This window comes from Gordonia sp. LMA484, from assembly GCF_058129505.1.
Map to the genome: position 1 here is coordinate 6038392 of NZ_CM176700.1, position 115343 is coordinate 6153734.

Annotated in this window: 108 protein-coding genes and 2 tRNA genes (1 of these 110 running past the window's edge); 64 read left to right on the forward strand and 46 right to left on the reverse strand. The window is 66.8% G+C overall.

Annotation, left to right across the window (positions count from 1 at the left end):
- Positions 1–165: 165 nt before the first annotated feature.
- Positions 166–1185: an LLM class flavin-dependent oxidoreductase gene (locus tag AC4AMJ_RS26860; protein ID WP_489915967.1), complete on the reverse strand. Its 1020-nt coding sequence runs from the start codon at positions 1183–1185 to the stop codon at positions 166–168.
- Positions 1186–1283: 98 nt separating this feature from the next.
- On the opposite strand from AC4AMJ_RS26860, the gene AC4AMJ_RS26865 reads away from it, so the two are divergent.
- The gene (locus tag AC4AMJ_RS26865; RefSeq protein ID WP_489915969.1) at positions 1284–2177 is read left to right on the forward strand and encodes a LysR family transcriptional regulator; all 894 of its coding nucleotides are present in this window, start codon (positions 1284–1286) and stop codon (positions 2175–2177) included.
- A 132-nt stretch (positions 2178–2309) separates the two neighbouring features.
- Here the strand turns inward: AC4AMJ_RS26865 and AC4AMJ_RS26870 are convergent, their stop codons facing one another.
- Entirely contained in the window at positions 2310–3437 is a 1128-nt protein-coding gene (locus AC4AMJ_RS26870; RefSeq protein WP_489915971.1) for a hypothetical protein, read from the reverse strand.
- A 202-nt stretch (positions 3438–3639) separates the two neighbouring features.
- On the opposite strand from AC4AMJ_RS26870, the gene AC4AMJ_RS26875 reads away from it, so the two are divergent.
- Both AC4AMJ_RS26875 and AC4AMJ_RS26880 read left to right on the forward strand, forming a co-directional pair.
- Positions 3640–4695, forward strand: coding sequence for a 2,3-butanediol dehydrogenase (locus AC4AMJ_RS26875; RefSeq protein ID WP_489915973.1), 1056 nt, complete (start codon positions 3640–3642; stop codon positions 4693–4695).
- On the forward strand, positions 4692–5459 hold the full coding sequence (locus AC4AMJ_RS26880; protein ID WP_489915975.1) for an acetoin reductase: 768 nt from the start codon (positions 4692–4694) through the stop codon (positions 5457–5459). The genes AC4AMJ_RS26875 and AC4AMJ_RS26880 overlap by 4 nt, the downstream gene beginning before the upstream one ends.
- A 28-nt stretch (positions 5460–5487) precedes the next feature.
- Here AC4AMJ_RS26880 and AC4AMJ_RS26885 read toward each other — a convergent pair whose 3' ends face one another.
- Positions 5488–6069: a TetR/AcrR family transcriptional regulator gene (locus AC4AMJ_RS26885; RefSeq protein ID WP_489915977.1), complete on the reverse strand. Its 582-nt coding sequence runs from the start codon at positions 6067–6069 to the stop codon at positions 5488–5490.
- 81 nt (positions 6070–6150) lie between these two features.
- On the opposite strand from AC4AMJ_RS26885, the gene AC4AMJ_RS26890 reads away from it, so the two are divergent.
- Positions 6151–7032 carry an oxygenase MpaB family protein gene (locus AC4AMJ_RS26890; protein WP_489915979.1) on the forward strand — a complete coding sequence of 294 codons (882 nt, stop codon included), beginning with the start codon at positions 6151–6153 and terminating at the stop codon, positions 7030–7032.
- Between the two features lie 21 nt (positions 7033–7053).
- Here the strand turns inward: AC4AMJ_RS26890 and AC4AMJ_RS26895 are convergent, their stop codons facing one another.
- From AC4AMJ_RS26895 to AC4AMJ_RS26910, 4 genes are all read right to left on the reverse strand, one after another.
- The gene (locus tag AC4AMJ_RS26895) at positions 7054–7527 is read right to left on the reverse strand and encodes an SRPBCC family protein (protein ID WP_489915981.1); all 474 of its coding nucleotides are present in this window, start codon (positions 7525–7527) and stop codon (positions 7054–7056) included.
- Positions 7528–8083: 556 nt separating this feature from the next.
- On the reverse strand, positions 8084–8887 hold the full coding sequence (locus AC4AMJ_RS26900; protein ID WP_489915983.1) for a TetR/AcrR family transcriptional regulator: 804 nt from the start codon (positions 8885–8887) through the stop codon (positions 8084–8086).
- Between the two features lie 264 nt (positions 8888–9151).
- Positions 9152–9343, reverse strand: coding sequence for a ferredoxin (locus AC4AMJ_RS26905; RefSeq protein WP_489915985.1), 192 nt, complete (start codon positions 9341–9343; stop codon positions 9152–9154).
- Between the two features lie 107 nt (positions 9344–9450).
- On the reverse strand, positions 9451–9597 hold the full coding sequence (locus tag AC4AMJ_RS26910; protein ID WP_489898033.1) for a DUF1059 domain-containing protein: 147 nt from the start codon (positions 9595–9597) through the stop codon (positions 9451–9453).
- A gap of 95 nt (positions 9598–9692) precedes the next feature.
- Here AC4AMJ_RS26910 and AC4AMJ_RS26915 point away from each other — a divergent pair, with 95 nt between their 5' ends.
- Positions 9693–10967: a cytochrome P450 gene (locus AC4AMJ_RS26915; RefSeq protein ID WP_489898032.1), complete on the forward strand. Its 1275-nt coding sequence runs from the start codon at positions 9693–9695 to the stop codon at positions 10965–10967.
- A 36-nt stretch (positions 10968–11003) separates the two neighbouring features.
- On the opposite strand, the gene AC4AMJ_RS26920 is transcribed toward AC4AMJ_RS26915, so the two are convergent.
- Positions 11004–11165 (reverse strand): hypothetical protein, encoded by a 162-nt coding sequence (locus AC4AMJ_RS26920; RefSeq protein ID WP_489915987.1) that lies wholly within the window; start codon positions 11163–11165, stop codon positions 11004–11006.
- 190 nt (positions 11166–11355) lie between these two features.
- On the opposite strand from AC4AMJ_RS26920, the gene AC4AMJ_RS26925 reads away from it, so the two are divergent.
- Entirely contained in the window at positions 11356–12804 is a 1449-nt protein-coding gene (locus tag AC4AMJ_RS26925) for a hypothetical protein (RefSeq protein WP_489915989.1), read from the forward strand.
- A gap of 169 nt (positions 12805–12973) precedes the next feature.
- Here AC4AMJ_RS26925 and leuA read toward each other — a convergent pair whose 3' ends face one another.
- Entirely contained in the window at positions 12974–14827 is a 1854-nt protein-coding gene (gene leuA, locus AC4AMJ_RS26930) for a 2-isopropylmalate synthase (protein WP_489915991.1), read from the reverse strand.
- Positions 14828–15204: 377 nt separating this feature from the next.
- Between leuA and AC4AMJ_RS26935 the strand changes: the two genes are divergently transcribed.
- Positions 15205–15630 carry a hemophore-related protein gene (locus AC4AMJ_RS26935; RefSeq protein WP_489898028.1) on the forward strand — a complete coding sequence of 142 codons (426 nt, stop codon included), beginning with the start codon at positions 15205–15207 and terminating at the stop codon, positions 15628–15630.
- A 60-nt stretch (positions 15631–15690) separates the two neighbouring features.
- Here AC4AMJ_RS26935 and AC4AMJ_RS26940 read toward each other — a convergent pair whose 3' ends face one another.
- Both AC4AMJ_RS26940 and AC4AMJ_RS26945 read right to left on the reverse strand, forming a co-directional pair.
- Complete coding sequence (locus tag AC4AMJ_RS26940; RefSeq protein WP_489898027.1) at positions 15691–16266, reverse strand: nitroreductase family protein; 576 nt, start codon at positions 16264–16266, stop codon at positions 15691–15693.
- Between the two features lie 16 nt (positions 16267–16282).
- Positions 16283–17857 carry an MFS transporter gene (locus AC4AMJ_RS26945; RefSeq protein WP_489898026.1) on the reverse strand — a complete coding sequence of 525 codons (1575 nt, stop codon included), beginning with the start codon at positions 17855–17857 and terminating at the stop codon, positions 16283–16285.
- 154 nt (positions 17858–18011) lie between these two features.
- Here AC4AMJ_RS26945 and AC4AMJ_RS26950 point away from each other — a divergent pair, with 154 nt between their 5' ends.
- Complete coding sequence (locus tag AC4AMJ_RS26950; RefSeq protein WP_489915993.1) at positions 18012–18713, forward strand: TetR/AcrR family transcriptional regulator; 702 nt, start codon at positions 18012–18014, stop codon at positions 18711–18713.
- A gap of 461 nt (positions 18714–19174) precedes the next feature.
- Here AC4AMJ_RS26950 and AC4AMJ_RS26955 read toward each other — a convergent pair whose 3' ends face one another.
- Positions 19175–20443 (reverse strand): hypothetical protein, encoded by a 1269-nt coding sequence (locus AC4AMJ_RS26955; protein WP_489915995.1) that lies wholly within the window; start codon positions 20441–20443, stop codon positions 19175–19177.
- A 269-nt stretch (positions 20444–20712) separates the two neighbouring features.
- Here AC4AMJ_RS26955 and AC4AMJ_RS26960 point away from each other — a divergent pair, with 269 nt between their 5' ends.
- Together AC4AMJ_RS26960 and AC4AMJ_RS26965 are read left to right on the forward strand one after the other, a co-directional pair.
- Positions 20713–21978 carry an aspartate kinase gene (locus AC4AMJ_RS26960; RefSeq protein WP_489915997.1) on the forward strand — a complete coding sequence of 422 codons (1266 nt, stop codon included), beginning with the start codon at positions 20713–20715 and terminating at the stop codon, positions 21976–21978.
- A 2-nt stretch (positions 21979–21980) separates the two neighbouring features.
- Complete coding sequence (locus AC4AMJ_RS26965; protein ID WP_489898022.1) at positions 21981–23003, forward strand: aspartate-semialdehyde dehydrogenase; 1023 nt, start codon at positions 21981–21983, stop codon at positions 23001–23003.
- 408 nt (positions 23004–23411) lie between these two features.
- Here the strand turns inward: AC4AMJ_RS26965 and AC4AMJ_RS26970 are convergent, their stop codons facing one another.
- The gene (locus tag AC4AMJ_RS26970) at positions 23412–24131 is read right to left on the reverse strand and encodes a FadR/GntR family transcriptional regulator (protein WP_489898021.1); all 720 of its coding nucleotides are present in this window, start codon (positions 24129–24131) and stop codon (positions 23412–23414) included.
- A 124-nt stretch (positions 24132–24255) separates the two neighbouring features.
- Here AC4AMJ_RS26970 and AC4AMJ_RS26975 point away from each other — a divergent pair, with 124 nt between their 5' ends.
- The 6 genes from AC4AMJ_RS26975 to AC4AMJ_RS27000 all read left to right on the forward strand — a co-directional run bounded on the left by AC4AMJ_RS26975 (position 24256) and on the right by AC4AMJ_RS27000 (position 32661).
- The gene (locus tag AC4AMJ_RS26975; RefSeq protein ID WP_489898020.1) at positions 24256–24759 is read left to right on the forward strand and encodes a gluconokinase; all 504 of its coding nucleotides are present in this window, start codon (positions 24256–24258) and stop codon (positions 24757–24759) included.
- Positions 24759–26165 (forward strand): GntP family permease, encoded by a 1407-nt coding sequence (locus AC4AMJ_RS26980; RefSeq protein ID WP_489915999.1) that lies wholly within the window; start codon positions 24759–24761, stop codon positions 26163–26165. Before AC4AMJ_RS26975 ends, AC4AMJ_RS26980 begins: the two co-directional genes overlap by 1 nt.
- A gap of 57 nt (positions 26166–26222) precedes the next feature.
- Positions 26223–27521 (forward strand): lipase family protein, encoded by a 1299-nt coding sequence (locus AC4AMJ_RS26985; protein WP_489916001.1) that lies wholly within the window; start codon positions 26223–26225, stop codon positions 27519–27521.
- A 1219-nt stretch (positions 27522–28740) separates the two neighbouring features.
- Positions 28741–30138 carry a hypothetical protein gene (locus AC4AMJ_RS26990; protein WP_489916003.1) on the forward strand — a complete coding sequence of 466 codons (1398 nt, stop codon included), beginning with the start codon at positions 28741–28743 and terminating at the stop codon, positions 30136–30138.
- A 29-nt stretch (positions 30139–30167) separates the two neighbouring features.
- The gene (locus tag AC4AMJ_RS26995) at positions 30168–30815 is read left to right on the forward strand and encodes a hypothetical protein (RefSeq protein ID WP_489898016.1); all 648 of its coding nucleotides are present in this window, start codon (positions 30168–30170) and stop codon (positions 30813–30815) included.
- 574 nt (positions 30816–31389) lie between these two features.
- Positions 31390–32661 (forward strand): IS110 family RNA-guided transposase, encoded by a 1272-nt coding sequence (locus AC4AMJ_RS27000; RefSeq protein WP_489896097.1) that lies wholly within the window; start codon positions 31390–31392, stop codon positions 32659–32661.
- A 322-nt stretch (positions 32662–32983) separates the two neighbouring features.
- Here the strand turns inward: AC4AMJ_RS27000 and AC4AMJ_RS27005 are convergent, their stop codons facing one another.
- Together AC4AMJ_RS27005 and AC4AMJ_RS27010 are read right to left on the reverse strand one after the other, a co-directional pair.
- Positions 32984–34270 (reverse strand): amidohydrolase family protein, encoded by a 1287-nt coding sequence (locus AC4AMJ_RS27005; protein ID WP_489916005.1) that lies wholly within the window; start codon positions 34268–34270, stop codon positions 32984–32986.
- Positions 34270–35292, reverse strand: coding sequence for an isopenicillin N synthase family dioxygenase (locus AC4AMJ_RS27010; RefSeq protein ID WP_489916007.1), 1023 nt, complete (start codon positions 35290–35292; stop codon positions 34270–34272). Before AC4AMJ_RS27010 ends, AC4AMJ_RS27005 begins: the two co-directional genes overlap by 1 nt.
- Positions 35293–35537: 245 nt before the next feature.
- Between AC4AMJ_RS27010 and AC4AMJ_RS27015 the strand changes: the two genes are divergently transcribed.
- The 5 genes from AC4AMJ_RS27015 (at position 35538) to AC4AMJ_RS27035 (ending at position 39223) form a co-directional block, all read left to right on the forward strand.
- Positions 35538–35978 (forward strand): Fur family transcriptional regulator, encoded by a 441-nt coding sequence (locus AC4AMJ_RS27015; protein WP_489898013.1) that lies wholly within the window; start codon positions 35538–35540, stop codon positions 35976–35978.
- 120 nt (positions 35979–36098) lie between these two features.
- The gene (locus AC4AMJ_RS27020; protein ID WP_489916009.1) at positions 36099–37559 is read left to right on the forward strand and encodes a catalase; all 1461 of its coding nucleotides are present in this window, start codon (positions 36099–36101) and stop codon (positions 37557–37559) included.
- A 120-nt stretch (positions 37560–37679) separates the two neighbouring features.
- Entirely contained in the window at positions 37680–38111 is a 432-nt protein-coding gene (locus AC4AMJ_RS27025; RefSeq protein ID WP_489898011.1) for an organic hydroperoxide resistance protein, read from the forward strand.
- 48 nt (positions 38112–38159) lie between these two features.
- A complete protein-coding gene (locus AC4AMJ_RS27030; RefSeq protein ID WP_489916011.1) occupies positions 38160–38639 on the forward strand; it encodes a Dps family protein in 480 nt (159 codons plus the stop codon).
- A 131-nt stretch (positions 38640–38770) separates the two neighbouring features.
- Complete coding sequence (locus tag AC4AMJ_RS27035; protein WP_489916013.1) at positions 38771–39223, forward strand: hypothetical protein; 453 nt, start codon at positions 38771–38773, stop codon at positions 39221–39223.
- A 314-nt stretch (positions 39224–39537) separates the two neighbouring features.
- On the opposite strand, the gene AC4AMJ_RS27040 is transcribed toward AC4AMJ_RS27035, so the two are convergent.
- On the reverse strand, positions 39538–40485 hold the full coding sequence (locus tag AC4AMJ_RS27040; RefSeq protein WP_489898008.1) for a helix-turn-helix domain-containing protein: 948 nt from the start codon (positions 40483–40485) through the stop codon (positions 39538–39540).
- Between the two features lie 82 nt (positions 40486–40567).
- On the opposite strand from AC4AMJ_RS27040, the gene AC4AMJ_RS27045 reads away from it, so the two are divergent.
- From AC4AMJ_RS27045 to AC4AMJ_RS27060, 4 genes are all read left to right on the forward strand, one after another.
- The gene (locus tag AC4AMJ_RS27045) at positions 40568–40750 is read left to right on the forward strand and encodes a hypothetical protein (RefSeq protein WP_489898007.1); all 183 of its coding nucleotides are present in this window, start codon (positions 40568–40570) and stop codon (positions 40748–40750) included.
- 115 nt (positions 40751–40865) lie between these two features.
- Complete coding sequence (locus AC4AMJ_RS27050) at positions 40866–42329, forward strand: hypothetical protein (RefSeq protein WP_489916015.1); 1464 nt, start codon at positions 40866–40868, stop codon at positions 42327–42329.
- 9 nt (positions 42330–42338) lie between these two features.
- Positions 42339–43682, forward strand: a complete 1344-nt coding sequence (locus AC4AMJ_RS27055; protein ID WP_489916017.1) for a DUF2252 domain-containing protein — start codon at positions 42339–42341, stop codon at positions 43680–43682.
- 24 nt (positions 43683–43706) lie between these two features.
- Positions 43707–45065: a dipeptidase gene (locus AC4AMJ_RS27060; protein WP_489898004.1), complete on the forward strand. Its 1359-nt coding sequence runs from the start codon at positions 43707–43709 to the stop codon at positions 45063–45065.
- A gap of 111 nt (positions 45066–45176) precedes the next feature.
- On the opposite strand, the gene AC4AMJ_RS27065 is transcribed toward AC4AMJ_RS27060, so the two are convergent.
- Entirely contained in the window at positions 45177–45803 is a 627-nt protein-coding gene (locus AC4AMJ_RS27065; protein ID WP_489898003.1) for a lipocalin family protein, read from the reverse strand.
- Between the two features lie 265 nt (positions 45804–46068).
- The gene (locus AC4AMJ_RS27070) at positions 46069–46485 is read right to left on the reverse strand and encodes a DUF7144 family membrane protein (protein ID WP_489898002.1); all 417 of its coding nucleotides are present in this window, start codon (positions 46483–46485) and stop codon (positions 46069–46071) included.
- Positions 46486–46757: 272 nt separating this feature from the next.
- On the opposite strand from AC4AMJ_RS27070, the gene AC4AMJ_RS27075 reads away from it, so the two are divergent.
- Positions 46758–46831, forward strand: a tRNA-Pro gene (locus AC4AMJ_RS27075).
- An 89-nt stretch (positions 46832–46920) separates the two neighbouring features.
- On the opposite strand, the gene AC4AMJ_RS27080 is transcribed toward AC4AMJ_RS27075, so the two are convergent.
- Both AC4AMJ_RS27080 and AC4AMJ_RS27085 read right to left on the reverse strand, forming a co-directional pair.
- Positions 46921–47949: a 2Fe-2S iron-sulfur cluster-binding protein gene (locus tag AC4AMJ_RS27080; protein WP_489916019.1), complete on the reverse strand. Its 1029-nt coding sequence runs from the start codon at positions 47947–47949 to the stop codon at positions 46921–46923.
- Positions 47950–47951: 2 nt separating this feature from the next.
- The gene (locus AC4AMJ_RS27085; RefSeq protein WP_489916020.1) at positions 47952–49163 is read right to left on the reverse strand and encodes a cytochrome P450; all 1212 of its coding nucleotides are present in this window, start codon (positions 49161–49163) and stop codon (positions 47952–47954) included.
- Positions 49164–49319: 156 nt separating this feature from the next.
- On the opposite strand from AC4AMJ_RS27085, the gene AC4AMJ_RS27090 reads away from it, so the two are divergent.
- A complete protein-coding gene (locus tag AC4AMJ_RS27090; protein WP_489916022.1) occupies positions 49320–50264 on the forward strand; it encodes an AraC family transcriptional regulator in 945 nt (314 codons plus the stop codon).
- A 60-nt stretch (positions 50265–50324) separates the two neighbouring features.
- On the opposite strand, the gene AC4AMJ_RS27095 is transcribed toward AC4AMJ_RS27090, so the two are convergent.
- Positions 50325–50726 (reverse strand): DUF7144 family membrane protein, encoded by a 402-nt coding sequence (locus tag AC4AMJ_RS27095; RefSeq protein WP_489897998.1) that lies wholly within the window; start codon positions 50724–50726, stop codon positions 50325–50327.
- 180 nt (positions 50727–50906) lie between these two features.
- Between AC4AMJ_RS27095 and AC4AMJ_RS27100 the strand changes: the two genes are divergently transcribed.
- Entirely contained in the window at positions 50907–51332 is a 426-nt protein-coding gene (locus AC4AMJ_RS27100) for a nitroreductase family deazaflavin-dependent oxidoreductase (RefSeq protein WP_489897997.1), read from the forward strand.
- Position 51333: 1 nt separating this feature from the next.
- On the opposite strand, the gene AC4AMJ_RS27105 is transcribed toward AC4AMJ_RS27100, so the two are convergent.
- The 3 genes from AC4AMJ_RS27105 to AC4AMJ_RS27115 form a co-directional block, all read right to left on the reverse strand.
- A complete protein-coding gene (locus AC4AMJ_RS27105; RefSeq protein WP_489916024.1) occupies positions 51334–52032 on the reverse strand; it encodes a haloacid dehalogenase type II in 699 nt (232 codons plus the stop codon).
- 368 nt (positions 52033–52400) lie between these two features.
- The gene (locus AC4AMJ_RS27110; protein WP_489897995.1) at positions 52401–53378 is read right to left on the reverse strand and encodes a metallophosphoesterase; all 978 of its coding nucleotides are present in this window, start codon (positions 53376–53378) and stop codon (positions 52401–52403) included.
- A 77-nt stretch (positions 53379–53455) separates the two neighbouring features.
- Positions 53456–55906, reverse strand: coding sequence for a penicillin-binding protein (locus tag AC4AMJ_RS27115; protein WP_489897994.1), 2451 nt, complete (start codon positions 55904–55906; stop codon positions 53456–53458).
- Between the two features lie 350 nt (positions 55907–56256).
- On the opposite strand from AC4AMJ_RS27115, the gene AC4AMJ_RS27120 reads away from it, so the two are divergent.
- A complete protein-coding gene (locus AC4AMJ_RS27120; protein WP_489897993.1) occupies positions 56257–56571 on the forward strand; it encodes a WhiB family transcriptional regulator in 315 nt (104 codons plus the stop codon).
- Positions 56572–56657: 86 nt separating this feature from the next.
- On the opposite strand, the gene bagB is transcribed toward AC4AMJ_RS27120, so the two are convergent.
- Complete coding sequence (gene bagB, locus AC4AMJ_RS27125; protein WP_489897992.1) at positions 56658–57755, reverse strand: ATPase BagB; 1098 nt, start codon at positions 57753–57755, stop codon at positions 56658–56660.
- The gene (bagA, locus tag AC4AMJ_RS27130; RefSeq protein ID WP_489897991.1) at positions 57756–58781 is read right to left on the reverse strand and encodes an ATPase BagA; all 1026 of its coding nucleotides are present in this window, start codon (positions 58779–58781) and stop codon (positions 57756–57758) included. It abuts the gene before it with no gap.
- Between the two features lie 78 nt (positions 58782–58859).
- On the opposite strand from bagA, the gene sp36 reads away from it, so the two are divergent.
- The 7 genes from sp36 (at position 58860) to AC4AMJ_RS27165 (ending at position 64205) form a co-directional block, all read left to right on the forward strand.
- A complete protein-coding gene (sp36, locus tag AC4AMJ_RS27135; protein WP_004022081.1) occupies positions 58860–59024 on the forward strand; it encodes a Sp36 family protein in 165 nt (54 codons plus the stop codon).
- 6 nt (positions 59025–59030) lie between these two features.
- On the forward strand, positions 59031–59504 hold the full coding sequence (locus tag AC4AMJ_RS27140; RefSeq protein ID WP_489897990.1) for a RidA family protein: 474 nt from the start codon (positions 59031–59033) through the stop codon (positions 59502–59504).
- Positions 59505–59511: 7 nt separating this feature from the next.
- On the forward strand, positions 59512–60270 hold the full coding sequence (locus tag AC4AMJ_RS27145) for a sulfite exporter TauE/SafE family protein (RefSeq protein ID WP_489897989.1): 759 nt from the start codon (positions 59512–59514) through the stop codon (positions 60268–60270).
- A gap of 205 nt (positions 60271–60475) precedes the next feature.
- Positions 60476–61753: an MFS transporter gene (locus AC4AMJ_RS27150; protein ID WP_489897988.1), complete on the forward strand. Its 1278-nt coding sequence runs from the start codon at positions 60476–60478 to the stop codon at positions 61751–61753.
- 61 nt (positions 61754–61814) lie between these two features.
- Positions 61815–62021 (forward strand): hypothetical protein, encoded by a 207-nt coding sequence (locus tag AC4AMJ_RS27155; RefSeq protein WP_489900672.1) that lies wholly within the window; start codon positions 61815–61817, stop codon positions 62019–62021.
- 133 nt (positions 62022–62154) lie between these two features.
- Positions 62155–63300, forward strand: coding sequence for a flotillin family protein (locus AC4AMJ_RS27160; RefSeq protein ID WP_489918525.1), 1146 nt, complete (start codon positions 62155–62157; stop codon positions 63298–63300).
- Positions 63301–63344: 44 nt separating this feature from the next.
- Positions 63345–64205, forward strand: coding sequence for an MBL fold metallo-hydrolase (locus AC4AMJ_RS27165; RefSeq protein ID WP_489916026.1), 861 nt, complete (start codon positions 63345–63347; stop codon positions 64203–64205).
- 143 nt (positions 64206–64348) lie between these two features.
- Here the strand turns inward: AC4AMJ_RS27165 and AC4AMJ_RS27170 are convergent, their stop codons facing one another.
- On the reverse strand, positions 64349–65023 hold the full coding sequence (locus AC4AMJ_RS27170; RefSeq protein ID WP_006330855.1) for a Crp/Fnr family transcriptional regulator: 675 nt from the start codon (positions 65021–65023) through the stop codon (positions 64349–64351).
- 186 nt (positions 65024–65209) lie between these two features.
- Positions 65210–65482 carry a hypothetical protein gene (locus AC4AMJ_RS27175; protein ID WP_489897986.1) on the reverse strand — a complete coding sequence of 91 codons (273 nt, stop codon included), beginning with the start codon at positions 65480–65482 and terminating at the stop codon, positions 65210–65212.
- A 292-nt stretch (positions 65483–65774) separates the two neighbouring features.
- Between AC4AMJ_RS27175 and nth the strand changes: the two genes are divergently transcribed.
- The 4 genes from nth (at position 65775) to AC4AMJ_RS27195 (ending at position 69269) form a co-directional block, all read left to right on the forward strand.
- Positions 65775–66464: an endonuclease III gene (nth, locus tag AC4AMJ_RS27180; protein WP_489918526.1), complete on the forward strand. Its 690-nt coding sequence runs from the start codon at positions 65775–65777 to the stop codon at positions 66462–66464.
- Positions 66461–67228 carry a TlpA family protein disulfide reductase gene (locus AC4AMJ_RS27185; protein ID WP_489916028.1) on the forward strand — a complete coding sequence of 256 codons (768 nt, stop codon included), beginning with the start codon at positions 66461–66463 and terminating at the stop codon, positions 67226–67228. The genes nth and AC4AMJ_RS27185 overlap by 4 nt, the downstream gene beginning before the upstream one ends.
- Positions 67229–67293: 65 nt before the next feature.
- Entirely contained in the window at positions 67294–68073 is a 780-nt protein-coding gene (locus AC4AMJ_RS27190) for an NUDIX hydrolase (RefSeq protein WP_489900669.1), read from the forward strand.
- Positions 68070–69269 carry a MarP family serine protease gene (locus tag AC4AMJ_RS27195; protein ID WP_489897983.1) on the forward strand — a complete coding sequence of 400 codons (1200 nt, stop codon included), beginning with the start codon at positions 68070–68072 and terminating at the stop codon, positions 69267–69269. The genes AC4AMJ_RS27190 and AC4AMJ_RS27195 overlap by 4 nt, the downstream gene beginning before the upstream one ends.
- Positions 69270–69278: 9 nt before the next feature.
- Here the strand turns inward: AC4AMJ_RS27195 and AC4AMJ_RS27200 are convergent, their stop codons facing one another.
- From AC4AMJ_RS27200 to acs, 3 genes are all read right to left on the reverse strand, one after another.
- Positions 69279–70238: an alpha/beta fold hydrolase gene (locus tag AC4AMJ_RS27200; protein ID WP_489916030.1), complete on the reverse strand. Its 960-nt coding sequence runs from the start codon at positions 70236–70238 to the stop codon at positions 69279–69281.
- A gap of 3 nt (positions 70239–70241) precedes the next feature.
- Positions 70242–70787, reverse strand: a complete 546-nt coding sequence (locus tag AC4AMJ_RS27205) for a phage holin family protein (protein ID WP_489897981.1) — start codon at positions 70785–70787, stop codon at positions 70242–70244.
- 144 nt (positions 70788–70931) lie between these two features.
- Positions 70932–72884 (reverse strand): acetate--CoA ligase, encoded by a 1953-nt coding sequence (gene acs, locus AC4AMJ_RS27210; protein ID WP_489916032.1) that lies wholly within the window; start codon positions 72882–72884, stop codon positions 70932–70934.
- Positions 72885–73067: 183 nt separating this feature from the next.
- Here acs and AC4AMJ_RS27215 point away from each other — a divergent pair, with 183 nt between their 5' ends.
- Positions 73068–73823 (forward strand): Fic family protein, encoded by a 756-nt coding sequence (locus tag AC4AMJ_RS27215; protein WP_489897979.1) that lies wholly within the window; start codon positions 73068–73070, stop codon positions 73821–73823.
- Positions 73824–74697: 874 nt separating this feature from the next.
- Here the strand turns inward: AC4AMJ_RS27215 and AC4AMJ_RS27220 are convergent.
- Entirely contained in the window at positions 74698–75561 is an 864-nt protein-coding gene (locus tag AC4AMJ_RS27220) for an HAD family hydrolase (RefSeq protein WP_489897978.1), read from the reverse strand.
- Between the two features lie 442 nt (positions 75562–76003).
- On the opposite strand from AC4AMJ_RS27220, the gene AC4AMJ_RS27225 reads away from it, so the two are divergent.
- From AC4AMJ_RS27225 to AC4AMJ_RS27265, 9 genes are all read left to right on the forward strand, one after another.
- On the forward strand, positions 76004–76960 hold the full coding sequence (locus tag AC4AMJ_RS27225; RefSeq protein ID WP_489897977.1) for an esterase/lipase family protein: 957 nt from the start codon (positions 76004–76006) through the stop codon (positions 76958–76960).
- Positions 76961–77056: 96 nt separating this feature from the next.
- Positions 77057–78115: a septum site-determining protein Ssd gene (gene ssd / locus AC4AMJ_RS27230; protein WP_489916034.1), complete on the forward strand. Its 1059-nt coding sequence runs from the start codon at positions 77057–77059 to the stop codon at positions 78113–78115.
- Entirely contained in the window at positions 78112–79284 is a 1173-nt protein-coding gene (locus AC4AMJ_RS27235; protein WP_489916036.1) for a TadA family conjugal transfer-associated ATPase, read from the forward strand. Before ssd ends, AC4AMJ_RS27235 begins: the two co-directional genes overlap by 4 nt.
- A complete protein-coding gene (locus tag AC4AMJ_RS27240) occupies positions 79281–80078 on the forward strand; it encodes a type II secretion system F family protein (protein WP_489897974.1) in 798 nt (265 codons plus the stop codon). The genes AC4AMJ_RS27235 and AC4AMJ_RS27240 overlap by 4 nt, the downstream gene beginning before the upstream one ends.
- Positions 80075–80704 (forward strand): type II secretion system F family protein, encoded by a 630-nt coding sequence (locus AC4AMJ_RS27245; RefSeq protein WP_489916038.1) that lies wholly within the window; start codon positions 80075–80077, stop codon positions 80702–80704. The genes AC4AMJ_RS27240 and AC4AMJ_RS27245 overlap by 4 nt, the downstream gene beginning before the upstream one ends.
- 109 nt (positions 80705–80813) lie before the next feature.
- The gene (locus tag AC4AMJ_RS27250) at positions 80814–81032 is read left to right on the forward strand and encodes a DUF4244 domain-containing protein (RefSeq protein WP_489916040.1); all 219 of its coding nucleotides are present in this window, start codon (positions 80814–80816) and stop codon (positions 81030–81032) included.
- Between the two features lie 62 nt (positions 81033–81094).
- Positions 81095–81472, forward strand: a complete 378-nt coding sequence (locus tag AC4AMJ_RS27255; protein WP_489897972.1) for a TadE family type IV pilus minor pilin — start codon at positions 81095–81097, stop codon at positions 81470–81472.
- Positions 81469–81831 carry an Rv3654c family TadE-like protein gene (locus AC4AMJ_RS27260; protein ID WP_489897971.1) on the forward strand — a complete coding sequence of 121 codons (363 nt, stop codon included), beginning with the start codon at positions 81469–81471 and terminating at the stop codon, positions 81829–81831. Before AC4AMJ_RS27255 ends, AC4AMJ_RS27260 begins: the two co-directional genes overlap by 4 nt.
- Positions 81832–82027: 196 nt before the next feature.
- Positions 82028–83083 carry a TIGR03857 family LLM class F420-dependent oxidoreductase gene (locus AC4AMJ_RS27265; RefSeq protein ID WP_489916042.1) on the forward strand — a complete coding sequence of 352 codons (1056 nt, stop codon included), beginning with the start codon at positions 82028–82030 and terminating at the stop codon, positions 83081–83083.
- Between the two features lie 10 nt (positions 83084–83093).
- On the opposite strand, the gene AC4AMJ_RS27270 is transcribed toward AC4AMJ_RS27265, so the two are convergent.
- Both AC4AMJ_RS27270 and AC4AMJ_RS27275 read right to left on the reverse strand, forming a co-directional pair.
- On the reverse strand, positions 83094–83648 hold the full coding sequence (locus AC4AMJ_RS27270; RefSeq protein ID WP_489897969.1) for a hypothetical protein: 555 nt from the start codon (positions 83646–83648) through the stop codon (positions 83094–83096).
- Positions 83641–85995, reverse strand: a complete 2355-nt coding sequence (locus AC4AMJ_RS27275) for a DEAD/DEAH box helicase (protein ID WP_489918527.1) — start codon at positions 85993–85995, stop codon at positions 83641–83643. Before AC4AMJ_RS27275 ends, AC4AMJ_RS27270 begins: the two co-directional genes overlap by 8 nt.
- A gap of 332 nt (positions 85996–86327) precedes the next feature.
- Between AC4AMJ_RS27275 and AC4AMJ_RS27280 the strand changes: the two genes are divergently transcribed.
- The 3 genes from AC4AMJ_RS27280 to topA all read left to right on the forward strand — a co-directional run bounded on the left by AC4AMJ_RS27280 (position 86328) and on the right by topA (position 90490).
- Positions 86328–86531 (forward strand): cold-shock protein, encoded by a 204-nt coding sequence (locus tag AC4AMJ_RS27280; protein WP_004022110.1) that lies wholly within the window; start codon positions 86328–86330, stop codon positions 86529–86531.
- A 144-nt stretch (positions 86532–86675) separates the two neighbouring features.
- Positions 86676–87269, forward strand: coding sequence for a hypothetical protein (locus AC4AMJ_RS27285; RefSeq protein WP_489897968.1), 594 nt, complete (start codon positions 86676–86678; stop codon positions 87267–87269).
- A gap of 215 nt (positions 87270–87484) precedes the next feature.
- Positions 87485–90490, forward strand: coding sequence for a type I DNA topoisomerase (gene topA, locus AC4AMJ_RS27290; RefSeq protein WP_489916044.1), 3006 nt, complete (start codon positions 87485–87487; stop codon positions 90488–90490).
- Positions 90491–90919: 429 nt separating this feature from the next.
- Here the strand turns inward: topA and AC4AMJ_RS27295 are convergent, their stop codons facing one another.
- Together AC4AMJ_RS27295 and AC4AMJ_RS27300 are read right to left on the reverse strand one after the other, a co-directional pair.
- Positions 90920–93268, reverse strand: coding sequence for an arylsulfatase (locus AC4AMJ_RS27295; protein ID WP_489897966.1), 2349 nt, complete (start codon positions 93266–93268; stop codon positions 90920–90922).
- Positions 93269–93439: 171 nt separating this feature from the next.
- Positions 93440–94897 (reverse strand): adenylate/guanylate cyclase domain-containing protein, encoded by a 1458-nt coding sequence (locus tag AC4AMJ_RS27300; RefSeq protein WP_489900666.1) that lies wholly within the window; start codon positions 94895–94897, stop codon positions 93440–93442.
- Between the two features lie 171 nt (positions 94898–95068).
- Between AC4AMJ_RS27300 and AC4AMJ_RS27305 the strand changes: the two genes are divergently transcribed.
- On the forward strand, positions 95069–96364 hold the full coding sequence (locus AC4AMJ_RS27305; RefSeq protein ID WP_489916047.1) for a DNA polymerase III subunit delta': 1296 nt from the start codon (positions 95069–95071) through the stop codon (positions 96362–96364).
- A gap of 495 nt (positions 96365–96859) precedes the next feature.
- On the opposite strand, the gene AC4AMJ_RS27310 is transcribed toward AC4AMJ_RS27305, so the two are convergent.
- Entirely contained in the window at positions 96860–98497 is a 1638-nt protein-coding gene (locus AC4AMJ_RS27310) for an acyl-CoA synthetase (RefSeq protein ID WP_489916049.1), read from the reverse strand.
- A 214-nt stretch (positions 98498–98711) separates the two neighbouring features.
- Here AC4AMJ_RS27310 and AC4AMJ_RS27315 point away from each other — a divergent pair, with 214 nt between their 5' ends.
- The 4 genes from AC4AMJ_RS27315 to AC4AMJ_RS27330 are packed head-to-tail and all read left to right on the forward strand — an operon-like array spanning position 98712 to position 102227.
- Complete coding sequence (locus AC4AMJ_RS27315) at positions 98712–99548, forward strand: ABC transporter ATP-binding protein (protein WP_489897963.1); 837 nt, start codon at positions 98712–98714, stop codon at positions 99546–99548.
- Complete coding sequence (locus AC4AMJ_RS27320; RefSeq protein ID WP_489916051.1) at positions 99541–100317, forward strand: ABC transporter permease; 777 nt, start codon at positions 99541–99543, stop codon at positions 100315–100317. Before AC4AMJ_RS27315 ends, AC4AMJ_RS27320 begins: the two co-directional genes overlap by 8 nt.
- Entirely contained in the window at positions 100314–101111 is a 798-nt protein-coding gene (locus tag AC4AMJ_RS27325; RefSeq protein ID WP_489897960.1) for an ABC transporter permease, read from the forward strand. The genes AC4AMJ_RS27320 and AC4AMJ_RS27325 overlap by 4 nt, the downstream gene beginning before the upstream one ends.
- A gap of 36 nt (positions 101112–101147) precedes the next feature.
- Positions 101148–102227, forward strand: coding sequence for an ABC transporter substrate-binding protein (locus AC4AMJ_RS27330; RefSeq protein WP_489916053.1), 1080 nt, complete (start codon positions 101148–101150; stop codon positions 102225–102227).
- Here the strand turns inward: AC4AMJ_RS27330 and AC4AMJ_RS27335 are convergent.
- Complete coding sequence (locus AC4AMJ_RS27335; protein WP_489916055.1) at positions 102217–103140, reverse strand: LysR family transcriptional regulator; 924 nt, start codon at positions 103138–103140, stop codon at positions 102217–102219. The genes AC4AMJ_RS27330 and AC4AMJ_RS27335 overlap by 11 nt on opposite strands.
- Positions 103141–103146: 6 nt before the next feature.
- On the reverse strand, positions 103147–103356 hold the full coding sequence (locus AC4AMJ_RS27340; RefSeq protein ID WP_489897957.1) for a hypothetical protein: 210 nt from the start codon (positions 103354–103356) through the stop codon (positions 103147–103149).
- A 208-nt stretch (positions 103357–103564) separates the two neighbouring features.
- Here AC4AMJ_RS27340 and AC4AMJ_RS27345 point away from each other — a divergent pair, with 208 nt between their 5' ends.
- A complete protein-coding gene (locus tag AC4AMJ_RS27345; RefSeq protein ID WP_489916057.1) occupies positions 103565–104557 on the forward strand; it encodes an alpha/beta hydrolase in 993 nt (330 codons plus the stop codon).
- Between the two features lie 14 nt (positions 104558–104571).
- Here AC4AMJ_RS27345 and AC4AMJ_RS27350 read toward each other — a convergent pair.
- From AC4AMJ_RS27350 to AC4AMJ_RS27365, 4 genes are all read right to left on the reverse strand, one after another.
- Positions 104572–104647 (reverse strand) — tRNA-Thr (locus tag AC4AMJ_RS27350).
- Between the two features lie 100 nt (positions 104648–104747).
- Positions 104748–105179 (reverse strand): VOC family protein, encoded by a 432-nt coding sequence (locus AC4AMJ_RS27355; protein ID WP_489897955.1) that lies wholly within the window; start codon positions 105177–105179, stop codon positions 104748–104750.
- A gap of 61 nt (positions 105180–105240) precedes the next feature.
- Complete coding sequence (locus AC4AMJ_RS27360) at positions 105241–105696, reverse strand: helix-turn-helix domain-containing protein (protein WP_489897954.1); 456 nt, start codon at positions 105694–105696, stop codon at positions 105241–105243.
- A gap of 8 nt (positions 105697–105704) precedes the next feature.
- Positions 105705–106301 carry a hypothetical protein gene (locus AC4AMJ_RS27365; RefSeq protein WP_489916060.1) on the reverse strand — a complete coding sequence of 199 codons (597 nt, stop codon included), beginning with the start codon at positions 106299–106301 and terminating at the stop codon, positions 105705–105707.
- A gap of 45 nt (positions 106302–106346) precedes the next feature.
- On the opposite strand from AC4AMJ_RS27365, the gene AC4AMJ_RS27370 reads away from it, so the two are divergent.
- Positions 106347–107015 carry a 4a-hydroxytetrahydrobiopterin dehydratase gene (locus tag AC4AMJ_RS27370; RefSeq protein WP_489897952.1) on the forward strand — a complete coding sequence of 223 codons (669 nt, stop codon included), beginning with the start codon at positions 106347–106349 and terminating at the stop codon, positions 107013–107015.
- Between the two features lie 66 nt (positions 107016–107081).
- Here the strand turns inward: AC4AMJ_RS27370 and AC4AMJ_RS27375 are convergent, their stop codons facing one another.
- Together AC4AMJ_RS27375 and AC4AMJ_RS27380 are read right to left on the reverse strand one after the other, a co-directional pair.
- Positions 107082–107912 carry a hypothetical protein gene (locus tag AC4AMJ_RS27375; protein ID WP_489897951.1) on the reverse strand — a complete coding sequence of 277 codons (831 nt, stop codon included), beginning with the start codon at positions 107910–107912 and terminating at the stop codon, positions 107082–107084.
- A gap of 137 nt (positions 107913–108049) precedes the next feature.
- Positions 108050–109279, reverse strand: coding sequence for an NAD(P)-dependent malic enzyme (locus AC4AMJ_RS27380; protein WP_489897950.1), 1230 nt, complete (start codon positions 109277–109279; stop codon positions 108050–108052).
- A gap of 250 nt (positions 109280–109529) precedes the next feature.
- Here AC4AMJ_RS27380 and AC4AMJ_RS27385 point away from each other — a divergent pair, with 250 nt between their 5' ends.
- The 3 genes from AC4AMJ_RS27385 (at position 109530) to AC4AMJ_RS27395 (ending at position 113627) form a co-directional block, all read left to right on the forward strand.
- Entirely contained in the window at positions 109530–110183 is a 654-nt protein-coding gene (locus AC4AMJ_RS27385; RefSeq protein ID WP_489897949.1) for a GntR family transcriptional regulator, read from the forward strand.
- Positions 110180–111430: an MFS transporter gene (locus AC4AMJ_RS27390; RefSeq protein WP_489916062.1), complete on the forward strand. Its 1251-nt coding sequence runs from the start codon at positions 110180–110182 to the stop codon at positions 111428–111430. The genes AC4AMJ_RS27385 and AC4AMJ_RS27390 overlap by 4 nt, the downstream gene beginning before the upstream one ends.
- Positions 111431–111572: 142 nt before the next feature.
- Positions 111573–113627, forward strand: a complete 2055-nt coding sequence (locus AC4AMJ_RS27395; protein ID WP_489916064.1) for a DUF6541 family protein — start codon at positions 111573–111575, stop codon at positions 113625–113627.
- Positions 113628–113721: 94 nt separating this feature from the next.
- Here AC4AMJ_RS27395 and galE read toward each other — a convergent pair whose 3' ends face one another.
- Positions 113722–114741 (reverse strand): UDP-glucose 4-epimerase GalE, encoded by a 1020-nt coding sequence (galE, locus tag AC4AMJ_RS27400; protein WP_489916066.1) that lies wholly within the window; start codon positions 114739–114741, stop codon positions 113722–113724.
- Positions 114742–114828: 87 nt separating this feature from the next.
- Here galE and AC4AMJ_RS27405 point away from each other — a divergent pair, with 87 nt between their 5' ends.
- Positions 114829–115343 carry the 5' portion of an alpha/beta hydrolase gene (locus AC4AMJ_RS27405; RefSeq protein WP_489916068.1) on the forward strand. 412 nt of this gene lie beyond the right edge of the window, so the window shows 515 of its 927 coding nt (coding positions 1–515); it begins with the start codon at positions 114829–114831; its stop codon lies off the right edge, out of view.

Below are 115343 nucleotides of genomic sequence, written 5' to 3' on the forward strand. Positions count from 1 at the left end.
TCCTCGCAAGCTCGGAGGCTCCTCAGGGAGCGGGTGGGACGCATCCTCGGGGACGTGGTGACGCCCGCGAGCCGCGCTTCGGGTCTCCTCCTGGTCCGGGTGGTAACGCTCGCCGGCTGGTCCGGGGTTCTGCAGCTCAGATAGCTGAGCAACCAGCCTGCGCCGTCAGCGCCAGCCCAGCTCCGGCGCCACATGGGTGAGGATCGACTCGATCACGTGGGCGTTGTAGTCGACGCCGAGCTGGTTCGGCACGGTCAGCAGGAGCGTGTCGGCCGCGGCGATCGCCTCGTCCTCGCGGAGTTGCTCGATCAGCTTGTCCGGCTCGTCGGCGTAACTGCGCCCGAACCGTGCGACGGCATTGTCGATGACGCCGACCTGGTCCTGTTCGCTGCCACCACGGCCGAAGTACGCGCGATCGCGATCATCGGTGATCGCGAAGATGCTGCGGCTGACCGACACCCGGGGTTCGCGGGTGTGCCCGGCGTCGGTCCAGGCCTTGCGGAACCGCTCGATCTGCTCGGCCTGCAACTGGTGGAAGGGCACACCGGTGTCCTCGGTCAGCAGCGTCGAGCTCATCAGGTTCATGCCCTGCCCTGCGGTCCACTCGGCGGTTGCGCGGGTACCCGCGCCCCACCAGATGCGGTCACGCAGGCCGGGGGACTGCGGCTCGATGGGCAGTGGGCCGGGCGGGTTCGGGAACATCGGCCGGGGATTCGGTTGTGCGAAGCCACCTCCCGTGATGACCTTGAGGAACACGTCGGTGTGCTGACGTGCCATGTCGGCGTCGGTCGAGCCCTCCGGTGGTACATAGCCGAAGTATTTGTAGCCCTCGATGACCTGTTCGGGGGACCCCCGGCTGATGCCCAGTTGCAGGCGCCCGCCGGAGATGAGGTCTGCGGCACCCGCGTCCTCGGCCATGTACAGCGGGTTCTCGTAGCGCATGTCGATGACACCCGTGCCGATCTCGATGCGGTCGGTCTTGGCGCCGATCGCCGACAGCAGCGGGAATGGCGACGCGAGCTGGCGAGCGAAATGGTGCACCCGGAAGTAGGCACCGTCGGCGCCGAGTTCTTCCGCCGCGACGGCGAGGTCGACGGACTGCAGCAATGCGTCCGACCCGGACCGCACCTGCGACCCCGGCGAGTCCGACCAGTGTCCGAAGGAAAGAAAGCCGATGTTCTTCATGATCTGTTAAATGGTACTCCGGTCCGTTTGATTCCCGGGCTCTGCTCGATGACGAACAGCGCGGTACCGGCCGGCCGGGGCGCAGTAGCTTTGGGCGCATGGATGTGAAGCGGCTGCGGCTGCTGCGGGAGTTCGCCGATCGCGGGTCGATCGGCGCGGTGGCCGATGCCATGCACATGACGCCCTCGGCGGTGTCGCAGCAACTGAAGGTGCTGGCCAAGGAGGCGGGTGTCGAGTTGCTGGCGCAGGACGGCCGGCGGATCCGGTTGACCGATGCGGGTCGGGCGTTGGTGCTGCGGGCCGACGAGGTGATCGCCGCGGTCGACCGCGCGCAGGAGGAGATGGACGGATACCGGTCGGGCAAGGCCTCGGTACGGTTGGCCATGTTTCCGTCCGGGGCGGCGCTCCTGCTGCCCGGAGTGCTGGACCGGGCCGCGGAGTCGGGTATCGATGTGCACGCATCCGAACTCGACGTCGGTTATCCCGACGCTGCTCCCGCGCTGGCCGATTTCGCCATCGTCGTGACCCATCGTGATGAGCGAACGGCGCCCGTCCGGGAGCCGCGGGTCACGGTGACCGAACTGATGCGTGAACCGGTTGATGTCGTGGTGGCCGTGCATTCCGAGTTCGCCGATCGCGACGGGATCGAGGTCGGCGACCTGGCCGACTGCGACTGGATCAGTGTCGAAGGCGGCTTTCCGGTCGATGATGTGCTGTTGTCGATCTCGGCGATCACCGGCGTCGCACCACGCGTCACGCAACGGATGCTGGACTTCGGCACGATCCAGTCGATCGTGGCCGCGAATCACGGGATCGCACTGATCCCGCGCTTCGCGGTACGACATCCGGGTGTGAAACCGTTGACGCTCAAAGGGGTTCGTGCGGCGCGAGTGTACGAAGCGCTGACCCGGCCGTCGCCGCGGCAGTCGGTGTCCCGTGTCGTCGAGCACCTGACGGAGGCGGCTGGGAGTGTGTGGTCGTCTGGCAGGTAGGTTCACCGTTCGGTCCCCCAGGAGCCTCGCGAGGGACGAGCGATGCGTCACGAAGGGCCGACCCTTCGTGACGCTCGCAAGCTCGCTCCTCAGGGATCGGGTGGCGCTCGCAAGCTCGTTCCTCAGTACCCCTCACGCCGGACTCAACCGCCGCAACCCGATCGACTCGTAGCCGACGACATAGAACAGGGTCCAGAGGACCAGCCAGTCGAGGAATCCAAGAGCGTTGCCGTTGACGCCCGCGGCGACCTCGGGTTCGTGCAGGATGTGGCCGGCCGCGAAGTGGTAGTAGAAGACGAAGGTCACCACGGCGAGTGCGAACGTGATCAGGGTTCGTGTCACGGGGCTGAATCTGTTTCCGAAGCCGTTGGCCCAGAAGATCATCCAAAAGGCCCAACACACACCGATCTGTGCGGGGAACTGGTGGATGGTGGTGCCGAGTTCTGCCGTGGCGGCCGAGCCGAGGAGGACCTTGGCGAGCGGCACCAGCGCGAAGTAGATCGCGGTGCCGAGGATGACGTTCCCGACGGTGGCGGCCAGCGCGGTGCGGCCGCCACCACCGAACAGCTTCCACGGCCAGTTGTCCAGCGTCTGTCCGGTGAGGATCACCGCGACGACGATCGAGTAGAACCATCCGAGTACCGTGTCGACGGTCATCAGCGAATGCGAAGCCGAGAGAGACACCGACGGCAGTCCGAACACGAAGTACAACGCCAGGGTCGGCACCGCCACGAATGCGATCTCGCACAGTCCGACGAGTGGCTGTTTCATACCCAATGCCGTCCACGGCCAGTGCTGCCAGTTGAGGACCACCATGACCCAGGTCGCGAAGCCGAAGAGTACGAACAGCGCGCCTGCGAAGTAGCCGAGACCATCGGCGCGGGAACCGGCGAAGTCCGGATAGATCGACCCGAGACCGCTACCGAGCAGCCAGGTCACGGCGATCGCAAAGACCGTGGTGGACAGCAGGATCGCCGTACCGCGCAGCGGTTGACGCAACCGGCTGAACCCGGCGAACTCGCAGTTGAAGCCGATGAAGACGACGAAGAGGATCGCCCAGAACAGTGCCGCGTTGAACGGGAGTGGATAGAAATGCCAGGGGCTCGTCGTAGGGTCGGCCAGCAGGAACCAGGTACCGACCGAGAGGGCCGTGACCACCGCGAGATTGGCGATCCCGAAACCGAACCAGCGGCCACTCGACGACGCGGTCGGCGAGTTCTCTTGTAACGCAGTCTCTTCTATCCCTGCAGTGGCGGTCATGTCGTGGTCTCCTCGGTCGTCGGGCACGGGCGCTGTCACTATGGCCTGGATCACAGCTGCGGCGGCAGGGTTGCGGAGGGTTGCGGCGTGCTCCGGGCGAGGAGCAAGCCATGCAACGCACTGCAACCCTGTCGGACTGTGGGGTGGATCACATATGCATGAGTGCATCGGTACGAGCCGACGACAAAGGGAGTGAGAACTGATGCGTGCAGCTGTGTATTACGGGGCAAACAAGGTGGAGATCGCCGATGTAGCCGAACCCACACCAGGCCCCGGTGAGGTGAAGGTGAAGATCGGGTTCAACGGGATCTGTGGGACTGATCTGCATGAGTACTACGCAGGTCCGATCTTCATACCCACCGAGCCGCACCCGCTGACCGGTCAGCAGTTGCCGCTGGTCCTGGGACACGAATTCTCGGGCACCGTCACCGACGTCGGCGACGGCGTCAGCGAGGCGAAGGTCGGCGACCGGGTGGCGGTCGAGCCGCTGTATCGCTGCGGTCACTGCGGACCGTGTCGCGCCGGCAACTACAACATCTGTCAGCAGATCGGCTTCCATGGCCTGATGTCCGACGGCGGTATGGCCGAGTACACGGTGGTCCCGGCCAACATGATCCACCAGCTGCCGGACAACGTCTCACTCGAACTCGGGGCGCTCGTTGAACCGATGTCGGTGGCCTTCCACGCCGCCACCCTGGGCGCGCCGCAGCCGGAGGACACGGCCATGGTCTTCGGGGCCGGGCCCATCGGCATCGGACTGTGGTTCGCGCTGCGCGGCAAGGGGCTCGACAACGTCTACGTGGTGGAGCCGTCACCGACACGGCGAGCCGCGATCGAGGCGCTGGGCGCCACCACGCTCGATCCGACCTCGATCGACGTCCCGGAATTCATCGCGGACGCCACCGATGGCCGGGGCGCCGACGCCCTTTTCGACGCCGCAGGTGTGCAGCCTGCCGTCGAGACCGCTCTGGCGTGCGTCGGCGCGCGCAAACAGCTGGTCAGCGTCGCCATCTATGAAAAGCCGCTGACCACACCGCTTCAGCGGCTGGTCATGAACGAGTCGCGCATCCAGGGCTCGCTGTGCTATACGTCGGCGGATTACGAAGCGGTCATCGACCTGATGTCGGCCGGCCGGTACGACACCACGGGGTGGGTGGACAAGATCGGCCTGGAATCCGTTGTGGACGAGGGATTCGAAGCGCTTCATGCCGGGGCGAAGATGAAGGTTCTCGTCGACCCGTCGGAGGTGGTCGCATGAGCGCCGCGCTCATCACCGGAGGCGGTCAGGGAATCGGCCGTGGAATCGCGCTGCGATTGGCGAACGACGGACACGACATCGCCCTCGTCGACATCAACGAGACGAACATCGAGTCGGTCGCAGCGGAAGTGCGCGAGATCGGTACGAAGGCCACAACTTTCGTCGCAGACGTCAGAGATCGGGACCAGGTGTTCGCGGCCGTGGATCATTGTCATGAGGCCCTCGGTGCCTTCGATGTCATGATCAACAACGCGGGTATTGCGCAGGTGGCTCCGATCGACGACGTGCGACCGGACGACGTGCGTCAGATCTGGGGCGTGAACGTCGACGGCGTGCTGTGGGGAATCCAAGCTGCGGCAGCGAAATTCATCGAGACTGGGACAAAGGGCAAGATCATCAACGCCTCGTCCATCGCCGGACACGACGGCTTCGCGATGCTGGGTGTCTACAGCGCGACGAAGTTCGCCGTTCGCGCGTTGACGCAAGCTGCGGCGAAGGAATACGCGGCGCAGGGCATCACCGTGAACGCGTATTGCCCGGGCGTCGTGGGCACGGACATGTGGGTGACCATCGACAAGCGTTTTGCCGAACTGACCGGTGCGGCCGAGGGGGAGACCTACGACAAATTCGTCGGTGGCATCACCTTGGGTCGTGCGCAGACGCCAGAGGATGTCGCCGCGTTCGTCTCCTACCTGGCCGGCCCGGATTCCGATTACATGACCGGCCAGGCCGTGCTGATCGACGGCGGGTTGGTGTTCCGTTGATCGGCTCCTCGCCGCCACACCGGCTGCATCAGCCGCCGGTGTGGCCGGCGTCGCGGAACGTCTGCGCGATGAACACCCGGAACGCCCACTCGAGCGTCTCGCGGGAGCGATGGGTGCCGTTCTCGTACCCGACGAGCAGATACATGGCGGCGGTCGCATAACGCTCGGCGAGCGCGCGGTCGCCGAGTACCTCCATGTAGGTGTCGGCGATGAACTGCCGACGCTGCTCGTCGGCCTCGATCTGGACCGCGCGTACGTCGGGGTCGTGTTCGGCCCACACGCGTATCGCCGCCTCCGAGTCGTGGGGGAGGCTCAGCGCGATCGTGGTGAGGACCTCGAGTCGCTCGGTTGGGTCGGCGACCGTGCTCGCCTGCTCGATCGGGCGCTCGCTCTGCTCCGCACGCCAGTGTTGGATGAGCGCCGACGTGTAATCACCCCAGCTGGGGAAGGCGTGATAGAAGGAACCGGTCGTGGCGCCGACGACCTCGCACACCGCCGCCAGTTTGAGTCCGGCATGCCCCTGCTCGGCGAGTACTTGCAGGCCGGCATCCAGATAGCGGGCCTTGGCCGTGTGCGAGGCCCGTGATCGTCGCTTCTCCGTCGAGGTCACTGTCACAGCTTATCTGTGACCTCTTGCACATCGACAATAACTCGACTTATGCTGACGGCATCGCTCACCGAGGAGACTGCCGTGCACAAGCCGAACCGCAACGTCGGGCTCGATCCGGAGACCCAGTACATGGAGATCTACCGGAACCTGTCGACCTATGAGTTCCCCTGGGACATCAACCAGTCGCTGAGTTTTGCGCTGTTCCGGACCTATGCGGTGCCGAGTATCGGCCGGCTCCTCGACGAGACCGGGGCATTCACCCGCGAGACCCAGAAGCGCTACGACGACACGGCGATCCTGCTGGAGACCCCGTTGATCGAGGGATTCGAGAGTCCGCAGGGCAAGGCGGCGATCCGGCGGATCAACCAGATGCACAAGATGTACGACATCTCCAACGACGATTTCCGGTATGTGCTGTCGACATTCGTGGTGGTGCCGACCCGCTGGCTCGCCGACTACGGATGGCGCCCGCTGACCGACGACGAGCATCTCGCCATGGTCCGCTACTACCAGGATCTGGGCCGGCACATGGCCATCAAGGACATCCCGGAGACGTATGAAGAGTTCGAGACCTTGATGGACACCTACGAGTCCGACAACTTCGCCTTCGATCCCGGCGCCCGCCGAGTGGCCGATGTGACGTTGGAACTGCTCACGTCGTTCTACCCACGCATCGCCAAGCGCGGGGTCGAGATCTTCAGCCGTGCGCTGATGGACGACAAGTTGCTCACGGCGTTCCGCTACGACGACCCGGGCCGGGTCATGCGCACCGTGTCCGAAGGGGCGCTCAAAGTCCGGGCCCGGATGCTCGCGTACTTCCCGGCACGCCGCAAACCGGCCCTGGTGCAGAACATGCCGCGAATCCGCTCATACCCCAACGGGTTCGACGTCGAGAAGATGGGTACGTTCGCGCCGGGCTGTCCGGTGCACACTGATCGGCGGGGAGTCGCGCAGGCGGGTTGAGGGCCTGACGCGGGTTGGCCGCTACCCTTCCAGCTGACTCCGAAGTTTGGACTCGGTGTGCCGGATGGCCTGCCCGACAACAGGTTCGATCACGGCTCCGAATGCGCGGCCGGCGATGCCACCGGGCAGTGTGTAGGTGAACTCGACGCTCACCTCGGTGCCGTCCTCGGCGTCGGCGAAACTCCACACGGTACCGGCGTTGAAGCCCTTGACCGCCTGCAGGCGCACCAGTTCGTTCTCGGTGAACTCGGTGACCTCGACGGTCGACGTCAATGACTTCGGACCGAGCGTCATGGCCACCGCGAAGGCCGCACCCGGCCCGTAGGTGGTCTCGGTGACCGGATCGAACTTGCTGACCCCGAACATCCACTCGGGCACTGTCCGATGGTCATTCACATAGGCAAACGCATCTTCGCGTCGACAATTGACCACAGCACTGTGTCGCACCACCCCCACGGCGGCCTCCTTCGAATCGCCGGCGCCACGCTGCGGCACCCCCGTTTCCAATCCCCGCCCGACCGTATCGCGTTTGCCGGGGCATGGCACGGGTGCCCGGCCCGCCGGGTCTCGATACGTCGACTCGCTGCCGCTCGCCGACTACTCGACCAGCATTGACTGGCCGCTCTTCCTCCAGCGTGCGAGCGTCAATCCTTCGGTCTGTGGGGGAGTGGGCGTGCGGGCGGCGACTTTTCGGTCCCTGAGGAGCGAGCTTGCGAGCGGTGGCTTCTCGGTCCCTGAGGAGCGAGCTTGCGAGCGCCCCTCCGGTCCCTGAGGAGCGAGCTTGCGAGCGTCCCCCGGTCCCTGAGGAGCGAGCTTGCGAGCGTCACGAAGGGTCCTTCGTGACGGTCCTCCGCTAGCGCTCCGGACCTCCTCAGGGACCGGAGGGCCGGGGATTTTGGCGCGGCGCGGGACCTCATTCGGGGGTCGGGGGTTTTGGCGCGGCTCCGGACCTCTTCGGGGGCTGGGGGGCAGCGCGGCTTTGGACCTCGTCGAGGGCCGGGGTGTCAGCCGGACCCGGACCTCATCGGGGAGCGCTCGTCGGCCCGGAGGGTCAGCTACCCGCCTTCGAGGTGGCCCGGCTGCGCGCGGGCGCCTTCTTGGCCGGGGCCTTGCCGGCGCGGGCCCGCTTCGCGGGTGTCTTCGCGCCGCTCTTCTGTTCCTCGATGAGACGGGCCGTGTGGTCGAGGATGCAGTTCAGGCCGTACTCGAAGTTCTGGTCGTCGGGGGCGCCGCCGACCCGTCCCTTGGCGGCGGCCTCCGCCAGCATCGGCGTCTGATCCGGCGTGATGACCAGACTCTCGTAGTAGGCCTGTGCTGCTGCGTCTTCGGCCTTGTTCTTCTCGTACAGCCTTGCGAGGACGACGGCGCCGCGGACGTGTAGCTGGACCGCCGAATAACTGTCGTAGGCATCCTCGAGGGACAGACCCTCGCTCATGAGGTCCTCGACGATTCGCTCGATCTCCTTGGCGCCCAGTTGAGCGTTCTTCGGGCCGAGCGAGGAGCGGATCAGGATGAGGTCACACAGGATCGGGTTGCTGCGGAACACATCGTGCATAGCGTGCGCGTGCGCGTAGAGGCGATCGCGCCAGTCGCCGTCCGTCGGCCGCATCGCCGCGGTGAGCTTGTAGCGCTCGATGGCGCGATCGGTCATCGCGTTGAGCAGGTCGTCCTTCTTGCGGAAGTACCAGTAGATACTCGTCACGCCGACACCGAGATGCTTGCCGAGCAACGGCATGCTGAGGTTGTCCACCCCGACCTCTTCGGACAGCTCGAAGGCACCGTTGATGATGTCCTCGGGATCGATCGATCCGCGTTCCCGGCGCTCGCGCTTCGGGGCGTTCTCCTTGCGTGCCACCTCGACCCACCTCCTGACCTGCCCTTCGTGGCTCGGCTGGCGCCTCGCACCTCAGGGACCGTGTGTGGTCGCTGGGCCGCGCAGCTCAGCAACCGTGGTCGCTGGGCCGCGCAGCTCAGCAACCGTGTGGCTACTGGGCCTTGCGGCTCAGCAACCATGGTCGTTGGGCCGCGCGGGCTCAGGACCGTATGGCGGCCACTGTATCGCATACGGGATCCCCTGCCGGGGTGACGACATCCGACACGGCGCGCCAGATGTCGGGGGTCAGGATTCGAGCAGCAGCGCGGCGGACGGGCAGTTGCTCGCGGCCTCGCGCAGAACCGATTCCGCCGCGCCCGCGGCGGCCGTCTCGTCGATGTCGACAAAGCCGTCGTCGTTCACCTCGAAGACGTCGGGATCGGTCGCCTCGCACAGGCCGTGTCCGACACATCTGTCGGTGTCGACAGTGATCCGCACCGAGGACCCCCTTCCGTCATGGCCGAGTCGGCCAATCGCACTTACTGTATGTGCAACGGTAGAGGCGCGTGCGGAGTTGCGTCAATGCAGTCGAGGTCGAGCGGACGTCAGTAGGCCATGAACAGGATCTCGTCGCGGCTGTAGTCGTGGTCGGGATGGTTCTCGGCGAGGTGCTTCTTCACCTTCTCCACCAGGTCGTCCTCGTCGGTGCCCCTGATCGCTTCGCCGCACGGGCAGGTCAGTCGTGTCTTCATGAGTACAGACTATGCCGACGGATGCCGCCATTGACAATACTGGATAGATTACGGTAAGCACATCGACATGTTCTGGAACCTTCTGGAGGTACCCCATGTCCAAGGTCGGTGACGTGGCCTCCGCCCACGCGTTTCATCCGCTCGACATCTCTGCTCCGTCATTCTGGGAGAGAGACTTTCGTCGCCGCGACGAGACGTTTGCCCACCTCCGCGCCGCGGACGGGTTGACCTGGCACCGGCCTTCCGAGGCGATGTTCCCGCATGATGAGACCGGCTACTGGGCGGTGACCCGACACGAGGACATCCGCCACGTCAGCCAGCACCCGGAGATCTTCTGTTCGAGCAACGGGATCAGCATGGACCCGATGCCGGCCGAGATCCAGCGCAGCATGACCTTCTTCCTGACCATGGATCCGCCCGAGCACACCCGTTATCGGCGGCTCATCTCGATGGCGTTCACCCCCAAGCAGGTGCGCCGGATCGAGGCGCAGATCGCGGCGAACGCCACACGGATCGTCGACGGCTTGCTCGCGGAGCTCGAAGCGGGTGCGCCGGTCGATTTCACCGACGTCGTGTCGAAGAAGCTGCCCATGCTGACGATCTCCGAGATGATCGGATTGCCGCCGGACGAGCACGAAGCGGTGGCGTTCGCGGCGGAAAGCGTGTTCAGCGCCAGTGACGACGACTACGGGGGCGCGCTGGAGGAACAGGCGGTCTTCTTGATGACCCAGCTCGGGGTCTTGACCGGGGCGGGTGTGGAACTGGCCAGGAAACGTCGGGTCGAAGCGCACGACGATCTGATGACCAACATCGTCAATGCCGAGGTCGACGGTCATCGCCTCACCGATGAGGAGATCGGCGCGTTCATGGTGTTGCTCGCCTCGGCGGGCAACGACACCACCAAACAGACGACGTCGCATGCATTCAAGGCGTTGATGGACAATCCGGATCAAACCGAGTGGCTGCTCGAGGATCTCGAGTCGCGGATGTCCGGGGCGATCGACGAGTTCATCCGGTGGTCGACACCGGTGATCAGCTTCGCGCGACACGCGGTGGTCGACACCGAGGTGGCCGGCACGCCGATCGCAGCGGGGGAGAAGCTGGTCCTGTTCTACAGCTCAGGCAATTTCGATGGTCAGGTCTTCGACGACCCCCATCGATTCGACCTCGGGCGTTATCCCAATCCGCACGTCGGGTTCGGCGGCGGCGGTCCGCACTTCTGCCTGGGCAAGCAATTGGCGACGATGGAACTCAGGCATCTCTTCTCCGAACTGCTGACTCGCCTGCCCGCGGTGCAGCTCGGCGACCCGGAATACGTGCGCAGCGACTTCGTGCACGGCATCAAGAAGATGTCCATACAGCGACGGTGAGCGGAGCCGACGCGTCGTCGCGATGAGGGCGGACCTTCAGTGGAGCGTGTCGATCTCCGGTCGACGATCATCGGCCGGAACCGGCACGCGGTGTGCGTCTGCGCGCGCCACCATCCCGATCACCATGCCGATCCCGATCGTCGAGAACGTGAGAACGGCCAGTAGGGTCAAAGCCAGGGTCATATCCAAGGTATCCATGTCATCCCATTGTGCGATCACGAATCCGCGCTGTCACATGCAGAACCGCAAAGGTACTGAGTCTCACATCGGTCTCGTCGGTGTGATCGGCCGCTATTCTGAGCGCACCGAGATACCGTGAGCACGCCGGTTCGTGACGACCTCGAGCTTCATCGGGTCGGTGCGATCGCGCTCGACCAGGAGGCCTGACGTGACCGACGCCACCCCCGACGATGTCCGTCCGCTCGACGCTGAGGAACGCGCAGAGCTCGAGAGGCTACGGGCGATGGTCGCCGTGCAGCCGAAGAAGTCGCGCGACCGCAGGCTGGGTCGCCGCATCGGGGCAGGCGTGCTCGTGTTCCTGTGCGCGTTGCTCGCACTGTTGTCGGTCACCACGCGCTTCGTGCGGAGCGAGCTCCTGGACACCGACCATTACGTCTCGACCGTGGCACCCCTCGCCTCCGATCCGGCAGTCCAGAATCAGGTGGTCGACACGGTCACCGCACAGATCAACTCCCGGGTCGACATCGAGGGCATGACCCGCGAGGCGCTGCAACAGCTCGTCGATCTCACCCCTGCCCAGCGCCCCCGCCTCGACAACGCGGTGGTCGGATTGGCGCCGGTCATCGCCGGTCAGGCGAAGTCGTTCATCCAGCAGACGGTGACGGAATTCGTGCAGTCCGCCGCCTTCCGCGATCTGTGGGTGACCGCCAACCGCGCGGCGCACAAAGGTGTCGTCGCCGCAGTGACCGGCGATACGCAACACGGTGCGGTCGAGATCGATCAGACCGGAACCATCAGCATCGACCTGAAGCCGATCATCGCCCAGGTCAAGACACGCCTCGTCGCGCGCGGGTTGAACTTCGCCGACAACATCCCGGCGGTCGACAAGAAGTTCGTCGTGTTCCAGTCGCCCGAACTGGCCAAGGCGCAGCGGTGGGTGAATGCCCTGGACAAGATCGCCACCGCCCTGCCGTGGCTGGCCTTGGCGGCTGCGGTCGGTGCCATCGCGCTCGTCGGCGGTGGTCGTCGTCTGCGTATGACCGCGACGGTGGCCATCGCCATCGTGCTGAGCATGCTGTTGCTGGCGTTGGCCCTCTTGATCGGACGGGCGATCTACCTGAATCAGGTCCCGCCCGACGTCCTCGCACCGGACGCGGCCCGCGCCATCTTCGACACCGTCGTCGAACCGCTCCGTCTCGCGTTGCGAGCGGTCGCGATCCTGGCGTTGGTGGTGGCGATCGTCGCGTTCTTTGCGGGCGGGTCGCGCTCGGCGACCGCGGTGCGTCGCGGATTCACCCGCGGTGTCGGCGCCCTGGACGCGCGCCGGGCCCAACGCGCGCCCAACACTTTCGAGCGCATCCTGTGGCAGGCGCGTATCCCGGTGCGCATCGCGGTCGTCGCGATCGCTGCCCTGATCCTGATGTTCTGGTCCTACCCGACGGGCATGGTGGTCATCTGGACCGTGCTGATCGCCTGCCTGGTGCTGGTCGTCCTCGAGGTGGCCATGCGGCCCGGCAAGCGGGAGGTCGACGGGAGCGAGACGGTCGCCGCGGACCCGGAACTGACCGGCGACGCCGGACCGGACGTCGACGAGACCGACACCGAGCCGTTGCCCGACGCGCCGTCATCGGCCGGCGAGGCGAGGTCTGACACATAGGAATGGGCCGGGACCCACAGCGAGGATCGCCCGCTGGAAATGGGTCCCGGCCCATGCCTGGACACGACGGCCCGGGGTCACCGGGGTCATCGTGGGTCTGTCGCGTGGCCCGCGGCCACGCTGGATCAGGTCGGCGCCGAACGGATCCGGCACGCGATGGGGGTGACTCCTACGGAGCCCAGGTGCGCGGTGCGGTCCCGGCGTCCTCGGAGTCGGTCGGTGCGGCGACGCGGTATGCGCGGTTGACCGCGGAAACCACAGCCCGCAGGCTCGCCGTGGTGATGGACGACGCGACGCCGACACCCCACACGGTCTCGCCGTTCACCTCGGTTTCGACGTAGGCCGCCGCGCTGGCGTCTCCGCCGGAGGTGAGCGCGTGCTCGCTGTAGTCGAGCACGCGGACGTCGAATCCGACGGTGGACAGGGCGTCGACGAACGCGGCGAGAGGCCCGTTGCCGGCGCCCGAGATCTCGCGCTCGACACCGTCGACCTTCACGACCGCGGTGATGTTGTCCTCGCCTCCGTCGACCTCGGCGGCATCCACCTTCTGGCGCATGCGTTCCAGCGGCCGGATCGGGTTGAGATACTCGTCGGCGAAGACGTCCCACATCTCCTTCGGGTTGACCTCGCCGCCCTCGCCGTCGGTGATCTTCTGGATCTCCCGGCTGAACTCGATCTGCAGACGCCGCGGCAGGTTCATGCCGTGGTCGGCCTTCATGATGTAGGCGACACCGCCCTTGCCGGACTGGCTGTTCACGCGGATGACCGCTTCGTAGTTGCGGCCCACGTCCTTCGGATCGATGGGCAGATACGGCACCTGCCAGAGGATGTCGTCCATGTCCTGATCGGCGTCGTCGGCATCGACCTTCATCTGGTCGAGGCCCTTGTTGATGGCGTCCTGGTGACTGCCGGAGAACGCGGTGTAGACCAGATCGCCGCCGTAGGGGTGGCGCTCGGGGACGTTGAGCTGGTTGCAGTATTCGACGGTGCGACGGATCTCGTCGATGTCGGAGAAGCTGATCTGCGGGTCGACGCCCCGGCTGAACAGGTTCATGCCCAGGGTGACCAGACAGACGTTGCCGGTACGTTCACCGTTGCCGAACAGACATCCCTCGATGCGGTCCGCACCGGCCTGATAGCCGAGTTCGGCTGCGGCGACGGCGGTCCCGCGGTCGTTGTGCGGGTGCAGGCTCAGGATGATGGACTCGCGACGCGCCAGGTTGCGGTGCATCCACTCGATCGAGTCGGCATAGACGTTGGGGGTGGCCATCTCGACGGTGGCCGGCAGGTTGATGATCATCGGACTCTCCGGTGTGGGAGCGATGATCTCGGTGACCGCGTCGCAGACGTCCTTGGCGTAGCTGAGCTCGGTGCCGGTGTAGGACTCCGGCGAGTACTCGTAGCGCCATTGGGTGTCCGGGTACTTCTGCTGTTCCTGGAGGACCTTGTGTGCGGCATCGGTCGCGATCTTGGTGATCGCCGCCTTGTCGGCACGGAACACGACGCGGCGCTGCAGGACCGACGTCGAGTTGTAGAAGTGGACGATCACCTTGTTGGCGCCGCGGCAGGCGTCGAAGGTGCGCTCGATCAGTTCCTCGCGGCATTGCGTGAGGACCTGGATGGTGACGTCGTCGGGAATCGCGCCGTCCTCGATGATCTCTCGGACGAAGTCGTAGTCGGTCTGGCTGGCGGACGGGAAGCCGACCTCGATCTCCTTGTAGCCCATCCGGACAAGGAGTTCGAACATCCGTCGCTTGCGCGCCGGGCTCATCGGATCGATCAGTGCCTGGTTGCCGTCACGCAGGTCGACCGCGCACCACTGCGGTGCGGTGGTGATGGTCTGGTCCGGCCAGGTGCGGTCGGGTACCGATACCCGCTCGACCTCGTCGGCGAACTGCCGGTAGCGGTGTACCGGCATCGCGGAGCCGCGCTGGGTGTTCCAGACCGGTTGATCGGTGGGAATGGGTCCGGCCGGCTCGACGATCCGGCTGGTACCCGAGGTGAATGAATCTGCTGCTGCCATTTGTGGTCAATCTCCGTGAATCGAAGGGAAGATGACCGGCGCGTGAAGAAGCCCCGCGACGGAGGGCCGGTCGAATCAGACCCCGCCGCGGCAACCGAGAAGGAGCGCGCGCTGCATGGCATGGACTGTACTCCCCAGCGCTGGCGAGGATCAAATGTCGGTGTTAGCCGTCGCCGGGGACAGCCGGAGCCGGTGGTCCAGCGGGTGGGGCCCGACGGCTGCAGACATCGGGGACAATCCCGGCAAAACGGCGCTGAACTGGGGAAACACGGTGCCCTTTGCTCAGCGAACTCTCAGCCGCAGCACATCTGGCGTCGATAGTTTCACCGATGCCCGGCGGCGCCTGGCCACCGGACGGTCAGAAAGGAATCATTCCAATGGACCACTCCAGTCGTCTCAGACGCATCGTCGTCACCAGCGTCGCCGGTGCCGGAATGGCGTCGGCCATCGCCGTCGGTGGCGTCGCCACCGCAGCCCCGGCAGCGCCCATGCATCCGGCGCCGCATTCATCGTTCGTACCGGGTACGAAATGCTCCGTCGCACAGGTGGAGCGAGCCCTGGCGAAGGAGGACCCGGCCCTCTGGAAGCGCATCGACACCCATCCGAGGGTGAAGAAGCATTTCGAGTCGATGATCATGATGACCCCTCAGCAGCGGCACGCGAAGCGCGCCGAATGGAAGAAGTCGCATCCGACCGAGTCGGCGATGATGCGTTTCCTGCGGGACCACGGGGTCACACCACGCGAGATGAAGAAGGACCACAAGGCGCTGCGCACCGCCATGAAGACGTGCGAGAAGTATTGATCCATCGGGGAATTCGACTCGGGGCAGCATCTGGATGACGGGTGCTGCCCCGAGTCGGCACTAGCGTTCCGGATGGTCGGCGAACGGGTGTCCCCACGTTTCGCTGAATGCGACCTCGTCGAGGGGTAGCCGGGTGCGTGGGCGCTCATCTCGTTCGCGGATCTCGGCGGGCACCGTCTCGGGGTCGGCGAGCTTGCCGACCCCGAGCAGCACCAACGGTCGCCGGTCGCCGGGGATGTCGAACTCCGCTCGGGCCTTGTCGGGGTCGAAGCCGGCCATCGGATGCCCGTTGAACCCGAGCGCCGCCGCCTGCAGGATCATCTGCGACACGGCGAGCCCCGTGTCGACCGCGGCATAGGTGCGGGCCTTCTCATCGTCGGGTTCGGACGTCGTGCACACCAGCACGAGGGCGGCTGCCGCCGGTGCCCACCCGGCGTTGCCGCGGGTGAGGATGTGGGTGAGCGAGGTGAACGTCGTGTCGCCCCGCCGCCCGACGATGAACCGCACCGGCTGCATCCGTCCCCACGTCGGCGCCCAGCGTCCGGCCTCGAGGATCGAGGTGAGCTCCGCGACGGAGATGGTCGCGTCGGGGTCGTAGCCCCGTGCGCTCCAGCGTCCTTCGATCAGTTCATGCACCAGACCGACCCTAGCTTCACTGGTGCGGGGTCGCCTCCAGGTCCTGCACGGCCGCGTCGCTCATCGATTCCGACCGACTCATCGATGCTGACGTAGGCCGTGTGCGCATGACCACGGTCAACACGACGGCGAGTACCCCGAGGGTGATGACGCTCGCCAACGACGCGGCATGCATGCCGTCGACGAAGGCGACTCGGGCGGCGTCGGCCAGTTCGGTTCCACCGTTGCCCATGTCGAGTGCGCGATGCAGCGTCTCACCGAGCGTGTCGCCGAAGCTCCAGCCGTCGGAGTTCTCCCGGAACACCAGCGTGGCCAGCGATCCCAGCAGGGCGAGGCCCAAGGCGGTACCGAGTTCGAAACTCGTCTCCGAGATCCCCGATGCGGCGCCCGACCTCTCGACGGGCACCGACCCGACGACGACGTCGGAGACCAGGCTGAACTGGACGCCATAACCGATGCCGGCGATCGCGGTGCACACGAGGTAGATCCACAGCGGACTCGACATGGTGAGCCAGAACAGACCGAGGTTGCCAACCGCGGCGAGCAGCACCGACCCCACGAACGCGGCGCGCAGACCGACGGCGGCGACCACCCGCGACGCCCCGACGGAGAAGGCCGCCACCGCGACCGCCATCGGCAGCCCCGCGAGCGCAGCCGTCAGGACGTCGAACCCGCGAACCGACTGCAGGTAGACGCCGGTCAGGTACGACATACCGCCGAGTGCCATCATGCCGACGAGGGCCACGGCGACGGCAGCACTGAACTGCGGGTTGCGGAACAGGGCGAGGTCGAGCAGCGGAGCCGCGGCGCGCCGCTGGTGAGCGAGGAACGCGGCAAGCATGGCCACGCCGAACAGGCCGATCAGCGCCACCGATCCGGTCACGCCGTCGGCGGCCATCGTCTTGATCGCGTACACGACCGGCAGGATGCCCAGCAACGACAACGCGACACCGACGAAGTCGAACCGCGCGGCGCTCGGCGCCCGGTATTCCGGAACGAGTCGGGGCGCGGCGACGAACAGCACGGCCAGCACCGGCACGTTGATCAGGAACACCACACCCCACCAGAAGTGGTGCAGCAGGATGCCGCCGACCACCGGCCCGATCGCGCTGCCGCCGGCGAACGCGGCCGTCCAGACCCCGATCGCCTTCGCGCGGTCGCGGGCGTCGGGGAACATGTTGGCGATCAGCGAGAGGCTCGACGGCATCAGGGTGGCACCGCCGACACCCATCAGTGCACGGGCGGCGATGAGGATCGCGGCAGTGGGCGCGAAGGCCGCGATCACCGAGGCGGCGCCGAACAAACCGGCGCCGGCGAGCAGGATGCGTCGACGTCCGACGCGGTCGCCGACGTTGCCCATCGTGATGAGCAGGCCCGCGATCAGAAAGCCGTAGATGTCGAGGATCCACAGCTGCTGTGCGGCGCTGGGATCGAGGGCGTCGGTGATGGCCGGGGTGGCCAGGTAGAGGACCGAGAAGTCCATCGACACCAGGAGGACGGGGAGGGTCAGCACGGCCAGTCCCCACCACATGCGTCGGTCGGCGCCGGGGGAATGCCGGTGCCGATCGGACGACGGGATGACGACGGACATGACGAACTCCTTGCTCTCACGACGCCACGAGGCCTTCCCTCGCGTACGCCGTACGCATTGACGGTACGAGAATGGGTACGCTGTACGCAACAGAATTATTCCCGCAGGTCAGATGTCACGGGTGGCGTCGTCTGGTTTCGAGAGAGGGGGCGGGGTGGCGCCTGCCGACAGGGGCACTGCCGAGAAGGGCACTGCCGGCGCGAAGCTGACCATCGAGGCCATCGTCGATGCCGCCATCGACGTCGCCGACAAGGACGGCATCGGTGCATTGTCGATGCGGCGCATCGCCGACGAACTGGGCGTCGGAGCCATGTCGCTGTACCGGCACGTCGACGACAAGGATGCGCTGCTGCAGGAGATGTCGGAGGAGATCGGCCGCCGCTTCCCCTACCCGGTCGACGAGCCCGGGCCCTGGAACTGGCGTGAGAGGGTGCGCGTCGTCGTCGACATCGACTGGGAGCTCTACCGTCGCCATCCCTGGGTGGTGCTCGCCTACTCGTCGCCTCGGCACAGCTTCGGTGACGAGTCCCTGCGCTGCCTGGACTGGTTCGCGGCCGGATTCCTCGATCTGGATGTCGACCTGGTGGAAGCGACCGGGATGGCGCTGACCGTGTGGAGCTACGTGCACGGGGTCGCCCTCGTCGCCGTCAGCGACGACCTCCTGCGCGCGGAGAAGCCCTCGGAGGGGCCCGACGGTCTCGCCGAACTGATCGCGGGACGGAGCAAGGAGCTGGCACCGCACCTGTCCGGCCTGGCCGGGCAGTCGGCGGCCCGTCGACTGCTCGATCCACGCGCCCGGCTCGACGACGGCATCGCGTCGCTGTGTGCAGGTTTTGCCGCCGCCCAGCTCCGCTGATCGGGTCGGGCACCTACCCTCGGCTGGTCGGGTCGGGCAGCCATCCTGCGCTGGTCGGGTCGGGCACCCACCCCTCCGCTGGTCGGGTCGGGCACCCACTCTTCGCTGATCGAGTAGGGCACCCACCCCTCCGCTGGTCGGGTCGGGCATCCACCAGTCCGCTGGTCGGGTCGGGCATCCACCCGTCCGCTGGTCGGGTCGGGCATCCACCCGTCGCTGATCGAGTAGGGCGAGGCGCTAGCCGAGGCCGCATCGAGATCACTGTGCGGGTCGCCGGGGTCTCGATACGGCTCCTCGCTGCCGCTCGTCGCCTACTCGACCAGCGGAGGGGGTGGGCCGCCTGCTCGACCGGCGTGGGGTGTCGCCTACTCGACCAGCGGAGGGGGTCCGCTACTCGACCAGCGGAGGGGGGCTGCTACTCGACCAGCGGAGGGGGTGGGGCGCCTACTCGACCAGCCTGATCACATCGCGTGCGGATACACCGTGAGCATGTGCGCGCCGAACCAGGCGCTGCCCACAACGACCGGCACCATCGCGGCGATCGCCGCCGACAACCGCCATCGGGCCAGCACCACCGCGACCGGGATGAGTAGGACGAAGGCGGGCAGCAGCAGCCGTGCGCGACTCATCATCAGTCCGCTGGACAACACGATCTGGGCGACGACGAGCACCCCGTAGAGCAGCACCGGCCACGGCATCCGGGACCACACCGCCAGGGCCAGCATGGCGAGGGTGGACAGGACGATCCATGCGGTCACGACGGGGGCCACCTCACCCGAATGTACGAGCGTGTCGTTGACGAAGGTGAACGTGGCCCGGCCCCAGTCGAACTCCGTGCCCCACCCTTCCGTCTGTATCCGGAACCATCCGGTGGGTGAGCCGGTGTGGGCCCACACCACCGCCAGATAACCCAGGTAGCCGAGCGGGCTGATCGCCACCGCCGTCCACGCCCGCCACCCGTCGCGCCGGGCGATCAGCGCCGCCAGCATGACGACGGCGATCAATACCACCGCCGTCGGTCGGCTCGCCCCGGCGAGCAGCGCGCACATGCCGGCCAGGAGCCACCGCCGTTCGAGGATGCCGATCAGCGCCCACACGGCCAGGGCGCAGAACAACGCCTCGGTGTAGGCCATGTTGAGCACGATCGACATCGGGGTCGCGGCGAACAGGGCGACCAGGAACAGGCCGGTCCGGCGCGGATCGGCGGGACCGATGGGGGAGCGCTCGGCCATCACGCGGGCACACAGGCCGCCGAGTCGCGCCGCCCCGGCCGCTGCCACACACCCGAGGACGACGTTGACCGTGATCGCCGCGCCGTACGGGGTGATCAGCGGAAGCTTGGCGACCGCGCCGACGAGCAGCGGATAGCCGGGAAAGAAGGCGTATGCCGTGTCCGGGGTGTGCAGGCCCCGGGCGTCGGTCTGCGTGAACGGGACGTCGGCGTACCCGTACTCGGCGATCGCGACCATCCACTTGCCGTCCCAGAGCCACAGGGCATCGCCGAGCGTGGTCTCGCGCAGCTGGGCGAACCGCGCGAGCACCAGGATGCCGATGCCGCGGAGAGCGAGGAAGAGGAGGACGGGCTCGAGCCAGGCGCGCACCTGCGGGCGGGCCATCAGGCCGGACAGGGACGTGGTGCCCGCCGAAGCCTTCGGCGCCGGTGCTGTGGCACCGCGTCGCGGCACGCGGCCATCGCGTGCGGACGCGCCGACATCGGTTCCGGTGGCCACCTGAGCGATGGTAGGACGCGCCGGGGCGTTGCCACCACCACACCCGCCGACAGGTCGGTCGTCGATCACGATCTGGCGAGGCGTTCGTGTCGGCGACCCCTTGCCACCCCGGCCCGAAAAGTGGCCGACATCACGACGGCGCCTCCCGCGAATTCGGGCATGCACGTCGTCGCCGGTAAGGTAATGGCCGCTGAGGTCGCCCCCGACGCTCAGCGTCGAGCGTGTGAACTGGGGCGATGCACACCAATCAACCCCGAAAGGTGGTCGACGTGGCACTCGTTGTGCAGAAGTACGGCGGCTCCTCGGTCGCAACGGCCGAACGGATACGCCGAGTTGCCGAGCGCATCGTCAAGACCAAGAAGCAGGGCAATGACGTCGTCGTGGTCGTCTCCGCAATGGGCGACACCACCGACGAACTTCTCGATCTGGCCCAACAGGTCAACCCGACCCCGCCGCCCCGCGAGATGGACATGCTGCTCACCTCGGGTGAGCGCATCTCCAACGCCCTCGTGGCGATGGCGATCAGTTCGCTCGGTGCCCAGGCACAGTCGTTCACCGGCTCGCAGGCCGGTGTGATCACGACGAGCAGCCATGGCAAGGCCAAGATCATCGACGTCACGCCCGGACGAGTTCGCAGTGCCCTTGACGAGGGCAAAATCGTGCTCGTCGCCGGCTTCCAAGGCGTCTCGCAGGATACGAAAGACATCACGACGCTCGGTCGCGGCGGATCGGATACGACGGCGGTCGCTCTCGCAGCGGCGCTGAAGGCCGACGTCTGCGAGATCTACACCGATGTCGACGGCGTCTACTCCGCCGACCCGCGCATCGTCCCCGACGCCAAGCGTCTGCAAACCGTCTCCTTCGAGGAGATGCTCGAACTGGCCGCGTGCGGAGCGAAGGTACTGATGCTGCGCTGTGTGGAATATGCGCGCCGCTACAACGTCCCTGTTCATGTGCGCTCGTCGTACTCGACCAAACCCGGCACACTGGTGGCCGGCTCGATGGAGGACATTCCCGTGGAAGAAGCAATTCTCACCGGCGTTGCGCATGACCGCAGCGAAGCCAAGATCACCGTGGTCGGGCTCGAGGACAAGCCCGGTTACGCGGCCAAGGTCTTCCGCGCGGTGGCCGACGCCGAGATCAACATCGACATGGTCCTGCAGAACATCTCCAAGGTGGAGACCGGCAAGACCGACATCACCTTCACCCTGCCGCGCGAGGTCGGCCCGATCGGCATGGAGAAGCTCAAGAAGCTCCAGGAGGAGATCGGCTTCACCGATCTGCTCTATGACGATCACATCGGCAAGGTGTCGCTGGTGGGCGCCGGCATGAAAAGCCATCCAGGCGTCACCGCCACCTTCTGTGAGGCGCTGAGCAACGCCGGCATCAACATCGAGTTGATCTCCACCTCGGAGATCCGGATCTCGGTGCTGTGCCGCGACACCGAACTCGACGACGCGGTTCGCGCGCTGCACCAGGCTTTCGACCTGGGCGGCGACGAGGAAGCCGTCGTCTACGCCGGAACGGGGCGATAGACATGGTGAGTATCGGAGTGGTCGGCGCGACCGGTCAGGTCGGTGGCGTCATGCGCACGCTGTTGGCCGAACGTAAATTCCCGGCGGACGAGGTGCGGTTCTTCGCATCCTCGCGGTCGGCGGGCAAGAAGCTGCCGTGGGGCGACGGCGAGATCGTTGTCGAGGACGCCGCGACGGCGGACCCCTCGGGTCTGGACATCGCCCTGTTCTCGGCGGGCGGCACGATGTCCAAGGAGCAGGCGCCGCGGTTCGCCGCCGCCGGCGTGACCGTCATCGACAACTCGTCAGCGTGGCGCAAGGACCCCGACGTCCCGCTGGTGGTCTCCGAGGTGAACGGCGAACTCGCCAAGAACCCTCCCAAGGGCATCATCGCCAACCCGAACTGCACCACCATGGCCGCGATGCCGGTGCTGAAGCCGCTGCACGACGCGGCCGGGCTGCAGCGACTGATCGTGTCCAGCTACCAGGCGGTCTCCGGTAGCGGTCTGGCCGGCGTGGAAGAGCTGGCCACCGAGGTGCGTGCCGGGATCGACGACGCCGAGAAGCTCGTCTACGACGGCTCCGCGGTGAACTTCCCGCCCCCGAACAAGTACGTCGCGCCGATCGCGTTCAACGTGTTGCCGATGGCCGGCGCGCTGGTCGATGACGGCTCCGGCGAGACCGACGAGGATCAGAAGCTGCGTAACGAATCCCGCAAGATCCTCGGCCTGCCCGAGCTGCTGGTGAGTGGAACGTGCGTGCGCGTGCCGGTGTTCACCGGACACTCGCTGTCGATCAACGCCGAGTTCGCCAAGCCACTGTCGGTGCAGCAGGCGCAGGAGATCCTGGCCGGCGCGGCCGGAGTCGAACTCGCCGACGTGCCCACCCCGTTGGCGGCGGCGGGCGGCGACAACTCACTCGTCGGTCGCATCCGCCAGGACCCGGGCGTCCCCGACGGTCGCGGTCTCGCTCTGTTCATCTCGGGTGACAACCTGCGAAAGGGTGCCGCGCTCAACACGATTCAGATTGCCGAGTTGTTGGTCTGATCTTGCGGCTCGGGTGGTGACGCTTTCGAGTGTCACCACCCGGTCACTGACCGAACGGTGCCTCTGGGCCTGCTTCACACCCGGCCCTTCGTGACGGCCCTTCGCTAGCGCTCCGGACCTCCTCAGGGATCGGGATGGTGACGGCCCTTCGCTAGCGCTCCGGACCTCCTCAGGGATCGGGGTGGTGACGGCCCTTCGCTGGCGCTCCGGACCTCCTCAGGGATCGGGGTGGTGACGGCCCTTCGCTGGCGCTCCGGACCTCCTCAGGGATCGGGGTGGTGACGTCTTCCGCTGGCGCTCCGGACTTCTCAGTCTCAGGGGCCGGTGGGTACGTCTTTCGCTGGCGCTCCGGACCTCCTCAGCCTCAGGGACCGGGTGGGTACGTCTTTCGCTAGCGCTCCGGACTTCTCAGGTATCGGCCGGCGGGTCGTCGGACACGGCGGCTGCCGCCTCGGTGATGATCGCCCGCATCGCCGACTCGGCGGCGACGGGATCGCCCAGACGTATGGCGCGCGCGACATCATCATGCAGCGCAATGGCTTCCGGGTTCGGCTGGTCGGGCATCATGCCGTGGTGTGTTCGGCCTGCGAGTACCTCGTAGACGACATCGGCGAGCGCGCGAAACATCTCGTTGCCGCTCGCCTCGAGTAGCGTGCGGTGAAAAACCTTGTCGGCCTCCAGATATGCCTCGAGGTCGACGCTTCGCCCGTGCACCGACATGTCCGAGACCGCCGCCGCCAGAACGCGACACTGATGTTCGTCCGCGCGTTCCGCGGCCAATGCGGCTGCCACCGGCTCGAATCCGCGCCGTAGCTCCGACAGTGTGAGCAGGAAGTCGGTGCGGTCCGCTCCGTCCAGGCGCCACCGGATCAACTGCGGGTCGAACACGCTCCACTTCGTACGGGGCTGAATGGTGATGCCCACCCGACGGCGTGAGGCCACGAGTCCCATCGATTCCAGAACTCGGATCACCTCGCGTGCCACGGTCCGCGAGACTCCGTGCTCGGTGCAGATGCCGTCGAGCGTGATGACGCTGTCGGCGGCCTGCTCGCCCGAGACGATTCGGCGACCGATGGTCGCGAGCACCTGGTCATGGCGCTTGCCCGCGCCCGATGTGTCCTGACTCACGCAATCATCTTCTCATTTCGCATCGATCCGTGTGAATAGAAGTACTTGTCAAGCTTGCGACTTGCAAAAGTATGACTATTGAGGCACTCTATGTGACCAGCAACACAACATGTGAGGAGTGCGCATGCGGTCACCAGTGGTCGTGATGGGTGTGTCGGGGTCGGGCAAGTCAACCGTGGGTGCGGCGTTGGCCCAGCGCCTGCAGGTGCCGTTCGCGGATGCGGACGACTTTCATCCGCCCGAGAACATCGCCAAGATGTCGGCCGGGCACGCGCTGGACGACGATGACCGCCGCCCGTGGCTGGAGACCATCGGCGAGTGGCTGGCGCAACACGCCGACGGCGGCGTGATGAGCTGCTCGGCGCTCAAGCATTCGTATCGCGATCAGCTGCGCGCGCATGCATCCTCGGTGTTCTTCGTGCACCTCGACGGCCCGATGGAGGTCATCGCCCGCAGGCAGGCCTCCCGGCCGGGACATTTCATGCCGGCGAACCTGCTCGAATCGCAGTTCGCCACCCTCGAACCACTCGGTGTCGACGAGCGGGGCGGCGTCGTCGACGTCGATCAAGGCGTCGACGCCATCGTGAACCAGTCGGTCGACATTCTCGAAACGGAAAGTGCGAAGTGATGATCTCTCTGACCAATCCGTCGACGGCGGTACTCGCCGTCGACACCGAACTGCCCGAGCCCATCGCGTCCGGCTGGCAACTGATAGTGGCTGCGCTGGCCGGCATCGCGGTGATCGTGCTGGCCATCACCATCGCCAAGGTGCATCCGTTCCTCGCGTTGATCGGTGGTGCCGCGACGGTCGGAATCGTTGCGGGCGAATCGATCCCGACCCTGCTCGACTCATTCACCACGGGGTTCGGTGCCACGGCGGCCGGCGTCGGCATCCTCATCGCGCTCGGTGCCATGTTCGCCAAATTGTTGGCGGACTCGGGCGGAGCGGACGAGATCGTCGACACCATCGTCGGACACGCGTCGCCACGGCTGCTCCCGTGGGCGATGGCGCTCGTGGGCGCGATCATCGGCCTGCCGATGTTCTTCGAGATCGGACTCGTGCTCCTGATGCCGGTGATCTACCTGGTGGCACGTCGTTCGGGTCTGGGGCTGATCCCGATCGGTATCCCGGCGCTGGCCGGTCTGTCGGCCATGCACGGGTTCGTGCCGCCGCACCCCGGCCCGCTCGTGGCCATCGACGCCCTCGGCGCCGACCTGGGCACCACGCTGGCGCTCGGCGTGCTGGTCGCGATCCCCACGATCATCGTCTCGGGTCCGCTGTTCGGGACCCTCGCGGCCCGATGGGTCACCGTGCCCATCCCGCATACCTTCGACGCGGACCCGGCAGACGGCCCGACCACCCGTCGTCCGAGCTTCGCCATCACCATGTTCAGCGTCCTGCTGCCGCTGGTCCTGATGCTCGGTAAGGCGTTGGCGGAGATCTTCATCGACGACGAGAACCAGATCGTCCGGAAGGTGCTCGATGTTCTCGGTACCCCGGTCATCGCACTGCTGATCGCGGTGGTGGTCGCGATGTTCACGCTCGGCCGCGGGTCGGGGATGGATCGGGCGACGATTTCCAAGTGCACGGGTGCGGCGCTGCCCGCGATCGCCGGCATCCTGCTCATCGTCGCGGCCGGCGGCGGCTTCAAGCAGGTCCTCGTCGACACCGGTATCGGCACACTGCTGGCCGACTGGGCCACCGACGTCAACATCTCTGTCCTGTTGCTCGCCTGGGTCCTCGCCGCGCTGATCCGCCTGGCCACGGGATCGGCGACCGTCGCAACGATCACGGCGTCATCGCTGATGCTGGGACTGGTCGACGGATTGAGCTCCGGCGAAGTGTCGCTGGTCGTGCTGGCCATCGGTGCGGGATCGGTCTTCCTGTCCCACGTCAACGACGCCGGCTTCTGGCTGGTCAAGGAGTACTTCGGGATGAGTGTCGGCCAGACCTTCAAGACGTGGTCGATGATGGAGACGGTGTTGTCGGTGACCGGGCTCGTCGTGGTGCTCGCGCTCGGGGTGTTCATCTGACGCGGCGTGATGACCCGGATCACCTGACCAGGTTACTGTGCGGTAGGTTACCTCTCCATGAGACGTACATGGGGGAAAATCTCAGGAGGAACACGCCGTCGGTCCTGGTCACCGGGTCGCTGGGCGACGGTGCTGACCACCGGTCTGGTCGTGGGGGCCGGACTGGTCGTCGCCGCGCCGCCGGCGAGTGCGGCGGGGGATTTCTACACACCACCGACGCACTTCGCGAGCGCACCGGGGTCGATCATCAAGTCGCAACCGAGCCCGTTGCTCCTGCAGATCCCGGGGGTGCCCGATCAGTGGCCGGGTACCGGGACGCGCATCATGTACACCTCGGCGTACCAGGACGGGACGCCCGCAGCGGTCACCGGAACGGTGGTGGAGCCGACCGCGCCATGGCGGGGTAAGGGTCCGCGGCCGACCGTCGTGCTCGGACCGGGAACCGTCGGCCAGGGCGATCAGTGCGCCGGATCCAAGATGATGAGCTTCCCGCTGGCCATCGACCCGTCGAAACCGAGTCTGGCGGTCAACTACTCGGGTCTCGAGATGAACCTGCTGTTGCTCAACGGCGTGCGGGTGGCGATGACCGACTACATCGGCATGGGCACGCCGGGCGTGCACACGTACGTGAATCGGCTCGAATCGGGCCATGCGATGCTCGACGCGGCGCGGGCCGCATTGCGGGTCGCCCACGCTCCGGCGAACGCGCCGGTCGCGTTCTCGGGATATTCGCAGGGAGGCGGTGCGGCGGCGTCGGCGGCCGAGCTCGCCGCGACCTACGCTCCCGAGCTCAACGTCAAGGCCACCTACGCGGGCGCCCCGCCGGCCGATCTGGCCAAGGTGACCAGTCAGATCGACGGCACCTTCATCGCCGGTGCCATCGGCTATGCGATCAATGGTCTCGCGGCGCGGTATCCGGCACTGCAGCCGATTCTCGACCGGGAGACGACACCGACCGGCCGCCAGGTCCTGAAGAACGTGGCGACACAATGCATCGGCGACACGGGCCTGACCTACGGGTTCGCTCACACCAACCAGTGGACCCGGACGGGCGAATCGCTCTCCGCGGTGATCGCCCGGTCTCCGGTGGCGCGCAAGGCCGTCGACGACCAGCGCATTGGCCGGCTCAAGCCCAACGCGCCGGTCCTGCTCGAGGGCGGCATCAACGACGACGTCATCCCGTACGGGCAGGTGGTGCAGCTCTACCGTGATTGGAAGGGTCAGGGCGCCGACGTCGCGATGGTGACCAACCCGACGCCGCCGATCTTCCCGGGCCTGGTGGTCAATCACGCCCTGCCGATGCTGGGCACGCTGTTGCCGGCGATGAACTTCCTGATGGGGGAGTTGAACGGGTAGTTGCCGGGCGCGGATGGACACGATCGTCCCCGTGAGCGCTTTCCGAGGGAAATATCCCTTGATGGTCGCTGGCGGGGACGATTTCAGCCAGTTCGCAATCCGACCGCGACCAGCATCGCCGCAGCAGGCCCTGATTGTGCTCAGATTCTCGTGCCGACATGATCAATGTCTGGATGGGGTGGAAATCGCGAGCGGCCGCGGTGGCGTCGCTGATCGGAACGTTTCCCTGGTAGCGGCCCGCACACGCGCAATAGACCTGATCGGCCGATGGGAACGTCGGAACTGATTCAGGCCGGAATTCATGCCGGTGCCACAAAAGTGGAACTTCCTCGTTCGCACGCAGATGGGCACGACCCCGATGAGATTCCGGCCGCATCGGGCCCGGGCAGAGTCAGCCAGATGGCGAAAGGTGATCCCGGCCTCGATCGCGGCATCACCTCGGAGCGGATGCTGCGAACGTAGGGAACCTCGACGATGCCCGTGAGGGGCCTGGTCGGGGCGGTCGTAGCGTATCCGTCGTGGCGAGGTGAAGACTCGTGGGCCCGAAAGGGTGAAGGCCGTGACGATCATGGCGGATCGTCACGGCCTTCGATGCGCGCTCGTGTTCATCGGACCTGACTTGCCTCAACTCGTGAGGACGGTGCCGCCGACACGGCAGAGGTGCCACGAGCCTCCGTGTTTGTGGGCGTATTGGCCCTTCACCGTAGCCGATCCCGGGTTGGCTCGTCTTCAGGACGATGTCGTAGGTCGTGCCGAGTTTCCCGGGTGCCGGGATTGTCTGAATGATCGAACCGAGGTTCAGCAACTCGAGGTACATCGCACTGGGACTCACCACCTTGGGTTGGGAGTCAGGAAAGATCACGTCCCCGTATCCATTGGTGTAGGGGAAGCCGGTCCCGGGATGGCCTGCGCAGCTGTTGAAGACGCCGATCGGGATGTCGGCAGCGGCGGGCGCAAAGCCGGCCGTCAGCCCGATGGTCGACGCGGCGAGTGCGCCTGACGCGGCGATGGCTGTGATGGTTTTCTTTCGCATGATCTCGTTCCTTTCGAGGTGGAGAAACCGGACCGTCCGGCCGAGATCAGCGTCACAAAAACGGACAAAACGCACGCGAGTGCTCAACTACCCCAATATCCCCTCAGGCTTTTCACAGCTTGAGACGACTACTCGATTTCGGCTCAGCTGTGCACTGCTACGTGGTCTGATGTGCGGGTGAAATGGATGTCGAGTGTGGCCGTCGGGGCCGTCGTGCTGTTGGCGGTGATCGCATCGTTTGCGCTGGTGGCGCCGCCTGCGTACGCACAGGTCGGCCTCGGGCCTGCCGGAACCTCACTCATGCACGGTGACCTCTACTCGACCGACTCGACGCCGTTCCGCGGGCCGGGGAGAAGCGCCCGGTTGGCGGCGTCGTCGGTACCCGGCGGGGCGTGCGCTGCGACGTTCATAGGACACGACGGCATGCCGGTGTCACTGTGTACGCAGTTCGTCGCCCTTGATCCGCCGGCGTTCGCCGCGCCCACCGTGACGTTGTTCGATCCGCACACGGCGGCCCCGCTGGCGTCACTGCAGCTGACAAAAGGCGGCCTGCTCGGCGGCGTGTACGGCTACCTCGACGGGCGTGACCGGGTCGTCGTCGCGGACGGGTCCGGTGCGATCCTGCGCGTCGCGCATCGTCGGAGCGCGACCGGCTGGCAGGTCTATGTCGACGACCGTGTCGACGTCAGCAGCCACATTCCGCCCGGCGACGCGGTGACGGGTCTCGCACCGGACGAGCGCGGCCGGGTCTGGTTCGTCACCACCAAGGGTGTCGTCGGGACGGTGGATGCGGCCAAGCGGGTCCGGTCGATGCACCTGCGGCCGGGCGAGGAGTTGGGCAACGGGCTCACCATGCGCGGTGATCATGCGTCGGTGCTGACCACCCACGCGCTCTACGAGATGACCGCCGGTGACAACGGTGTGCCGCGCACCATCTGGCGCCGGGCGTACGACCGGGGCGAGGCGCGCCGGCCCGGCCAGTTGACGTGGGGCTCAGGCACCACACCGACCTACTTCGGACCCGGCGGCGACGGCTGGGTCGCGATCGTCGACAACGCGGCGCGTCCACAGCTGATCGTCTACGACAGCGACACCGGTTCCACCGTCTGCCGGATGCCCGCGTTCGGTACATCGGGTCAGGGCACCGAGAACTCGATCATGGCGTGGGGCACTGCGCTGGTCATCCCCAGTACCTACGGCTATCAGTACCCGCCGATGGCGGTCACCGGTCCGAGCGTGCCGGCAAACGCGCCGTTCGTCGGTGGCGCGACGAGGGTCGACGTGTCGGAGAAGGGCTGCCGGCGGGTGTGGGAGAACTCCGACCGCATCGCGACGCTGCCGAAGCTGTCGCGTGCCGATGGCCTGATCAATGCGCTCGGCTACGGCCCGTACGTACCAGGAACCATCCAGCAGGTGGGTCCGATCTATTACGTGGCAACCGATTTCGCCACGGGTAAACGAGTCCGCACGCTCAGGGTCGGGGACGGCCCGATCGACGAGCCGCTCGAGTTGACGGGGACCATTGCCCGCGACGGCACCCTCTGGCAGGCGACCGTCGGCAGGATGCTGAAGATCGCGCGGTGACCCATCGGCAGCGTGGAACAATCGGTCACATGACCGACCCCGACGACCCGGATCGGATTCCGACGCAGGCCGAACTCGACGCCGAGGACCTGGCCGCCATCGAGCGGAGTTCCCGGGACCGCGACCAGGCGAATCTCTACCCGCCACGAGCCGACGACCCCGGACCACCGCCCGAGGCGCTGGCGCTGCATGCGCGTGTCGCATTCTGGGGTGCGGCGATCGCCGGTGCGGTCAGCGTGGTCTACGGGTTCGTCAACCTCGGCACGATCACCGATCTGCTGCGGGACCGCCTGCTCCAGGGCATCGTCGAGGATCCGCGCAATGCCAGCCCCGAGGACCGGGTCAACTCGCTGGCGGGCTTCTTCCCGCCGTTCATGCTCATCATGATCGTAGTGTTCCTGGCCGTGGAGTACGCACTTCTCGTCGCTGCGGCGAATCATCACAGCCGCAACTGCCGCAACTTCTTCCTCGCGGCGGTGGTGGTGAACCTGCTGTGCATCCCGATCGGGAACGATCTGTTGTTCCGATACCCGGAGGTCTGGTCGGCGATGTCGGTGATCGCGTGGATTCAGTTCGCGCTGTTGCTCGTCGCGGCGCTGTTCACGTTGCGCCGCACCGTCAATCAATGGCTCCCGGCGTCGACACGGATGCGTCCGACGCGGATGCTGCGGGGGTAGGTCGCCGGCGTGGGGTTTCGATACGCCGGCTCGCAGGCTCGCGCGGCTACTCATCACCCGTTGGTCGAGTAGCCCGAGCCGCTAGGCGAGGGTGTATCGAGACCGGGTGGCGGGGGATCTCGATACGGTGCCTCGCAAGCTCGGCGCCTACTCGATCAGCGGTTGGGTGGGCTCGCGCGGCTACTCAATCAGCGGACGAGGTCGGCTCGCAGGCTCGCGCGGCTACTCAACCACTCGTTGGTCGAGTAGCCCGAGCCGCTAGGCGAGGGTGTATCGAGACCGGGTGGCGGGGATCTCGATACGGTGCCTCGCAAGCCAATGTGCCCTTGGCAGGACGCTCGTTCCGGCGTGAAAATTAGTGGGCGGCTGGCTGGCAACGCCGTCGATCTTTGGCACTGTTGAGGCCGTTCGCAAGCCGGGTGCGGGTCTGTGTCGTGGGCTCTTCACTGTAACGACGCTGTTCGGCGCGAGTCGGGTGGCAGAGAGTACGAGGACTAGATTAGTTCGTGCCCTAACAGACCCCGGTCAGCCGCCCTGAAGTGGGTGCGAGTCGACCGAAGGTGGTGATGGGGTGATGCAAGTAGTTGATGAGGAACAGATCATCGAGCGGGTCGCCGCGCTCGATGTGGGCAAGGCCGAGGTGGTGTGCTGTGTGCGTCTGCCGGGTACTGGCCGTAAACGCCGCGACCAACAGGTCACCAAACATAAAGCGATGGTGCCGTCGTTGATGGCGTTGGGCCATCACTTGCGTGAGTTGGGCGTGACGCGGGTGGTGATGGAAGCGACCAGCGATTATTGGCGAGCGCCGTTCTACCTGTTCGAGGCCTATGAGCTTGATCCGTGGTTGGTCAATGCTCATGACGTCAAGCACGTCCCGGGACGGCCCAAGACCGACACTCTGGATGCGGTGTGGCTGTGCAAACTTGCCGAACGTCAGATGTTGCGTCCAAGTTTTGTTCCGCCACTAGAGCTCCGGCAGTTGCGGCGACTGACTCGCTACCGCATCAGCTTGGTCTCCGAACGCACCGCGGAGAAGAGTCGCGTGGAAAAGCTCCTCGAGGATGCGTGTATCAAACTGTCGGTGGTGGCCTCGGACATCTTCGGGGTATCCGGGCGCGAGATGATGGACGCATTGATCGCTGGTCAGGCCGATCCCGAACGATTGGCCGATCTGGCCCGCACCCGGATGCGGCGCAAGATCCCGCAGTTGACCGAAGCCTTCGCGGGTGTCACGTTGGGCAGTTTCACCGACGATCACCGCTTCCTGCTCACCCGCATGCTTGCACGGATCGATTCCACCGACGAGGAGATCGCGATGCTCGATGATCAGATCACTGAGCACATGGCCCCTTTTGTCCGCGAGGCCGAGCGCCTGTGTGAGATTCCCGGAATCTCTGATGTTTCGGCCGCGGCGTTGATCGCCGAGATCGGTGTGGACATGTCCCGCTTCCCCACACCCGCTCACCTGACGTCGTGGGCCCGATTCGCCCCCGGGGTGAAATCCAGTGCCGGCAAGAACACCGGTAACGGTGCCACCGGCAAGGGCAACAAGTACCTGGCCCGCACCCTGAGCGAGGTCGTCGCCTCGATCACCAAGTCGCGGAGCTTCCTCGGCGCCCGCTACAGACGTATCGCGCGACGCCGAGGTACGAACAAGGCCAACGTCGCCGTCGGCAGATCCATCCTCGTCATCATTTGGCAGCTGCTGTCCGATCCCGACGCCCACTTCGAGGACCTCGGCCCCGACCACTACGACAAGCACCGCAACACCACCCGCGCCACGCGCCACCACATCCAAGCCCTGCAGTCACTGGGCTGGCAGGTCTCGCTCGAACCGGCCGCGTAGCCCGAACCTCACCACACAACAACAGCGCAACGAACCCAACCACTCACCACCCGAACGTGAGCGGGGCACCCCAGCATGCCCCGTCACCTCTATTTTCGGACTAGCTCGGCGCCTACTCGATCAGCGGTTGGGTGGGGTGCCTCGCAAGCTCGGCGCCTACTCGATCAGCGGTTGGGTGGGGTGCCTCGCAGGCTCGGCGGCTACTCGATCAGCGGTTGGGTGGGGTGCCTCGCAGGCTCGGCGGCTACTCGATCAGCGGTTGGGTGGGGTGCCTCGCAAGCTTGGCGCCTACTCGATCAGCGGTTGGCGCCGAGCGCCGGCCTCACCCCAGCGCGAGCAACTCCTTGGCGAACTCCGCCTCGTCGATTCGCGTGCTGCGCCCATCGGCGACGACGATCTCGCCGTCGACCATCACCGTGTCGACGATGGAACGCGAACCTGTGGTGAGGATCGAGGCGCCCGGGTCGCGGATGGGCAGGGTGGCGAAGTCGCGGTCGAACCGGATCAGCGTCAGGTCGGCCGGAGCGCCGGCGCTGACACCGCCGACAATCTCCGGTAGACCGAGCGCGGCATTGGCTCCGCCGCAGGCGATGTCGAGCATCTCGCCGAACCCCAACAAATCGGCACGCTTGTGCACCGCCCGCTGCACGTAGGCGGCGATCCGGAACGTCTCGAGCATGTCCTGGGTGTCGTTGCTGGCGGCGCCGTCGACGCCGAGACCCACCATCATTTCGCGTTCGAGCATCGCGGGCACCGGAGCGATCCCACTGCCGAGACGCATGTTCGACAGCGGATTGTGCGAGACGGCGACACCGCGCTCGGCCAGAATCCGTTGCCCCACATCGTCGAGTTCGACACAGTGGACGGCCAGGACGCGATCCCAGAGGAATCCGTTGCTGTCGAGATAGTCGACGGCGCCCATGCCGGCATTCGCGAGACACATCGTGTCGTCGGTCGGGGTCTCCAGCAGGTGAATCGACACCGGCAGGTCACGCGCCTGCGCGAACTCCCGCACGGTGACCATGCCGGCCTCGGTGACCGACCGCGGGTTGGGCACGGCCAGGGCGACCGAAATCGGTGAGCCCTCCACCTGATTGCGCAGATGGTCGACGTGATCGAGGACCTCGTCGAGCGGCTGCATCAGGCGCGGCTCGAACCCCCACTTACGGGTGGCGTCGGCGCGGTCGGCGACGCCCCGCCCGAGCACGGCGCGAATGCCGGTGTCGCGCAGGGCCTGGATGACCGCACCGTGGATCTCGTCGGACGGATGCGGCCACATGTGCTCGACGACGGTGGTGGTGCCCGATCGCAGCGCCTCCAACGATGCCGCGGTCGCGGCGAGATAGGCCCGCTCCGGAGTGATCGCCACGGTCTCCTCGCCCACGGCCAGCAGCCATTCGAGCAGCGGGGTGCATTCGGCGATGCCCCGCATCAGTGACTGCTGCAGGTGCGTGTGGGTGTTGACGAACCCGGGGATGAGGTGGCCGTTTCCGTCGCCGGGTGCCGCCGCGTCGGTGATCGATGCGACGACTCCGTTGTCGATCCGGACGTCCTGATGGGCCAGCCACCGGCCGCCGGTGTACACGGTGACGTCGCTGAAAGTGCTCATCACTTCGCGAAATTCGCCGCGATGCGCTGGGCGATGTAGTCGCCCCCGGTGATCGGCGGGTACTTGCCCGCGGCGCTCTTGATGAGCGCGTCGGTGTTCGCCTGTGCGAAGAACGCGATCGAATAGCGCGGTCCGGTGTACTCGCCCCGCCGCGGCGCCCGCACCCGGTGGAAGTTCGACGGCAGACGATCGTCCGACCAGCGCATCAGCATGTCGCCGATGTTGCAGGTGATGGCCTCGTCGGAGGGTTCGACCGGCGTCCAGGCCTGGCCCTGTGCCTCGGCGCCGGGCAGTACCTGCAGGCCGGCCTGGCTGGTCCGCTGGAACAGCAGGGTGAGCGCATCGAAGTCGGTGTGGGCGCCCGCCCGCCAGGCGCTGTTCTCGTCGAGCAGCTCCTCGGGGAACGCGTAGTAGTGCAGCAGCCGCAGAGTGCTCTGGTACGTGTCGACGCTGGGATCGTGTGCTCGAGTGAAGAACTCGCGGTCGAAACCGAGTTTGGTGGCGAAGCATCCGAGGAGGTCCATGGCCAGCCGCCAGCACTTGCGTTCGAACTCCAGGATCGTCGTCTTGAAGCCGTCGAGTTCGGCGTCGGAGGGCCAGAGTCCATCCATCCGGGGCAGCGTCAGCTGATAAGACTCTTTCTGGTCGGGCGTTCCCACGGAGGGGCGGACCTGCGAGGTGTGCTCCCAGCCGGCGTTCTGCCCCTTCTTGAGCGGGAACTGCGCCTTGACCTCGCGGGGGAGGGCGAAGAACTTCGCCGACATCTCGAAGGCACGGTTGACCTCGTCGAGATCGATGCCATGGTCGACGACCTGGAAGAAGCCGATATCGGTTGCCGCGGACCATAGTTCGTCGGCGATCTGGTCACGCCGCGTATCGAAGTCGGCGAGACTGATGCGACGTACCTCGCGGTCGGTGGTCTCGGTGCCGATGGCGCCCATCGAGGCCTCGCGGTTGAGTTCGGCCATCTCGTAGGGGGCGTCGGTGCGCGCAGCGGTGTCGGCGACGGTGGTGTCAGGCATGGGTGACTCTCTCGTTCGAAAATGAGTTCGCATGCGCTTTTCGACGCGACACCTGAGAGAGAGGCACCGCGGACGCGAACAACGGGACTCTTGCCTGCCCGTTGCTACATACGACCTCGTGCGCTCGATGATAGGCGACCGACCCGTGGTGCGCGACTCAAGCGGCGAGCAAGGCGAGCCTGGCCTGATTTTCTGGAGTGGTTCCGTTTTCTGGACTTACTCCAGAAAACTGCTACGGTGGAGCCATGTCGGATCGCCAGCAGTTCAGTCGCCGGCTTCGCGAGGCAGGTATGCGGGTCACCGCTCCTCGGCTCGCGGCGCTGGAGATCTTGGACGCGCACCCGCACTCGACGGCAGATTTCGTCGCCGCCGGTGTGCGGGAGCAACTCGGCGGTGTGTCGACGCAGACCGTGTACGACGTGCTCAGGACCTGCGCCGATCGTGGTCTGCTCCGCCGTATCGAGCCGGCCGGCTCGCCGGTTCGTTACGAGACCCGGACGGCGGACAACCATCACCACCTGATCTGTCAGGGGTGTGGCGAGATCGTCGACATCGACTGTGTCGTCGGACAGGCGCCGTGCCTGGTCCCCGACGATGATCACGGCTACCGCATCGACGAGGCCGAGGTCACCTTCTGGGGATTGTGTCCGGCATGCCGATCCGCACACCCCGCCGACGACGATTGACTGCCGGAGTCGGTAGAAGTGCCACGCCGACAGCGTGATTCATGTTTTGTGAGATGTGAGCAGGGCCTGGCGTCGACCGATGCCACGACCGTAGCTCATCGAGATGAGAGGAAATCGCCCATGACGCCTCGTACCACCACGAACACCGGGATTCCCGTCGCCAGCGACAACGAATCGTTGACCGCAGGTGCGCAGGGTCCGATCCTGCTGCACGACCACTACCTGATCGAGAAGCTGTCCCAGTTCAATCGCGAGCGGGTTCCCGAACGTGTGGTTCATGCCAAGGGCGGCGGTGCTTTTGGTGAGCTCGTCATCACCGGGGACGTCTCGCGATACACCAAGGCCAAGTTCCTGCAGCCGGGCAAGAAGACCGAGTCGCTGGTGCGGTTCTCGACGGTGGCCGGCGAGCAGGGCAGCCCCGACACCTGGCGGGATCCGCGCGGCTTCGCGATGAAGTTCTACACCGAGGACGGCAACTACGACCTCGTCGGCAACAACACGCCGATCTTCTTCATCAAGGACCCCATCAAGTTTCCCGATTTCATCCGGTCGCAGAAGCGGCTCCCGGGGTCGGGTCTGCGGGATCACAACATGCAGTGGGATTTCTGGACATTGCGTCCCGAGTCGGCGCACCAGGTGACCTGGCTCATGGGTGACCGCGGCATCCCGAAGACCTGGCGGCACATGGACGGATTCGGTTCGCACACCTACCAGTGGGTGAACGAGGCCGGCGAGCGCTTCTGGGTCAAGTACCACTTCAAGACCGATCAGGGTATCGAATTCCTCACCCAGCAGCAGGCCGACGAACTCGCCGGAAGTGATCCCGACCATCATCGTAAGGATCTCTACGAGGCCATCGAGCGCGGCGACTTCCCGAGCTGGACACTCAAGGTCCAGATCATGCCGGTCGATGAGGCAGAGGGCTACCGATTCAACCCATTCGACCTCACCAAGGTGTGGTCGCAGCAGGATTATCCGCTGATCGAGGTCGGCAAGTGGACGCTGAACCGTAACCCGCAGAACTTCTTCTCCGAGATCGAGCTCTCGTCCTTCGAGCCGTCGAATGTCGTGCCGGGTATCGGCTTCTCGCCCGACAAGATGTTGCTGGGTCGGGTGTACAGCTACGCCGACGCCCACCGCTACCGCATCGGCACCAATTACGCACAGCTGCCTGTCAATTCGGCGAAGGCGGCGCAGGTCAACACCTACTCCAAGGAAGGTGCGATGGCCTACGACTTCTCGGCTCCCGAGGTGCCGGTCTACGCGCCCAATTCATTCGGTGGCCCGCATGCCGACCCGGCAGCGGCTGGTGACGAGGGTCTGTGGACCTTCGGCGACGAGGCGGTACGTGCCGGATACATCGAGCACGCCGAGGACAGCGATTGGGCGCAGGCGGGCACGATGGTCCGCGAGGTTCTCGACGACGCGGCACGAGAACGATTGGTGGACAATATCGTTGGGCACGTACTGGACGGTGTCACCGAACCGGTGCTGTCACGGGTCTTCGACTACTGGCGCAATGTCGATGCCGACCTCGGTAAGAAGGTGGAAGAGGGCGTCCGCCAGGGATCGGGAGATTGATCTCCTCGAGTCCGGTCCGGGAATCATCTGACGACGGAAACCGTTCAGAATCAATGTAGTTCGTTCAGTGAGAAGCGAAGAATCCAGCACGTCAATGCACCACGACACGAGGAGCTTTCCATGGCAATCGAACCCGTTTACACCATCGCCTCCACCGCGAACGGCGGCGGCCGCGACGGAGAAGTGGTCTCGCAGTCGGGACGAATCGATCTCGATCTGCGTCCGCCGAAGGAGATGGGCGGCAGCGGAGAGGGCAGCAACCCGGAGGAACTGTTCTCGGCCGGCTACGCGGCCTGTTTCCTCGGAGCGCTGCGCGCGACGGCGAAGCAGTCCGGTTCGCCTGTCCCCGAGGAGTCGACGGTCACCGTCACCATCGGGATCGGCAAAGACGAGTCCGACGGCGGCTTCGGCCTCGTGGCCACCATCGATTCCTACATCCCCGGCGTCGACGAGGCCAAGGCCAAGGAACTGGCCGAGAACGCGCACGCATTCTGCCCGTATTCCAAGGCCACCAAGGGGAACATCGCGCACAACATCACGGTGCGGGTCTGACCCCGCCACCTCAGCACACAGCCCACATTCGAAAGGAGTGGTTGAACAATGGCCACGAACACCCCGATCACCAGCATCCTGACCGAAGAGCAGCAGGCCATCACCGGCCGTGCCCTGCAGGACACCCTGGTCGACCTGATCGACCTCACGCTGATCGCCAAGCAGGCGCATTGGAACGTGGTGGGACGTCAGTTCCGCTCTGTGCACCTGGAGCTCGATGAATTGGTCTCGGTCAGCCGAGAGTTCACCGACGCCGCGGCCGAGCGGGCGACCGCCATCGGCGTCAGCCCTGACGGGCGCGCCGAGACCGTCGCCAAGACCGCGAACACCAAGGGATTCGGCGAAGGCTGGACCAAGGACGCCGACGTCGTCGCGGCGGTGATCGACAATCTTCAGGCGGTCATCGCCGGTCTACGCGAGCGGATCGAGACAACCGAGAAGACCGATCCGGTGACACAGGATCTACTCATCGGGTTCGCCTCGAAACTCGAGCAGCTGCACTGGATGTGGCAGGCCCAGACCGTCTGACGCATCTTGGCCCCGACGCCGACACGACCGATCGCCCCGGTCGTGTCGGCGTCGTCGTGTCCGGGCGACTTGTCGTGATTTCGGTGTGACCGGGCGCACTCGGGGCTCCGGGCCGCATGTAGCGTGTCAGCGTGGACAGTTGGGGAGCAGTTGTCGGTCTGGGGCTACTCGCGGCGGCCATCGGTGTCATCGCCTTCGTGCGATACCGCGAGCGCGAGACGTCGACCTTGCAGCGGGATGTGGCACTGGCCCGTGAACTGCGCGAACTCGCCGGCACAGACGACGTCCGGCTCGCGTCCGTCGACGAGTTCGAGCTCGCGATCTATCAGCGGCTGTTCTACGCATCGGTGGTGGGACCACGCGTCCGGAGTGCCGCGTGGGCGCTACTCGGAACGGTCCTCGCAGTCACTGCCGCGCTCGCGACGTCGTCGGGCGACGGGCTGCTCCACACCGTCGTGTACATCGCGGCGATCGTCGTGTCGGTGGTCTTCGGCGCAGCGACGCTGACATTCACCGGTCTGGCGCTGTTCCACACCGCGACCACCCCGCGCGTGTCCTTCGCCGAGTCCTACGCCGACAGCTGAGCCTTCGTCGCCAGAGCGCCCGCCGAGTTCGCGAGCATTCCCACGCGGTCCCTGAGGAGCCTTGCGAGGGACGAGCGATGCGATCCCACGCGGTCCCTGAGGAGCCTCGCGAGGGACGAGCGATGCGTCACGAAGGGCCCTTCGTGACGCATCCTCGCAGGCTCGGAGGCTCCTCAGGGATCGGGTGGGATGCTCGGAGGCTCCTCAGGGACCGTGATGGGATGCTCGGAGGCTCCTCAGGGATCGGGTGGGATGCTCGGAGGCTCCTCAGGGATCGGGTGAGGACCGGCTGCTCCTGCTGAGCGACTGCTGACTCAGCGCGCGAAGCGGCGCCGGTACACGGTCGGGGTGACTCCGACGGCCGCGTTGAAGTGATGGCGCAAGAGGGTCGACGAGGCGAAGCCCACCTGTCCGGCCACGTCGTCGACGGGGAGTGCGGTGGACTCCAGCAGCCGGCGGGCATGCAGCACACGCTGCTCGGTGAGCCACTTGTGCGGGGAGACGCCGACCTCGTCGACGAACCGGCGCGCGAACGTCCGCGTCGACATGTGCATCCGTTCCGCCAGGTCATCGACGGAGATGTCCTGATCGAGGTGTTCGACGATCCATTCGAGCATGGCGGCGAAACCGTCGGACTCACACGCGGGCACCGGTGCCTCGACGAACTGCCGCTGGCCGCCGTCGCGGTGCGGCGGGACCACCATGCGCCGAGCGATCCGATTGGCCACCTCGGGTCCGTACTCCTCGCGCACGAGGTGGAGGCACGCGTCGATTCCTGCCGCGGTTCCCGCGCTGGTGGTGATCGGACCGTCGTCGACGAACAAGACGTCGGTGTTCACGATCGCCTCGGGATACATCTGCGCCAGCTTCTTGCCGTACCGCCAATGGGTGGTGCAGCGGCGACCGTCGAGCAATCCGGCGGCCGCCGCGGCGAACGCCCCCGAGCAGACGGTGAGCACCCGGCCACCGTTGTCGACGACGGCGCGCAGCGTGTCGAGGACCTCCGGGGGAAAGTTCGGCTCGGTGCTGCCGCCGGGGATCGCGACCAGATCTGCGTCGACACAGTCGGACAGCGAGTGTGGCGGGACGACGAATGCTCCGTGGCCGATGTTCAGGGGAACTCCGGGATCGGGGGACCCGATGAGGAACTCGAACGGCGGCACACCATCGTCGGTCCGGTCGAGGCCGAACACCTCGTTGACCACGCCGAATTCGAACAAGGCCACAGGTTCATAGAGGAGTGCGGCCACTTTTCTGAGCACTCACCCAGTATGGCAGAAAATTTGCGAACATTGTCATTCGAGCCACTGTTGGCCGGATTTTATCGGGAACATAATTTCAGTCATGAACACCATCCTGCTGCTCACCATCCTCATCGTTGTCATCGCTCCGGCGGCGCTGATCGTCTACCGGTCCGACCGGCAGACCGCACATATCTCGCGGGTGCCGTTCGGTTTCGGTCCGGACTCGGACCGCGTCTCCGAGGAACTGTTCGCGCTGCAATTCCGGCGGCGCGACTGCGCGTGACCTCCCCGGATCGGCGGTGACGTTGCGCCATGCGGATTGCCTGTTACGTTGGGGCATCGGCGCCCAGGGAGCGCCAGAAGTTCTCGACGGTCACTGCAGGGGGTAATCGATCCGGATGTCGCGTTTCCGCGGATGGGCGGTGGCGTTCGCTGTCGTTCTGATCGCCGCGTTCACCATCGCATCGACGATGTTCACGACCTCGGATCCGGTTGACTCCGTGTCACTCCCGCAGAACTCGACCGGGGTGATCGCCGACCCGGCGCCGGCGGACGGGGTCTCGGTCAGCCGAGCACTTTTCGAGCGGTCCGACGAGGCGATCGTGGTCGCCCCGTCGGTCGGCGCGGCGGACTGGACGCCCATCCGGCAGGTCGCCGACGCCCATCAGGTACCCGTCTTCGCCGTCACCGACTCCAGTCGTGCCGCGGTCGCCGGCGAGTTGCGTCGGCTCGGGACGAAGAAGGTCGTCGTCGCCGGTGACCCCACCCAGGTCGGCGCCGTGACGGCGGCGCCGATGTCCACCGACCTGCACGAGTTGTCGGGAAGGCGCATCGCGACGCGGGATGCCACGCTGGCCTACCTCGCCGCCGACGCCGGACCCGATGCCGAGGCCACCGCGGAGGCGGCGGGTGCTCGCGTCGTCCGCGTTCCCGTGGCCGATCCCCGCTCCACCGGCGAGTCGGTGCGTGCGCTGCGTGAGCATCCCGACGCGGGCGTCCGCGCCTTCGGTGCGGGGTTCGGCGACAGCCGTGAGTTCTCTGATCGCGTCCATGCCGCGCGGACCGAGGCCGAGCTCCCCGGCGGCGGGCAGGTGGTGTTTCCCGGACGTCGCCTGGTGGCTCTGTACGGGTCGCCCGGAGCTCCGTCGCTCGGCCCGCTCGGCGCCCAGGATCTCGGCGCATCGATTCGTCGGGTGCGGGCGATGGCCGCGCAATACCAGCCGTACAGCGCGGCACCGGTGGTACCGGCCTTCGAGATCATCGCCACGGTGGCCTCGTCCGAACCGGGCCCCGACAACTCGTATTCCAGCATGATCGAACCGGCCCAGCTGCGGCCCTGGGTCCGCGCCGCGCGCGCCGCCGGTATCTACGTGACGCTCGACCTGCAGCCCGGCCGCACCGACTTCCTGACCCAGGCGAAGCGGTACGCGGATCTGCTCGCCGAACCCAACGTCGGTCTCGCGCTCGACGCGGAGTGGCGGCTCAAGCCGAATCAGGTGCATCTGACCCAGATCGGATCGGTGTCGGCCGACGAGGTGAACCGGACGTCGGACTGGTTGGCCGGGCTGGTCCGGGCGCGCGGCCTGCCGCAGAAACTGCTGGTCCTGCACGAGTTCGACAGCGGCATGTTGGAAGACCGCGGACGTATCGTGACGTCGCGGCCCGAACTGCAGACGGTGATCCACGCCGATGGCCACGGTGATCCGCCGACCAAAATGGGCACCTGGCGGCGTTTGATCACCGATCTGCCTCCGAATGTGTGGCTGGGGTGGAAGAATTTCTACACCGAAGACCATCCGACGTTCCCGCCGGCCCGCACCATGCAGGTACGACCGACACCCTGGTTCGTCTCGTACCAATAGGAGGCACCGATGTCGGCGACATTCAGCGAGCTGGCGATGTGTCCGGACAAGTCGGCCCGCAAGGATCCCGTGTCGATCCTGATGGCGCAGGCGGTGTCGCGGGTGCCCGAACTGGTGCCGGTCCGCAACGCGCGCATGGCAGCCACGCCGTTCACCTTCTACCGTGGTGCGGCCGCGGTGATGGCGGCGGATCTGGCCGCGACACCGAGTTCGGACGTCATGACACAGCTGTGCGGTGACGCGCATCTGAGCAACTTCGGCGTCTTCAACACGCCGGAACGTCGAATGATCTTCGACATCAACGACTTCGACGAGACCAGTCCGGGGCCGTTCGAATGGGACGTGAAGCGCCTGGCGGCCAGCATCGTCGTGGCCGGCCGGGGCAACGGTTTCGATGCGAAGGCGACCTGGGACCACGCTCGTGAAGTCGCGAAGTCCTATCGGAAATGGATGGCGACGAGTGTCCAGCAGAGCACGATGGACTGCTGGTATTCACGCATCGACGCCGACGAGATGCTCCAGGTCGCAGGATCAGTGCTCGACACCTCGGCCACCGAGCGCGCCCGCAAAGGCCTGAAGAAGGCCCATCACCGCAACAGTGCACAGGCCGTGAGCAAGCTCTGCGTGACCGACGCCGATGGCAACATCAGCATTCGCAGCGATCCGCCGCTGCTGGTGCCGCTGCATGAACTCTTCCCGGACAATCGCGCGGACGAGATCCAGGATCGCATCACCCAGAGGATCACCGAGTACCGCGAGATGTTGCCGGATTACATCCGCGCGCTGTTCGACCAGTTCGAGGTCGTCGATGTCGCGCGCAAGGTGGTCGGGGTCGGCAGTGTCGGGATGCGGGCGTGGATCGTGCTGATGCGCGGCAAGCACTCCGGTGACCCGCTGTTCCTCCAGCTCAAGGAAGCGCAACGTTCGGTGCTCGAGGAGTATGTACCGGCGAGCGTGTTCCCGAACCAGGGGCAACGGGTCGTCGAAGGCCAACGGCTGCTGCAGGCGGCCAGCGACCTGTTCCTCGGGTGGACATCGGGGCTCGACGAGAACGGCGAACGTCGTGATCTCTACGCACGTCAGCTTCGTGACGGCAAAGGGTCGGTGGTCATCGAGGCGTTGAACGCCAATGAGATGAAACTCTATGCGCGCCTGTGTGGTCGGGCGCTCGCCCAGGCGCACGCCCGGACCTCGAGCCGGTTCGCCATCGCCGACTACCTCTCCGCAGGCAAGGGTTTCTCCAAGGCGATCGCGGAGTTCTCGGTGGCCTACGCCGAGCTGAACGAGGGCGACCATGCGGGTATGTTGGCGGCGATCGAGGATGGGCAGCTGAAGGTTCACGAACTGGCCTGATCGGATTCAGGCGGAGGGAGTTTCATGACCGACGACCAGCTACGCGAACGGGTGCGAGGACTGATGCCCCAAGCGCAGTCGGAGCTCGCCGAGATGGTGGCGTTCCGCTCCGTGTACGACCCGACCGGTACACCGCCCGAGGACTGCGACCGCATGGTCGACTGGTTGCAGGAGACCTTCGGGTCGCTGGGATTCGACGATGTCGCCTCGCATGTGACCGCCGACGGCAGCAAGGCGGTGACCGGGAGTCTGGCCGGCCCCGAGGACGCACCCACCGTCCTGCTGTACTTCCACCACGACGTCCAGCCACCGCTCGGCGACGACGAGTGGGAATCGCCGGTGTGGGAACTCACCGAGCGCAACGGCCGGTGGTACGGGCGCGGCGCCGCCGACTGCAAGGGCAACATCGCCGTGCACCTCGCCGCACTGCGTGCTCTCGGCGGCGACATCCCCGTCAACATCAAGATCGTCGGCGAGGGGTCGGAGGAGCAGGGGACCGGAGGCATGGAGGACTTCGTCCCGAAGAATCCCGATCTCCTGCGCGCCGACGCCATCCTGGTCTGCGACTCGGGCAACTTCTCGGTGGGGCGCCCCAGCCTGACCGCGAGTCTGCGGGGAATCGCCAACATCGTCGTCACCGTCGAATCTCTCTCATCGGCAATGCATTCCGGCATGTTCGGCGGTGCCGCGCCGGACGCGCTGGCGGCGCTCATCGCGATGCTGGCCTCGCTACGCGACGCGCATGGCAACACCACGGTCACCGGCCTCGACGCCTCGGCCACCTGGCCGGGAGTCGACTACCCGATCGACGCGTTCCGTAAGGACGCGAGCCTGCTCGACGGGGTCGATGTGATCGGGTCGGGCACGATCGCGGACATGGTGTGGGCGCGTCCGGCCGCCACGGTTCTCGGCATCGACTGCCCTCCGGTCGTCGGTTCGTCGGCGGCCATTCAGCCCAGAGCCCGGGCCCGGGTCAACCTGCGTGTCCCGCCCGGCATGGACGCCAAGCACGCCCAGGACGCGCTGATCGAGCACCTCGCCGCCGTGGCGCCGTGGCACGTGAAGGTGTCGTTCGAGCGGGAGGCCGACGGTGCGCCGTTCACCGGCACGACGTCGGGGCCCGGCTACGACACGATGGTCGACGCGATGGAGCGGACCTACGGCACCGATGTCCTGTTGATGGGCCAGGGTGGCTCGATCCCGCTGTGCAACGTGTTCGCCGAGACCTATCCGGACGCCGAGATCATGTTGCTCGGCGTCGAGGAGCCGTCCTGCCTCATCCACGCGCCCAACGAGAGCGTCGATCCGAGCGAGATCGAGAACATGGCGATCGTCGAGGCGACGTTCCTGCGCGAGTACGCCCGCCAGGCTGCCCGGCGCTGATGTTCGTACCTCGCTGACGTCCGTCCGCGGCCGAGTTCTTCCCCCGGGTGTTCGCACGTCCCCCAGACACTTTGGGCGGACGATCGAAAACCCGGGGGACGAACTAGCTGGTCAGACCGTGCAGAGTGGCGAGTAGTCGGTGCGGCCACCCGTCGTGGGAGTCACCAGGAAGGTGCAGGAGTTGAATCCGGCCTTCTCGATCTGACCGCGCAGCATCCGCAGAGTGGCCGTCGAGACGACTTTGTCGCGGGACAGCAGGTAACCGGACAGCCGGGTCGGGTCGCCGACCAGGGCGAACCGGTAGGGGTCGGTCGGGGTCGCGCCGTCGGCGACCCAGGTGACGATGTAGTTGGGTGCATTGCCGGGGTCGATGCTGACCGGAACCTGCGGGAAGCTCACCGACAGTTGGGCCTTGGTGACCGGGTCGACGACCTTTGCTTGCCCCTTGACCCGGTTCGTCTGCCCGGTGAAGGTGGTGCAGGTGTTCTCCACGCCGATGGTTGTCGCGTCGATCGTTGTGTAGGTGGCCTTGGTGTCCTTGGCGCAGTTCAGATTGAAGAACGCGGGAATCGCCGCCAGCTGCCACCACGAGCCGAGATAGCGCTCGGTGTCGAGCTTGGGGATGGGTTGCAGCGGCGCGGCCGACGACGGGCCGGCCGTGGCGACGAGGGCTGCCATCGCGAGCAGGATCGTCGCGAGGAGGGTGAACAGGGGTCGGATCGTGCGGGTCAGTCGCATCTCGGGCGGCTCCGTTCGTGTGCTGGTTTGTACCAGAGATTCGGAACCGCCCGAGATGCGGATGGGTCGTCGGGTCAGGGGGTGTCGCGGTCCCTGGCATCGACGTGACCACACCTGGTCTCTGAGGAGCGTAGGCGAGGCGCCGCCCTGAGGAGCGAGCCCGCGAGCGTCTCGAAGGGCCCTTCGTGACGCATCCTCGCAGGCTCGGAGGCTCCTCAGGGATCGGGGGACGTGGGCTCGGCGAGACGGTCAGAGGGCGTCGCGGTCAGGCGACTTCGGACGGCTTCCAGGTCGCGACCGCCCAGATCACGACGAGATCGAGCGCGATGATCAGGATCGCCCACAGCGGGTAGTAGGGCAGCCAGAGGAACTGGGCGATGATCGAGATCGAGGCGATGATGATCGCCGAGATACGGGCCCAATCCTGGCCGACCGCGAGGCCGCCGGACACGATGATGGCCAGGATGCCGATGATCAGGTGGATCCAGCCCCAGGACGTGAGGTTGAACTGGTAGATGTACTGCGGGCCGACGACGAGGAGATCATCCTTGGCCAGCGCGGAGATGCCCTGGAACACCGCGACCAACCCGGCGACGAACAACAATGCCGCCGCGACGATCGAGATGCCGAAGGCGAAACCTTCCTTCGCTCCGTAATCGGCATCCCTGTTGGGTGTGCTCATGACTGTGTCCTTTCGACGCGATTCGACAAGCTTTCGATACAGAAGGTTCGGTACAGCGACTTCGGTACAGCGACTTCGATACTGAACGGTTGTGAAGCGGGACGAGCGTACCGAGAACTCTAATTGCCAGACGTGGACGAAAGGTCAATATTGGGCGCACTGACCGTAACGTGATCAGGTGGGTGATCTGCGCACGAGCGCCGGAGAATGCCCTCTGAGCTGCCGATTTAGTCCTGGCGTGTGCGTGGGGGTAAGCTATCGCAGGCTACACACGGGGTGTGGCGCAGCTTGGTAGCGCGCTTCGTTCGGGACGAAGAGGTCGTGGGTTCGAATCCCGCCACCCCGACGCTTTGGTTGAGAAGCAGTAGAGGCCCTGACCTGCATCGCAGGTCAGGGCCTCCTCGTATCCGGGGGAAGAGTGGAACGCGGGGACGCTCAGGCGGGGACGGGCTCGCCGCTGACCGCGGGGGTGTACTTCTCCCGGTGGATGTTGCGGCCGGGCATCCGACGGCGCTTGCAGGCCTTCACGCCGGCGTCGACCATGGCGGGCGGTCCGCAGAGGTACGCCGAGTAACCGCGCAGACTGTCGAAGTCGTCGAGCAGCGCGTCACCCACATAGCCGTGGCGACCGTACCCGTCCTCACGGCTCAGACACGGGATGTAGCGCACGCCGGTATGACGAGCGGCGAGTGATTCCCAGAAGTCGACATCGTAGAGGTCGGACCGCCGACGGACCCCGTGATACAGGTGGATCTCGCGGTGCGGGTCGAGTTCGAGCGCATGTCGTGCAATCGATTTCAACGGCGCCAATCCGGTGCCTCCGCCGAGCAGGATCATCGGACCGTCGTCGCCGTCGTGGACGAAATCGCCCCAGGGTCCGCGCAGGTCGATGCGATGGCCGCCGGCCAGGGAGTCGAAGATCCACCGGTCGGTCGCGACACCGTCGGGAACACGACGCACGTGGAACTCCAATCGGTCGTCTCGACGTGGCGGGTTGGCCATCGAATACTGCCGGACCTCCCCGGTTCCCGGAATCGCGATCTCCATGTACTGACCGGCCGAGAACTCCAATGGCTCGTCGAGACCGACCTCGATCTGCACGGTGTCGGTCGCGAGCGGCCGGATCTCCCGGACGGTCCCGACCAGGTCCCGCAGCAGATGTCGCGGGCCCGCGGCCGTGTCGAGGGGAAGCTCGATCTGGGCATCCGACGTCGGAGACGACTGGCAGGCGAGGATGTGGCCGGCCGCCTGGTCGTCGGCACCGAGGACGGTCTCGGGCACCTCCGGTTGATCGACGGTGCCACAGGTCAGCTTGACCTTGCACGTCCCGCAGGTGCCCTGATTGCACGAGTTCGGCAGGTAGACGCCGTTGCGGAGGAAGGCGTCGAGCAGGCGCTGGCCGTCTGAGCAGTCGACGGTGCGTGGATCGGAGCCGCTGATCTGCACCGAGTACGACGGTGTCATCGTCACACCTCCCAGGTGACCGGCAGCGAGGTCGGTCCGCGGAATCCCCAGCCCCAGAACTCGACGTCGGTGCTCGTGTCGCGTTCGAGGTTCGGGATCGAGTCGAAGAGCTCTTCCAGCCCGATCCGGCACACGTGGTTCGCGAAGTAGATTCCCGCGCACGCGTGATTGCCGGCGCCGAACGCCAGGTGCGGCAGGGGAGGACGGGTCAGGTCGTACTCGGAGGGCGCCTCGTACAGCGTGTGATCGTGGTTCGCCGAGCCGTATGACATCAACACCACCGAGCCCTCGGGCAGGGAGACACCGGCGACCTCGACATCGGTGGTGCTGATCCGCGCCGTCGCCGACCAGATCGGCGAGGTCCAGCGCATGCCTTCGGAGATGGCGCGCGGGATGAGGGCAGGTTCGTCGACGACCTGCTCCATCTGTTCGGGTCGGGTGAACAGTCCCACCAGTGTCGATGCCATGGCGTGGCCGGGTTCCTGCATCGCACCGAGCAGGTAGACGAACAAGGTCGGATAGATGTAGTCGCGTTCACGCGTCTGCCCGTCCGGCATGCCGTCGTGCAGCCAGTGGCTGATCGCACTGTCGTCGGGGTTGTCGATCCAGTTGTCGATCAACGGGTCGACGATCGCCCGGATCTCCGCCTTGGCGTCGTCTCCTTCGCGGAACCCCTCGGGGTTGGTGAACTCGCCGTTCTCGTCGACCCCGGCGTTGGTGAACGAACGCGAGAGCTTGTGGAACCAGTCGCGCAGCTGGTCCGAACTCACCGACTGCAGGCCGAGGAGATCGCCGAGTGCCCGCACCGAAACGGGTTCGCAGTACTGGGCGACGAGTTCGGCGGTGCCGTCGTCCTCGAACGTCTCGAGATAGCGCCGCGCGATCGGCCGCACGAGATCGTCGATCCAGCGATCCACCTCCTGCGGTTGCAGTGCCGGATCGACCATCGACCGCAGGTCGTCGTGAATCGGCCCGTTGACCCCGATGACCGCCGGATGTCCGAAGGTCCGGCCGCCCGCCTTGGTGATGATCGCCTCGAAGTCGGCGCTGGTGGCGATCTCGCGGCAGATCTCGGCGGTGCTGGCGACGTAGGACCCGAGGACCGGGACGTAGGCCAGCGGCGCCTCCGCACGCAGACGTTCGTAGACGGGGTACGGGTTGCGTTCCAGCTCGGTCATGGTGATGTCGTCGATCCAGGAAATCGTGGCGGTCATGCGTCGCTCCTCACTCGGCTGATGCGGATGTCGACAGACGCTAGGGCGCCGAGCGATCGTGATCGATACCGATCGCGCGGCGCCGGTACCGATTGCGCGATCAATGTGTGAGCTGGGTCGCTTCACGGAGTGTCCATGCGGTAGAACACAGAAAGCATGACCAGGTCGACGGAACTCGTGGGAACACGAGATTGGGACACGGCACATCGAGCGGTCGCCGATGTGTACTTCCCGCATGAGCTCCGCGCTCTCGACGACCACGACGACGTGAACCTGAGCATGCGGACCGTCGAACTGGGCGGGGTCACCATCGGTCGTCTCAATTGGGGTGCGGCGGTGTCGATCGCCTGCGACTATCCCGGTGCCTACGAAGTGAACATCCCGATGTCAGGCCGGCTGCATTCTCGATCCGGCGGTGGAGAGATCATCTCGAGGGCAGGGCGGGGCACGATCTTCACCGCTGACCGGCCGTCGGTGATCACGAACTGGACGGCCGACTGCCACGTCATCGGCGTGAAGTTCGACGCCGAGCATCTCGAACGGGAAGCCGATCGAATCCACCTGGCGCCGATTCGTCGCCGACTGGCGTTGCCCGAGCAACTCGACGTGGGAAGCGACGAGGGTGCTTCATGGCTCGCGCTGGTCAAGGCGCTGTCGGCGCAGGCGCGAGAGCCGGTCGACCTCCTGGCCAATCCACTGATCGGTCCACAACTGGCGAGTGCTGTCGCCACCGCATTCCTGCTCGCCGCGACACCCGAGTCGGCGGACGGCGACGGCCGGCCGCGGCCCGGGATCGTGAAACGCGTGCTCGACGGGTTCAACGACGATCCCGCCCGTCCCTGGTCGCTGGCCGACATGGCCGCGCTGGCCGGCACCAGCGTTCGTCGTCTGCAAGAGGCGTTCGCGGAGTTCGTCGAGACCACACCGACGCGTGCGCTCGCCGACATCCGCCTCGACCGCGCGCACAACGATCTCACCCGCGGCGATGTCACCGTCGCCGACACCGCCGCGCGATGGGGCTTCAGTAATCCCAGCCGATTCGCCGCGGCATACCGTCGACGCTACGGCGTGAGCCCGGCACATACGTTGCGGCGCCGCTGAGGCGGTGGCGCACCGATCCGCAGGCGGCGCAGACTGCCGCCATGGATCCGGCGTGGGAACTCAGGCGGCCCTCCAGGTGGCGACCGCCCAGATGATCACCAGGTCGATCGCGATGACGAGCACCGACCACCACGGGTAGTACGGGAGCCACAGGAAGTTGAGGATGATCGACAGTGACGCGATGATGATCGCCGACACCCGCGCCCAGGCGGCGCCGGTGAACATACCCAGCGCGACGATGATCGCCAGGATCGACACGATGATGTGGATCCAACCCCAGGCGGTCAGGTCCAACTTGTAGACGTACTGCACGCCAACGACGAAGAGGTCGTCGTTGGCGACCGCCGAGATGCCCTGCAGGAGTCCGATGATGCCGCCGGTGAGCAGCAGGACGGCGGCACCGATCGTCCCGAAGGCGGCGAAGCCCTGTTGTACGCGGTGGTCGTCGTGGTGGGTGGTCATGTCGCTCATTTCTTTCGAGAGCGGGCCGCCGCGATCGCGTCCCCGCTGCGCGTGAAGAGTTGGACCTCAACAGCATCCACTGTGGCGCGTGACTGCGGTGGTCTAGAGTGAATGATGTCATCTAATCGAAACCATGGCGACACCTGAAAGTGGTGATACGCAGTGTCTTTAGCGTCGCGAATGCTCCAGACTCGATGGTTCGTGCGGGCGCCGATCCTGCTGTACCGCGCACGGCTCGGTTTCTTGTTGGGTGGCCGCGTGCTGATGCTCGAACACACCGGGCGGAAGTCCGGTGAACGCCGCTACGTCGTCCTCGAGGCCGTCGATCGGCCGGTGCCGGACCGGATCATCATCGCGTCCGGCTTCGGTACCCGCTCACAATGGTTCAAGAACCTGCAAGCGGATCCGCACTGTCGGGTGTCGATCGGCCGGGTGTCGAGCAGTCCGGCGACGGCACGGGTGCTCGGCGCCGACGACACAGCCGACGTCGTCGCCAGATACCGCGCCGACCACCCGCGGGCGTACGCCGAATTGTCCGGGGTGGTGGAGGAATCGACCGGACTGTCGATCGATGAGGTGCCCTACCTCGAACTGACGCTGGGCTGAGTCAGCAGCCGAGTTTCCGGGCCAGATCGAGCAGATGGGTCGCGTGGACGTCGTTCTGCGCAGAGCCGTTGTCGTTCTTCGGTTCTGGGCCCCACTCCGTCGGACGTTCGACGAAAGCCGTTCGTAGGCCGAATGATCGGGCCGCGTCGAGATCGGACTGATGAGTGGCGACCATCATTACCCGACCGGGTTCGACCTCGAGCAGATCGGCCAGACCGCAATAGGTTTCGCGTGCGGGTTTGTAATGCCGCCAGAGATCGGAACCGCCGATGACGTCCCATTCGAACCCGTTGTGCTTGGCCATGTCGGTCAGCAGGGCCACCGTGCCGTTGCTCAGGGCGCAGACGATGAAGTGCCGCTTGAGTTGTCGGATACCGGGCGCGGCGTCGGGCCAGCCGGGGATCGTCCGCCAGGCGTGCACGAGGATTGCGGCCTGTTCGGCGGTGAGGGAGACGCCGAAGGTGTCGGCCACCTCGTGCAGCGTCTCGGTCTGCAGGTCGTCGAGGCGGCGCCAGGGGAGCTCGCCCGACTCGACGCGGGCCAGGATGGGGCCGTACCGCCGCCGCCACTCGCGGGCGAATTCCTCGGCGTCGACATCGAGGCCGACGTCGCGAACGGAACCGGAGATGCCGGTGAGCCAGTCGGTGACCGTCCCGAACGTGTCGAAGGCGAGCACGCGGACATCATCGAAAACGGTCACGAGGTCGATGGTAGTGGGCGTCGACCACCGGTTCCCTGCGGAGGACCGTCACCACTGAGGAGGTCCGGAGCGCTGGCGGAGGATGCGTCGCCACGTCGGTCCCTGAGGAGGTCCGGAGCGCTAGCGGAGGATGCGTCGCCACTTCGGTCCCTGAGGAGGTCCGGAGCGCTAGCGGAGGACCGTCACGAAGGGCCCTTCGTGACGCATCGCTCGTTCCTCGCGAGGCTGCTCAGGGATCGGTGGTGACGCATCGCTCGTTCCTCGCGAGGCTCCTCAGGGATCGGGTGGTGACGCTTCGCTCGTTGCGCGCGAGGCTGCTGAGGGATCGGTGGTGACGCATCGCTCGTTGCGCGGCGAACCCGTCGTCGTCAGCTGATCTCGGTCGCCAACTGCGGCAGCGAGTGGTCCTCGGCGACGTCGGCGTCGCCGTGCGAGACCGGGGTCAGGGTGAGCAGACTGGCCTCGGGCCGACAGCAGAAGCGGGCCGGTGCGTACGGCGAGGTGCCCAGCCCGGCGCTGACGTGCAGCTTCATCGTCGATCCCCAATTGGACACACCCTTGACCCGGGAGCGGTCGATGGCGCAGTTGGTGACCAGCGCGCCGATGAACGGCAGGCAGAGCTGGCCGCCGTGGGTGTGCCCGGCCATCACCAGGTCGTAGCCGTCCTCGGCGAAACGGTCGAGCACGCGCGGTTCCGGCGAGTGGGTCAGACCCAGGCGGAGGTGCGCGAGCGGGTTGGGCCGCCCGGCAATGGTCTCGTAGCGGTCGCGCTCGATGTGCGGGTCGTCGACGCCCGCGGCGACCACCCGGACGCCGCCGACCTCGAGCTCACGAACCGTGTGCGTGGCGTCGAGCCAGCCGCGTTCGGTGAACGCGGCGCGCAGATCCTGCCAGGGCAGCGGATCCCCGAAGGTCCGCGTGTGGTCGGTGTTGAAGTACTGGAACGGATTCTTCGGTCGCGGTCCGAAGTAGTCGTTGGAGCCGAACACGAACAGCCCCGGCCGTGACAGCAACCCCCCGAGCGACTGGATGACCGACGGCACGGCCTGCGGATGGGCGAGATTGTCGCCGGTGTTGATCACGATGTCTGGTTCGAGCGCCTCGAGCTCGGAAACCCACGCCTGCTTGAGCCGCTGATGGGGGGTCATGTGCAGGTCACTGATGTGCAGCACACGCAGCGGGGCGGCACCGGGCTCGAGGACGGCGAGCGTGTTGTGTCGCAACGTGAACGCATTGCGTTCGATCACCGTCGAGTAGAACAGTCCGGCGGCGGCCAAACCGGCCAGCCCGCCGACGACCGGCGCGGCCGCGGCGCGGCGGGTGAGGGCGTTGTCGAGGTGGAGCATTCATCCAGGATACGCAGACCTGGGCCCCTGATGCCCCGGGGTTTTCCCGACGGCCGGGATCCGCCGGACGCGCCCGATCAGCCCGGCAGCTGGATCACGACCGGTCCCACCCCGGGTACCTGCACGGTGGTCTCCGTCGGACCCGGCGAGTCGTTGTCGGAGCGACGACCGTTGCTGACGTAGATGGTGATCAGGCTGCCGGGCATCGCCGAATCCGACGGTGCGGTGAACACCACGGTGCCCTGCGGTCGATTGCTGTCGACGTCGAGCTGGTTCACCTTGAATCCGGCGCCCTGCAGGCGGGACGTCGCCGCGCTCGCGGTGAGGCCGCTGACGTTCGGGATGCGCCCGCGGTCACTGCCCCGCATGTAGCGGGGATCGGTCGGCGGCAGTCGCACCGGCCCGAACTTGGTGGCCACCGGCTTGATCGCCTGATACCACGTGCGGGCGGGTTCCATACCGCCGTAGAGATTGCCGTCGTAGCACTGACGCAGCGGGCTGCTGCAGATGCCGGTCGGGTTGGGGCCGTCGTTGTAGACGTACGCGGAGCCGGCGATGTCGTTGGTGAATCCCAGGAACGCCGACGACCGGTGGGCCTCGGTGGTGCCGGTCTTGCCCGACACCGGCAACGTCCATCCCTGCGACCCGGCAGCGCCGGCCGAGGTGCCGCCGCCCTTGTCGTCCTGGCTCAGCGCGTTGGCCAGTGTGTTGGCCAGACCCTTCTCGACGACCTGCTCACACCCCGGCGCGTTGAACGGGACCGCGGTCAGCGCAGGCTGCCCGTTCGGGTCCATCACCGGATTGCCGTACTGATCCCGCTTGATGCGGCTGATCGAGGCGATCGGGTTCGGCGGGCACCAGGTGCCGCCGGAGGCCAGTGTGGCGGCCACGTTCGACAGCTCCAGGCCGTTGATCGGCAGCGGGCCGAGGGTGAACGAACCGAAGTTGCCGTCCTTGACGTACTGGGCCATGCTCTTGTCGCCGTAGCCCGATGACCCCGGCACGGTGTAGGACCGCAGCCCGAGCCGGACGGCCATGTCCACGGCCGGTTTCACACCCACCTGCTGCAGCAGTTTCACGAAAGCGGTGTTGGGCGACTGCGCGAGTGCCTGGGTCACCGACATCGACGCGGGGTACTTGCCGTCGTTCTTGACGCAATACGCGTTCTCCGGGCAGCCGTTCCCACTGCTGTTACCCATGCCCTCGACCGCGATGAACCCGGGAACCGGGATGTTCGACGCGACGCCGAGTCCCTTCTCCATGGCAGCAGCGGTGGTGAAGATCTTGAACACCGAACCGGCGCCGTCGCCGACCATCGAGAACGGCTGGGGCTGCACCGTCTGGTCGGCCTTCTGGTTGAGTCCGTAGATACGGCTGGACGCCATGGCGAGGATGTCGTGCGACTTCGTGCCCGGCCGGATGGCGCTCATCACGTCGGCGACGCCGTCCGCCCGCGGATCGGCCTGCGCCTGGACCGCACGGATGGTCGACCGCTGGACGTCGGGGTCCATGGTGGTGCGGATGATGTATCCGCCGCGCATCACCGAGTCCCTCGACATCCCGTTCTCGGCCAGGAACTGCAAGGCGTAGTCGCAGAAGAATCCGTTGTTGCGCGCGGCGATACAGCCCTGCGTCGGGAGTTCGGGCTGCGGCAACACGCCCAGAGGCTTGGCCTTGGCGGCGATGATCTCGTCACGGCGGGCCGGGAAGTTCTCGATCATGGTGTCGAGGACCGTGTTCCGCCGGTTCATCGCCGCTTCGGGATTGGTGTAGGGATCGAGTGCCGAGCTCGACTGGACCAGGCCCGCGAGCAGCGCCGACTGCTCGAGGTTGAGGTCTTTGGCGTGCCGGCCGAAGTACGTCTGTGCGGCGGCCTCGATGCCGTAGGAGTTGTTGCCGAACGGGACCACGTTCAGGTAGCGGGTGACGATCTGCTTCTTGGCCTCCTGCTTGGCGGCCGCGTCGTCGAGACCCTTGTCCCGTTTCGCCTGATCGATCAGGGACTGCTCCATCGTGAGAGCCATCCGGACCTCACGCAGCTTGCGCGCCGGCGTGGTCTCGATCGCGGCCTGACGATCCGCCTCGGTCCGTGCCAGGACCAGGAGCTGATAGTTCTTGATGTACTGCTGGTCCAGGGTCGATGCGCCCTGCTGCACCTCGCCCGACGACGAGTTCTTCAGTGCCGCACGGATGGTGCCCTTCCAGTCGACGCCGTCGTGCTCGAGGAAGCGCCGGTCCTCGATGGAGATGATCGCGCGGATCATGTCCGGCGAGATGTCGTTGTAGCCCACCTGGTAGCGGTACTGGTCGAAGAGCAGTGCGATGGGATTGCCGGCCGAGTCGGTCATGGTGGTGACCTCGGGCAGAGTGCCGTTGAGCAATTCGGACGAGACGTTCTCCACCGCGGAGGCCGCCCGATTCGACACCACGCCCAGACCGCTCGCCACGGGATAGAGCAATCCGGCGACCAGGACACCGGCCAGCAGACACGCACCGGCCAGCGGCCACAGCTTCTTCGAGTTCGGCACACGCACAGGATACGTGTGATGGTCAAAACATCGTCTGACCGTGCGTCTCGGGGAGGTCGCGAGGTTAGCCAACCAAACAACAACAGCGATGAGCTGGGGTTATGTGACTTGTTTGGACGATGGTGCCATTTTCTTTGCTGCAGGGCTTGCGCTGTCATGCACAGATCCTTAGATTGAGTGCAGAATGTGACTCACCTAACACTCGATGGCAGATGTGAAGCGCACTGAGGGTGCGGACGCGTGTGGCCGGCGCGAGTGGAGTCGGTTGGGAGCATTCCGGTCAGGACCGTCGGGACCGCGAAGAGTTGAGACGGAACCGGCGAGACGCAACGACAGACAGGGGTCGGCGGATGGCGATGGCGGCAGTTTCCACCGGAGACGATGCTCGATTGATGTGGGTCTCACAAGCTCGGTGCCGGGGAGCGAACCCCGACGACCTGTTCGTCCGAGGGGCGGCTCAGCGAAAGGCCGCGACGATCTGCCGGCACTGCCCGGTGCAGCTCGAATGCGGTGCCGATGCCCTCGACAACAGGGTCGAGTTCGGCGTCTGGGGAGGCATGACCGAGCGGCAGCGGCGGGCATTGCTGCGACAGCATCCGGAGGTCACCTCGTGGGCGCAGTTCTTCGAGGCCCAGCGACGTCGGCACCAGGCCGACGCGGTGTGAACCGCGCACACATGAACAGATGACACCGATGGCCGACCCGAACCGGGTCGGCCATTTTCGTGGTCCGGCCGGTGGTCCCGGCTGCGTCAGCCTCGGCTGGTGATCTGTTCCGCGACGGCGCGCAGGGCCACCATGTCGGCGACCTCGAACGGTAGCGACGGAACCCCGACGATGGGAACCGCGGGATGCGCGGCGGTGAACCGCTGTAGGAGATGCAGCTCCCGCTTACCGGTCGCCGCCCGGTCGGCATGGATCTCGAGCACACCGCGGGTCAGGTCGTCCTCGACCGTCTCCAACGCGGCCCTCGCCGACGACTCGGAGATCGACGTCAGGTTGGGGTGGGTGCGATTGAGGATCAACCCGGCGAGCGGCATGCGCTCCTCCGACAACCGATCGACGAAGAACGCCGCCTCACGCAGCGCGTCCGGTTCGGCGGCGGCAACCACCGCGAACTGGGTGCCGGGCTGCTTGAGCAATTGGTAGGTCTTGAGTGCGCGGTCCTGGAACCCGCCGAACATCGAGTCGAGGGACTGGACGAACATCGCCACGTCCCGCAGCATCTCGCCGCCGATGATCGTGGAGACACCGCGCATGGCCAGACTCATCGCCCCCGTCACCATCCGCCCCACCCCGCGCCCGCCGCCGACCAGCACCTTCATCAGCCGACCCGACAGGAACGATCCGAGCCGCTGCGGGGCGTCGAGGAAATCCAACGCGTTCCGGGACGGCGGGGTGTCGACGATGATCAGGTCCCAGTGGTCGCGCTCGATCAGTTTGCCGAGCTTCTCCATCGCCATGTACTCCTGCGTGCCGGAGAACGACGACGCCATCGTCTGATAGAAGGAGTTCTCCATGATCGCCGCGGCACGCTCCGGCGATGAGTACTCGATGACCATCTCGTCGAAGGTGCGCCGCATGTCGAGCATCATCGCGTCGAGGCTGCCGCTCGCGCCCGGCACGTCCACCGGCTGCGGTTCGTTGGTGAGCTCGGACATCCCGAGGGACTGGGCGAGCCGTCGGGCCGGGTCGATGGTGAGCACCGCGACGGTGCGTCCCTGCTCGGCCGCGTACAGGGCCATGGCGGCGGCGGTGGTGGTCTTGCCGACGCCGCCGGCACCGCAGCAGATCACCACGCGGGTGGCCGGGTCGGTCAGCACCGTCGCCATCTTCAGGTCGAGCGGCATCTACGCACCTGCCTTCTGTAGGAGGTTCGCCAGCTCGTAGATCGAACCGAGGTCGATGCCGTCGCCCAGCGTCGGCAGCTCGAGGGTCGGCAGCTCCACCTCGTCGAGCTGGGCCTTGGCCACCTGCTGCGCTTGGAGCCGCGTCGCATGTTCGATGGTCTCGGTGAGCAGGCCGGACAGGTCGGCGTCGGAGAGGTGCAGGCCGGCGGCGGACAGATGTTCGACGACCCGCGGCGCGTCGATGCGTCCTTCGGCGATCTCGTCGATCGTGCCGTGCGGGAGATGGGTCGGATTGACGCGGTTGATGATCAGGGTCCCGACAGTGAGGTTCTTCGCCTGCAGTTCGGTGACCGCCTCGACGGTTTCCTGGATCGGCATCGCCTCCAGGAGTGTCACCAGGTGCACCACGGTGTCCTCGGAGTGCAGCAGCTTCACCACACCCTCGCTCTGGTTGCGGATGGGGCCGGTCTTGGCGAGGTCGGCCATCGCCTGGGTGACGTCGAGGAAGTTGCCGATCCGGCCCGTGGGCGGGGCATCGACGACGACGGCGTCGTACATCCGTTTGCCCTGCTTGTCGGTGTGGATGATGCGTTCCTTGATCTTGCCGGTGATGAGCACGTCACGCAGGCCGGGGGCGACCGTGGTGACGAAGTCGATCGCCCCGATACGTTTCATGGCCCGCCCGGCGAACCCCAGGTTGTAGAACATGTCGAGGTACTCGAGCAGTGCGTGTTCGATGTCCAGTGCGAGCGCCGAGACCTCTCCGCCACCCGATGCCGTCGCGATGCGCGTGTCCGTCGGGGGCAGTGGCGGGACGTCGAAGAGCTGTGCGATCCCTTGCCGGCCTTCGCATTCCACCAGCAGTACCTTTTTGCCGTCGGCGGCCAGCGCCAGGGCCAACGCCGCGGCGATGGTGGTCTTGCCGGTGCCGCCCTTGCCGGACACGAAGTGCAGGCGCGCGCGGCCGGCGGAGTCGGGCCATTCGTTGACGTGCCCGGAGTCCACGGGCGGTGTCTCGTTCACCACTGCATCACCATATCGACTAGGGCGAACCCGGCAATGCCCACTGCGGGCATTGGCGACGCCGGGCATTAGGGTGGGTCCATGAGTGAAGTGACCGCGTGGGAGTACGTGACGGTGCCGTTGCTGACGCATGCCACCAAGCAGATCCTCGATCAGTGGGGTGCCGACGGCTGGGAGTTGGTGAGCGTGCTGCCCGGTCCGACCGGTGAGCAGCACGTCGCCTATCTGAAGCGTCCGAAGGGATAGATCCGTATGGCAACCACGTGGTCGCAGCGACTCGTCGAACTCGGCATCACGCTTCCGCCGGTGGTCACGCCGGTGGCCAGCTACACCCCGGCCGTGCGCACCGGGAACCTCGTCTACACCGCGGGCCAACTTCCCATCGTCGACGGCAAACTCGATGTCGCCGGCAAGGTCCATGAAGGCGCGGAGGGGGTGGTGGACCCCGAACAGGCGAACGCCGCCGCGCGGCAGTGTGCGCTCAACGCCCTGGCGGCGATCGACGCGCTGGTCGGGATCGACGCGGTCGTGCGGGTCGTCAAGGTTGTGGGTTTCGTGGCGTCGGCGCACGGATTCACGGGTCAGCCCGCGGTGATCAACGGCGCCTCCGACCTGCTGGGCGAGGTCTTCGGCGATGCCGGAGTGCACGCCCGGTCGGCGGTCGGTGTCGCCGAGTTGCCGATGGGAGCTCCCGTCGAGGTCGAGCTGATCGTCGAGGTCGCCTGAGCACTACGTGGACGTCGCACTCCTGATCGCGGCGGCCGCCGCGGCCGGGTGGGTCGACGCCGTCGTCGGCGGTGGTGGTCTGGTGCTGATCCCGGCGCTGCTCATCGCCTACCCCGGTCTGGCGCCCGCGACCGCGCTCGGTACCAACAAGCTGGCCGCGGTCTTCGGAACGTCGTCGGCGGCCTTTGCCTATGCCCGACGCCTCACCGTCGATTTTCGACGACTCGCTCCGGTCTTCGTCAGCGCCGTCCTCTTCGCGGGGCTGGGCGCGTATACGGCCAGTAGGTTGCCTGCCGGGCTGTTCACCCCCATCGTGCTGTGTCTATTGGTCGCCGTCGGGTTGTTCGTGGCGCTCAACCCGGGTTTCGGATCGGGCCTCGCGCGGGAGCGGCCGCGGTGGTCGGTGATCTGTGGACTCGTCCTGGCCGGCGTGGTGATCGCCTTCTACGACGGGGTGATGGGGCCCGGCACCGGGACGTTTCTGATCATCAGCCTCACCGCGCTGGTGGGCACCGGGTTCCTGGAGAGTTCGGCAATGGCGAAGGTGATCAACACCGGCACCAATCTGGGTGCCCTGGCGGTGTTCGCCTGGCAGGGCAACGTCCTGTGGCTGCTGGGCATCGGACTGGCGGTCGCCAACATCGCGGGTGCCCAACTCGGTGCGCACATGGCGATCGGTCGTGGCAACCGGTTCGTGCGCTGGGTGTTGCTCACCGTCGTCGTCGTGATGGTGGCGAAATTGGGATATGACCTGGCGGTGGACTGACCGTTCCGGTAGCTGTTGCGATAGGCGTGCGGCGACAACGACATCCGATGTCGGTTCGGCCGCTGCCGTGAGGCCCGTACCGGTCGAGACGTCGCCTTCGCCGACGTGGAGCACCAACGGAGATCCGGGATGGCGGGCGGCGGGGGCTGCGGCATCGAGCCGATGGGTACTGGCGCCTCGGGCGGATTCGGGCGACGCTGTGCAGGTGACGAATCGCGCCTCTCCCGATCGGACGCCGGCCCAGACCGCCGCGCCGAGAGACCTCGGCGACGACGCGATCCGACGGATTCAGCGACGCACGGTCGCGCTGCTGTGTCTGGCCCAGGTGCTGGGCGGTCTCGGAATGGGCGCCGCGCTGGCCCTCGGTGCGATTCTCGGCGAGCGGCTCTCCGGTACCGAGTCGTTGGCCGGGCTGCCCACCACCGTGCTGACGCTCGGTGCGGCCGCGGCGGGCCTGCCGTTGGCCGGCCTGGCCCAGCGGTCGGGGCGTCGGCCCGCGCTGGCCACCGGTTTCGCGATCGCGGCGGCGGGCGCCCTGGTCTCCGCCACGGCGGTCGACCTCGGGTGGTTCGCGTTGTTTCTCGTCGGCATGGCCGGTGTCGGCTCGGGGACCGCGGTGAGCCTGCAGTCACGCTTCGCCGCAACCGATCTCGCGTCGACCCGAACCCGTGGCCGGGATCTCTCGCTGGTGGTCTGGATGACCATGGTGGGAGCCGTCGCAGGTCCGGCACTGCTTCCGGTGGGGGCGGATCTGGCGAGCCTGCTGCACATCGATGAACTCGCCGGACCGTTCGTCATCGGGGCCGCCGGCACCGCTGCGGCAGCCGTGGTGCTCCTGGTCGGTCTGCGACCCGACCCGCTGGTCGTCGCGGAGCGCGGGTCGAGTTCGACCGAGACCACGAGACCGTCCCTGGCGCAGGGCTTCCAGACGATCCGGCGTACCCCGGGCGCGCGGAACGCGGTCGCATCGGTGGTCTCGGCGCACGCGGTCATGGTGGCGGTGATGGCACTGACCCCCGTGCACATGAGTCACGGCGGTGCGACGCTGACGGTGGTCGGGCTGTCGATCAGTGCCCATGTCGCGGGGATGTATGCGTTGGCCCCACTGATGGGCCTGCTCACCGATCGCCTGGGCCGCGTGCCCACGGTGCTGATCGGCCAGGCCCTGCTGCTCGCCGCGTGCATCACCGGATTTGCGTGCAACCGCAGCCAGGTCGGCCTGGTCGTGGCACTGGTCCTGCTCGGTCTCGGCTGGTCGGCGGCGACCGTCGCCGGTTCGACCATGCTGACCGACAGCGTCGAGCTCGCCGTGCGTCCACGCGTACAGGGCATCGCCGACACGTCCATGAGCCTCGCGGGTGCGGTGGCCGGGGCGGTGGCAGGAGTCGTCGTCGGTGTGTTCGGGTACCCGGTGCTCGTCCTGGCGGCCGGCGCCCTCAGCATCGCGACCGCAGCCTATCTTCTGCTGGACCGGCCCAGCTGACGGCCGCCGGACGCATTGTCTACGGTTGTGCCAACCCGACTCGAGGTGGTGGGCGGTGGACATGATCGGTGCGACGGGCGTGGTGACCCTGGCGATCGGCGGCGGCGACGCGCTCGGTGAGGTCGAGCTGGGATTGGCCGGGGGCACCGAACGATTCCTCGCGATCGCCGCCGAGCCCATCGCCACCGACGAGACCGTCCTCGTCATCGGGGTGCGGCCCGGGCGGATCGTCGACGTCGAGCGATGGATGGCGTTGCCTGCGGTGTGACCCGGCAACCATTCGGGTCGGCTGGGCGAACGACACCTGCGGAACCGGCGCCGTAGCATGACGCGTCAAAGAGGTGATTCGTGTGAACGCCCGACGGCTGGTCGTGCGTGCGCGACGACTGAGGAGGGGCACCATGCTCGGCTACCACGTTCCCGAACCCGATGAGGCGATGCTGATCTCGGGGAAGAAATCCGAGGCCGACGGCGCACCGTTCGCCGTGGTCGTCGGCCACGGCAAATGGGTGATGCCGTTCTTCCGCAAGGTGCGCTATCTCTCGATGGCCCTGCACGAGGCGCAGATCCGCGAGATCTGTGTGACGACACAGGGTATTCAGCTCAACGTGCGCGCGGTCATCGCCCACAAGGTCGGCAGCGACGTCGCGTCGATCGTGAATGCCGGGCAGCGCTTCATCTCCGAGCAGGAGGACGAGATGAATCAGCTCACGGGACAGGTCTTCTCGGGCCATCTGCGGTCGATCGTCGGTTCGATGACCGTCGAGCAGATCATCCGCGAGCGTGACACCCTGGCACGTCAGGTGCTCGAGGCGTCGAAGCGGGAGATGGGCTCGATCGGTCTGGTGGTGGATTCGTTCCAGATCCAGTCGATCGATGACATGGATTCCGGGTACATCAATGCGCTGGCCGCCCCGAATATCGCGAAGGTGCAGCGTGAGGCCGCGGTCGAACGTGCCAAGGCCGACCAGGAGGCGGCCAAGGCCCAGCAGGAGTCGCTGCGCAACCAGGCCGACTACGAACGCGAGACCGCGATCAAACGCGCCCACATCAAGTCCGAGACCGACAAGGCCAACGCCGAGGCCGCTCAGGCGGGTCCGCTCGCGGAGGCCCGCGTGAACCAGGAGATCATCCGCGAACAATCGGTGCTGGCTCAGGCCGAGGCGGATCTGCGTGAGCAGCAGCTGATCTCCGAGGTCGTGAAGCCGGCCGAGGCGGAAGCCCGCCGCCGACAGATCATCGCCGAGGCGGAGGCGCGGGCCGTCGAGATCCAGTCCGCCGCAGCCGCGAAGAACAATCGCATAGCGCTCGATCAGCAGATCATCGAACAGTTGCCTGCGCTGGTCGGGGAGATCGCGAAGGGGCTCGGGTCGTCGAACCTGACCGTGTTCAACGGTGCCGAGGGGGTCAACGAGATGATGACCGGGGTGGTGACGCAGGGTGCCGCGCTGCTGAGGAGTCTGCAGAGCGAGTTCGCGCCGAAGGTCGTCGACGATGTGGTCAACAATGTCGATCGATCCTCGTCGTCGGATGTCGTTCAGGGGTGAGGTGACCCGGGGATCGGGTGGGCCGGTGAGTAATGTCGGAAGGCATGAGTGACAAGGGGTCGACCGACGGGGATATGTCCGACGCCGGAACGGAAGCCACGTCGGCACCGGTCCACCCGGCCTACGGTGTCGTCCGCGAGGTGACGCCGTTCGCGTCGGTGTTGCTCTGCAACAACCCGGGCAACATGGAGCTCGAGGGCACCAACACCTGGATTCTGCGGGCACCCGGCCATCCCGAGTGCGTGATCGTCGATCCGGGGCCACCGAACAAGAAGGGCCACGTCAAGCGGATCGCCGAGCAGCCGGGTATTGCCCTGGTGCTGATCACCCACCGTCACTTCGACCACACCGGAGCCATCAAGCGTCTTCGCAAGCGTGTCGATGCCCCGGTCCGGGCACGCTTGTCCACGTTCAGCCACGACGCACCGGCGTTGGCCGATCGGGAGGTCATCGAGGTCGCGGGGCTGCGGATCACCGTGTTGCACACTCCCGGGCACACCGGCGACTCCGTGAGTTTCCTCGTAGATCACGACGGGCAGCGCGCACTGCTCACCGGCGACACGATCCTCGGCAGCGGGACCACCGTGATCGACCCGACGGACGGCACCCTGCGCGACTACCTGAACTCCATCAATCGGATCATCGTCGAGGGGGAGGAGGCGGTGCTCCTTCCGGCGCACGGACCCGACCACCCCGTGGTGGGTCCCGTCGCGCGCTACTACAAGGCCCATCGTGAAGAGCGCATCGACCAGATCGTCGCGGCCCTCGACGACCTCGGGGTGTCGGCCCACAAGGCCAAGCCGATGAAGGTCGTGCGCAAGGTCTACGCCGACGTCGACAAGAAGCTCTGGCCGGCGGCCAGGATGTCGGTCAAGGCGCAGCTGGATTACCTACGGGACCGCTGAGCTGCATGCTGATCGAGTAGCCGACGAGCGGCAGCGAGGTGGCGTATCGAGATCCCCGAACCGGGTTTCGATACGCCACTCACTACGTACGCGGCTGCTCGACCAGCAGGAGGACGCGTGGGTTACCGCGGGACGACGCGCTGCTACCGCGCGCGGCGCGCCAGGCGCTCGGAGTCCGCGATCAGCACGCTCTTGCCCTCGAGGCGCAGCCATCCGCGCTGGGCGAAGTCGGCGAGCGCCTTGTTGACGGTCTCGCGGGAAGCGCCCACCAACTGGGCGATCTCCTCCTGCGTGAGGTCATGCGTCACGCGCAGGGCGCCGCCCTCCTGGGTGCCGAAGCGCTGGGCGAGCTGCAGCAGCTGCTTGGCGACACGGCCGGGGACGTCGGTGAAGATGAGGTCGGCGAGGTTGTTGTTGGTGCGGCGTAGACGACGTGCGAGCACGCGCAGCAGCTGCTCGGCGATCTCCGGGCGGTCCTTGATCCACGCCCGCAGCGCATCGCGGTCCATCGACACCGCGCGCACCTCGGTCACCGTCGTCGCCGACGACGTCCGCGGTCCGGGGTCGAAGATCGAGAGCTCGCCGAACATGTCCGACGGTCCCATGATCGTCAGCAGGTTCTCGCGGCCATCCGGGGAGCGACGCCCGACCTTTACCTTGCCGGACAGGATGATGTAGAGCCGGTCACCGGGTTCACCTTCGTGGAAGATCACATGCCCACGAGGGAAATCAACCGGCTGAAGCTGTTTGGTCAGCGCCGCGACGGCAGAGGGCTCGACACCCTGAAATATGCCCGCCCGCGCCAGTACGTCCTCCACCTAAGGAACCTTTCTCGTCCTAACCACACTCGCATGACAACCACACACAGGATCTCGTAAACGCACTGCCTGCTGCTGTGTTGCCCCGTGCAACGCTACCCTCAGGCCAAGCATAAGTGTTGAATGGGTCACTGGCCGGACCATTGCGGCGAGTCGGCGCGTTCGTCTGAACCGAAGTTTCGCGGGTCAGCTGGCGCGCTGCGGGGACGACGAGAAGATGGCGTCGGCGTCTGCGGTGGCCGAATCTCCTTTGGTGCGCCTGCTGCGGAACTCGTCCAACGCTGCCGGGAAGCCCTCTTTGGCCAGCGTGTCGACGTTTCGGGCATCAGCCGACTCGAGAAATTCCTCGACGTGGTCGCGGGACACAGCGAGCCGGTCGATCCGTGCCTGAACCTTCTCCATCGCCAGTGCAAAGAGCATCAGGACGGCCGGGAACAGAAGCGCGGCGAGACCTTGCATGAGGACCAGTAAACACAATCGGCTCTCCCAACCGCCAACCAGAAGGCCTGCCTTCACTGACTTGTTACCAAGGCTTACCAAGCCGGTGTCGCGCCGTGACCGACCATTCCGGAAGGTCCTGCGAGGTCTCCGTGGGTCCGGTGTCGTCGACGTGGCTAACCTGAATTGCGTGACCCCACGCAAGACGACCGACGCCACCCCGGTGACGGAGCCGACCACACCAGTCCGCAGCCGACGTGGACGAGGCGCCGGGGTCGAGACCCACCTCGGATTGGTGCGCCGGGCGCGGCGGATGAACCGGAACCTTCAGGTCGCGTTCCCGCATGTCTACTGCGAACTCGACTTCACCACGCCATTGGAGTTGTCCGTGGCGACCATCCTGTCGGCGCAGTGCACCGACGTCCGGGTCAACATGGTGACCCCGGCGCTGTTCGCCAAGTACCCCAGTGCACGGTCCTACGCGGAAGCCGACCGCACCGAACTCGAGGAGATGATCCGGACCACCGGCTTCTACCGCAACAAGGCGAACTCGATCATCGGACTCGGTCAGGCACTCGTCGAACGCTTCGACGGCGAGGTGCCGAGCACGCTGAAAGAGCTGGTCAGCCTGCCCGGATTCGGTCGCAAGACCGCCAACGTGGTCCTCGGTAACGCCTTCGGGGTGCCGGGCATCACCGTCGACACCCACTTCGCCCGGCTCGTCGGCCGGTGGCGCTGGACCGAGGAGACCGATCCGGTCAAGATCGAGCACGCCGTCGGCGAACTGATCGAGCGCAAGGAGTGGACCGACCTGTCGCACCGGGTGATCTTCCATGGTCGCCGGGTGTGCCATGCCCGCAAACCGGCCTGCGGGGTCTGCATCCTGGCGAAGGACTGCCCCTCGGTGGGCGCCGGTCCGATGGACAAGGCAGAGGCCGCGAAGCTGGTGAAGGGTCCCGAGACCGAACATCTGTTGGATCTGGCGGGACTCGCGACGCAGTGAACCCGACCCCGACCAGCGCGGAGGCCGGCCACGGCGAAGACGACTCCGCACCGCCGCCACCTCCCCGACGATCCGGAAGCCGGTTTCCCGCATCGGCGCGCTGGACCATCGTCTTCGTCATCGTGATCCTCGCCCTGGTGGTGGCGATCTGGCCACGAGATCGCGGTGCGGACACGGGTTCGACGTCGAACGGGGCAACGGCCACCGGGCCGAGCGTGTCCGGCCCACGGGCCACCGACGCGCAGGCCGACGACGCCCAGCTGGCACAGGCACGACGCGACGCCGCGTTACCCCCCTGCCCGGTGACCGGTCTGCCGGAGGGAGCGCAGGCGGCGCTGGCCGGTGTGCACGTGCCCTGTCTGGCCGACGGCGCTGACTACGACGCGGGTACCGGCACCGCGGGCAAACCGATGTTGGTGAACATGTGGGCGGTCTGGTGTCTGCCGTGCCGACGGGAGCTGCCGGTGCTCGACAGCTACGCGCAGCGCGCGGGGGACAAGCTGACCGTGCTCACCGTGCACGCGCAGGAGGGGGCGCAGAACCCGTACATGGCGTTGCAGTTCCTCGACGAGAACGGGGTGCATCTGCCGGCGGTGCTGGACACCGAGGCGAAGATCGCCGCGGCCCTCGGTGCGCCGCGGGTGTTCCCGTCGACGATCCTCGTGCGCGCCGACGGCACGGTCGCCAAGGTCTTGCCGCAGGTCTTCGACGATCCCGATCAGATCGCCGACGCGGTGCAGCAGTACCTGGGGGTGACGACGTGAGATCCGAGGACGGTCACCATCCCATCACCGGCCCACTGGTGCCGACCGAACAGATCCCACCGTGGATGCGCCGGCTCACCGCCGACGTCACCAAGGTGACCGAATCCGTGCTCAACCGGGGCGGGGATAGGACCCGCTGGGCGTCGATCCTCGATCGGAACCGCCGCGATGCCGCGGTCCTGGTGCTCCTCGCGGGCAGTTGGGACGAGGCGCGCGATCACCCTGGCGGCCTGCCGCCGGACGCCGAGATCCTGCTCACCGAGCGTGCGCCGACGTTACGTCAGCACAGCGGGCAGGTCGCATTCCCCGGTGGCGGGGTCGACCCCGGCGACGAGTTCCCGGTCGGCACGGCGCTGCGGGAGGCTGCCGAGGAGACCGGGCTGGTCGCCGACGGCGTCGACGTCCTGGCGAACCTGCCGTCGTTCCCGGTACCGGTGTCGGCGTTCGACGTCACCCCGGTGCTGGCGCATTGGCGCGAGCCGGGGCATGTTCGCGTGATGGACACCGGGGAAACCGCCCGGGTCGCGCGGGTCAACCTGCGGGCGCTGCTGGCGCCGGAGAGTCGATTCCAGGTGCAGCGAAATGTACTGGGCGCGCGCGCCTATCGCGGACCGGCGTTCATGGTCGACGGTTTGCTGGTGTGGGGATTCACCGGTGGTCTGATCGCGGCGATGAGCGAGGTCGCGGGGTGGGACGTGCCCTGGGACAAGGACGATGTCCGGCCGTTGGACGCGGCGATCGAGGCGGCCGGGAGTCCGCAGACCCTCGGGCCCGCGGCGGTGTTGCCGGAGTCGATGCGACAGTTCGTCGGGGACGGCGAACACGGTGAGGACGGGCGTCGGTGAGCGGATCCACATGGGTTGACCTCATCGTCCTGTTGATCGCCTTCCTCGCCGCCGCCAGCGGCTACCGGCAGGGCGCGGTGGCGTCCGCGATGGCCTTCCTGGGCGTGATCCTCGGTGCGGTCGCGGGGATTCTGCTTGCGCCCCACGTCATCTCGAACTTCGACGACCAGACCACGCGGCTCCTGGTCGGCGTGCTCATCCTGGTCGGACTGATCATCGTCGGCGAGGTGTCCGGGATGATCCTGGGCCGAGCCGCACGCGGCGGTATCCGGTCGCGTGGGGTCCGTCGGGTCGACAGTGTGATCGGCTCGGTGCTGCAGGTGACCGCCGTGCTGATCGCGGCGTGGTTGCTGGCGATCCCGTTGAGCAGTTCCAGCGAGACCCAGGTGTCGACCGCGGTGCGTGGCTCCAAGGTACTCGGTGGTGTGGACGTGTTGGCGCCGCAGTGGCTGCGCGACCTCCCCAAGGATTTCAGCGCCCTGCTGGACAATTCGGGTTTGCCGGAGGTGATCGGACCGTTCGGCCGTACCCCCGTCGCCGAGGTCGGACCGCCCGATCCCGCTCTTCTGCAGTTGCCGGTGGTCAACCAGACCCGGCCCAGTGTCGTCAAGATCGAGGGCACCGCACCGAGTTGCCGGCAGGCGCTCGAGGGCAGCGGATTCGTCGTGTCGCCGGAACGTGTGATGACCAACGCGCACGTCGTCGCCGGGACGCGTCGGTTGAGTGTGACCTCACCCGCCGGACAGCAGCTGTCGGCGCGGGTCGTGTTGTTCGACAGCGACAACGACATCGCCGTCCTCGACGTCCCCGGCCTCACGGCGCCCGCGCTCGACTTCGCTGACACCGAAGCGCAGACCGGCGACGACGCGATCGTGATGGGCTATCCGGAGGCGGGGCCGTTCGCGGTGAGCGCGGTGCGTGTCCGCGACAAGATCAACTTGTCCGGACCCGACATCTACCGGACCGGGCAGATACTGCGCGAGGTGTACACGGTGCGCGGCGTGATCCGGCAGGGCAATTCGGGTGGTCCGATGATCAACGCCCAGGGACAGGTGCTCGGTGTGGTCTTCGGTGCCGCCGAGGACACCGCCGACCAGACCGGTTTCGTGCTGACCGCCAAGCAGGTCCAGCAGAACTTCGTCGACTCGGAGAACCTCTCGTCGCGAGTCAGCACGGAGTCGTGCGTGCACGCTTGAGCGCGGGCGTCAGGTCGGTGGCTGAGCGGCCGGGTCGAGTTCGAGCAGGCCGACGAGCTTCTCACTGACCGCATCGGGCTGTTCCTGATGGGCGAAGTGCCCGCTGTCATCGATCTGCCGGTAATCCATGTGGGCGGCCCAGCGGTGGCTCGCCGTCATCAAGTGGTCGAGAATGTACGGGTCGTCGCGGCCACGCAGCGCGAGTACCGGGATGTGCAGTCGTTGGTTCATCAGGTCCATGAAGCGGGCGCCGTCGGGACGGAACTGGGAGCGGAACGCCCAGCGCCGGTATTCCAGACTGGAGTGCGCGACGTACGGGATCTGGACCGCCGACCTGTTTCGTTCGACGGTCTCCGTGTAGTCGCCGGTGGCCTGCCAGGCGGCCGACCCGCGGGCGCGGAAATAGTCGGCGATGTAGGCGCCGTCATCGCGGGTCAGGTGCCGCTCCCCGATGCGGGGGAGCTGGTTGTGCAGGAACCCGGGCAGGAATGCCGACCGCTGGGCGGAGTCGCGGAGCACCAGTCGCCGTAGCGCGCGCGGATGCGGTGAGGCGATCACCGCCACCCGGCTGACCACGCGCGGATGCAGCGTGGCCGTGGCCCAGCAGACCAGACCGCCGTCCGCGTGCCCGACGAGTGTCGCGTCGTCGTGGCCGAGTGCCCTGATGAGCCCGTTGGTGTCACCGGCCAGTGTCCAGCCGTCGTAACCGCGCGGTGGTTTGTCGGAATCGCCGTAGCCGCGCAGGTCGACGGCGACCGCACGGAATCCGGCGTCGGTCAGTGAGGTGATCTGATGCCGCCAGCTCCACCAGAACTCGCCGAAGCCGTGCAGGAGCAGGACGAGCGGGCGGTCCGCCAACCCGCGTTCCTGCGCTTCCACGGCGTGGAAGCGCAGACCGTTGGCGCGGACGTCGAAGTGATGCCAGGAGCCGGGGACGCGGACGCTGGAAGGGTCAGGCGGTCCGGCCAAGGCTCACCCCTTGGCGGGGTCGTGGGCCCGCGGCAGTTCCGGGTGTTCGCCCGGGGAGGTCTTCGGTGCGGACTTCGTTCCCGACGACGCCGGATGAGCACCGGGCAGGACCGACGGGACCTCCTTGACGCTGGCGATGGTCTTCTTCGGCCCACGAACCTTTCGGAAGAGGACGTACCCCACGATCGCCATCACCACGGTGATCGCCACCAGGATGAGGAAGACGATCAGGAAAGCCAGCCATCGCGGCATCCAGTTGTCGAGCAGTTCGGCGAGGAAGAAGAAAAAGAAGAAGCTCGAATAGAGAGCCATCACCCCGGCGACGACCAGCAGGCCGGTGCCGGCGCCCGCCTTCTTCGCCTCTCCGACCAGCTCGGCCTTCGCCAACGCGACCTCGGACCGGAACAGGGTCGACACACTTGCGGTCGCGTCCTTGACCAGGTTCCCGATGGTGGGTTCGCCGTTACGGCCGAGAGTGGGGTCCGACAACGGGATGGACGGGATCGACCCGGCCTCCCGATCGGTTGGGCCGTGCTCGTTGCGGCTCACAGCATCCTCCGTAACTCGGTGTCGAGAGCATATGTTGCCATGCCGGGCCGACCGAGGTCTGCTGCCCACCCGGGATGGACCAGAAAGATGCGCCGTCGGACGGGATCGTCCGACGGCGCACTCGTTCTGTGTTTGCGGGGGCGGTCAGGACTTTCGCTGCCGGATCGCTTCGAAGACCGACGGGTCGACCAGTGTGGAGGTGTCGCCGAGTTCGCGCCCCTCGGCGACGTCTTTGAGGAGTCGTCGCATGATCTTGCCGGAGCGGGTCTTGGGAAGTTCGGGCACGACGTTGATCTCGCGGGGTTTGGCGATCGGGGAGATCTCGATGGAGACCTGTTCGCGCAGTTCCATGATCAGTTGGTCGCCGGTGTTCTCGATGCCTTCACGCAGGATGACGAACGCGACGATGCCCTGGCCGGTGGTGTCGTCGGCGGCGCCGATGACAGCGGCCTCGGCGACGCCGGAGTGCCCGACGAGCGCCGATTCGACCTCGGCGGTGGAGATGCGATGGCCGGAGACGTTCATGACGTCGTCGACGCGGCCCAACACCCACAACGCGTGATCGTCGTCGTAGCGGGCGCCGTCACCGGCGAAGTACCAGCCCTGTTCGGCGAAGCGGGACCAATAGGTCTCGCGGAAACGGTCCTCATCGCCCCAGATGCCGCGCAGCATCGACGGCCACGGTTGATCGAGCACCAGATAGCCCTGTTCGCCGGCGCCGACCGGTTTACCCGCATCGTCGACGATGTTGGCGGAGATGCCGGGCAGCGGTTTCATCGCCGAGCCGGGCTTGGCGGCGGTGACCCCGGGCAGCGGGGAGATCATGATCGCCCCGGTCTCGGTCTGCCACCAGGTGTCCACGATGGGGGCACTGTCACCGCCGATGACCTCGCGGTACCACTTCCACGCCTCGGGGTTGATCGGCTCACCCACCGAGCCGAGCAGGCGCACGCTCGACAGGTCGTGGGCGTCGGGGATCTCGCGGCCCCACTTCATGAAGGTGCGGATCAACGTCGGGGCGATGTAGTAGATGGTGACGCCGTACTTTTCGATGATCTCGAAATGCCGGTGCTCGTTGGGGGAGTTGGGGGTGCCCTCGTAGACCACCTCGGTGGCGCCGTTGGAGAGTGGGCCGTAGACGAGGTAGGAGTGCCCGGTCACCCAGCCGATGTCGGCGCCGCACCAGAACACGTCGCGACCTTCTTTGTGGTCGAACACGTAGTGGAAGGTGTAGGACGCCTGGGTCAGATAGCCGCCCGAGGAGTGCACGATGCCCTTGGGCTTGCCGGTGGTACCGGAGGTGTACAGCAGGAACAGCGGGTGCTCGGCGTCGAATGCCTCGGGTTCGTGGTCGGTCGACTGTTCGGCGACGGTGTCGTCCCACCACACGTCGCGGCCCTGCACCCAGTTGAGATCGGGGTCGTGGTTGGTGCGTCGCACCACCAGCACCTTCTCCACCGATTTCGCGGCATCGTCGCCGCTGCCCAACGCCTCGTCGACGGCGGTCTTCAGCGGCGCCGGCTTGCCGCGGCGGTACTGACCGTCGGTGGTGATGACCAGCTTGGCCTCGGCGTCATCGACCCGGCTCCGCAGGGCGCCGGCAGAGAAGCCGGCGAACACCACCGAATGGGTCAGGCCGAGGCGGGCACAGGCGAGCATCGAGATCAGGGCTTCTGGGACCATCGGCATGTAGATCGCTACCCGGTCACCGGCGGTCAGACCGATCGCGGTGAAGTAGTTGGCCGCCTTGGACACCTCGTCCTTGAGCTGCGCATACGTCAGGTCGCGGGAGTCGCCGGGCTCGCCGACCCAATGGATCGCGACCCGGTCACCCTTGCCTGCGGCGACGTGGCGGTCCACGCAGTTGTAGGCGACGTTCAGCTTGCCGCCGACGAACCACTTCGCGAACGGGGCCTCCGACCAATCCAACACCTGGTCGAAATCGGTGTCCCAGTCCAGCCGGCGGGCCTGCTCGGCCCAGAACTCCAGGCGGTCCGCATCGGCGCGGTCATACATCTCGGCGGTGGCATTGGCCTGGGCGGCGAACTCCGCCGACGGCGGATAGCTCTGGGCAGACGAAGTGGTGGCGGGAGACATCGGTGAGGTGTGCCTTTCACTATCGACGACAAGATGGCGTGACGTGTGTTCATGCCGGGTTCTGATTGTGAGGGTAGTCACGTTGGAACCCCGTTGCAGCTGCCTGTCCGCCGGATCGCCGGGTATCCGCGACGAATGGTCCGGTCGGCACGACGAGCGGCACGCTCATTATGGTGGGAAGGCGTGAGTCCCGATCCCTTGGCGCCCCTGCTGGACCTTCCCGGCGTCGCCGACGCCGCCGAACGGGCGCGCAATTCCCTCAGTGCGGTGCACCGTCACCCGGCCAACCTCCGTGGCTGGGACAAGACCTCGACGGAGGCGTCGTGGCGGGCCGGTCGGTCGTCGGCGGCGATCGACGGGGGGAGCGTCGAGCTGCGTCGGGACGGTGACTACGACGATCCGCTGCTGGCCGGCGCGATGCGAGTGGCCCAGGCGCTCGACGGCGACGCCCTCGAGCAGCTCACCGCGGTGTTTCGGCGCGCACCTGCGCAGGCCATCGCCCGTCTGCACATGCTGGCCGCGGCCGATCTCGTCGACGATCCGGATGACCTCGGCAGGCCGAGCGCCGAACCCGGCGTCGCCGAGCGCCTCAACCTGCTCGGCCAGCTGATCACCGGCGCGACGTCGGCGCCGGCGCCGGTACTCGCCGCCGTCGTGCACGGGGAGTTGTTGAGCCTGAAGGCATTTCCCACAGCCAACGGCGTGGTGGCACGCGCCGCATCCCGGCTGGTGTGCACGTCGACGGGACTCGATCCACACAACCTGGGCGTACCGGAGGTGACGTGGTTGCGGCGGCTCGACGAGTACCGGACCCGCTCCGCAGGCTTCGCCGACGGCACGCCGGAGGGGGTCGGCGCGTGGATCTTGTTGTGCTGCGACGCGTTCGAGGCCGGCGCCGCCGAGGCCCGGTCCATCGCCGACGCCGCGCGCGCCGGCTGAGGACCCCACCCAGCGGCCCCTGGGCGTTCGTTCGCCGGTTCGGCCCCGGTCATTTGAGGAGCTTTGCGGGCGGGCGCTGGTTCTGGCCCCGGTCATTTGAGGAAGCTTCGCGGGCGGGCGCTGGTTCTGACCCCGGTCATTTGAGGAGCTTCGCGGGCGGGCGCTGGTTCTGACCCCGGTCCCTGAGGAGCTTCGCGGGCGGGCGCTGGTTCTGACCCCGGTCCCTGAGGAGCCTCGCGAGGTACGAGCGACGCGTCACGAAGGGTTCCGCGCGAAACTTCCAGCGGGGGAACGCAAAACGTGCGGATGAACGCACGGGGGTGGGGGACGGGGTGCTGGACACAGCACTGCGGGCGGCGTCCGTGACCGGTGAACCGGTCAGGCTGCCGCCCGCGTAGCACGGACCCAAGTTACCAAGCGTGCTTGGTTGGGTTGTGGGATCGCCTCGGCGATTGAACGAAGAATCGACCGGTTCGCCCCGGTGTGAACCATTTACGAATTACGGTGCCGTGCAGTTGGATCGAGCATTTTCGGATCGATTCGTTCCGTCGCGCGAACCTGGTGGTCCGTGATGATCGGATCGATTCGTCCGGCTCGACGGGAACTCTTCGCGCTCCCGGTCTACGGCCCGTTGATGGTCACCGGATTGCCTTGTCGACCTACGATTTCGCAGGCGCACAACGCTTTTGCCTCTATGCGGCGCGCTCCGCGTGGGTGCTTGCCGCCCGTGCTGGGAAGTGCTCGGCGTGGGGGTCCGCTCCTTCTCTTCCGGATCGAACGTTGCCTTCCGAGTTTCCGTAACACCTTTTGTACACCGTGACTGCGGTCACATCAAGGGCCTTTCGGACCAACATTCGGTGGTGTTGTTGTGGTATCAGGCGCTGCGATCGCGGTTCCGCCGGTGGAGGATCGAATGCACTCCGACGCCGCTGACCGCCGCCACACCAGCGCCCAGTGCCAGCGCTGCGGCCATGCGCGACGACGGTGTGGGGATGCGTGCGCGCAGCGGGATCGGTCGATGAAAGCTCAGGACCGCCCACCCCTCGTCGACGGCTCGCCGGCGTAGTTGGCGGTCCGGATTCACGGCGAACGCGTGGCCCACGGCCTCGAGCATGGGGAGGTCGGTGGCCGAGTCCGAGTAGGCGTAACACGCGGTGAGGTCATAGCCGCGGACCTGCGCGAGCTCGTTCATCGCCGCGGCCTTCTCGACGCCGTAGCAGTAGAACTCGAGCTCGCCCGTGTAGTGGCCGTCGACGACCTCCATCCGGCTGGCCGCCACGTGGTCGACGCCCAGCAGCTTCCCGATCGGTTCGACCATCTCGCGGCCCGACGCCGACACCAACACGACCTCGTGACCGCGCGACTGGTGGTCGGCGATGAGTTCGGCCGCCTCGGCGAACACCAGGGGATTGACGATGTCGTGCAGCGTCTCCTCGACGATCGCACGGACCTGTTCGACATCCCATCCGCGACACATGTCCGTGACGTGGCGCCGGAGATTCTCGACCTGATCGTGGTCGGCCGCGGTCACCAGGAAGAGAAATTGGGCGTAGCTCGACTTGAGCACCGCACGGCGGTTGATCAGGCCCTCGGCGAGAAACGGGCGCGTGAACGCCAGTGCGCTGGACTTCGCGATGACCGTTTTGTCGAGGTCGAAGAACGCTGCGACCCGTCGAGTGCCGTCAGGCGCCGACGCCGGCTTTGTGGCATCAGACGACTGTGGCGTGGTGTCCGTCACGAGGTCAGACTACGGTCTCGGTGCGCTCGGGCGATAGCCCCCATGCAACGTTGATGCAGCCTGAAAGCGCAGGCAGTGATATGAAAATGTGACCTGGCGTGCGCGTTCGTTGTGGTTGCAATGATCGAAAACCGGTGTGTATAGTCGGCCATAACCGGTTGATACCGGTGCCTTTCAGCCCGACCCCCCGGGGCTGAAACGCGATGACCCCGGCCTCCTCCCCCCCTGGCCGGGGTCGTCCTCTATCTACGGCCGGTTTCGCGTCCGCGGCCGGCGCCGCTTTCCCGCGAATGAGCCGTCATCTGCGCTGACCGGGTGTGGTCTCGCGCCCGCGCGTTGTTCCTCCGCGTGATCCCCGGGAAACCCGGGCCCGGAAGACCTGGACGCTTGACCAAGCACTTGCTAGGTTCACTCCATTCCGTATTCCGGGGAGGGAATCGTCATGGTCGGCGGTATCAAGCACATCCAGGGATTTGCCGCGGCACTGATCGCCGCGTGCGTCATCGCGGCGCTCGGAACCGGCGTCGCATCGGCAGCGCCACGGCAGCCGCTGCCCGAGACGTTCAACTTCTTCTCCGGCATCCCGGCCGAACTGGCCCATCCCGGTGGTTCGCTGCCCGGGTCGAATGACTTCACCTGCACACCGACTGCGCGCCATCCCCGCCCTGTCGTCCTGGTCCATGGCACCGGCGGCGCCCAGCAGACGAACTGGGGCGCGTATGTCGCGATGCTCGCGAACCGGGGCTACTGCGTGTTCGCGCTCACCTACGGGGCATTGCCGAACACGCCGTGGCCCGTGTCGGCGATCGGTGGCATGGACCGGATGGAGCGCAGTGCGGCGCAACTGTCGCGGTTCGTCGACCGGGTACTCGCCGCCACTGGCGCCAAGACGGTCGACCTCGTCGGTCACTCGCAGGGCACGTACATGCCCACCTATTACCTGAAGTACCTGGGCGGGGCGCCCAAGGTCACGAAGTACGTCTCCCTCGCGCCGCTGTGGCGCGGCTCGTTCAGTGGGACGCCGTTCACCAAGATCACCCAGCAGCTGCTGCGGGGTGCGGACATGCCGATCTGCGCGGCCTGCGGGCAGATGACCGCGGGGTCGACGATGAACCGGGCCATCTGGCGCGGAGGCAGTCCGTACGTGAAGGGCATCGACTACACGAACATCTCCACCCGCTACGACGAGTTCGTGGTCCCGTACACGAGTGGTCAGATCCCCGGAGGGCCGGGTGAGCGCGTTCGCAACATCGTCGTGCAGGACACCTGCGCCGATGACCACAGCGATCATCTGGCGATCGCCGGGTCGCGGCGTGCCGCGTACATGGTGCTCAACGCGCTTGACCCGGGGCATCCGGTGCGGGTGCCGTGCGATTTCGTGCCCCCGTTCACCGGCTGAGTGGCCGGGCATCCACAGTTTCGCGAAACTCCACAGATCCGGCCGTCCCGGCGTCGCGGGCGCATCGCGGTCGGATCGACCCGCGACGATGGGTTCGTGCCCGATGAACTCCTCGCCCTGGTGGGCTCCGACCTCCACGACGACGTCGCACGGTGTGCCGCGGCGGCCGGCTATCGAATGCTCACCGCACGGCCCGCCGACTGCCGTCGAGAGTGGCTGCGCGCCACTGCGATAGCAGCGGATGATGATGCCATCCAGGCGCTGGCCGGACGGTTGCCGCCCCGCCGGGACGGCATCGTCGTGGTCACCGGGGCCACTCCGCCCGCCGATATCTGGCGCGCGGCGATGGACCTCGGCGCCGATCATGTGGTGGCATTGCCGGCCGACGAGTCCACCTTCGTCGGCCTCCTCACCGACCTCCGTGCACCACAAGGCAATCCCGCCGGCACCGTCGCGCTGATCGGCGGGCATGGCGGCGCAGGCGCCACCACCTTGGCGGCCGCCGTCGCCCTCACGGCCGCCGACTCGGCCCGTGTGCTGCTGCTCGACGTCGACGAGTTCGGTGCCGGCATCGATCTCGCCCTCGGAGCCGAGAGCCATGCCGGACTGCGCTGGCAGGACCTCACCGTCGAGGGTGGCGCGGTGCGGGCGGAGGCGCTGCACCACGCGTTGCCCCACGTCGATGACCGGCTCTCGGTGCTCGCACCCCGCCGCGACAGTCGTCTCCCGATCCGCGCCGACGCGGTGATCGCCACCATGGATGCCGGGCGTGCCGACGGCGATTTCGTGGTGGTGGACCTGCCCCGTTCCGCCGGCCCGGTCACCGACGCCGTGCTCGACACCGTGGACCTCGTCGTTCTGGTCACCACCGCCACCGTGCCCGGTGTGGCATCGTCCCGAACCGTCGCCGACCGGCTCCACAGCCATGGGGTCGCCACCGGGCTCGCGGTTCGCGGGCCCGCTCCGAGCGGCCTCCGAGCCGCGGAGTGTGCGGCAGCGATCGGCATGCCGCTACTCACCACCTACCGTTCTGATCCCGGATTGCCCGGGCGGATGGACTCCGGCAGACTCCGGGTCCCGGCGCGCAGCCCGCTCGGACGTGCCGCGCACGTCGTATACCGAAAGGCGGATCTCGGTGAACGGGTCTCGGCGTGACGACTGACGACGCCCTGCTCGATCGGGTCCGCGATCGTTTGGCCGGTCAAGCCGCCGAACCGACCGCGGAAGTGATCGCCGACGCCATCCGGGTCGAGTCGCGTGGCATGCTCGGGGACACCGATCTTCTTGCCGCTCTGCGCTTCTTGCAGACGGAGCTGATCGGCGCCGGCAAGCTGGAACATCTGCTGGCCGAACCCGATATCGCCGACATTCTCGTCGTGGGCCCCGACAACGTATGGGTGGATCGAGGAACGGGTTTGCAGCGCACCGGCATCCGCTTCGACGGCGAGGCGGCCGTTCGACGCCTGGCCGCCAGGTTGGCGCTCAACGCCGGCAAGCGACTCGACGACGCGCAGCCGTGGGTCGACGGGCAGCTCGCCGGCGTCGGCCGGCGCGGACACACAGTGCGGCTGCACGCGGTCATACCGCCGGTGGCAACCGACGGCACCTGTATCTCGCTGCGCGTCTTGCGCACGGCCACCAGGAACTTCGACGAGCTCGTATCACTCGGCGCCATCCCCGAGGACACGGTGCCCGTATTGCGTGAGATCCTGCGCGCGCGGCTGGCGTTTCTGATCGTCGGCGGAACCGGATCGGGCAAGACCACATTGCTGGGTGCACTCATCGGGGAGATGGGGGCGAACGAACGGATACTGTGCGTCGAAGACGCCCTCGAACTCGATCCGCCGCACCCGCACGTGGTCAGGCTGGTCGCGCGTACCGCGAACGTCGAGGGCGCAGGCGAGGTCCCGGTCCGTTCGCTGGTGCGGCAGGCGCTGCGGATGCGGCCCGACCGGATCATCGTGGGCGAGGTCCGTGGCGCCGAGGTGATCGATCTGCTCACCGCGCTGAACACCGGGCATGATGGTTGTTCTGGCACACTTCATGCGAACTCGACCGCCGAGGTGCCGGCCCGGATGGAGGCGTTGGCGGCGCTCGGTGGCATGGGACGCGCCGCTCTGCACAGCCAGCTCTCGGCAGCGGTGGATGTGGTTCTGGGCGTCGCTCGCACGCCGGGCGGGGCGCGGGGCCTGTTCGAGATCGGCCTCGTCTCGCGAGACGTGGACGGCCTGGTCCGAATCCGGCCGGTGTGGATGCGAGGCAGTGGATTCACCGCGTCGGCGGCCGATCTCGACGAGCTCACCCACCGCCGGTCGGTTCGATGACCCTGGTGCTCGTGGTGACCGCGTTGGCGGTGCAGTGGTGGCCGGCCTCGCGCCCCGAGTATCGACTCGCCTGCCTGGCCGAGCCGTCGCATCGTCCATCCAGGTTGCCGCCACCGAAGTATCTGGGCGCGGGAGTCGCACCGCTCGTCGCGCTCCCGGTGTGCGGCTTCGCGGCGGCGATCTCGGCGCTGATGGTCTCTGGGTGCCTGGTGTGGCGCTGGCAGCGGAGTCGGCGCTCGGCGGCCCGGGACCGGGAGGTTACCGAGCTGTTGCTCGCGCTGTCGGTGATGATCGCCGAACTGTCCGTCGGTGCACCACCGGCCCGTGCCTGTACCGCGGCGGCACGAGAACTCGACGTCGGGAACGTCGGGTCGCCGGTTGTCGGCGGACTCTCCACAATGGCGGGCCGAGCGGAACTCGGCGGTGACATCATGCCCGGTATCGACGGTGATGACGGGCCGTCCTGGCGTCGCGTGGGCGTCGCCTGGCAGCTGGCCGACCGTCACGGATTGCCGATGATCGAGCTCTTGGAGTCGGTACGTGCAGACCTGCAGGCGCGCAGACAGTTCGCTGCTCGTACACGGGCGGGTCTCGCGGGTCCGCGGGCCACCGCCGCGGTGCTCGCCGGCCTGCCGATCCTCGGTGTGATTCTCGGCGAACTGATGGGAGCACACCCGGTGACGGTTCTGCTCGGAGACGGAATGGGCGGCCTCCTACTGATCATCGGGACCGCGTTGTCGGTGGCCGGGCTGGTGTGGTCGGAGCGCATCACGGACCGGGCCGCCGGCGGATGAGCGTCTCGGCGTTGTTCGCGGTCGTCCTGATGGCGGCCTCGATCTGGCTCTGGCCCTCGCCGCGGTGGTCGCTGTGTCGGGTTGTGCCGCCGACCGACCACCCGCGCCGCCCTCGCTCCGACGATGCACGCCGACCACCGGACGACCCGTTCGCGGTCGCGGCCTCCCTCGACCTCTTCGCGGTCTGCCTTCGGGCCGGTCTGCCCACCGGCGGCACCGCAACCATCGTGGCCCGGTCGGCGCCGCCCGGGCTGGCCGAGCCGCTGGCGGCGACCGCCGAGCTGCTCGCGCTCGGTGCAGATGCCGAGCACGCGTGGCGCCGGCCGGAGGAGCCCCGAGCTCGTGGTGGCCGTCGCCTCGGCAGAACCGATGCGAATACAGCAGGTTTCGATGCTCTGGCCACCCTCGCGCGACGCTCGTCACGCGCGGGGTCGTCGTTGTCCGGTGGCCTCGCCGAGCTCGCCGAGAACACCCGCCGGCAGGCGCACGACGATGCGCTCGCGGCAACGGAACGCGCCGGGGTCGCGATCAGCGGCCCACTCGGTCTGTGTTTCCTGCCCGCATTCGTGTGCCTCGGGATCGTGCCGGTGGTCATCGGACTGGCCGGATCGGTGCTCGCCGGCTGAGCGGCTTGCGACGCGATGAGATTCGCCACGAGGCAATGGATCCGAACGGGCACGGTGTGCGTCTAAGAGGAACAGACGCAGGGTGCGTCGGAAAGAGGTCGAGAACATCATGAAGGACAACATCTTTCGTCGTCCGATCGAGCGGCTCACGAACGAGGTGTGGCGAGTTGTCTCCGACGATCAGGGCATGAGCACCGCGGAATACGCGATCGGCACGATTGCTGCCGCAGCGTTCGGTGCCATCCTTTATACCGTCGTGACCGGCGACAACATCGTCAGTGCACTCACCGGCATCATCGGCAAGGCGTTGAACACCTCGGTTGGCTGAGAGGCCGCGCGGTGAGACGGGTCATCAAGCAGATTCGACGATCGTGGGCGGACGATCGCGGCATGGTCACCGTGGAGGGGGCGTACGCGATCGCGGCGATCGTGACCACGGTGGTGATCGGGGTCGGGGCGGTGGCGGGTGTGACGGTTCAGATCCGATGTACCGACGCCGCTCGGGAGGCGGCCCGGCTCGCCGCGGTCGGCGATGAGTCGGCGCGCTCGACCGCGGCCGCTGTTGCGGGTCGAGGTGCGCGAATCAGGATCGACGATGTGGGTTCGCAGATCGTTGCGGAGGTTCGTTCGGCGGTTCCGCTGCTGCCCGTCCTCGAGCTGTCCGCTCGGGCAGTGGCCGAGAAGGAACCCGACGACGAGACCGTGTCCGGCACGGTCCCCGTCATGGACGAGCCCGACGCCGACCTCTCTGACGAGGAGCCGCCTTGAAACGGTGGAGGACCGATGAGCGGGGATTCGCCACCGTGTTCGGCGCCTTCGTGATCGCGTCGATCACGGCGGTGATCGTGTTGGTGCTCTACGTCGGCGCCGCGGTGCTGGCACGGCATCGGGCGCAGTCGGCCGCCGATCTCGCCGCTCTCGCGGCGGCGCAGCATCACGCGCTCGCCGAACCGGATCCGTGCGCGGCGGGCCGTCGAATCGCCGTCGCTCAGGCGGTCGGTGCCACGATCGAGCGCTGCACCGTCGACGGCGTCGATGTGATCCTGACGGTCGGTGTGCGGGTCGCACTGGGCCCGTTCGGTGTCCACGTCGCGACGGCGTCCGCGCGTGCCGGGCCGGTGGGATGACCCGCCGCCGGGCAGGCAACGGTTCGGCCGATCCGATGAGGTGGTGACCGGTTCACGACTCACCACCGAGTGCAAGGGTGGACGGCTCGTCCATCCGGCCGCCGACCGGGGACGGCAAAAGCATCACAACTGTTGGTGTTTCCGTATTGAATGCACAGGGGAGCGCGGCCACGGACAGCGATTGAAGGGGGAGTCGATGAGTGAACCACGGGTACTCGACGAGTTGGGCTACTACCTGCTGGCCGGCGCCGGCGGTGAGGGTCCCGCGGCGCTCATGGACGAGACGCGGCAGGGTGAGGCGTTGGGCTTCGGCACCGCGTTCATCTCCGAGCGGTGGAATGTCAAGGAGGCGTCGTCCCTGGTGGGCGCCGCGTGCGCGGTCAGCGAACGGATGCAGATCGCCACCGCGGCAACCAACCACAACACCCGCCATCCGCTGATCACCGCATCGTGGGCCACGACGATGCATCGACTCTCCGGCGGCCGGTTCACGCTCGGCCTCGGCCGCGGTATCGCCGCCATGTACGCGGCGTTCGGGGTCCCGGCGGTCACCACGGCACAGATGGAGGATTTCGCCCAGGTGATGCGGCGGCTCTGGCATGGGGAGCTGATCTTCAACCACGACGGCCCGATCGGCAACTACGACCTGTTGTTCCTCGACCCCGACTTCGACGAGGACATCCGGTTGGCCCTGGTGGCGTTCGGCCCGCAGACCCTTGCGTTGGGCGGCCGGGCATTCGACGACGTCATCCTGCACACCTACTTCACGCCGGAAACCGTGCAGCGCAGCGTGAAGACGGTGAAGCAGGCCGCGGAACAGGCCGGCCGCGACCCCGACAGCGTCCGCGTCTGGTCGTGCTTCGCGACCGTGGGAGATCACCTGCCCGAGGAACTACGCATGAAGAAGACGGTCGGCAGGCTGGCGACCTATCTGCAGGGCTACGGAGATCTGCTGGTCAAGACCAACGACTGGGACCCGGCCGTGCTGCAGCGTTTCCGGGAGGACACGGTGGTCACCTCCATCCCCGGCGGCATCGACCACAAGGCCAGCGCCGAGCAGATCGAGCACATCGCCACGCTGATCCCCGACGACTGGCTGGAGCCCGCGGCCACCGGCTCACCGCACCAGTGCGCGGTTCGTGTCCGAAAGGAGTTCGACCACGGTGCCGACGCGGTCATCATGCACGGTGCCACACCGGCCGAACTCGAACCGGTCGTGGCGGCCTATCGTGCCGGCGACGGCGGCGCCTGATCGGCTCTGGTCAACTCTCGTCGTCGACGACGATCCGCTTCGGATAGACCCGACGAGACTGCAACGGCGAGAACCAGATGTGGCCGAAGTCCACCGTGTCGTCACCGAAATAGGCGAGTTCGAAGACCGGTTCGGGGGTGAGCGCGTCCGGGGCGACCGTCATGTAGCGGCTCGCGGCGCGCACGAAGGACGTCCAGTGGACGAGTTCACCCTCGGTGAGAAAACCGCCCGCGATGGCGCGAGCACCGCCCGGTCCCTCGGTGGCGAGGTACACCTCGCCGAGCCCGGGAGTCACCTGGGGTCCGACCATCGCGCTCTGCAGATACCAGTGCGCGCTGCGGACCACGGCGGCGTGGAATCCGCCGCGTTGCGCGGCGCACCAGGCGTAGTGCAGGTCGAGGGCGTCCATGGCGGTGTCGGCGTCGAAGAACACGTCACGTTCACCGATGTTGGCCGGCAGTTCATCGGTGTGCTCGGTCGGTCGTGCGAGCAGGAAGTAGGCGGGTCGCACGGAGGTGATCGTGTGTGCGAAGTCCTCTCGTCCGTCTGCGCGATCGTCAGTCATATGTCGAGTATCGCCGACTCAACAGGGTCAGCACCTTGATCGCGCCGTCTTTGTCGAGTGGATCGTTACCGTTGCCGCACTTCGGCGACTGCACACACGACGGACACCCGGTCTCGCACCGGCAACTGGCGATGGCATCACGGGTGGCGGCGATCCAGGTGCCGAAGGCCGCGAACCCGCGGTCGGCGAAACCGGCACCACCCATGTAGCCGTCGTAGACGAACACCGTCGGCAGCCCGGTGTCGGGGTGCTGGTTCGTCGACAACCCGCCGATGTCCCACCGATCACACGACGCCACGAGAGGCAGCAGTCCGATGGCCGCGTGTTCGGCGGCATGCAGCGCACCGGGGAACCGACCGACCGTGACCCCGACGTCTTCCAGCGCTTCCGGGGTCAGCGTGTACATCACCGCACGCGTGCTCAAGGTCTGTTGAAGCATGTCCAGCTCCACCGAGTCGAGGACCTCCCCGGACAACAGTGTGCGGAGATAGCCGACGACCTGATGGGTGACGTCGACGTCCACGAGCGCCACCGTCAGGTCCCCACACTCGCGGCGTGCCACGATGTCGGTGATCGTCACGTCGGTGGTCTCGCGCGCCGACGTCGTCCAGTCGGGTTCCTCCGGATGCGCCAGTGCCAGACCGTCCGTCAGATCCAGCTCGTCGACGACATACGACTCGCCCTGATGGATGTGCAGCGCCCCGGGATGGACAGTGGAGGGCGCGCGGCCCGAATCGACGGTGCCGAGCAGCTGGGAGGTCGTGGTGTCGACGATCAGCACCTGCCCGCCGATGCCGCCGCGGATGTCGATGTCGGCATGCGGTTCGATGCCCGCGGCCACATACCAGCCGGCCTTGCGTCGTTTCAGCATACCGTCGGCGGCCAGTTCGGCGACCGCATCGGTGGCGTGCCAGGCCGCGATCTCGCTGTCGCGCAAGGGGAGCTCGGCGGCCGCGCACAGCAGGTGAGGCTTGAGGATGTAGGGGTTGGTCGGGTCGGTCACCGTCGTCTCGACCGGGCGTCCCAGCAGGGCGTCGGGATGGTGGACGAGGTAGGTGTCGAGCGGGTCGTCGCGGGCGACGAGGACGACGAGCGAATCGCCGGAGGTGCGTTGACGTCCGGCGCGGCCGGCCTGCTGCCAGAACGACGCGACGGTCCCCGGGTAGCCGCCGACGATGACCGCGTCCAGCCCGCTGATGTCCACACCGAGTTCGAGTGCGTTGGTGGTGGCCACACCGACCAGGTCGCCGTCGGCGATGGCCCGCTCGAGCTTGCGTCGGTCGTCGGCCAGATAGCCTGCGCGGTAGGCGGCCACCCGATCCACCAGCTCGGGCGCGGTTTGCGCCAACAGATGCCGCGCCTGACGCGCGGTGAGCTCCACGCCTCGGCGGCTTCGTTGGAAGCAGAGGGTGCGGGCTCCCTCGACGACGAAATCGGCCAGCAGACGCGCCGATTCGGCACCCGCGGAACGCCGGACCGGCGCCCCGTGCTCGCCGGTGACCGCGGGCAGGAAGTCGGGTTCCCACAGCGCGACGGTCCGTTCGCCGCGCGGCGAGGCATCCTCGGTGACGGCCACGGCGGGCTCGCCGATCAAGCGCGTCAACGCTTCCGCCGGTTCGGCCATCGTCGCGCTGGTGCCGATGACGGTCGGATCGCCGCCGGCCGACCGCGCAATCCGCAACAGGCGTTGAAGAACCAGCGCTGTGTGCGAACCGAATACACCGCGGTAATGGTGTGCTTCGTCGACGACGATGTAGCGCAGGTGTCGGAAGAAGTGCCGCCAGCGCGCATGGCCGGACAGGATCCCGATGTGGAGCATGTCCGGGTTGGTGAAGATCCATCGGGAGTGCGCACGGGCCCACTGGCGGATCTCGACGTCGGTGTCACCGTCGTAGGCGCAAGGTTGCAGATGTGTGAACTCGCGTTGAACATCCTCGCCCACGTCCCGAGCCCGCGTCGCGAGTAGCGATGAGACCGAACGGATCTGGTCGGCACCCAGCGCCTTTGTTGGTGAAAGATACAGCGCCGTGGAATTCGGATCCTTCAACAGTGTGGTCAGAATGGGTAACTGATACGCCAGCGATTTCCCGGATGCGGTACCGGTGCAGAGCGCCACGTGGTTTCCGCGATAGGCCAGGTCTGCCGCGGTCATCTGATGCACCCACGGTTTGTCGATCCCGGATTCGACGAACGCGGCCACCAGCGCTGGTGCGGCCCAGTCCGGCCAGTCCACGAAAGACGCTGTCCGCGAGGGGATCACCGACATGTGTGTCAGCGTCGTCGAAGCGGTCTCGGTCCCGGCCATGCTGCGGCGGAGGAGTTCGGACCCGAACGAGGGATTCTGCATTGTTTGGCGACTCACCTGGTCCACGTCGAAGGTCGACATGGGACCTCGATGTTACTTCGATATGTCCTGACGACGAAAATCGCCAGGTTTTCACGCAGGTTGGTTGGGGTGACTATCGCACGGCGTCCGAACGTGATTGACTAGTGGCGGTCGCAGCTTTCGGGAGGCGCCGGGACTTCCGGTGTTTTCCCGAGATCGTGTTGTGACCGTGGTACTGAAGCTGATTTGGCGGGCTCTCCGTGGGGATCTTTCGAGGTATGGCGGTCGGAACCGACCAACGACACGAGACCATCGTGTCGCGTCAGTTGGAATGTATGTAAAGGATTGCAGTAATGGCACAGGGAACTGTGAAGTGGTTCAACGCGGAAAAGGGCTTCGGCTTCATCGCACCTGATGAGGGGTCCGACGACGTGTTCGTCCACTACTCCGAAATCCAGGGCTCGGGATTCCGCACCCTCGAGGAGAACCAGCGGGTCGAGTTCGAGGTCGGCCAGGGAACCAAGGGCCCGCAGGCCACTGGCGTCCGCGCTGTCTAGGAGTCGCCTCCTGCAAGCTGCGAAGCAAGCTTGAGCGAAGTCGCTCCCGGTCACCGACATGGTGGCCGGGAGCGTCTTTTTCTCGGGGCGCGCACGGGCGCTGCGTGCAACCCCGATGGCACGAACACGCAGTAACCTCGGTGTGTGGGCCAGTTGTCGTTCTTCTCGGCGCAGATCGACCAACCTGCGTACGAGGATCTGGCGGGTCTGCTTGCCACGCATGGCCAGGCAGTCCGGTCGGAGTCGGGTACGCGGGTGTCAGTGGTCGTGCCCGATGAGTGGCGCGCACGCGCCCTCGTCGAGGAGATGACCGCTGCCGGCGCGACTGCCGAAGTGGTGATGTCCGACGAGGGCAATCCGATCGCCCGGACCGCCCCGTGTCACGAACTCGACGAGCTGCACCGCCGATGGTCGGCAGGCGCCGTCAAGGCGATGCCGGCCGGCTGGGTGCCGTCACCGCGGGCACTGCGGCTGTGGACCATCGCGGCCGGTGAACGTGAGTCAGACCGTTATCTGCTGGGCCTCGACGCGCACGCGCCCGACACCCATGCGTTGCTCGCGACCGCGTTGATGCGGGTGGGGGTCGCGCCTACGCTGGTCGGCACGCGGGGCCAGTCGCCGGCCCTACGGATCGCCGGCAAGCGCCGTCTGACGCATCTGCTCGAGTATGTCGGGGAACCGCCGACCGAACCGGGCGCGGCCGAGCAGTGGCCCGTGGTCGGTGACTCGATGCACTGACGGGCTCAACACATCTGAATTTCTTCGATACCCCTCTGACCTGCCAATTCTCGGTATCGGTGGCGCAATTTGTCACACTGGGGCTTTGATGGTGGGAATCCGAGTGTGCAGACGACGCTATATATAAGGTACAAACCTCATCGAGTGTCGTGCGGCTGACGAGGATCTCCTCGTCTCGCCCGACACCAGCAGCGAAAGCGAAGTAAGGACGCCCGGTGGCCGATACCAGCACCGCCGCTCCCGCGAACGGGAGCACGACCCGACGATTGGTCATCGTCGAGTCGCCGACCAAGGCCCGCAAGATCGCGGGTTACCTCGGCGCGAACTATGTCGTGGAGTCCTCGCGCGGCCACATCCGCGACCTTCCGCGCGGCGCCGCCGACGTCCCGGCGAAGTACAAGGGCGAATCGTGGGCCCGCCTCGGGGTGAACGTCGACGACAACTTCGAGCCGCTCTACGTGGTCTCCGCGGACAAGAAGTCCACGGTCACCGAACTCAAGTCGCTGATGCGCGACGTCGACGAGCTCTACCTCGCGACGGACGGTGACCGCGAGGGTGAGGCGATCGCCTGGCATCTGCTGGAGACGCTCAAGCCGAAGATCCCGGTCAAGCGGATGGTGTTCCACGAGATCACCGAACCGGCCATCCGGGCTGCTGCCGAGAACCCGCGTGACCTCGACATCGACCTCGTCGACGCCCAGGAGACGCGGCGCATCCTCGACCGGCTCTACGGCTACGAGGTGTCCCCGGTGCTGTGGAAGAAGGTCATGCCGAAGCTGTCGGCGGGCCGCGTCCAGTCGGTGGCCACCCGGATCATCGTCGACCGGGAGCGCGAGCGGATGGCCTTCGTCTCGGCGGAGTACTGGGACATCGCCGCGACCATGGATGTCGGGGCCGAATCCAGCTCGACGCCGCGGACCTTCTCGTCGCGACTCGTCTCGGTGGACGACGCCCGGGTGGCGACGGGCCGCGACTTCGACGCCCGCGGTGCGCTCAAGAAGTCTGACGGCGTGCTGGTCCTCGACGGCGCGCGCGCCACCAGCCTGGCGGCCGCCCTCGACGGCGCCGCCATGACCGTGACCTCGGTCGAGGAGAAGCCGTACACCCGGCGTCCCTACGCGCCGTTCATGACGTCGACGCTGCAGCAGGAAGCCGGCCGCAAGCTCCGGTTCTCCTCCGATCGCACCATGCGGATCGCGCAGCGTCTGTACGAGAACGGTTTCATCACCTACATGCGTACCGACTCGACATCGCTGTCGGAGTCGGCCATCAACGCCGCCCGCGCCCAGGCCCGCGAACTCTACGGGGACTCGTTCGTCCATCCGACGCCGCGTCAGTACAACCGCAAGGTGAAGAACGCGCAGGAGGCGCACGAGGCGATCCGGCCCGCCGGTGAGTCCTTCCGGACACCGGGGCAGGTGGCCAATCAGCTCGAGACCGACGAGTTCCGGCTCTACGAGCTGATCTGGCAGCGCACCGTCGCCTCTCAGATGGCCGACGCCAAGGGCACCACGATGAGCCTGCGGATCTCCGGTGCCGCGACGTCGGGCGAGCAGTGCACCTTCGCCGCGTCGGGCCGCACGATCACCTTCCCGGGCTTCCTGTCGGCCTATGTCGAGACCGTCGACGAGCAGACGGGCGGTCAGGCGGACGACGCCGAGAACCGCCTGCCGAACCTGACCGAGGGCCAGGCGCTGACCGCGACGGAGCTGGCCGCCGACGGGCACTCGACCAACCCGCCGGCCCGGTTCACCGAGGCGTCGCTGGTCAAGGTGCTCGAGGAACTTGGCATCGGCCGGCCGTCGACCTACGCGTCGATCATCGGGACCATCCAGGACCGCGGCTACGTGGTGAAGAAAGGCAATGCGCTGGTCCCGTCGTGGATCGCGTTCGCCGTCGTCGGGTTGCTCGAAGCGTATTTCGAGAATCTCGTCGACTACGACTTCACCGCCTCGCTGGAGGACGATCTCGACCAGATCGCGAGCGGCAACGAGAACCGCACCCGCTGGTTGACCGAGTTCTACTTCGGTGACGGTGCTCCGGACGGACAGCATGACGCCGCGATCGCCGGGTCGGACATCGCCAAGCACGGCGGTCTGAAGAAGCTCGTCGGCGTCAACCTCGAGGAGATCGACGCACGCGAGGTCAATTCGATCCGTCTGTTCGACGACGACGAGGGCCGACCGGTCTTCGTGCGGGTGGGCCGCTATGGGCCGTATCTGGAACGCAACGTCGCGGGTCCGGATGCCGACCCGGATCTGCAGCGGGCCAACCTGCCCGCCGACATCACGCCGGACGAGTTGACTCTCGCGGTCGCGGAGAAGTTGTTCGCGACGCCGCAGGAGGGGCGCTCACTCGGCCACGACCCGGTCACCGGCAACGAGATCGTCGCCAAGGAAGGCCGGTTCGGTCCCTACGTGACCGAGATCCTGCCGTCCGACGACGACGGCGAGGGCAACGGCAATGCGCCCGCGACGGTCCCGGCCGGCCCGACACCGCGCGACGGTGGCGGTTCCGGCGCGGACGTCGTGCAGCTCGACGACGCGCCGTCCGGCAACGGCGGAACCGCGACGAAGACCGCCAAGAAGGCGCCCGCGAAGAAGGCCGCCAAGAAGGCCGGGCCGAAGCCGCGCACCGGATCATTGTTCAAGACGATGGACATCTCGACGGTCACTCTCGACGATGCGCTCAAGCTGCTGTCGCTGCCGCGGGTCGTCGGGGTCGACCCGGAGTCGGGTGATGAGATCACCGCGCAGAACGGGCGGTACGGGCCCTACCTGAAGAAGGGCACCGATTCGCGGTCGCTGGCCAACGAGGAACAGCTCTTCGAGATCACTCTCGACGACGCGCTGAAGATCTACTCGGAACCGAAGCGTCGAGGCCGCCAGGCCGCCGCGCCGCCGTTGCGGGAGCTCGGCAACGACTCGGTCAGCGAGCAGCCGATGGTGATCAAGGACGGTCGGTTCGGGCCGTACGTGACCGACGGCGAGACCAACGCCAGCCTGCGCAAGGGCGACGAGGTCGCCTCGATCACGCCGGAACGGGCGATGGAGTTGCTGGCCGACCGGCGGGCACGCGGCCCGGCGAAGAAGCGGACGACCAAGAAGGCCGCCGCGAAGAAGGCGCCGGCCAAGAAGACGGCCGCCAAGAAAACCGCGGCCAAGAAGACGACGGCCAAGAAGACGACCGCGAAGAAGGCTGCCAAGAAGTCGGCGGACTGAACGGTCTCAGGCGCTTGATCGGATCGGTCGGTTTCACACTTGGTCGAATCCGGTCGGTTCTTCAGTACGTGCTCAAACCGCTCGCTTCTTGGTCGGCTCGATCGAATCGGTCGGTTCTTCATGTGCTTGATCGAATCGGTCGGTTTCGCGCGCCTGATCAAATCCGGTCCCTGAGGAACGAGGCGCCAGCCGAGTGTCACGAAGGGCGCCCTTCGTGACACCCCTCCGCTAGCGCTCCGGGGTTCCTCAGGGATCGGTGGTTTCGGTCTGCCGGCGCCCGGACGTGCTTGGGTGCGGTGGGGTTCGGTCTGCTGGCGCCCGGACGTGCTTGGGTGCGGTGGGTTTGGTCTGCCCGCGCTGCGGGATGTGCGACTCGTTCTTGACCCGCTCCCTGAGGAACGAGGCGCCAGCCGAGTGTCACGAAGGGCGTCAGGCGTCTGCCGGGACCGCGTAGGCGACGTGCACTCGCCCGATGGTGCCGTCGAACGCGAACGGCATCTTGTCCACGTAGGCGCGTGACACGGCGCCGCCGTAGGCACGCCCGATGTCGAGGCAGTCGTTGGCGCTGAACAGTAGCGGCGCGCTGATCGGAACGGTTCCCGACGCCGCCTCGGTGCCGTCGACCCGCAAGGTCACCGCGAGTGGCCCGCCCAGCCTCGGCTCGACGTAGGTGGTCTCGATCTCGATGGTGTGGTCGCCGGCGTCGAGAGGTTTCGGCACGGCGATCGTGGTGCGCTGCACGAGGAACAGGTTGTATTCGTAGGTCAGCACACCGTCGATCAGGAAACAGGTGAGTCCGCCGCCCGCGCCGCCGAGCTTGTACAGCACGCCGTTAGCGCGCTCGCCCATGCTGAGGTCGATCCGGACAGTGTTCGGTCGGTTGCCGAGGGCGGGAGCGCAGAACTCGGGTACACGGACCGTGTCGCCGGTCATCTCCCATTCCGAATACGGTGGGGCGATGCGCTGTTCGGGGTGCATCGTGACCACCCACAGGCCCCCGCCGATCGGGAGGACGTCGTTGCGGGCCGCCTCGATGGCGAACATCTCCTTGAGCTCGGCGAGTTTCTCTGGGTGCTGTTCGGCGAGGTCGTGGGCCTGACTCCAGTCCTCGTCGAGGTGATAGAGCTCCCACCGGTCCTGATCGGGCGTCCATGTCTTGATCCCGGGAGGAGCTCCGGGAACCCAGGGCAGTCGTGGGCCGATCGCCGACGCCATCCACCCGTCGGCGTAGATGGATCGGCTTCCCATGATCTCGAAGTACTGTGTCCGGCGACCTTCTGCGGCCGTCTTGTCGTCGATCGCGTAGGCGAAACTCGTGCCGTCGATCGGGTCCTGCGGGATGCCGTTGACGAGGTCGGGGTGCGAGATGCCGATGATCTCGTAGATCGTCGGCACGAGGTCGATGACATGGGTGAAATGGGTCCGCGGATCCGGGTCCGGGGTGATGCGATCCGGCCACTGGATGACCATCGGGTTGCGGGTGCCGCCGAGATGGGAAGCGAGCAGCTTCATGCCCTGGTACGGGGACGAGCCGGCCCACGCCCACGCGGCGTGGTACTGGTTGTCGGTAGCCGGGGAACCGAGGACGTCGAGGCCGCCGAGTTCGTCGAGCGCGGCGATGTGCTGGTCGACCGTGGTGGGGATCTGGTTCTGCGCGAGGAGTTCGCTGATCGTCCCGTTCTGGCCCTCACCTGATGATCCGTTGTCTCCCCAGATGTAGACGACGACGGTGTTGTCGGTGTAACCGAGCCGGTCAAGCTCGTCGAGCAGCCGGCCCGCCTGCACGTCGGCGTGTTCGCCGAAACCGGCAGCCACCTCCATCAGTCTGCGCTGGAACGGCTTCTGATGCTCGGGGATCTCGTCCCATCCGGCCAGGCTCTCCGGTCGGGCCGTGAGTTCGGCGTCCTGCGGCACCCAGCCGGCCGCCTTCGCGCCCTCGAGTGACCGCTCCCGGTACGCGTCCCACCCGTCGTCGAACTTGCCGGCGTACTTGTCCGCCCACTCCTTCATGATGTGGTGCGGCCCGTGCAGGCATCCGGTAGCCCAGTACATGAAGAATGGCTTGTCGGGCGCGAGCGCCTTGTGATCGCGCAGCCACCCGATGGCGTCGTCGGCGATGTCCTCGCTGAGGTGGTAGCCCTCCTCAGGTGTCTTGGGTGGAAGTACCGATGTGGTGTTGCGGACCAGGTTCGGTTCGTATTGGGATGCCTCTCCGGCGAGGAATCCGTAGAAGTACTCGAAGCCGACCCCGGTCGGCCAATTCTCATAGGGTCCGGCCTTCGTGGTCTCCTCGGCAGGGGTGTTGTGCCACTTGCCCCACGCCGCCGTCGCATATCCGTAGTTGCGGAGAACCTCGGCCATCGTCGCACTGCTCTTGGGAATGTGGCCGGAGTAGCCGTCCCAGTCGTTGGCGAGCTCGGCGATCTGACCGTTGCCGACCCGATGGTGGTTGCGGCCGGTGAGCAGCGATGCCCTCGTCGGCGAACACATCGCCGTCGTGTGGAAGCGGTTGAAACCGATCCCGTTCTCCCGGACACGATCGAGCGTCTCCGTCTGGATGGCGCCGCCGAACGTCGACGGGAGTGCCGGACCGGCGTCGTCGATGAGGATGACCAACACGTTGGGGGCGTCGTCGGGCAGGTGGCGCTCCGGGGGCAGCGGGCTGTAGGTGGACTCCTGCATGGTCCGCCCCGCGATGCTGCCCGACCGCTTCGGCGGGAACGGCAACATCCGCGTGGGCGGCAGCGGATTTCCGATCACCGATCGCGACTCGCTCATTGATCCTCGATCCCACTACCTGGGTTGCGTGAACGTTCCCGAGCGTATGACCTGTCGGCGCCGCTGCAGGCCGTGTCCGTGAGAATTCACGCGATCTGCACGTGCGTGACGCCCCGCAGGGTGCGGAATCCACCGATGTGGAATCGGCGGTGACACAGCGCCGGGCCCGGCTCAGGTTCCCATCGGTTCGAGCAAGGGCCGCGCCAGCAGTGTTTCGATGCCCCGGCCGCGCAGTTCGACGCCCTCCCCGATCTCCCAGTGCTCCGATTCGGCCTGCGATGCCAGGAACACGGCGCGAGCCGATCCGAGCACTCGCGTCGGCTCGTCCTTGGCGAGTTCGGTGAGGCGAGCGGCCTCGTTCACCGGGTCGCCGATCACGGTGTACTCGAGGCGCTCCTCGGCGCCGATGTGCCCGGCGATCGCCTTGCCGGCGGAGACCCCGATACCGATGTCGGTGTCACCGAGGGTGCGGTACAGCTCGGAACGGAGCTCGCGGGCCGAGGCCAGGGCGCACCCGGCGAAATCCTCGAGATCCAGCGGCGCCCCGAAGATCGCCAACGCCGCGTCACCCTGGAACTTGTTGACGAACCCGCCGTGGCGTCCGACGACGGCCACCACGACCCGAAAGAACTCGTTGAGCAGCTCGACCACCTCGCGCGGCGGACGGTTCACCGCCAGGCGCGTCGACCCGACGATGTCCACGAACAACACCCCGACGTAGCGTTCCTCGCCCCCGAGCTCGGTGCCGGTCTCGATGGCGCGGCGGGCGACGTCCTCGCCGACGTACCGGCCGAACAGGTTGCGCAGCTGCTGCCGCTCGCGCAGGTCGGCGACCATGTCGTTGAAACCGGCTTGCAGCAGGCCGAGGTCACTGCCGTCGTAGATCTTCACGGCGACATTCAGATCGCCGTCACTGACCTTGCTCTGGGCACGGCGCAGTTGCTTGATCGGGTCGTTGATCGCGGCCACGACCCGGACGATCGCGATCACGCTGAACGCCAGCGCCGCGCCCGACATCCACAGGATCGGACGTTGCAGACCGGCCGGATCGGTCTCGATCCAGCCGAGACGCTGCAAGGTGATCAAACCGATGATGACCGCCAACGGCGCGACGACGCTGACCACCCAGAACACGGCGATCCGGGTCGTGACGCTCGGCGCCACCGCGCCGTTCGGATCATTGGCCATTGCCGCCACGGTGATCGGCCGCAGCACCTTCTCGGCCTGCATGTAGGAGAGCACGCACGTCACCAGTGCTCCGATGCCACTGGCCATCGCCACGATGAACGCATTCCGGTGCGACACCGCGAAGTTGACCATCGTGAACAGCACACCGCCGACGACCCAGAGACCCAGGTTGACGACCGACAACACGTAGGGGAGTCGCAGTGCCCGACGCCGAGCCGAGTCGTTGTCCAGCCGGGTACGCCGTCGATGCCAGACGAGGACAGGCAGCGACAACTGGATGCTGAGGAACGCGCCGACCAGCATCGCGACGACCAGATAGATCGCGAAGATGGCCTGATTGAGCGCGGTGATCTCGTCCAGACTGATGGAATCCTGCAGCGGCATGCCGAACCGGAGGAAGGCGAACGTGAACAACGCGCCGACGACGTTTGCCCGCAGCATGTCCAGGGCAAGGATCGGCCACGGTGTGTGTATGAGCCATCGGGCCAGGTGCAGGCCCTTTGACCACCGAGACCGACGTTCAATCACGTAACAACGGTAGCCGCCTGCTTGCAGTTGTTAAACACGCACAGGTCCATCAGCGGTGTCTGAACTGCGCATTACGCTGGCGGTGTGACAAATGTCTTCGATCGTCTGACCGGGCAGGTCGCAGTGGCCGAGGAGCTCGCCTCGGCCGCCCGATCCGCCCGCGGTGTCGCCGCACGCCTCGACGAAGGCGCCGCCGGCGCGATCTCGATGTTCGCCGATGGTGCCGATTCCGATCTGCCGGGTGCCGTCGGCGACGTCTACGACGGTGCATCCCGGGCGGCGATGACCCATGCGTGGCTGTTCACCGGGCCGCCGGGCAGTGGGCGGTCGGTGGCCGCGACCTGCTTCGCGGCGGCGCTGCAGTGCCAGTCCGAGAACGAGGTGGGGTGCGGGGAATGTCGTGCCTGCGTCACGGTGATGGCGCAGACCCACGCCGACGTGCGACACGTGGTCCCGCAGGGACTGAGTCTGTCGGTGTTCGAGGCCCGTGACGTCGTGCAGGCCGCGGCGCGGCGGCCGGGGACCGGGCGGTGGCAGATCGTCATCGTCGAGGACGCCGACCGGCTCACCGAGCAGGCCGCGAACGCGCTGCTCAAGGCTGTCGAGGAACCTCCGTCGCGCACGGTGTTCCTGTTGTGTGCGCCGTCGGTCGATCCGGAGGACATCTCCGTCACCCTGCGATCTCGCTGCCGCCACATCGCGCTGGCCACCCCGTCGGTCGCGGACATCGAACGGGTGCTGGTGGCGCGCGACGGCATCGACCCCACACGAGCGGCCTGGGCGGCCGGGGTCTGCGGCGGTCACATCGGGCGTGCCAAGCGTCTGGCCACCGACGACGATGCCCGCGCCCAGCGGGAGAAGGCACTCGGTCTGGCCCGGGCGGCGACCCGTGATTCGACGGCCTATGCAGCCGCGGAAGCGTTGGTCCGGTCCGCCGAGGACGCGGCCAGGGCGATCAGCTCCGAACTCGACGAGTCCGAGACCGAAGAGATGAAGACCGCGTTGGGTGCCGGTGGCACCGGCAAGGGCACCGCCCGCCCCCCGCGCGGCACCGCCGGCGCGCTCAAGGAGTTGGAGAAGCGGCAGAAGTCGCGGGCCACTCGGGTCTCGCGCGATGTGCTCGACCGGGCGCTCGTCGATCTGGCCGCGTTGTTCCGCGATGCACTGGTGATCGCGGTCGGGGCGCAGGTGAGGCCGATGCACCCCGACAAGGCCGACGACATCGCCGTCCCGATGGCCGCGTACGCCACCCCGGAACAGTTGTTGCGCTGTGTGGAGGCTGTTCTGGAATGCCGCACCGCGCTCGACGTGAACGTGAAACCCAAGTTCGCCGTCGACGCGATGGTGGCGACCATCAACCTGGCGATGCGTGCGGCCTGACTGGAGACGCGATCTGGGGAAGCTCCACCGCTCGCTGAGAGCGAGGCGGTAGCCGAGTGTCACGAAGGGGCCCTTCGTGACGCATCCTCGCAGGCTCGGAGGCTCCTCAGGGAGCGGGGATTGGGCTGCGATCGGGTGAACCGTCTACTCGGTCCCTGAGGAACGAGGCGCTAGCCGAGTGTCACGAAGGGCGCCTTTCGTGACGCTCGCAGGCTCGGAGGCTCCTCAGGGATCGGGGGTGACGCTCGCAGGCTCGGAGGCTCCTCAGGGGGCGGGGGTGACGCTCGGAGGCTCCTCAGGGAGCGGGTTGACGCTCGCCGGCGCTGCGGGCATCCGCGAATCGGGGGAGTGTTGCCCGCGCTGGCGACCTACCCCGCTGATCGAGTAGCCCGGAGCGCCAGCGGAGGGCGTATCGAGATCTCCGCCAGGGGGTTTCGATACGCGACGCACTCCGTTCGCTGCTACTCGACCCGCGGGAACCGCGGCGCCCGCAGATCAGGTCAGCGGGCCGGTCGGCAGTTGCCGTCGCACCAGCTTTCCGGTGGGGTTGCGGGGCAGTTCGTCGAGGAACACCACGTCGCGCGGTACCTTGTAGCGGGCAAGATTCGACTTGACATGCGCCTTGATGTCGTCGACCTGGGGGTCGGCGCCGGGCTTGCGGACGATGAACGCGCGCAACCGGGTACCGAACTCGTCGTCATCGACACCGACGACGGCCACATCGGCGACGTCCGCGTGCTCGGCGAGCAGGTTCTCCACTTCCAGCGGATAGACGTTCTCGCCGCCCGACACGATCATGTCGTCGTCGCGGCCCTCGATGAACATCAGACCGTTCTCGTCGAAGCGGGCCATGTCACCGGTCGACATGTAGCCGTCGATGATCTGCTTGTTACGACCGTCGGTGTAGCCCTCGAAGGGCGCACCGTTCTTCACGAAGAGGCGTCCGCGCACGTTGGTGTCGGTGATCCGCTGGTCGTTCTCGTCGAAGAGCGCCAGGTGGCTGCTGACCGGGGCCCGGCCGACGGTGCCGGGGGCCTGGCGCAGTTCGTGCGGCTGCGCGATCGATGCGATGGCGACCTCGGTGGACCCGTACATGTTGTAGAGGACATCGCCGAACGCGTCCTGCACCGCCTCGGACAGCGTGGGGGACAGGGCCGAACCGGCGATGATGATGATCTTCAGCGAGGACAGGTCGTAACGCTTGATGATGTCGGGGCCGAGCGCCACCATCCGGTGCAGCATCGTCGGAACCGCGACGAGCACGTCGGCCCGGTTGTCGGCGATCGCGGCGAGCGTCTTCTCGGCGTCGAAACGGCGCATCACGACCGTCTTGTTCCCCAACGCCGTGCACACACCCCACAGGGCAAACCCGGTCGAGTGGAAGATCGGCGACACGATCACCGCCGCACCGTGTTGCGGGATGGGTACCCGATCGAGGAGCAGGGCGCTGGTGAACGGAGAGAACTTCCCGCGCTGGGCGCCCTTCGGCAGCCCGGTGGTGCCGCTGGTCAGGATGACCAGACCGCCGATCTCCTTCGGCTCGGGCGGTGAGCTGGTGTCGCCGGTCGCGACGATGTCGTCGAGGGTCTTGACCCCGTCGGGAATCGGGCGGTCGCCGTCGACCCAGGTCAGGTAGCGGGGGAGGTCGGCGGGCAGACCGTCGAGGAGGTCGATGAACTCCTCGTCGTAGAGCATCGCCTTCACGTTCTCGCGTTCGGCCACCTCGGCGAATTGTGTCTTGCCGAAGCCGGTGTTCATCATCGCGAGGCGGACCCCGGCCAGGCCCGAGGCGATCAGGACGGTCAGCAGGCCGCGATGGTCGCGGGCGAGCACCCCGACGACGTCGCCGGGTGTGAGACCCGAGGCGAGCAGCTCGTTCGCGAGCGCGTTGGAGTTGCGATGCAGTTCGGCGAAGGTGAGGGTTCCGCGTTCGTCGGTCAGGGCGGGCGCGTCGGGGTACTCCTCGGCGCCGTGCAGGATGATCGTCGCGGGCGCCCCGAGGGTCTTGCTCCGCTTGACAGAGGTGAGCAACTCGCGGGGCCGGCCGAAGTTCAGCGCCCCGGACCGCTGGAGAACGCGTACAGCCCCGACCGTGTCGGAGAGTGTTTGAAGATGATCGCGGATCGATGGCATTAGCGCCAAGACCTCCCTGCCGTGTCGCACATCACTGATACCGCAGCCACTCTATGCCATGTGACAATCGACGTGTTCAGAATAGCGGCGAGCTGCGAGCGAGCCATCGGCGCTCACCCGGCCGAGGCGGGCGCCGTCACCGATCATTGAAATGCGGTCAGTGATAATTAATCGGTAATGAGTCAGCAACACCCGGCTCCTAACGTCACCCTTCATGACTGCCGACACACGGCCGCCGGGTACCGGCATCGATGTCACCGATCTGACGAAGACCTTCACGACACGGTCGTTGCGCGGGGGCTCCAGCGTCACCGCGCTGGACAACATCTCCCTCGCCACCTCCGAGGGTGCATTCCTGTCGCTGCTGGGCCCGTCCGGATGCGGTAAGTCCACGGTGCTGCGGATTCTGGCCGGGCTGGAGGAGCCGACGTCGGGTACCGCACTGATGAACGGACAGTCGCCGGCGGAGCTGCAGCGCAATCACGAACTCGGCATCGCCTTCCAGGACTCGGCATTGCTGCCGTGGCGGTCGGTGGAGGCGAACATCAAGCTGCCGTTGCAGGTCGGACGGTTGCCGGTGGACGACGATCTCGTCGCCGATCTGATCGAGCTCGTCGGCCTCACCGGATTCGAGAAGAGCAAGCCCGCAACGCTGTCCGGCGGTATGCGTCAACGCGTCTCGATCGCCCGTGCGCTGGTGGTGAAGCCGACCACGCTGCTGCTCGACGAACCGTTCGGCGCACTCGACGACATGACCCGGCAGCGGCTCAACATCGAACTGCTGCGGATCTGGACCGAGAAGCCGGCCACCACCCTGATGGTGACCCACGGGATCGCCGAGGCGGTGTTCCTGTCCGACGTTGTCGCGGTGATGAGTCCCCGCCCGGGCCGGGTCATCGAGATGGTGACGATCGATCTGCCGCGGCCACGGGTGCCCGAGATGATGCGCACCCCCGAGTTCCACGCCATCCACGATCATCTGTCCGGACTGTTGTTCGGCGGGGGAACCGGCGGCGACGGTCGGCCGATGGCGGAGGCCACCAGTGGGTGAATCCGGTAAGCCGAACCGGTGGTACGCCGGGCTGATCGGACTCGCCGGATTGGTCCTGCTGTGGTGGATCGCGGGCGCGCTGCACTGGTTTCACGGCACGATCCCGACGCCCGGCGCGGTGCTCTCGACCATGGCCGACACCGGGGTGTCGTTCTACGTCCAGAACTTCTCGTCGACGGTCGAACTCGCGGCGCGCGGGTTCCTGTGGGGCAACGGTCTGGCCATCGCGCTGGCCGTCCTGGTGGTACTGATCCCGCCGGTCGAAGGACTCGCCACCCAGCTCGCGATCATCTCGTACTGCACACCCATCATCGCGGTCGCGCCGATCATCCAGGTCGCGTTCGCGCAGGTCCAGACGATGATCGTCTTCCTGGCCGCGATCTCGGTCTTCTTCACCACCATGATCGGGACACTCAGCGGGCTGCGCTCACCGCATCAGGGCAGCCTCGACCTCGTCAAGGTGTACGGCGGCGGTCGGCTGGCCCAACTGTGGCGCGTCCGGTCCGTGTCGGCGCTGCCCAACACCCTGGCCGCGGTGAAGATCGCCGCGCCCGCAGCCGTACTCGGTGCGGTGCTCGGCGAGTTCCTCGCCATGCCCGACCAGGGAGCCGGGCCGGCCATGATCGTCGCGCAGCAGCGCGGCGACATCCCCGAGGTGTGGGCGATCGCCCTGATCAGCGGTGCCATCGCGGGCGTCGCCTACGCGATCATCAGCGTGCTGGCGCGATTCGCGACACGGTGGTCGACGGGAATGGCGGTGCTGCGGTGACCGCAACCGGGCTGTGGAGCATCGCCCGATTCCTCGGGTCGCTGTTGTTGTCGTTCGTCCTGATCCTCGTGATCTGGTGGCTGTTCCTGCTTGCCTTCCCCGACATCGGTCCCATCATCGGTCGCACGCCGGTGGACGTGTTCGACTACCTGTTCACCGCGCCCGACGCGGCGCAGGCGCGCGCCGAGATCCTGGACAACCTCTGGATCACCTTGAAAGACGCGGCGATCGGGTTCGTCGTGGGTATGACGGCGGCGATCCTGACGGCGGCTGCGTTCGTCCTGTCGCGCCCCGCGGCACAGACGTTCATGCCGATCGCGATGCTCCTGCGGTCGGTGCCGCTGGTCGCGATGACACCGCTCATCACACTGATCGTCGGGCGCGGCGCGGCAGTCGTCGCGATCATGGGCGGCATCGTGGTGTTCTTCCCCGCGCTGGTGATGATCATGACCGGACTGGCCAACGCGCCGCGACAGATCAATGACGTGATCACCGTCTACGGCGGGAGTTCGGTCACCGCGCTGCGCATGGCCGCGATTCCGGCGGCGGTGCCGTCGCTGTTCAGCGCGGCGAAGGTGTCGGTGCCCGGGGCGTTGGTCGGCGCGACCGTCGCGGAATGGCTGGGTACCAACAAGGGGCTGGGGGCGACTCTGCAGCAAGCACTTCCGGCCGCCGCCTACGACGAATTGTGGGCATCTGTCCTCGTCATCACCGTGGCGTCGATCGTCATCTACGCGGTCGTCGGTGTGGCGGAGACGGTCGTTTTGACACGAATGGGTATGCAGCAGAACTGATTCTCCGGAATCCCGGGGGGAATGGAAAGGGTAGAGATGAGCAACTCCTTGCATCGCAGAGGCTTTGACCGACGGTCATTTCTGCGGTACTCGTTGACGGCGGGCGGCGCGATCGGCGCCCTGGGGGCCACCGGGGTGCTGGCGGCGTGTAGCAGCGGCAGCGACTCCAGCTCCTCGGGTGCGTCGTCGACCAACCCGAAGGTGCAGCTGTCGTGGCAGAAGAACATCGAATTCGCCGGTGAGTACTGGGCTTTGGAGAACGGGTACTACGATCAGGCAGGCGTCGGCACGCCGGAACTGATGACCGGTGGCGGGGCGGGCACCGGCGTCGAGACCGGCCTGACGTCGAACAAGGTGTGGATCGGCATGACCGCACCGCAGCTCACCGCCCCGGTCATCCTGCAGGGCGCCAAACTGATGACGGTCGCCGCCACGTATCAGAAGAACCCGTTCTGCATCGTGTCCTCGGCGGATCGGCCGATCAAGACGCCTCAGGAGATGAAGGGCAAGAAGATCGGTGTGCAGGCGTCCAACGAGAACGTCTTCAAGGCGCTGTTGACGGCCAACAACATGACCGAGTCGGACATCCAGAAGATCACCGTCCAGTATGACCCGACACCACTGACCACCGGTGATGTGGACGGCTGGGTCAGCTATGTGACCAACGAGCCGATCACGCTGGCCGCCAGTGGATTTCCGAACACCAACTTCCTGTTCGCCGACTTCAATCTCCCGTTGGTCGCTGAAACCCTGGTGGTGCGGCAGGAGACGATCGACAACGAACGCGACAAGCTCAAGGCATTCCTGAAGGCCGACATCCAGGGTTGGTATGACGCGGTCGCCGACCCGGCCGGTTCGGCGAAGCTTGCCGTCACCAAGTACGGCAAGGACCTCGGGCTCGACGAGGCCGAACAGACCAAGGAGGCCACCGCGCAGAACGGTCTGGTCGTCTCGGCGGACACCAAGGCGAACGGGCTGCTGACGATGACCGACGCGCTCATTGCCGAGAACATGGTCGCGCTCGAGAAGGCCGGTTACACGCTGAAGCCGGAACAGATCTTCGATATGTCGCTGATCAAGGAGGTCTACGAGGAGAACCCCGACCTCAAGAAGTGACGGCTGACCCGGCCCGGCCGGCCTGCCCGGCGATGTCGAGCAGATCCCGGGCCGGGCCGCGCAGTCGGATGTTCTTGCGCCACACAGCACGTAATGGCCGGATCATGCGCAGGCCGGCGACGTCGACGCGAACCAGGCGGCCCGCGTCGATGTCATCGTCGACCGACAGGCGCGACAGCACCGCGGCGCCGGGGGAGGTCAGTACCGAAGCGCGTATCGCGGTGACCGACCGGAGTTCGATGAGCGGATCGGTCGGCTCGACACCCGAATCACGCAGCGCCGCTTCGAATGTGACGCGAGTTCCCGATCCTGGCTCACGCTGGATGAGAGGGGTGGTGGCCAGTTCGTCGAGGGTGACCCGGTGTCCGTCGGACCAGCGGTGGCCGGGGGCGACGACCACGACCAGCTCGTCTCTGGCCACCACGGTGCTGTCGAGATCGCCTGTCGGCCCGGGACTCTCGATGAATCCGAGATCGGCATCGCCGTGCTGGACGGTCTCCATGACCTCTGTGGAGTTCATCGGGCGCACCGACAGTTTCACGCCGCTCTGGGTTGCCAGCGTGCTGATCCAGCGCGGAACCAGATATTCGGCGACGGTCTTGGAGGCGGCGACGACGAGTGTCGCCTGTCGGGCGTCGACGAGTGAATCGATCCCGGCCATGAATTGCGCGGCGCGCTCGACGAGCGCGTTGGCCCACTCGAGCACGGCCATACCGTTGGGGGTGACGTCGACGCCGCCTGCGGAGCGCAGGAAGATCTCCACCCCGAGCTCGCGTTCGACGCTGCGGACCCGAGCGCTCACCGCCTGCTGGCTGATGCCGAGATCGCGGGCGGCGGCACCCATGCTGCCGAGTCGTGCGACCGTGACGACGACGTCGAGGGCGGCGATGTCGGGGAGGCGGCGGGCGACCACGCTCGGCTACTGGGCGGTGGGGGTTCCGCCGCCTTCGGTGTCGTCGGATGCGGCCACGGTGGCGTCCCCTGCGTCGGTGGTGTCGCTGTCCTCCGAGTCGTCGTCCTCGCGGAGCGGGTCGTAGCCGTCGACACCTTCGAGGACCGTCAGCTCCTGGTCGATCGCGGCGGAGACGGCCTTGGCTTCCTCTTTGATCTTGTTGATGAAGTTCGACATGACTGGCTCCTTCGCGCGACTGACCGAGGATCTCACCACCACTATATGGAGATTTGCCGGGTTCGAAGAATCGATTGGTCGGCGTTCGGCCGATCGTCACCTTTGTCGTGGAGATCAGCCCTTTTCACTTGCCGGCGACAGTCCTACAGTGTTGTGCACCGGATTGGTTGGGGCCGTCATCCGGGGCGTTGATCGGTTGTCGAGAACGATGAGGTTGCTGCGCGCGGTCGGGGCAGCACTGGGAGCACTGTTGCTGGGTGCGACGATGTCGTTTGCGTCGGCGCGGGCGACGCCGGTGCGTGCGGAGATCGTCGGTCGGACGATCGAGGGGCCGCAGCGGCAGGTGCTGTACGTCTACTCGGTCGCGATGGACCGGGTGATACCGATGGACGTGATCTTGCCTCGTGATCGATCCCCGGCGCCGATCCTCTATCTGCTGAACGGCGCGGGTGGCGGCGAGGATGCCGCGAGCTGGGCGAAACGCACCGATTATGTGCGGTTCTTCGCCGACAAGCACGTCACCGTCGTCACCCCGATGCGCGGCGCGTACTCGTACTACACCGATTGGTGGCGCGACGATCCGCGGCTCGGCCGGCAGAAATGGCAGACATTCCTGACCCGCGAGCTGCCGCCTCTCCTCGACGCGGCGTTCGGGGCGACCGGTGCCAACGCGCTGGCCGGTATCTCGATGGCGGGAACGTCGGTGCTCAACTTGGCGGAGGCGGCGCCCGGCCTGTACCGAGCGGTGGCGTCTTACAGCGGTTGCGCACGCACGAGCGATCCCCTGGGCCAGGCCTATGTGCGCGCGGTGGTGGAATTGCTGGGCGGCGCCGACGCCGAGAACATGTGGGGGCCGCTGGACGGGCCGGGCTGGCGTGAAAACGACCCCTATGTGAACGCTGACCGACTCCGTGGGACGGCCGTCTATCTGTCCACGGGCACAGGTGTGCCGGGGCCCGACGAAGCCCTGTCCACCGTGACCGACCCCGATTCCGCGATGGGACTGTTCCAGCGGGTCGTGTACGGCGGCGGTATCGAGGTGGCCGTCAACGTCTGCACGCAACAGATGGCGCAGCGTTTTCGTGAACTCGGCATCCCGGCAACGGTGCACATCCGACCGACCGGAACCCATTCCTGGGGCTACTGGGAGCGGGATCTGAAGGATTCGTGGCCGATGTTGTGGGCCGCGATGAACCGGTGAGGTCGCGACCACCGTGGAGCCGCCCAGGGGAATCGAACCCCTGACCTATTCATTACGAGTGAATTGCTCTACCGACTGAGCTAGGGCGGCGTGCTGCGCGAGGCAGCGCAAACGAGTGTAGCGAGCCGACCGGCACGCGACCAAACCGGGCGCCTGTCTGGTCGACGGGGCCCGGTCTGGGTAGTCGGGGTCAGGCGTCCGCCAACTCCGGCGCCAGCTGCGTGAGCCGGACGCTGTTGCCGGACGGATCACGGAACCCGGCATCGATCCCGTACGGACGCTGCTCCGGGGTTTCGGTGAACTCCACACCACGTGCCGCGAGCTCCTCGTAGGAGGCCTGGCAGTCGTCGGTGGTGAGGAACACGGTGCCGGCGAAGCCCTTGGCGGTGAGGTTCTGGATCTCTTCACGGGTGCCGTCGTCGATCATCGGTGGGCCGGGGATGTCCATCAGCACGATGGACACGTCGTTCTGCCCGGGCGGACCGACGGTCAACCAACGGAAGCCGCCCAGCTCCGCCATGGTGACGTCTTGCCGGATCTCCATGCCGACCTTGGTGGTCCAGAACTTCAGTGCCTCGTCCTGGTCGTGTACCCACAGTTGTGCGCTCGCAATGCGAATCATGGTGCTCACCTTCCATTTTCAGCGCATGAGAGGCGCTGGTTGAATGCTGGTGATGCTTACGCTACGAGCTCTCGGTACCGGCGCGCTTCTTCCCCTGTGCTGTCTTCTCGGCACGTGTCGTCGGACTCGGCCGGTTGTAGAGGCGCATCACGCACGTCGGCACCGGGACCTGATTCATCGCGGGCGGGAACGACGCCCGATAGGCCGTCGGGGTCTTACCGAACGCCTTGCTGAAGCTCGTGGTGAACGACCCGACGCTCGACAGGCCGACCGACATGCAGATGTCGGCGACCGGGCGGTCGGTGTTGCGCAGCATCGCGGCCGCACGCTCGAGTCGTCGGGTCTGTAGGTAGGCGTGCGGCGATTCGCCGAAGGTGGCGGTGAATGCGCGGGTGAAATGGGCGCGGGAGAGTTTCGCGGCGGCAGCCATGTCATCGACGGTCAACGGTTCGGCGAACCGGGCGTCGACGAGATCCTTGGCCCGCAACAGGTGACGGGCCGGCGGAGCGCTGGTCATGCCGTCGATTATGCGCCGCCGGACTGACGTTCTTCGAGTTGATTCAGCAGCGCGCGCCCGCGCGGGGACAGCTCGTAGCCGACCTCGAGACTCCGGGTGAGACCAAGCTTCTTCAGCTTCCGGACGTCGAGCTTGAAATCGGGCCGATCCCTGCCCAATTCGGCAGCGAGCTCCGTCGAGACGACGGCGGGTCGTTGTCTGATGATCTCGAGGGTCGCGCGGGTCCATGGACCGTGTGACGAGCGGTCGTCCAGGCGCTGCAGGCGCATCAGGAGGTCCGCGATGTCGTCGTCGGACAACGCGTCGTCTTCGCGGAGCGCTATCCGCGGATCGGGGCCGGCCCAGCGCAGCCCCACCCGGAAGATGGGGTCGTCGTTCTTGCGGAGTTTCGCGATGGCCGCCGCAGCGGTGGCGAAGCCTGCGCGTCGCGCATCGTCGTCGGAGATGGCGCCCGCCTCGACCTGATCCACCGAGACGATCTCGATGACCCCGGCCGAACTGATGAACGTCGAACCCGCCTTGACCCGCGCGGCCTTCCACCGGCGGAAGGCCAGGTCAAGCGATCCGTCCGCCACACCCTGCGCCGCTTGCACGGGAAGAAGCACACGATGAGGGTACCGACGATCGCCTCACGGTCGTAGGGTGCAGGAATGACCGGATCCAGTGGAACACCAGTCAGCGCCGCGGCGGCCACCGAAGCACTCTCCGATCCATGGCGGGTCCTCGCCGACACCGTCTACGCCGGATTCCGCACCAAGAACATGGTGCGTGGCGGCGAGTTCGTCGCGAAGATCATCGAGGCCGCCGAAGCGGCCGGACATCATCCCGACATCGACTTGCGTTACGGTTCAGTGCATCTCGCGCTGACCACCCATAGTGCGCACTGCCTGACCGAGGCCGACGTGGCATTGGCCAACCGGATTTCGGCCATCGCCGCAGACCTCGACCTCGAGCTCGCCGCGGCTCCACCGGGCCGCTTCGAACTCGGTATCGACGCCATGGACATCGCCAACGTGCGACCGTTCTGGAAGGCGGTCCTCGGTTACCGCGACGAACCGGAGCAGACCTCGATGGACCTGTCCGATCCGGCCGGGGTGCTGCCCGGTGTGTGGTTCCAGCAGATGGACGAACCACGCCCGCAGCGCAATCGGGTCCACTTCGACCTCTGGCTGCCGCACGACGCGGTGAAGGAGCGGATCTCGGCGGCCCTCGAGGCGGGTGGGCAGCTGCTCACCGACGAGTTCGCGCCGGAATGGTGGGTACTCGCCGACCCGGAAGGCAACGAGATCTGCCTCTGTACATGGCGGGGCCGGGACTGACCTCACACATCCGCTGCAATCGTCCCCGTGGCGTCGTTCCGAGGGGTATTTTCCCTCGGTCAGTGCTCAGGGGGACGATGGTCGCGTCCGAGGCAGTCGATGGCGGTCGGCGTCGGTGATCACGCAGATGTCGGCGAGCACCTCGTCCCACCCGTAAAGGACGTCGTCGTAGGTCACGCGAAATGGAATGAGCCGTTGCGTGAACGACTTTCGATCCCTCCGGCGGTCCTTGTGGTAGTTCTCCCGACTGGTGTGATGCTCCTTGCTGTCACACTCGATGATCAGCTTTCCGACCTTCAGGTCGACATGGCCGACGCCTGGGACCCGGGCCTGGACCTCGACATGAAAACCGCGTGCACGTAGTCGCAGGCGTACCGCAGACTCGGTTCCTGACTGGGACCCGGGGTCGCACTTGCTCAGCATCCTCACGATCCGACGGCTTGTCTGGGGCAACCGTGCCGCAAGTTCATCCACACTGATCTGCGACTTGTTGAGGACGGAGTCCGCAGTGATGATCCAGTCCTCCTCGCTCATGCATCCGGCCGCACAGGCCAGTGCGATCTCGGGCGGATCGAGCGATGTCGTCACCGGCAGCGGGCGCCCGGGGGTCCGGCAGAAGTCGTGCCGTTTCGCGCCCTGATGTTTTGAACCGCGGACATGAAGCCTGTGGTAACCCGGCATCACCCAGAAGCCATGTCGCCGAAGTGCGGACACGCAACTCACGCAGCCGCCGCGTCGAGCCGCTTCGATGGCCTCGGGATCGGCGTCGGTCGGCGCATACCAGCCCCGGCCCGGCCTGGAAAGGTGCCCGGCCCGCAGTGCACGGCGCATCTCGGAGTCGGTTATGCCCAGCGTGTTGAGTTCGGCACGGGTGTACACCCGCGGTTCGAGTTCCATGCCATATGAGACGCGCCAGGCACGTGCGTGGATCCGTAGTGACGACAATCGTCCCCGTGAGCGACATCCGAGGGTTTATTTCCCTCGGTGGACGCTCACGGGGACGATCGTGGTCACCAGTGGGTCGAGCGGTCGGCTCAGGCGACGCCTTCGGCCCGCGCGGCGTCGGCGACGGCCGCCGCGACCGCCGGGGCGACGCGATCATCGAGCGGGCTCGGCACGATCTTGTCGGTGCGCAGGTCGTCGGCGACGACGGAGAAGATCGCCTCCGCGGCGGCGAGCTTCATGCGCTCGGTGATCCGGCGGGCACCGGCGTCGAGGGCACCCGCGAACACACCCGGGAAGGCGAGGACGTTGTTGATCTGATTCGGGAAGTCGCTGCGGCCGGTCGCGACGATCGCGGCATGCTTGGCGGCGACGGTCGGGTGGATCTCCGGGTCCGGATTGGACAACGCGAACACGATCGCGTCATCGGCCATCGACGCGATGAGCGATTCGTCGATCTTGCCCGCGGAGACACCGAGGAACACATCGGCGCCGGCCAACGCCTCGGCGGGCCCACCCCCGAGACTGCGCGGATTGGTGCGTTCGGCCAACTCCTGCTTGATCTCGTTCAGGTCGTCGCGATGGAAGCTGACGATCCCCTTGGAATCGAGCACCACGACATCGGTCACCCCGGCGTGGCCGAGGATGTTGGCACACGCCACGCCCGCGGCACCGGCGCCGGAGATGACGACCTTGAGGTCCCGCAGGTCACGCTTCTGCAGTGCCATCGCACCCTTGAGGGCGGCCAACACGACGATCGCGGTGCCGTGCTGGTCGTCGTGCATGACCGGGCAGTCCAGCGCTTCGATGACGCGGCGTTCGATCTCGAAGCAGCGCGGTGCGGAGATGTCCTCGAGGTTCACCGCGCCGAAGCTCGGGCGCAGGCGGATGAGTGTCTCGACGATCTCGTCGGGGTCCTGGGTGTCGAGCACGATCGGGATCGAGTTCAGTCCGGCGAAGGTACGGAACAGTGCCGACTTGCCCTCCATGACCGGCAGTGACGCCCGCGGTCCGATGTCGCCGAGGCCGAGGACGGCCGAACCGTCGGAGACGACGGCCACCAGGCGATCGGTCCAGGTGTATTTCTTGACCAGTTCGGTCTCGTTGTCGATCGCGCGGGACACCTGGGCCACACCCGGGGTGTAGGCGATCGAGAGGTCGCGCTGGGTGTCGATCGGTGAACGCAACTCCACCGAGAGCTTGCCACCGACGTGGGCCATGAAGATCTCTTCGTCGGTGATGGGGAGGTCGTCGATCGTGGGCTCCTTGAACGGTGCTCGCGCCTGATGGTCGGTGGGGACGTTGTCTGCCGTGCTGGCCACGGTTTTCCTCCTGGTAGCCCGCGTCGAAATCGACGGGTATCTACGGTGGCGCCACGTCACTGGGGCACCCCTACAACTGCCCGGCCCGGGGCGCGGAGTGGATGTGACCTCCGGCCGTACCGCGAACCGCCGCGTCCCGTAGACGGATGAACCTGGGTCGCGGAACCCGCTCAGTGTCGCACCGCGTGCGTGGGTCGATCAAGGTGACCCCCGATTGATCGCGCAGACAGATAAGATACAACTTGTGTCTATGTCGTGGACAACCGGTAAATCGGCTGCTGAACGTGTGTATCGCGAGGTCAAAGGCCAGATTCTCACAAACGAGATCGTCGGCGGTGAGCTGATCAGTGAAGGGGAGATCGCAGCCAAATGTGATGTGAGTCGCACCCCTGTGCGGGAGGCCTTCCTCCGCCTCGAGGCCGAGGGGTGGATGCGTCTGTATCCGAAGCGGGGCGCGCTGGTGGTGCCGATCTCCGATCGCGAGGCACGCGACGTGGTGGCTGCGCGGCGGTTGCTGGAGGAGAACGCGGTGCGTTCGCTCGTCGACGATCCGGTCGCCCGGGAGCATCTCGTCGGACGTCTCGAACGCAACCTCGCACGGCATCGCCACGCCGATCCCGCCGACATCGCCGAGTTCTCGCGGCTCGACGCCGACTTCCACCAGCGCATCGTCACCGCGGGTGACAACCCGCTGCTGGCCGACTTCTTCGTGAGCCTCGGTGAACGTCATCGCCGGATGACGACCGCCAGTGTCAACCGAGACGAGACCGTCGCTGCCCGCATCCTGAGCGACCATCGTGAGCTGCTCGCCGCCATCGAGCAGGGCGACGCCGACGCGTTCGCCGCGGCGCTCGACGCACATCTCACCGGAGTGCACAACCTGCGGCCGGGAGGCGACCGATGAGCGTGTCGACGCTGCGGCGGCCGGAGGAGTCCGCCGTCGGCCGACGACGGTGGCTGCCCGTGGCCCTGGCGGTGTTCACCGCCGCCTGGGGCGGCAACGAGTTCACGCCCCTGCTCGTCATGTACCGGCAGGACGGGAACCTGTCCGCGGTGGCGGTGGACAGCTTGCTGTTCACCTATGTGCTCGGCATCGTCCCGGCCCTGCTGATCGGCGGACCGCTCTCGGACCGGCTCGGACGACGGCCCCTCATGGTGCCCGCACCCCTGTTCGCCGCGCTCGGTTCCCTTCTGCTCGCCCTGGGCGCCCACTCATTCGCGCTGCTCGGTATCGGCCGGATCGCCAGCGGTGTCGCGCTCGGACTGTCCATGGCCGTCGGCGGCAGCTGGATCGCCGAGATCAGTGCGCGTGACGGCGACCGCGCTGGTGCCGGTGCGCGTCGCGCGGCGATGAGTCTCACCGCGGGCTTCGGTATCGGGGCGGGCTTGGCCGGGGTGCTCGCCGAGTGGGGTCCGTGGCCGACGGTCACGCCCTATGCGGTCAACATCGTCCTCGCCGGGGTCGCACTCGCCGGTGTCCTCCGCGCGCCGGAGACCCGGGAGCGCCTCCGAACGCCGGGCCGTCTCGTCGAGGACCTGAAGATCACCGGCGTCACACAACGACGGTTCCTGCTCGTCGTGCTGCCCGTCGCCCCATGGGTGTTCGGGGCCGCGGCGTCGGCGTACGCGGTGATCCCCGCGCTGATGTCGGCGCGCACCGCCGGGGCACCCATCGCGTTCGCCGGTCTGTGCTGCGTCCTCGGCCTCGGCGCCGGATTCGGGATCCAGTCGCTCGGCCGTCGCCTCGATGTTCCCGGCAGTGTGCGGGGGCCGATGCTCGCGCTCGTGATGCTCGCGGTCGGGATGGCGTTGGCGGCCGTCGCGGCGCACCTGCTGACCGTGTGGATCGCGTTGGTCGCCGCGGTGGTGTTGGGCTGTGGGTACGGCATGTCGATGATCGCCGGGCTGCTGGAAGTGCAGCGCATCGCCGCCCCGGCCAACCTCGCGGGGTTGACCGCCGTCTTCTACAGCGTCACCTACCTGGGCTTCGCGATGCCGGCCATCCTGGCCGCGATCTCGGAGAACTACACGTGGGTGACCTATCCGATGATGTTCGGGTTCGGGGTGGTGGCAGCGCTGGGATGCCTGCTGATCGTGGTGGTCGCACATCGCGCCGAGCGGGCTGCCGGGGTGCCGGCCGGCGACCGGTAGCCTCGTGCTGGTCATCGGAGTAGCCGGCGGGCCGTCGACGGGGGCGGATTCGTCGCCACCCGATCCCTGACGCTCGCGCCGAGCGGGCGTGGCGTATCGCCCCACGGACTCCGCGGATACGGACATGGGAGGTTGCGGGGCGATGATGCTGGGGGCATGGGTCACCATCGTGACGTCCCTGATGCTGGTGGTGCCCGGGGCGTTGGTCGGCCGGCGGATGTATCTGCCGTGGCCGGTCGCGATCGCGGCCGGTCCGCCGATCACGTTCGCCATCGTCAGTGTCTTCACCGTGCTCTACTCGGCCATCGGGTTCGAATGGAATCTGGTGACGGCCCTGCTCGCCCTGGTGATCACGCTGCTCGCGGCCTGGGCGTACGCCGCGGTGCTGCGGACCCGTCGGCTCGCCGGTTCAGCACCGCTCGGGTCCGACACCGACGACCCGCCGCTGGGTGGGCGCGCCATGATCCCGCTGGTCGCGGGGATCGGCCTGGGTGCGGTGATCGTCGCGATCACCTGCATCCGACCTCTGCTCACCAGCACGTTTGCCGGGCTGAACAACATCTCCCAGGTGTGGGATTCGTTGTGGCACGCGAGTTCGCTGCGCTGGATTCACGAAACCGGGGTCGGGTCGGCGCTACGCATGGGCGAACTGATGAACTACGACACCCACGCGTTCAACTACTACCCCAACACCTGGCATGCGCTCGGTGCGGTTCTGATGCCGATCACCGGCGCCAATCCCGTCGAGCTCTACAACACCTATTCGCCGGCTGTCCTGGCGATCACGGTGCCGTTCGGAGTCGCCTCCCTCGCGTACTGGTTCGCCCGGCACCGCTACGACACCAACCGGTCGGCGATGGTGGCCGGGGTGGCCGGTGCCGTGTCGGCGATCTTCCCGTCGTTGCCCTACGTCGAGGTCGAGCTCACCTCGGTCCCGAACGCGGTGGGTGTCTCGATGGCTCCGGTCGCCGCCATCCTGGTGATCAGCGCCGTCCGCGACCGCAGGCGGGTGCTGCCGGCCGCAGCCGCCGTGTCGGGCGTCGCGGCGACGCACCCGTCCGGTCTGATCCTCGCCGGCGTGATCGTCGGGTTGTGGTGGCTACTGGAGGGACTGTGGCGGCCCGCGTACGGGCGTGTGCGCGACGTCGCGACGCTGGCCGTTACGGGCGCCATCACGCTCGTGGGGATCGCGCCCGTCGTGTACGGGACCATCAAGGTCGCCGACACCAACGAGCTGCCGTTCTTCGACTTCCGTGAGGAAGGCATCGGAATCCTGAAGGGACTGGGCCAGGCCGCGTTCAACGGCACCATCCCACTCGAGAAGTACTACCCGGTCTGGGGTCTGATCGCGCTCACGGTCATCGGCCTCGGTGTGCTGGTGTGGATGCGGTGTTGGGCCGGACTCGCCGGGTGGGTGGTCTTCGTCGGGGTCACCGCGAACTCGGTGGTCGCGCTGGGGCCGCTGTCGTATCCGTTGGGTGCCATCGGCGGCTACTTCTACAACTCTCCACACCGGTTGACCTTTGTGGTGGCGATCTTCTCCGCCGCCGCTGCCGGGCTCGCGCTCGGCGTCATCGCGCTCGGCCTGGCCGACCTGGTGTCCCGCCGCACGTCCCGCGACCCGGCGACCGAGGCGCGGTCGACGCGATGGGTGGTGCCCGCCGCGTTCGCGGTGCTCCTCGTGCTGATCGCCGGCGCCGGAGTGCTGCGCTACCCGCCGAATGCGCAGATCGCATCGAAGGAACGCGGCGGCAAATTCATCGGTCCCGACGACCTCGCCGCCTACCACTGGCTCGAGGCGCGGCCGGACGCGCACGACGCCCTGATCCTGAACAACCTGGACCAGGGGACCGGCTGGATCTACCCGGTCACCGGGCTCACCCCGATGTTCCCGTTCTACCGGGCCAACGACTTCTCACAGCGCCAGCGTGATGTGTTCTGGGGCGTGTCCACGATCGGTGCGGACCCGTACATCGATGGCATCGTCCGGGACATGAACGTGCACTACGTGATCGACAGTCCGCCGAGCTACTGGGCCTTCCAGAACGGCGTGCCCGACCCGGAGCACGGGGTGCAAGGCGACCCCTTCCTGGCGCTGCGCGAACACGGTGCGCCCGGGCTCACTCCGGTGTTCCGTCAGGGCAACGTGACCGTGTACCGGGTCAACGATTCGGTTCTCGCGTCACCGACCAGCTGAGGCGAGGCGATGTGGCGATAGTCGTCCCCGGCACGGCCGGGCGAGGGGATATTCCGTCGGCCGGCTCCCTGCGGGACGATTGCAGCCACCAGGCTCAGGCGTCCGGGTACCCTTCCGGGTTCTTCGACTGCCACCGCCAGGTGTCTTCGCACATGTCGTCGATGGTCTTGTACGCCTGCCAGCCGAGATCGGCGTTGGCCTTCGACGGATCGGCGTAGGAGGCGGCGATGTCGCCGGCGCGGCGGGGTGCGATCTCGTAGCGGATCGGGCGGCCGCTGGCGCGTTCGAATGCCTTGATCACCTCGAGCACCGACACGCCCTGCCCGGTGCCGAGGTTCCAGATCGACATCGGATCCGGGCCCACGCTGATGCGGGCGAGCGCGGCGACATGTCCGGCGGCGAGGTCGTCGACATGGATGTAGTCGCGGACTCCCGTGCCGTCAGGGGTGTCGTAGTCGTCGCCGAACACCGACAGCTTCTCCCGGCGCCCGACCGCCACCTGCGCCACGAACGGCATCAGGTTGTTGGGGATGCCGCTGGGGTCCTCGCCGATGTCGCCGCTGGCGTGGGCGCCGACCGGGTTGAAGTAGCGCAGTGCGGCCATGCGCCAGCGGTCGTCGCTCGCGGCGACGTCGGCGAGGATCTGCTCGATCATCACCTTGGTCCAGCCGTACGGATTGGTCGCCGACGTCGGCAGATCTTCGGTCATCGGCAGCTGCGGGTCGGCGCCGTAGACGGTCGCCGACGACGAGAACACCAGGGTTCGGACGTCGTGGCGGTCCATCGCCCGGAGCAGTGAGAAGGTGCTGCCCAGATTGTTCTGGTAGTAGTCCAGCGGCTTCGCCACCGATTCGCCGACGGCTTTGAACCCCGCGAAGTGGATCACCGCGTCGATGTGTTCGTGGGCGAACAGATGCTCGGTCTTGTCCACGTCGGCGAGATCGAACGAGTGAACCGGGATCGACGTCCCGGTCAACGCCTCGAGCCGGCCGACCACTGTCGGTTTGGCGTTGCTGAAATCGTCCACGACCACGACGTCGTGGCCGGCCTCGGCGAGTCTGATGACGGTGTGTGAGCCGATGTAGCCGGCGCCGCCGCTGACGAGTACACGCATGGTCACCACCGTATGCGGCGACTCTGGGAGAGCGCCGCAGAGATCCTGTGTGTTGTCGGCCTCATGCACAGGGGATACGGTCTGCGTGTGTCGCGGGCAGACGTGGAATTCGGGTCGGGTGGCGCCGGGAGTGAGGCGAGTGGGTCGAATCGCCACAACGACGTGTGCCGTGGGTGGCTGTACCTGCCGGACACCGGGACCCCGGCGCCGATCATCGTCATGGCCCACGGGCTCGGTGCGGTGAAGGAGATGCGGCTGGACGCGTTCGCCGAGCGGTTCACCGACGCCGGGTATGCCTGTCTGGTCTTCGACTACCGCCACTTCGGCGCCAGCGATGGTGAACCCCGGCAGCTGTTGTCGATTCGCAAGCAGCTCGACGACTGGGCGGCGGCCATCGCCTACGCACGGACGATTCCCGATGTCGACAGCTCGCGCGTGGTGCTGTGGGGCACGTCGTTCGGCGGTGGCCACGTGATGGTCGCCGCGGCCCGTGACGGCCGGATCGCAGCGGTGATCGCCCAGTGCCCGTTCACCAGCGGTACCGCTTCGGTGCTCGCGCTCGACCCAAAGACGGCGGCCAAGATGACCCTCCGCGCCGTCGC

Coding starts and splice junctions, on each gene's coding strand:
- AC4AMJ_RS26990 (WP_489916003.1), top strand. CDS start 28,741: ATGTCGAGTGTGGCCGTCGGGGCCGTCGTGCTGTTGGCGGTGATCGCA.
- AC4AMJ_RS27110 (WP_489897995.1), bottom strand. CDS start 53,378: ATGCTCCACCTCGACAACGCCCTCACCCGCCGCGCCGCGGCCGCGCCG.
- AC4AMJ_RS27045 (WP_489898007.1), top strand. CDS start 40,568: ATGAACACCATCCTGCTGCTCACCATCCTCATCGTTGTCATCGCTCCG.
- AC4AMJ_RS27160 (WP_489918525.1), top strand. CDS start 62,155: ATGCTCGGCTACCACGTTCCCGAACCCGATGAGGCGATGCTGATCTCG.
- AC4AMJ_RS27345 (WP_489916057.1), top strand. CDS start 103,565: ATGAGGTTGCTGCGCGCGGTCGGGGCAGCACTGGGAGCACTGTTGCTG.
- AC4AMJ_RS27340 (WP_489897957.1), bottom strand. CDS start 103,356: ATGTCGAACTTCATCAACAAGATCAAAGAGGAAGCCAAGGCCGTCTCC.
- AC4AMJ_RS26915 (WP_489898032.1), top strand. CDS start 9,693: ATGTCCAAGGTCGGTGACGTGGCCTCCGCCCACGCGTTTCATCCGCTC.
- AC4AMJ_RS27300 (WP_489900666.1), bottom strand. CDS start 94,897: ATGCTGCGGGCAAACGTCGTCGGCGCGTTGTTCACGTTCGCCTTCCTC.
- AC4AMJ_RS27100 (WP_489897997.1), top strand. CDS start 50,907: ATGCTCCAGACTCGATGGTTCGTGCGGGCGCCGATCCTGCTGTACCGC.
- AC4AMJ_RS27310 (WP_489916049.1), bottom strand. CDS start 98,497: ATGCCATCGATCCGCGATCATCTTCAAACACTCTCCGACACGGTCGGG.
- AC4AMJ_RS27370 (WP_489897952.1), top strand. CDS start 106,347: ATGACCGGATCCAGTGGAACACCAGTCAGCGCCGCGGCGGCCACCGAA.
- AC4AMJ_RS26995 (WP_489898016.1), top strand. CDS start 30,168: ATGACCGACCCCGACGACCCGGATCGGATTCCGACGCAGGCCGAACTC.
- acs (WP_489916032.1), bottom strand. CDS start 72,884: ATGTCTCCCGCCACCACTTCGTCTGCCCAGAGCTATCCGCCGTCGGCG.
- AC4AMJ_RS26880 (WP_489915975.1), top strand. CDS start 4,692: ATGAGCGCCGCGCTCATCACCGGAGGCGGTCAGGGAATCGGCCGTGGA.
- AC4AMJ_RS27175 (WP_489897986.1), bottom strand. CDS start 65,482: ATGCAAGGTCTCGCCGCGCTTCTGTTCCCGGCCGTCCTGATGCTCTTT.
- AC4AMJ_RS27165 (WP_489916026.1), top strand. CDS start 63,345: ATGAGTGACAAGGGGTCGACCGACGGGGATATGTCCGACGCCGGAACG.
- AC4AMJ_RS26935 (WP_489898028.1), top strand. CDS start 15,205: ATGGACCACTCCAGTCGTCTCAGACGCATCGTCGTCACCAGCGTCGCC.
- AC4AMJ_RS26910 (WP_489898033.1), bottom strand. CDS start 9,597: ATGAAGACACGACTGACCTGCCCGTGCGGCGAAGCGATCAGGGGCACC.
- AC4AMJ_RS27240 (WP_489897974.1), top strand. CDS start 79,281: ATGACCCTGGTGCTCGTGGTGACCGCGTTGGCGGTGCAGTGGTGGCCG.
- AC4AMJ_RS27280 (WP_004022110.1), top strand. CDS start 86,328: ATGGCACAGGGAACTGTGAAGTGGTTCAACGCGGAAAAGGGCTTCGGC.
- AC4AMJ_RS26920 (WP_489915987.1), bottom strand. CDS start 11,165: ATGGATACCTTGGATATGACCCTGGCTTTGACCCTACTGGCCGTTCTC.
- AC4AMJ_RS27090 (WP_489916022.1), top strand. CDS start 49,320: ATGACCAGGTCGACGGAACTCGTGGGAACACGAGATTGGGACACGGCA.
- AC4AMJ_RS26875 (WP_489915973.1), top strand. CDS start 3,640: ATGCGTGCAGCTGTGTATTACGGGGCAAACAAGGTGGAGATCGCCGAT.
- AC4AMJ_RS27020 (WP_489916009.1), top strand. CDS start 36,099: ATGACGCCTCGTACCACCACGAACACCGGGATTCCCGTCGCCAGCGAC.
- AC4AMJ_RS27395 (WP_489916064.1), top strand. CDS start 111,573: ATGATGCTGGGGGCATGGGTCACCATCGTGACGTCCCTGATGCTGGTG.
- AC4AMJ_RS27360 (WP_489897954.1), bottom strand. CDS start 105,696: ATGACCAGCGCTCCGCCGGCCCGTCACCTGTTGCGGGCCAAGGATCTC.
- AC4AMJ_RS27245 (WP_489916038.1), top strand. CDS start 80,075: ATGAGCGTCTCGGCGTTGTTCGCGGTCGTCCTGATGGCGGCCTCGATC.
- AC4AMJ_RS27085 (WP_489916020.1), bottom strand. CDS start 49,163: ATGACCGCCACGATTTCCTGGATCGACGACATCACCATGACCGAGCTG.
- AC4AMJ_RS26975 (WP_489898020.1), top strand. CDS start 24,256: ATGCGGTCACCAGTGGTCGTGATGGGTGTGTCGGGGTCGGGCAAGTCA.
- AC4AMJ_RS27155 (WP_489900672.1), top strand. CDS start 61,815: ATGATCGGTGCGACGGGCGTGGTGACCCTGGCGATCGGCGGCGGCGAC.
- AC4AMJ_RS27000 (WP_489896097.1), top strand. CDS start 31,390: ATGCAAGTAGTTGATGAGGAACAGATCATCGAGCGGGTCGCCGCGCTC.
- AC4AMJ_RS27070 (WP_489898002.1), bottom strand. CDS start 46,485: ATGAGCACACCCAACAGGGATGCCGATTACGGAGCGAAGGAAGGTTTC.
- AC4AMJ_RS27080 (WP_489916019.1), bottom strand. CDS start 47,949: ATGACACCGTCGTACTCGGTGCAGATCAGCGGCTCCGATCCACGCACC.
- AC4AMJ_RS27355 (WP_489897955.1), bottom strand. CDS start 105,179: ATGATTCGCATTGCGAGCGCACAACTGTGGGTACACGACCAGGACGAG.
- AC4AMJ_RS27140 (WP_489897990.1), top strand. CDS start 59,031: ATGGCAACCACGTGGTCGCAGCGACTCGTCGAACTCGGCATCACGCTT.
- AC4AMJ_RS27060 (WP_489898004.1), top strand. CDS start 43,707: ATGACCGACGACCAGCTACGCGAACGGGTGCGAGGACTGATGCCCCAA.
- galE (WP_489916066.1), bottom strand. CDS start 114,741: ATGCGTGTACTCGTCAGCGGCGGCGCCGGCTACATCGGCTCACACACC.
- AC4AMJ_RS27250 (WP_489916040.1), top strand. CDS start 80,814: ATGAAGGACAACATCTTTCGTCGTCCGATCGAGCGGCTCACGAACGAG.
- AC4AMJ_RS26965 (WP_489898022.1), top strand. CDS start 21,981: ATGGTGAGTATCGGAGTGGTCGGCGCGACCGGTCAGGTCGGTGGCGTC.
- AC4AMJ_RS27390 (WP_489916062.1), top strand. CDS start 110,180: ATGAGCGTGTCGACGCTGCGGCGGCCGGAGGAGTCCGCCGTCGGCCGA.
- AC4AMJ_RS27375 (WP_489897951.1), bottom strand. CDS start 107,912: ATGGAACTCGAACCGCGGGTGTACACCCGTGCCGAACTCAACACGCTG.
- AC4AMJ_RS27095 (WP_489897998.1), bottom strand. CDS start 50,726: ATGACCACCCACCACGACGACCACCGCGTACAACAGGGCTTCGCCGCC.
- AC4AMJ_RS27055 (WP_489916017.1), top strand. CDS start 42,339: ATGTCGGCGACATTCAGCGAGCTGGCGATGTGTCCGGACAAGTCGGCC.
- AC4AMJ_RS26865 (WP_489915969.1), top strand. CDS start 1,284: ATGGATGTGAAGCGGCTGCGGCTGCTGCGGGAGTTCGCCGATCGCGGG.
- AC4AMJ_RS27270 (WP_489897969.1), bottom strand. CDS start 83,648: ATGACTGACGATCGCGCAGACGGACGAGAGGACTTCGCACACACGATC.
- AC4AMJ_RS27315 (WP_489897963.1), top strand. CDS start 98,712: ATGACTGCCGACACACGGCCGCCGGGTACCGGCATCGATGTCACCGAT.
- AC4AMJ_RS27225 (WP_489897977.1), top strand. CDS start 76,004: ATGGTCGGCGGTATCAAGCACATCCAGGGATTTGCCGCGGCACTGATC.
- AC4AMJ_RS26945 (WP_489898026.1), bottom strand. CDS start 17,857: ATGTCCGTCGTCATCCCGTCGTCCGATCGGCACCGGCATTCCCCCGGC.
- AC4AMJ_RS27120 (WP_489897993.1), top strand. CDS start 56,257: ATGGCGATGGCGGCAGTTTCCACCGGAGACGATGCTCGATTGATGTGG.
- AC4AMJ_RS26985 (WP_489916001.1), top strand. CDS start 26,223: ATGAGACGTACATGGGGGAAAATCTCAGGAGGAACACGCCGTCGGTCC.
- bagB (WP_489897992.1), bottom strand. CDS start 57,755: ATGCCGCTCGACCTGAAGATGGCGACGGTGCTGACCGACCCGGCCACC.
- AC4AMJ_RS27005 (WP_489916005.1), bottom strand. CDS start 34,270: ATGAGCACTTTCAGCGACGTCACCGTGTACACCGGCGGCCGGTGGCTG.
- AC4AMJ_RS26980 (WP_489915999.1), top strand. CDS start 24,759: ATGATCTCTCTGACCAATCCGTCGACGGCGGTACTCGCCGTCGACACC.
- AC4AMJ_RS27265 (WP_489916042.1), top strand. CDS start 82,028: ATGAGTGAACCACGGGTACTCGACGAGTTGGGCTACTACCTGCTGGCC.
- AC4AMJ_RS27255 (WP_489897972.1), top strand. CDS start 81,095: ATGGTCACCGTGGAGGGGGCGTACGCGATCGCGGCGATCGTGACCACG.
- AC4AMJ_RS27295 (WP_489897966.1), bottom strand. CDS start 93,268: ATGAGCGAGTCGCGATCGGTGATCGGAAATCCGCTGCCGCCCACGCGG.
- AC4AMJ_RS27025 (WP_489898011.1), top strand. CDS start 37,680: ATGGCAATCGAACCCGTTTACACCATCGCCTCCACCGCGAACGGCGGC.
- nth (WP_489918526.1), top strand. CDS start 65,775: ATGAACCGGAACCTTCAGGTCGCGTTCCCGCATGTCTACTGCGAACTC.
- AC4AMJ_RS26870 (WP_489915971.1), bottom strand. CDS start 3,437: ATGACCGCCACTGCAGGGATAGAAGAGACTGCGTTACAAGAGAACTCG.
- AC4AMJ_RS27065 (WP_489898003.1), bottom strand. CDS start 45,803: ATGCGACTGACCCGCACGATCCGACCCCTGTTCACCCTCCTCGCGACG.
- AC4AMJ_RS27385 (WP_489897949.1), top strand. CDS start 109,530: ATGTCGTGGACAACCGGTAAATCGGCTGCTGAACGTGTGTATCGCGAG.
- AC4AMJ_RS27190 (WP_489900669.1), top strand. CDS start 67,294: ATGCGCCGGCTCACCGCCGACGTCACCAAGGTGACCGAATCCGTGCTC.
- AC4AMJ_RS27050 (WP_489916015.1), top strand. CDS start 40,866: ATGTCGCGTTTCCGCGGATGGGCGGTGGCGTTCGCTGTCGTTCTGATC.
- AC4AMJ_RS27275 (WP_489918527.1), bottom strand. CDS start 85,995: ATGCAGAATCCCTCGTTCGGGTCCGAACTCCTCCGCCGCAGCATGGCC.
- AC4AMJ_RS27015 (WP_489898013.1), top strand. CDS start 35,538: ATGTCGGATCGCCAGCAGTTCAGTCGCCGGCTTCGCGAGGCAGGTATG.
- sp36 (WP_004022081.1), top strand. CDS start 58,860: ATGAGTGAAGTGACCGCGTGGGAGTACGTGACGGTGCCGTTGCTGACG.
- AC4AMJ_RS27010 (WP_489916007.1), bottom strand. CDS start 35,292: ATGCCTGACACCACCGTCGCCGACACCGCTGCGCGCACCGACGCCCCC.
- leuA (WP_489915991.1), bottom strand. CDS start 14,827: ATGGCAGCAGCAGATTCATTCACCTCGGGTACCAGCCGGATCGTCGAG.
- AC4AMJ_RS27030 (WP_489916011.1), top strand. CDS start 38,160: ATGGCCACGAACACCCCGATCACCAGCATCCTGACCGAAGAGCAGCAG.
- AC4AMJ_RS27330 (WP_489916053.1), top strand. CDS start 101,148: ATGAGCAACTCCTTGCATCGCAGAGGCTTTGACCGACGGTCATTTCTG.
- AC4AMJ_RS26860 (WP_489915967.1), bottom strand. CDS start 1,185: ATGAAGAACATCGGCTTTCTTTCCTTCGGACACTGGTCGGACTCGCCG.